The organism is Geodermatophilus poikilotrophus (assembly GCF_900111455.1).
Classification (GTDB): domain Bacteria; phylum Actinomycetota; class Actinomycetes; order Mycobacteriales; family Geodermatophilaceae; genus Geodermatophilus; species Geodermatophilus poikilotrophus.
In genome coordinates this window covers 115,343-230,685 of the sequence record NZ_FOIE01000002.1, presented here as the reverse complement: position 1 = coordinate 230,685, position 115,343 = coordinate 115,343, and the positions used below count along the sequence as shown (strand labels likewise).

Below are 115,343 nucleotides of genomic sequence, written 5' to 3'. Positions count from 1 at the left end.
GCGGGTGCGCAACGCCGGAGCGGTGTTCGTCGGCTCCTGGTCACCGGTCTCGCTCGGCGACTACATCGCCGGCTCCAACCACGTGCTGCCCACCGGTGGCTGCGCGCGGCACTCCAGCGGCCTGTCGGTGCAGTCCTTCCTGCGCGGCATCCACCTGGTCGAGTACGACGAGCAGGCGCTGGCCGACGTCGCCGGGCACGTCGACGCCCTCGCCGGCGCCGAGGACCTGCCCGCGCACGCCGCCGCCGTCCGGGTCCGGCAGCGCTCGTGACCGGTCCCGACCAGCTCCCGCTGCGCCCGGAACTGCGTGGCCGCACGCCCTACGGCGCCCCCCAGCTGCAGGTCAAGCACCGGCTCAACACCAACGAGAACCCGCACCCGCTGCCGCCGGAGCTGCTCGCCGACCTCGGCGCGGCGCTGGGGCACGCAGCGCTGGAGCTCAACCGCTACCCCGACCGGGACGCGCTCGCCCTGCGCCGAGACCTGGCCGCGTACCTGACCCGCACCAGCGGGGAGCCGGTCGAGCCGGCCCAGGTGTGGGCGGCCAACGGCTCCAACGAGGTCCTGCAGCAGGTGCTGCAGGCGTTTGGCGGGGCCGGGCGGACGGCACTGGGCTTCACGCCGTCCTACTCCATGCACCCGATCATCTCGGCCGGCACCGGCACCGCCTGGGTCGACGGGCACCGCCGCGAGGACTTCACCATCGACGCCGCGCAGGCCGCCGCCCAGGTGCGCGAGGTGCGCCCGGACGTCGTCTTCGTGACCAGCCCCAACAACCCGACCGGCACCGCGGTCGCGCTGGAGACGATCACCACGATCTACGACGCCACGTCGTACGGCCCCGGGCACGCCGGCGTGGTGGTCGTGGACGAGGCCTACACCGAGTTCGCCCGCACCGGCACCCGCTCGGCGCTCACCCTGCTGCCCGGCCGTCCGCGGCTGCTGGTCAGCCGCACGATGAGCAAGGCGTTCGGGATGGCCGGCCTGCGGCTGGGCTACCTGGCCGCCGACCCGGCGGTCGTCGACGCGCTGCAGCTGGTGCGGCTGCCCTACCACCTGTCGTCGCTGACCCAGGCGGCCGCCCGGACGGCGCTGGCGCACACCGACGCGCTGCTGGCGACCGTCGACGCGGTCAAGGCCGAGCGGGACCGGATCGTCGCCGCGCTGCCGGGGATGGGGCTGACCAGCGTCCCCAGCGACGCCAACTTCGTCCTCTTCGGCCACTTCACCGACGCTCCGGGCGTGTGGAAGGCGCTGCTCGACCACGACGTCCTCGTGCGCGACGTCGGCCTGCCCGGCTGGTTGCGCGTCACGGCCGGGACCACCGAGGAGACCGACGCCTTCCTCACCGCGCTGGGTGAGGTGGTCGCCGAACAGCACCTGGGAGACTCGAGGGCATGAGCCGCACCGCACGCGTCGAGCGCGAGACCAGCGAGACCAAGCTCGTCGTCGAGCTGGACCTCGACGGCACCGGTACCAGCTCGATCAGCACCGGGGTCGGGTTCTACGACCACATGCTGACCTCGCTGTCCAAGCACAGCGGCATCGACCTCACCGTGCGGGCCGACGGGGACCTGCACATCGACGCCCACCACACGGTGGAGGACGTCGCCATCGCGCTCGGGCAGGCGTTCGCGCAGGCGCTGGGGGACAAGCGCGGCATCACCCGCTACGGCGACGCGACGATCCCGATGGACGAGGTGCTCGCGCAGGCCGCCGTCGACCTCTCCGGCCGGCCGTACTTCGTGCACTCCGAGCCCGCCGACATGACGCCGATGATCGGGCCGGACTACCCGACGTCGCTCACCAAGCACGTGCTGGAGTCGTTCGCGTTCAACGCGCGGATCAGCCTGCACGTGCGTGTCCTCTACGCCGGCCGCGACGCCCACCACATCGTCGAGGGCCAGTTCAAGGCACTGGCGCGGGCGCTGCGGGCCGCGGTCGCGATCGACCCGCGGGTGACCGACGTGCCGTCGACCAAGGGCGCTCTGTAGCCGCCGATGACCTTCGCCGTCATGTTGCTGGTCGTCGGCGGCTTCTTCCTCGGCGGGGCCTACAGCATCTGGAAGGCCGACTCCCACACGAAGGGTCGGACCGGCCCGCAGGTCGCCTTCGCCGTCCTGCTGCTGGTCGCGGCGGTGCTGGCCACGGTGTCGGGCGTCCTCCGGCTGGTGTGAGCGCCAGGAGGCGCTTCCTTCAACGTCGTTCTCGCCGGCTCGGCGGTGGACGCGGTGCCGTAGCGCGCCTGGCAGCTGTGCACGGGCCCGACTTCACCGTGCGGCCCTGGGCGGACGGCGACCGGCCCCGGTGATGCTCACCCTTCGGTCCCCCCGGTGCCGACGTGCGGGCAGCGGCAGCCAACCGGTGCCTGAGGATGGGCGTCGGTCGGCTGCCGGCTCGGGCGGGTGCCGGCTCAGGCGGCGGCGGGAAGGGGTGGGCCGGTGCGGCCCGGTCCGGTGCGCAGGGGTCCGGTGCGGATCTCGCTGCCATCCGGGCGCCGGGTGCGCCATCGCCCGTCGGGTTGCCGCTCGACCCGGAAGCCGTGGTGGACCTTGGTGTGATGCCGTTCGCACAGCAGCGCGCTGTTGGCCAGGCTGGTCTGCCCGCCGTCGATCCAGGCGAGCAGGTGGTGCACGTCGCACCAGTGGGTGGGGGCGCCGCAGCCGGTGAACACGCAGCCGCCGTCACGCACCTCCGCCGCGCGGCGCACGTGCGGAGGCACCAGGCGCACGGTGCGGCCGTGCTCCAGCGGCATCCCGCCCGGGCCCAGCACGATCCGGCTGACGGCCCCGTCACAGGCCAGCCACCGGGCCCGGGCCGCGGAGACGGTCGCGCCGAACCCCAGCTCGGCGGCTCCCCGGCCGGTGGCGGGGTCGACCAGGTCCTCGATACCGACCTTGACGATGACCTGGGGCTTGTGGCCGCGCAGCACCGGCAGCTGACCGGAGGCCAGCTGGTTGTCGCACAGCTGCACCAGCGCATCGGCCAGCTGCTGGCCCCTCGTGCGCTCCTCCCCGGCGCCCCGGCCAGCCTGCACGAGTGACTCCAGCGCGGCCTGCAGCTTCTCCCCACCCATCGCGTCCAGGTCGAACCGGCCGGAGATCGACCCGTCGGCGTGCCGGGCGATGACCAGCCGCCGCCCCCCGGTCGGATCGGGCTCGGGGCCGTCGGCGTCGAGGCGGTCCAGGTAGTGGTGCACCGCCCTGGCGACATCGGCGTGCGGACGGGTGATGGCCACCTGCGTCAGCACGGTGTCCACGCCGCCCAGGTCGACGTCCTGCTCCGCGGCGCGGGTGAGGTGCTCCGGCTCGGCCACCCGGCCGATCACCGCCGCCTGCTCGGCGGTCACCGTCCCGGCAGCCAAGGCCGCGGCCATGCCCGGTAGCTGCGCCAGGGCGCGGCCCGTGCGCACCACCCGCGCGGCCTCGGCCGCCGACAGGTGGGCGTGTCCGCGCAGCCAGGAGGCCATCGTCTTCAGCCCGTCGACCTCCGCGGCGCCGGACACCTCGGCCTCCCGCACGGTGCGGGCCACCTCGGCCGCCAGCCGGTTCTGCGCCACCAGCAGCGGACCCAGCCGGTCCAGCAGCGCCGGACCGAACAACGGCGCCAGGTCCTCCGCGGCCAGGGTCTCCACAGCGGCCAGCAGCTGCTCCACGACACCCCCCACCGGGTCGATCACGTGTTCGAAACCTAGCCGACGACGCCGCCTCGAACAACAGGAAGTCCCAGGTCACGGGCTTGTCCACAGTTCTGGAGGAGGCCTTGACGAGGGACGGTGGAGGGCGGGGAGCGCACAGGCTGGGGAGCCCGCCGCCGACCCGCGTGGTGCGACGTCCACCACCCCACCTGCGGGAATCCCGACGGACGCCCGACCGCTCCCACGTACTGTGGCACCCGTGAAGAAGGTCGTCGTCCTGGACTACGGCTCGGGCAACCTCCGCTCGGCCGAACGCGCGCTGACCCGGGTCGGTGCCGACGTCACGGTGACCGCCGACCCGCACGCCGCCCTGGAGGCCGACGGCCTCGTCGTCCCTGGGGTGGGCGCCTTCGCCGCGTGCATGCAGGGCCTCCGGGCCGTCGACGGGCCGCGGGTCATCGGCCGCCGGCTGGCTGGCGGACGGCCGGTGCTGGGTGTCTGCGTCGGCATGCAGGTCCTCTTCGAGCGCGGCGTGGAGCACGGCCAGGACGCCGAGGGCTGCGGCGAGTGGCCCGGCGTGGTCGAGCAGCTCCGGGCCCCGGTGCTGCCGCACATGGGCTGGAACACCGTGCAGGCGCCCGGGAGGACGGTGCTGTTCGACGGGCTCGAGGACCAGCGCTTCTACTTCGTGCACTCCTACGGCGTGCGCAACTTCCCGCTGGGCTCCGAGGGGGTGCCGTCCCCGCTGGCCCCCCCGCTGGTGACCTGGGCCGAGCACGGCGACCGGTTCGTCGCCGGGGTCGAGAACGGCCCGCTGTCGGCCACCCAGTTCCACCCGGAGAAGTCCGGGGACGCCGGCGCCCAGCTGCTCACCAACTGGCTGCAGACCCTGAGCTGACCGCTCACTGCAGCGGGAACGGCGGCTGCAGCCACCACGGCGCGTCGACGACCTCGACCCGCTCGACCCACTTCACCCACCAGAAGCCCCGGCGTCCCGGAGCGACCAGCCGCACCGGTGCGCCGTGCCCGGGGGTGAGCGGCCGGCCCGCCGCGTGAGTGGCGAGCAGCAGCCCGCTCGTCTCGGACAGCGGCAGCCGGCGCCGGAAGCCGGTGACCGAGACGACGTCGACACTGCCGTCGCCCGGCAGCTCCCGGCCCAGGTGCTCGGCGACCAGCCGGTCGAGCCGGACCCCGCGCCAGTCCTGGACGGCGTACCAGCCGCCGGTGCAGTCGAGGACGGCGCGGACGACGTCCCCCCGGTCGAGGTCGCCGACCGGCACCCGCACCCGCCGGTCGGCCCCGACCAGCTCCAGCGCGGTGGCGGGGGAGTCCGGCACCACGTCGGAGATCCACTGGGTGACCGGCATGGCCGCCGGGTCGTCGGTGCCGCGGTCGAACGAGCCCGTGGCCCGGCGCTCGGCGCCCGGTGCGCCGGTCAGCCGCAGCAGCCCCTCTCCGGCGCCCCACAGCACCGCCGCGCCGGCGCCCAGCGCGCCCGCCCGGAGCAGGCCGCGGCGGCCGAGGTCGGTGGCCCGCGGCCGCTGCCGGCGTCCCCACGCGTGGACGGCGACCAGCGCGCCGGTGGCCACGCCGAGGGCGACGTGGGCGTGCAGCACCGGGACCCCGGCCGACCAGGACCACGGCCCGGTGACCCCTCCCGCGTGCAGGACGCCGGTGAGCAGCGTCAGGAGGGTCGCGACCCCGAGCGAGACGCCGCCGGTGCCGCGGGTCCCGGCGGGACGCCGCCAGGACCGCCGGACGACGACGGACTTCCACGGGACGAGCAGCAGCAGCCCGAGCCCGGCTGCCCCGTGCGCCGCGACCACCAGCCGCGCCGGACCCGGCGACCCGACGGCGAAGGCCAGGACGCCGGTGCCGCCGGCGAGCAGGAGCAGCCCGAGCAGGCCCACGTTGGTGCGCCGGCCGGCACGGCGGGGCAGCGTCAGGGCCACACGCCGAGTGTGCGTCAGCTGCGCAGGTAGGAGGCGCCGTTGACGTCGATGATCGTCCCGGTGCTGAACCGCGCGCCGGGGGAGGCCAGCCACAGCACCGCCGAGGCGACCTCCTCCGGGTGGGCCACCCGGCCGAAGGGCGACTGCGCGCGGACGGCGTCCCCGCCTGGCCCGTCGAGGACCTCGCGGGCCATCTCGGTCTGCACGAAGCCCGGCGCCACGGTGCCCACCGAGATGCCGTGGGGCGCCAGCGCGATCGCCATCGACTGGCCGAAGGCGTTGAGCCCGGCCTTGGACGCGCCGTAGGCCGGGGTGTCCGGCTCGCCGCGGAACGCACCGCGGCTGGAGACGTTCACGACCGCACCTCCACCGGCGGCGACCAGGTGGGGCACCGCGCGGAAGGTGGCGTTGGCCGCGCCGAGCAGGTTGACCGCCAGCGTCCGGGACCACGCCGCCTGCCACTGCTCGTAGGAGACCGACAGCGGCGGGTGGGCGGTGAAGACCCCGGCGTTGTTGACCAGCACGTGCAGCCCGTCCAGCGCGGCCGCGGCCTCGTCGACCATGCGGCCCACCTCGTCCGCGTCGGCCAGGTCGGCCTGCACCAACACGTGCCCGTCCCCGGGCAGCTCGGCGAGCACCGCCTCGGCGCGCTCGCGCGAGGCGCCCCAGTGCACCGCGACGCGGTCGCCCGCGGCGGCGAAGGCGTGCGCGACGGCGCGGCCGATGCCGCGCGAACCACCGGTGACCAGGACGGCGCGGGAGTCGCTCACGCCGCGCAGTCAACCAGGGCGTTCACCAGCGCCCGCGGTGGACGACGTCGTCGACGCCGCGCCGGCCGCGCCGCAGGGACGGCGACCGGCGGTCCTCCGCGCCGGGGTAGCCGACCGACACCACGCCGACCGGCCGGTGGGTGTCCGGGACGCCGAACGCCGTCCGCAGCTGGTCCACCCGCTCGGGCGGGACGCCGAAGAAGCACGCGCCCAGCCCCTCGTCGACGGCGGTCAGCAGCATCAGCAGCGCGGCCATGCCGGCGTCGACGTCCCAGTAGGGGACCGGCCAGCGGGCCTCGTCCCGGTCGGTCCAGCCCTTGTCCGGCTCGGCGTACCGCTCGAGGTAGGCGGCCTTCGACGACAGGGGGACCACCAGCAGCGGCGCCCGCCGCATCCGGGTCAGCCACCCGTCCGGGGCGCCGGCCGACGTCGTCACCGACCAGAACAGCTCCCGGTCCGCGGCGTCCTCCAGCACCAGGAACGCCCAGCCCTGGGTGAACCCGGCCGACGGCGCCCGCAGCGCGTGCTCCAGCAGCCGCTCGCGCACCCCGGGCGGCACCGGCCGGTCGGGGTCGTAGTCGCGCACCATGCGCCGCCGGCGGACGACGTCAGCGAACTCCACCGCGCCACCCTGTCACCCCGCAGGGACCCGGGTGCCGCGGCCGCGGGACGGCGCCAGGGGCTGGCTGCTGAGCCGTCCGTGCCGGTGACGCGGGCCGCCGGGAGGGGGTCCCTAGGCTGGGGAGCGTGCCGAAGCTGCAGCTGCTCCCCGCCGTCGACGTCGCCGACGGCCAGGCCGTCCGCCTCGTGCAGGGGGAGGCCGGCAGCGAGACCTCCTACGGCGACCCCCTGGAGGCCGCGCTGCAGTGGCAGCGGGACGGCGCCGAGTGGGTGCACCTGGTCGACCTCGACGCCGCCTTCGGCCGGGGCGGCAACCGCGACCTGCTGGCCCGCGTGGTCGGCGAGCTCGACGTCGACGTGGAGCTCTCCGGCGGCATCCGGGACGACGAGTCGCTGGCCGCGGCCCTGGCCACCGGCTGCCGGCGGGTCAACCTCGGCACCGCCGCGCTGGAGTCGCCCGAGTGGTGCGCCCGCGCCATCGCCGAGCACGGCGACCGGATCGCCGTCGGCCTCGACGTCCGCGGCACCCGGCTGGCCGCCCGCGGCTGGACCCGCGAGGGCGGCGAGCTCTACGAGACCCTCGCCCGCCTCGACGCGGAGGGGTGCGCGCGCTACGTCGTCACCGACATCACCAAGGACGGCACGCTGCGCGGCCCGAACCTGGACCTGCTGCGCGAGGTGTGCGCCGCCACACCGCGCCCGGTGGTCGCCTCCGGCGGGGTGAGCTCGCTCGAGGACATCCGCGCGCTGGCCGGCCTCACCCCGGTCGGCGTCGAGGGCGCGATCGTCGGCAAGGCCCTCTACGCCGGCGCGTTCACGCTGCCCGAGGCGCTGCGGGTGACGGGGGAGGTGGCGTCGTGAGCGTCGTCCGGTTCGGCTCGGACAGCCCCTGGGAGGCGGTCGTCGGCTACAGCCGCGTCGTCGTCCACGGCGACACGGCCTGGGTCAGCGGCACCACGGCCACCGTCGACGGCGCCGTCGTCCACCCGGGGGACGCCGGAGCGCAGACCCGCCAGGCGCTGGCGCTCGTCGGCGAGGCGCTGGAACGAGCCGGGTTCGCCCTCGCCGACGTCGTCCGCACCCGGCTGTTCGTCACCGACATCTCCCGCTGGGAGGAGGTCGGCCGGGCCCACGGCGAGGTGTTCGGCGACATCCGCCCGGCCACCTCGATGGTGCAGGTGGCCGCGCTGATCGACCCGGCCATGCTGGTCGAGGTCGAGGCCGACGCGGTCCGGGAGGTGCCGGCATGAGTCTCGCCGTCCGCGTCATCCCGTGCCTGGACGTCGACGCCGGCCGGGTGGTCAAGGGCGTCAACTTCGTCGACCTGCGCGACGCCGGCGACCCGGTGGAGATGGCCCGCGTCTACGACGCCGAGGGCGCCGACGAGCTGACCTTCCTCGACATCACCGCCAGCGCCGGCGACCGCGAGACCACCTACGACGTCGTCCGCCGGACCGCGGAGTCCGTGTTCATCCCGCTCACCGTCGGCGGCGGGGTGCGCACGGTGACCGACGTCGACCGGCTGCTGCGGGCCGGTGCGGACAAGGTCGCGGTCAACACCGCCGCCGTCGCCCGGCCGGAGCTGATCAGCGAGATCAGCGACCGCTTCGGCAACCAGGTGCTCGTGCTCTCGCTCGACGCCCGGCGCACCCGGGACGGCGCGGTCACCGACTCGGGCTTCGAGATCACCACGCACGGCGGGCGGCGCGGCACCGGCCGGGACGCCGTGGAGTGGGTCGTGCAGGCCGCCGAGCTGGGTGTCGGCGAGGTGCTGCTCAACTCGATGGACGCCGACGGCACCGAGGCCGGCTTCGACCTGGAGCTGATCCGTGCGGTGCGCCGCGAGGTCACGGTGCCGGTCATCGCCAGCGGCGGGGCGGGGGAGACCGCGCACTTCCCGCCCGCGGTCGGGGCCGGCGCCGACGCGGTGCTCGCCGCGACCGTCTTCCACTTCGGCAAGCTGCGCATCGGCGACGTCAAGGCCGCCCTCGGCGACGCCGGCGTCCCCGTCCGCCGGGAGGCCGACCACCCACTGCGCTGACCGGCCGGCCCGATCCGGGGCACCCCCCCGAGCTCGCGAGGGTGGGGAGGCCGGGGTCCTCCGTCAGCCCGTGGTGACGCGGGCGACGTCCCGGCGCCCGCTGGCCCACAGCAGCAGCTCCAGCGGCTCACCTGCCACCACCGTCTCCGGGGTCCCGCTCCGGTAGCGCCGCTCCACCCCGGGGACGTCGGTGCGGCGCAGCACCAGCGCCCCCGGCACCCCGCCGGCGGCGAGCCGACCGAAGAGGACGGCGTTGCCCCAGAGCCGGTCCTGGTCTCCCCGCGGGAGCGCACGGGGTGTCCAGCCCGGCCGGGCCCGGCGGACGTCCTCGTGGTGGATGGCGTACTCCGCGGTGTCGACCACCGCGGACACCGGCGGCCACGCGGCCGGCAGCCACCGCGGCGGCCCGGAGCGGACGCGGGCCACCAGGTCGGCGTACCGGGAGCCGGCCCGGAGGCGGTCCTCCACGTGGTGGGACCAGGCGGCGAACGGCCGGCCGACCGGCGTCGCCTCCAGGGCGAAGCCGGGCGTGGTGTCCGGACGGCGGTCCCGGGTGACGAGGTGCGCGGCCAGGTGCGCCGTCGTCCAGCCCTCGCAGCGGGTGGGCGCGTCCGGCCCCAGCTCCTCGAGGAGGTCGGCGAGCGCCACACGCTCGCGCGCGGCCAGGGGCCGGGAAGAGGAGGTCACCGAGCGGGGTTACCGACGGGGCGGGCCCGGGAAACCGGAGGCGGCTCCTTAGCTCCTCTAAGTACAGTCGGAGTGCCGCCCCGCACGACCACCGAGGAGACCTGTGCCCCGCCGCCGAGACGCCGTGGTGCGGCGAGGGATGCGCCACATCGGGCGCGCGATCGCCGAGCAGCCGGGCATGTTCACCTGGGCGTTCGCCGCCAGCGTCCTCTACGGCGGCATGACCGTGGCCAGCGCCTACGTCATCGGCGCGGTCACCGACCGGGTCGTGCTGCCGGCGTTCGCCACGGGCGAGCCGTCCGCGGCGGGGCTCGCGCTCGCCGTCGCCGCCGTCCTCGGGGTGGCCCTCCTGCGGATCCTCGGCATCCTGGGCCGGCGGCTGTTCGCCGGCATCATGGGCTACCGCCTGCAGGCCGACTACCGCCGCCGGGTGACCGGCCAGTACCTGCGCCTGCCGCTGTCCTGGCACCAGCGCCACCCGACGGGGCAGCTGCTGTCCAACGCCAACTCCGACGTCGAGGCCGCCTGGTTCTTCGTCGCACCACTGCCGTTCGCCTGCGGCGCGGTCGTCATGATCGGCATCACCGTCGCCGTGCTCGTGGTCACCGACCCCTGGCTGGCGTTGATCGGCCTCGTGGTCTTCCCCCTGGTCTTCGCTGTCAACGCCGTCTACTCGCAGGTGATGGCCCCGCGCATGCAGCGGGCCCAGCAACTGCGTGCCGAGGTCAGCGAGATCGCCCACGAGAGCTTCGACGCCGCCCTGGTGGTCAAGACCCTCGGCCGGGAGGACGTCGAGGGCCGCCGGTTCACCGCCCGCGCCGAGGAGCTGCGCGATGCGCTGGTCGCCGTCGGCCGGGTGCGCGGGCTGTTCGACCCGCTGATGGAGGCGCTGCCCACGCTCGGGACGCTGGCCGTCCTGCTCGTCGGCGTCGGCCGGGTCGCCGACGGAGCCACCGGCCCCGGCGAACTGGTGTCGATCGCCTACCTGTTCACCCTGCTCGCGCTCCCCATCCGCGCGATCGGGTGGGTGCTGGCCGACCTGCCCCGCGCCCTCGCCGGGTTCGACCGGGTCACCCCGGTGCTCGACGCCACCGGCGAGACGCCGCACGGCAGCACGGCGGCAGCCGGCCGCACCGGTGGGGCCGAGCTGGCGCTGCGCGGCGTGGAGTACGGCTTCGACGGCGCCGCCCGCCCCACGCTGTCGGGCGTCACCTTCGACGTCGCGGCCGGCAGCACGGTGGCCGTCGTGGGACCTACCGGCTCGGGCAAGTCGACGCTGGCCGGGCTCCTCGTGCGGCTGGTCGACCCACGCAGCGGGCAGGTGCTCCTCGACGAGGTGGACCTGCGCGCGCTGCGCGAGGGGGAGGTCTCCACCCAGGCGGCGTTCGTCCCGCAGGGCACCTTCCTCTTCGACGACACGGTGCGCGGCAACGTGACCCTCGGTGAGGAGTACTCCGACGAGGAGGTCGAGGCCGCGTTGCGGGTCGCCGCCGCCGACGAGTTCGTGCGCCGGCTGCCCGAGGGGCTCGACACGCGGGTGGGAGAGCGGGGCGCCACCCTCTCCGGCGGGCAGCGGCAGCGGCTGGCGCTGGCCCGCGCGGTGGTCCGCCGGCCCCGCCTGCTCGTCCTCGACGACGCGACCAGCGCCGTCGACCCGGCGGTCGAGGCACGCATCCTCGACGCCCTGCGCGACGCCGAGCGGCCCTCGACCGTGGTCGTCGTCGCCTACCGGCAGGCCACCATCGCCCTGGCCGACGAGGTCGTCTGGCTGGAGGGCGGCCGGGTGCTCGCCCGTGGCAGCCACGAGCAGCTGCTCGCGGAGGTCCCGGGCTACGCCGCGCTGGTGCGCGCCTACGCGCAGACCGAGGTCGCCGCATGACCGCCACCGTCGCCGAGCACCGCAGCGAGGGCGCGCTGGCGACCCTGCGCCGCGGGCTGCGCCTGATGCCCGAGTTCCGCCGCGGTCTGCCGCTCACCTTCGCCCTCGCCCTGCTGGCGACCGCCGGGCGGGTGGTCGTGCCCGTCGCCGTCCAGCAGGTGGTCGACCGCGGCCTGTCCGGGCCCGGCGGCCCGGACGGCGACCTGGTCCGCGACGTCGTGGTCGTCTGCGCCGTCGTCGTCGTCCTCACCGCCGGGGCGGTGTACGCGATGAACGTCCGGCTGTTCCGGACCACGGAGACCGCACTGGCCGGGTTGCGGTCGCGGGCCTTCCGGCACGTGCACGACCTGTCGGTGCTGCACCAGCAGGGGCAACGCCGCGGCTCGCTGGTCTCGCGCGTCACCAGTGACGTCGACCAGCTGTCGACCTTCATGCAGTGGGGCGGCGTGCTGGGCGTGGTGAGCATCGGCCAGCTGCTGGTCGCCACCGTCGTCATGGCCTTCTACTCCTGGCAGCTCACGCTGCTGGTGCTGGTCTGCTTCGTGCCGCTGGGCGTCGCGATCCGGTTCCTCGCCCGCCGGCTGGCCGCCGCCTACGGCCTGGTCCGCGAACGGGTCGGCGACGTCCTGGCCGCGGTCTCCGAGACGGTCGTCGGCGCCCCCACCGTCCGTGCGTACGGCATCCGGGAGCGCACCGCGGCCCGCCTCGACCGCGCCATCGGCCGGCACTACCGCGCGCAGGTCCGGGCCCAGAAGGTGACCGCGGCGGTCTTCGTCAGCGGCGAGGTCGTCGCAGCGCTGGCCAACGCGGCGATCATCGTGGTCGGCGTCCTGCTCGGCGTCGGTGGCGACCTCACCGCCGGCACCCTCGTGGCCTTCTTCTTCCTCGTCACGCTGTTCGTCGCGCCGGTGCAGATGGCCAGCGAGGTCCTCAACGAGGCGCAGAACGCACTCGCCGGGTTCCGCCGCGTCCTCGACGTCCTGCAGACCGAGCCCGACGTGCGCGACCCCGCCGCCGCCGACCCGGCCACGGCACGGGAGCTGCCGCACACGCCGCTGGGCGTGCGGTTCGAGCACGTCACCTTCCGCTACGCACCGGGGGCGCCTCCTGCGCTCCAGGACGTCGACCTGGAGATCGCGCCGCGCCGCCGCGTCGCCATCGTGGGGGAGACCGGCTCGGGCAAGACGACGTTCGCCAAGCTGGTCACCCGGCTGATGGACCCCACCGAGGGCCGCGTGCTGCTGGCCGGGATCCCCCTGGAGCAGGTCGCGTTCGCCTCGCTGCGGCAGCGGGTGGTCATGGTGCCGCAGGACGGCTTCCTCTTCGACGCCACGGTGGCCGACAACGTGCGCTACGGGCGGCCGGGGCTCACCGACGCCGACGTGCACGCCGCCTTCGAGGAGCTCGGGCTGGGCGACTGGGTGGCCGGGCTGGCCGGGGGCGTGACCACACCGGTCGGTCAGCGCGGGGAGTCGCTGTCGGCGGGGGAGCGCCAGCTGGTCGCCGTCGCGCGCGCCTACGTCGCCGACCCCGACCTGCTCGTCCTCGACGAGGCCACCAGCGCCGTCGACCCGGCCACCGAGCGCCGCCTCACCCACGCCCTCGACCGGCTCACCGACGGCCGGACGACGCTCACCATCGCCCACCGGCTCTCCACCGCCGAGCGGGCCGACGAGGTGCTCGTCGTCGACGCCGGTCGGGTGGTGCAGCGCGGGTCGCACGCCGAGCTGGTGGACGCCGACGGCCCCTACGCGCGGCTGCACGCCTCCTGGCGCCGGTCCTCGGCCGGGGAGCCCCAGCCGACGGCCTGACGTGCGGTGCGTCGTCACCGGCGACGACGAGGTGCCCGCGGGACGGCGGTCGCCGTCGTCCACAGATCTGCCGCCGCGGGCCCGCGTGAGCCACTCCTCCCCGAGCATCGGGCGGCATGCACCCGTTCTCGCCGCACCCGTCACCCTCGGGCGCACCGCGGCCCTCGACCTCCTCCCGCAGCGGGTCACCGGCGACGGCACGGCTCGGCGGCGCCCTCGGGATCCTCGGCGCCCTGGTCCTGGCCACCGTGGCCCTCGTCGGACACGCCCTGGACGGCGACGACGGGGACTTCGGCGACCCGTTCGTCACGGCGATCGCTCTCGCCGCGGCGCTGCACCTGGCCGGCGCCGGGTGGCTGCTGTGCCGCCGCGGGTGGTGGCCGCTCGTGCTGTCCGCGGTGCCCTCGGTGCTGGTCCTCGGAGGGCTCGTCGCCATCGCCGTGCTCGCCTTCCTCGCCGGGCACGGCACCGACGGGCTGGACGTCCTGCGGTCCCTGGGGCCCTGGCTGGCGATCTCGCCGGTGGCAGCCGGTCTGGCGCTGACGCCCAGTTCCCGCCGGTGGGTGGCGGCGGGCCGTGCCGTGCGGGCCGGCGGGCCGCCCCACCAGGTCCCGGCCGCCTAGCCTGCGGGCGTGGCCACTCCCCGCGACCGAGGTCGTCCGGCAGCCGACCTGCCTCCGCCGGACTCGCGCATCCCGCCGCTCGGCATCGTCGCCGCCGTCCTCGGTCTCGTCGGCGCCCTGCCGCCGGCCTTCCTCGCCGTCATCGCCGTGGCGCTCGGCGGGCTCAGCGCCGACGCCGGGCCGGACCCGTGGACCTACCTGCTCCTGCTCGCGCCGCTCCTGCAGGTGTGGGGCGCGGTCTGGCTCCTGGCCCGCCGCAGCTGGCTGTTCCTGGTGCTCGCCGTCGTCCCGGTCGCGGCGCTGGCCGGTGCGGTCGTCTGGGCGGCCACCGGCACCGAGGACGCCGGCAACGCGGCCCTGCCGCTGCTGCTCCTGGTGGCCCCGCTGCTCGCCGCGGTGCTGGCCGCCACCCCGCGGGTGCGCCGCTGGGTGGCCGCACGGCCGCGCCGCACCCGCTAGCCGCGCCCAGCTGAGCGGCCCCCTTGCAGGGTCCCGCCACGAGCTTGCGAGTGGCGGGGGGCAAGGGGGTCCTTCTCCTACGCTGCCGGCCATGGCGTCGTCCTCCTCCCGCAGCCGGGCGGCGGCGCGTCGCTCGCCCCGGGCGGCGCCCCGGCAGCAGCCGCCGACCCTCCCGGCCGGACGGCCGGTCCTCGCCCCCTTCGCCGCCGTGTTCGGCGTCCTGGTCGCCGCCGAGTACCTGTGGCTGGCCTGGCTGCTGCGGGACCCGGAGGTGGCGGCGTCCTGGTCCGTCGTCGTCCCCGCGGTGCTGGCGGTGCTCGCCCTGGCCGGCGCGGTGCTCGTCGTCCTCGGGTGCGCGCGGGCGTGGATCCTGCTGGCCGTCGTCAGCGTCGTCCTAGTGCTCTGCCTGCTGGGCGCCGCTGCGCTGTTCGGCGCCCTCGGTCTCGGTGCGGTGGCCGGGCAGGCACTGCTGCTGCTCGTCGGGCCGGTCGGGTGCCTGGTGCTCGCCGTCCGCCGCCCGGTGCGGGACTGGACGCGCCCCGCCCGGGCGACGCGGGCCCCCGAGCAGGGCCGTCGGACGCAGCGCACCGGCTAGCGTGCGCAACGTGACCGAGCTCGCGAGGTCACGCAGGGAGACGGCATCGCCGATCACGTCGGCGACGAGCGCCAGCGAGGAGACACGTGACCGAGCTCGCGAGGTCACGCAGGGACACGGCATCGCCGATCACGTCGGCGACGAGTGCCAGCGAGGAGACACGTGATCGACACCGAGGTCGTCGTGGTGGGGGCGGGGCTGGCCGGACTGGTCGCCGCCGCGGAGCTGGCCGACGCGGGCAAGCGGGTGGTCCTGCTCGACCAGGAGCCCGAGCAGTCCCTCGGCGGGCAGGCCTGGTGGTCGTTCGGCGGGCTGTTCCTCGTCGACTCGCCCGAGCAGCGCCGGCTGCGGGTGCGCGACTCGCTCGAGCTGGCCCGGCAGGACTGGCTCGGCACCGCCGGCTTCGACCGCGAGGAGGACCACTGGCCGCGCCGGTGGGCCGAGGCCTACCTGCAGTTCGCCGCGGGGGAGAAGCGGGCGTGGCTGCGCGAGCAGGGCGTCGGCTTCTTCCCGGTCGTCGGCTGGGCCGAGCGCGGCGGCTACACCGCCACCGGCCACGGCAACTCCGTGCCCCGGTTCCACATCGTCTGGGGCACCGGCCCGGGCCTCGTCGAGCCCTTCGCCCGCCGGGTGCGGGCCGCGGCCGACCGGGGCGTGCTGCAGCTGCTGTCCCGCCACCGCGTCGACGAGCTGGTGGTCAGCGGCGGCGCGGTCACCGGCGTCCGCGGCAGCGTGCTGGAGCCCAGCGACATCGCGCGCGGGGAGGCCAGCTCCCGCCAGGCGGTCGGGGACTTCGAGGTCCGCGCGCAGGCCGTCGTCGTCACCTCCGGTGGCATCGGCGGCAACCACGACCTGGTCCGGCAGAACTGGCCCGCCCGCCTGGGCCCGGCGCCGCAGCGGCTGCTCTCCGGCGTCCCGGCGCACGTCGACGGCCGGATGCTGCAGGCCACCGAGGCCGCCGGGGGGAACCTGGTCAACCGCGATCGGATGTGGCACTACACCGAGGGCATCGCCAACCACTCGCCGGTCTGGCAGCGGCACGGCATCCGGATCCTGCCCGGGCCGTCGTCGCTGTGGCTCGACGCGACCGGCAAGCGGCTCCCGGTGCCGCTGTTCCCCGGCTTCGACACCCTCGGCACGCTCGCCCACATCGGGCAGACCGGGTACGAGCACACCTGGTTCGTCGCCACGCACAAGATCGTGGAGAAGGAGTTCGCGCTGTCGGGCTCCGAGCAGAACCCCGACCTCACCGGCAGGGACGTCAAGCTGCTGCTCGGCCGGGTCCGGGCCGGCGTCGCCGCGCCCGTGCAGGCCTTCCTCGACGCGGGGGAGGACTTCGTCGTCGCGCGCACCCTGCCCGAGCTGGTCGCCGGCATGAACCGGGTCACCGGCGGGACCCCCGAGCTGAGCCTGGTCGACGTCGAGCGCGAGGTGGTCGCCCGCGACCGCGAGATCGCCCACCCCTTCACCAAGGACCTGCAGGTCACCGCGATCCGCGGCGCCCGCAACTACCTCGGCGACAAGCTGATCCGCGTGGCCCCGCCGCACCGGCTGCTCGACCCCGAGGCCGGGCCGCTGATCGCCGTCCGGCTCAACCTGATCACCCGCAAGACCCTCGGCGGGCTGGAGACCGACCTCTCCGGCCGCGTCCTGCGGGCCGGCGGTGAGGTGTTCCCGGGCCTCTACGCCGCGGGCGAGGTCGCTGGCTTCGGCGGCGGCGGCATGCACGGCTACCGCTCGCTGGAGGGCACCTTCCTCGGCGGCTGCCTGTTCAGCGGCCGGGTCGCCGGCCGCGCGCTGGCGGCCGCGCTGTGAGCACGACGCGCGAGAGAGCACCGCAGGGCGCGCCGGCGGCCGGGGAGCCGACCGGGTGCGGGGTCGGACCGTGCACCCGGTGAGCACGCACCCGAGCCCCTGGTCTGACCCGGCGACGCAGACGCAGCCCGGCGCCCCCTACGCGGGGCCGCCGCCGACGACGCCGTACCGGCCGGCTCCCGGCTGGCCGCCGGCCCCGTACGGGACGGCGTGGCCGCACGCCGCCTGGCCGCAACCGTGGCCGCCGTCCCCCGCGCGGCCGCAGCGGCCGGGACAGGTGATCGCCGCCGCGGTGCTCGCCTTCGTGCAGGCCGCGGGGGTGGCCCTGGCGACCGCCTACCTGCAGCTGCTCGGGTCGGTGTTCTCGATGGCCGCCGGCCAGCCCGGGTTCCCGGCAGACGGCGCGGCCCTCGCCGCCGAGGCGGGCGTGCTCTCCCTCGTGCAGCTGGTCTCGGTGCTCCTGCTGGTGGTCGCCGGGGTCCTGGCGCTCACCAGCCGCCGCGCATCCGCCCGCTGGACCCTCGCAGCCGCGTTCGCCCTGCAGCTGGCGCTGGCCGCCTACTGGGCGGCGCGCCTGCTGGGCGCCTTCGGCCCGGCGTCGGGGCTGCTGCCGCTCCTGGTCGTGTGCTTCGCCGCCGGGCCGGCGGTCGCCCTGGGCCTCAGCGTGGGCCGGCCCGCCCGGGCGTGGTTCACGAGCAGCCCGGACGGGGGGACGACGCCGCACCGGTGATCCGGCCGGTCGGCGGCGGGTGGGACGATCGGACCGTGTCCGCCGTCCCCGCCGCCGAGTCCGCCCTGGCCCCCGCGGTCGCCGCACTCCTGCGCCGCGACCCCGCCGGTCTGGTCGCCGCCGTCGTCCAGCAGCACGACACCGGTGAGGTGCTCATGGTCGCGTGGATGGACGACGAGGCGCTGCGCCGCACCCTCAGCACCGGCCGGGCCACCTACTGGTCGCGCAGCCGGCGGGAGTACTGGGTGAAGGGGGAGACCTCCGGGCACCGCCAGTGGGTCCGCGACGTGCGCCTGGACTGCGACGGCGACGCGCTGCTGGTGCTCGTCGACCAGGAGGGGCCGGCCTGCCACACCGGCGAGCGCTCCTGCTTCCACCGCGAGCTGGAGGTCACCCGTGCGGCTCGGTGAGACCTCCCCCTCGCGGGCGGAGTTCGCGGCGCTGGACCAGCCGATGGTCCCGGTCACCCGGCGGCTGCTCGCCGACGGCGAGACCGCGGTCGGCATCTACCGCAAGCTCGCCGGCAACCGGCCGGGCACGGTGCTGCTGGAGTCGGCCGAGCAGGGCAAGCAGTGGAGCCGGTACAGCTTCGTCGGCGTCCGCAGCGCCGGGGTGCTCAGCGAGCGGGACGGCGCCGCGCTGTGGCTGGGGGAACAGCTGCCCGGCCTCACCGACGACCTGCCCGCCGACCCGCTGGCCGCCGTCCGCACGCTGGCCCGCCGGCTGCGCTCGCCGCGGAACGCCGACCTCCCCCGGCTGACCGGCGGCCTGGTCGGCTACCTCGGCTACGACGTCGTCCGGCGGCTGGAGCGGCTGCCGGTCACCGCCGTCGACGACCTCGGCATGCCCGAGCTCGCGCTCATGCTGGTCACCGACCTCGCGGTGCTCGACCACCACGACGGCACGGTGCTGCTCATCGCCAACGCGCTGCGCGGGTCCGAGGGCTACGACGACGCGGTGACCCGGCTCGACGCGATGGCCGCCGACCTGGCCAAGGCCGCGCTCCCCGGGGTGGCCACCTTCGCGACGGCCGCGCCGCCGCCGGTGCGGAGCAACATGGCACCGGGCGTCTTCGAGGACGGCGTGGAGCGGGTGCGCGAGCACATCCGGGCCGGCGACGCCTTCCAGGTGGTGCTCTCGCAGCGCTTCGAGGTGCCCACCGAGGTCGAGGCGCTGGACCTCTACCGGGTGCTGCGGGCGACCAACCCCTCGCCGTACATGTACCTGCTGCGCTTCGCCGGGCGGGAGTCGCCGTTCGACGTCGTCGGCTCCTCGCCGGAGGCGCTGGTCACGGTGACCGGCAGCTCGGCGGTCGTGCACCCGCCGGCCGGGACCCGGCCGCGCGGCGCGACCCCGGAGGAGGACGTTCGGCTGGCCGAGGGCCTGCTCGCCGACCCCAAGGAGCGCGCCGAGCACGTGATGCTCGTCGACCTGGCCCGCAACGACCTGGGGCGGGTCTGCGTGCCGGGCTCGGTGGAGGTGCCCGACTTCATGCGCGTCGAGCACTACAGCCACGTCATGCACCTGGTGTCGACCGTGGCCGGCGAGGTCGCCCCGCAGTGGGACGCCCTCGACGTCTTCGACGCGACCTTCCCCGCCGGGACCGTCTCCGGGGCGCCCAAGCCGCGCGCGATGGAGATCATCGAGTCGCTGGAGCCCACCCGGCGGGCGCTGTACGCCGGCACCGTCGGCTACGTCGACGCCGGCGGCGACCTCGACATGGCGATCGCGATCCGGACGGCGGTGCTGCACCAGGGGCGGGCCTACGTGCAGGCCGGTGCGGGTGTCGTGGCCGACAGCAACCCCGGCACTGAGGAGGCCGAGACCCGGCACAAGGCACGCGCGGTGCTCTCGGCGATCGCCACGGCGGAGGGGATGCGGGAGCTCCCGTGACGGGGACGGCCCGCCGGGAGATGGCGGCGGCCGTCGTCGGGGCGGCGGCGGCCGGCGGGCTGGCGCTGTCCGCCGGCGGCCAGACCTGGGTGACGGCCACCGTCGAACGGCCCGAGCCGCTGCCGCCGGTCACCGAGCAGCTGACCGGCTCACAGCTCGCACCGCTGGTCCCGGCGGGTGGGCTGGTGCTGCTGGCGGCCGCGGTGGCGCTGGTCGCCGTCCGCGGCGCCGGTCGCGTCCTGATCGGCCTGCTGGCCGCCGTCGCCGGGGGAGTGCTCGGCTGGTCGGGCCTGCGCACGCTGCTCACCGACGCGGAGGTCACGGCGGCCGGGGTGGTCGGCAGCGGGACGCCGGGGAGCACGCTCACGGCCGGGGTGTCCGCCGCCTGGCCGGTGCTGGTGCTCGTCGCCGGGCTGCTGGCGGTGGCGGCCGGCCTGCTCACCGTGCTGCGCGGGTCGAGCTGGCCGGGCATGGGACGCCGCTACGAGCGCCCCGCCGCCGCGGCGCCCGTCCGCCGGCGGACCGACGAGGACCGCGCCCTGGACGCCTGGCGGGCGCTCGACCGTGGCGAGGACCCCACCGAGGACCCCGGCGAACAGCGCTGACTACCCGGGACCGCCGGCTCCACACCCCTGTGCGGGGTGTCCGGCCGCCCCCGCGGGGAGTCGGCGGGTCCGCCGCCTCTAGAGTGGGTCCACGGATCGGGTCCCGGCCGGGGCCGCGCCCGGTGGCCGGTTCCGATGGCCCGGTGGGCGGATGACGAGCAGCAGCGGGGAGGGACTCGTGTCCGTGCTCGACGAGATCGTCGCCGGCGTCCGTGAGGACCTGGCGGCCCGTGAGGCGGCCACCCCGCTGGCGGAGGTCAAGGCCGCCGCCCGGGACGCCCGCCCGCCCCTCGACGCCCTCGCCGCGCTGCGTGCGCCCGGCGTCGGCGTCATCGCCGAGGTGAAGCGGCAGAGCCCCTCCAAGGGCGCGCTCGCCGACATCCCCGACCCCGCGGTGCTGGCCCGGCAGTACGCCGACGGTGGCGCCCGGGTCATCAGCGTGCTCACCGAGAGGCGCCGCTTCGGCGGCGGCCAGGCCGACCTCGCCGCGGTCCGCGCCGCCGTCGACGTCCCGGTGCTGTGCAAGGACTTCGTCGTCACCAGCTACCAGGTGCACGAGGCGCGGGCCCACGGGGCGGACGTCGTCCTGCTCATCGTGGCCGCGCTCGAGCAGAACGCCCTGCTCGGGCTGGTGGAACGGGTCGAGTCGCTGGGCATGACCGCGCTCGTCGAGGTGCACACCGAGGCCGAGGCCGACCGGGCGCTGTCCGCCGGCGCCGCGGTGATCGGCGTCAACGCCCGCGACCTCACCACGCTGCAGGTCGACCGCTCCACCTTCGAGCGGATCGCCCCCGGGCTGCCGTCGGAGGTGGTGAAGGTCGCCGAGTCCGGCGTCCGCGGCCCGCACGACCTCATCTCCTACGCGGCGGCCGGCGCCGACGCCGTCCTCGTCGGCGAGGGCCTGGTCACCGCCGGCGACGCCCGCCAGGCGGTCGCCGACCTGGTCACGGCCGGCGCGCACCCGGCCACCCCGCGCACCCCCCGCTGAGCGCCTGCTGCTCGTGCGGCAGCCCGTGCGCCCCTGCGGTGCTGCACGACCGCAGGAGCGCGGGCACGACCGCAGGAGCAGGCGTCGCCCCAGTCCTGAGGTCCGGCGCGCTGACCCCCTCCACCACCTGCACGCCGAGGCGCGGGACACTGGGCCCATGACCACCAGCGCCGTCCACCCGCCCGGGGAGCGACTCGAGCCGGCGCACCCCAGCTGGCCCGACGCCACCGGCCACTTCGGGGTCTTCGGTGGCCGCTTCGTGCCGGAGGCGCTGATCGCCGCCCTCGACGAGCTGACCGAGGCCTACCGCGCGATGCGCGTCGACCCGGCCTTCATCGAGGAGTTCGCCGCGCTGCAGCGCGACTACACCGGCCGGCCGAGCCCGATCACCGAGGTGCCGGGGTTCGCCGAGCACGCCGGCGGGGCGCGCATCTGGCTCAAGCGCGAGGACCTCAACCACACCGGCTCGCACAAGATCAACAACGTGCTGGGCCAGGCCCTGCTCACCCGGCGGATCGGCAAGCGGCGGGTCATCGCCGAGACCGGCGCGGGGCAGCACGGCGTCGCGACCGCCACCGCGGCCGCGCTCATGGGGCTGTCCTGCACGATCTACATGGGCGAGGAGGACACCCGGCGCCAGGCGCTCAACGTCGCCCGGATGCGGCTGCTCGGCGCCGAGGTCGTCCCGGTCACCACCGGCTCGCGCACCCTCAAGGACGCCATCAACGAGGCCTTCCGCGACTGGGTCACCAACGTGGAGACCACGAACTACGTGTTCGGCACCGTCGCCGGCCCGCACCCGTTCCCGGAGATGGTCCGCGACTTCCAGCGGGTCATCGGCGACGAGGCGCGCGCCCAGGTGCTCGAGCGGGTCGGCCGGCTGCCCGACGCCGTGCTGGCCTGCGTGGGCGGCGGCTCCAACGCCATCGGCATCTTCACCGCCTTCGTCCCCGACGACGGCGTCCGCCTGGTCGGCCTGGAGGCCGGCGGGGACGGCGTGGGGTCCGGCCGGCACGCGGCGACCATCACCGGCGGGACGCCGGGGGTGCTGCACGGCGCCCGCTCCTACCTGCTCCAGGACGAGAACGGCCAGACGGTCGAGTCGCACTCGATCAGCGCCGGCCTGGACTACCCGGGTGTCGGCCCCGAGCACAGCCACCTGCACGACATCGGCCGCGCGGAGTACCGCCCGGTCACCGACGCCGAGGCGATGGAGGCCTTCGCGCTGCTGTGCCGCACCGAGGGCATCATCCCGGCCATCGAGTCGGCGCACGCCCTGGCCGGGGCGATCACGCTCGGCAAGGAGCTGGGCCCGGACGCGCTCCTGCTGGTCAACCTCTCCGGCCGCGGCGACAAGGACGTCGAGACGGCGTCGCGCTGGTTCGGCCTGGGCGACCGCGAGCACGTCGAGCCCGGCGCCGGCATGGACACCGACCAGCAGCCCATCGAGGGCGCGGTCACCTCCGGCGACGCGGTCGCCGGGCAGGACGCGGGGGAGTCGGCGTGAGTCGCCTGCAGGACACCATCGCCGGCGCCAGGGCGGAGGGACGCTCGGCGCTGGTCGCCTACCTCCCGGTCGGCTACCCGGACGTCGACCGCTCGATCGCGGCCATGGTGGCCGCGGTCGAGGGCGGGGCCGACGTCGTCGAGGTCGGCGTCCCCTACAGCGACCCGGGCATGGACGGCCCGGTGATCCAGCAGGCCGTCGACCCGGCGGTGCGCGCGGGCGTCGGCATGCGCGACGTGCTGCGCGCCGTCCAGGCGGTCGCCGCCGCGGGTGCGGTCCCGGTGGTGATGAGCTACTGGAACCCGGTCGAGCGCTACGGCGTCGACCGGTTCGCCGCCGACCTGGCCGCCGCCGGGGGAGCGGGGGCCATCACCCCCGACCTCATCCCCGACGAGGCCGGGCCGTGGCTGGCCGCGTCGGAGGCCGCTCACCTCGACCGGGTGTTCCTGGTCGCGCCGTCCTCGACCGACGCGCGGCTGGCCGCGACCGCCGCGGCCTGCCGGGGCTTCGTCTACGCCGCCTCCACCATGGGCGTCACCGGCACCCGGGCCACCGTCGGTGACGCGGCGGAGAAGCTGGTCGCCCGCACCCGCGCGGTCACCGACCTGCCGGTGTGCGTGGGGCTGGGCGTCTCGAACGGCGACCAGGCCGCCGAGGTCGCGTCCTTCGCCGACGGCGTCATCGTCGGGTCGGCCTACGTGCGCGAGCTGCTCGAGGGCCGGGGCGCCGACGGCGTGCGCCGGCTGTCGGAGGACCTCGCCGCCGGCGTGCGCCGTCCGGTGACCGTCCCGTGACGGCGCTCGCCGCGATCCCCAGCCCGACGCAGGGCGTCTGGGAGCTGGGCCCGCTGCCCATCCGCGCCTACGCGCTGTGCATCATCGCCGGGATCGTCGCGGCGGTGCTGATCACCGAGCGCCGCTGGGTGGCCCGGGGCGGGGCGCCGGGTGAGGTCCTCGACATCGCCGTGTGGGCCGTGCCGTTCGGGATCATCGGTGGCCGGCTCTACCACGTGATCAGCAGTCCCCGTCCGTACTTCGGCGAGGGCGGCGACCCGGTGCGGGCCCTCGCCATCTGGGAGGGCGGCCTCGGCATCTGGGGCGCGATCACCCTGGGCGGGGTCGGCGCGTGGATCGCCTGCCGCCGCCGGGGCATCCCGCTGCCCGCCTTCGCCGACGCGGTGGCCCCTGGGCTGCTCGTCGCGCAGGCCATCGGCCGGCTGGGCAACTGGTTCAACAACGAGCTCTACGGGCGCGCCACCGACCTGCCCTGGGCACTGACGATCCACGACTGGACCGGCACCGAGGCGGTGACCGGCCCCGACGGCCAGCCGCTCGTGCTCGGCACCTTCCACCCGACGTTCCTCTACGAGCTGCTGTGGAACCTGGCCGCCGCACTCGTCGTGATCTGGGCCGACCGGCGGTTCCGGCTCAGCCACGGGCGCGCCTTCGCGCTCTACGTCGCCCTCTACTGCGTCGGCCGGCTGTGGATCGAGCTGCTGCGCAGCGACCCCGCGGAGACCATCGCCGGCATCCGGATCAACGTCTACACCTCGGTGGTCGTCGGCCTGCTCGCGGTGGCCTACCTGGTCTGGCAGCGCGGCCGGCCCCGCGAGGTGATCGGGCGGGGACGTGACGCTGCCGACACCGGGCAGACCCGCGGCGACCGGGCCGACGCCGCTCCCGCCGTCGCCCCGGGCGCCGTGGAGCCCCGGGACGGCGAAGACGCTGGTGACGGCGGGCGCCCGCGACACCCCGGGTCCTGAGGACGACGCGCCGTCCCGGTGCCGTCAGGCGTACGAGATCGGTGTTGCGTCTGTGTACCCTTCTGCCAAGGCCCCGCAGTGATCCTGTCGGGGTCGCACGCGTCGGAACCGGGCCAGTGCCGCCCCGCGGACGACAGCGCCGGGGCACCACCCCCGGCGCTCGCCCCAGCCGGGCCCACGGTCCCCGACCGTCCGCCGGCCGGCTCCCCGCAGTGCCCGCTCCTCTGCCCTCTGACCACCGGCCGGGCCCAGCGCCCCCGCCCCGCTCCCGTCACCGCCGACGGCGCCCGGGCGGCGTGCCGACGACGGGAGTGACATGCCCGAGTCCACCGCCCCCGCCGCGACTCCCCCCGGCCCCGGCGGCACCGCTGTGCCCTTCTCCGCGGTCCCGGCCGCGAGCGGCCTGTACGACCCGGCCAACGACAAGGACGCCTGCGGCGTCGCCTTCGTCGCCGACGTGCAGGGTCGTGCCAGCCGGAAGACCGTGGCCGCCGGGCTCACCGCCCTGCACAACCTGGACCACCGCGGCGCCGCCGGTTCCGAGCCGAACTCCGGGGACGGCGCGGGGATCCTCACGCAGGTCCCCGACGCGCTGCTGCGCGCCGAGGTGGACTTCGACCTGCCGCCGGTCGGCGAGTACGCGGTCGGTGTCGCCTTCCTGCCCGTGGACGAGGCCGAGCGCGCCGCGCGGGTCGAGGACGTCGCCCGCCTCGCCGCCGAGGAGGGCCTGACCGTCCTCGGCTGGCGCGAGCTGCCGGTCGACCCGGACGGCGCCGACGTCGGCCCCACCGCCCGCGCGGTCATGCCGCACTTCGCCCAGCTGTTCGTCGCCGAGACCATCGGTGCCCGCGCCGACGGCACCGCGTTCGGCGGCGGGGTCGCCGTCAACGGCGTCACCCGGCTGGAGCGGCGCGCCTTCGTGCTGCGCAAGCGGGCCGAGCGGGTCGCCTCCGAGGCCGGCAGCTCCCTCTACATCGCCTCGCTGTCGAGCCGCACCATCACCTACAAGGGCATGCTGACCACCGACCAGCTGCCCGCCTTCTTCCCCGACCTGCGCGACGAGCGCTACGCGTCGGCGATCGCGCTGGTGCACAGCCGGTTCTCCACCAACACCTTCCCCAGCTGGCCGCTGGCCCACCCGTTCCGGCTGATCGCGCACAACGGCGAGATCAACACCATCAAGGGCAACCGGAACCGGATGCGCGCCCGCGAGGCGAAGCTGGAGACGGCGCTGTTCGACGGCCCGGCCGGCCCCGCGTCCGAGCTCGGCCTCGAGCGGATCTTCCCGGTCACCGCGAGCGACTTCAGCGACTCGGCCACCTTCGACGAGGTGCTCGAGCTGCTGCACCTGTCCGGCCGGTCGCTGCCGCACGCGGTGCTCATGATGATCCCCGAGGCGTGGGAGAACCACGACGAGATGGACCCGGCCCGCCGGGCCTTCTACCGGTTCCACGCCTCGATCATGGAGCCCTGGGACGGGCCGGCCGCGGTCGCGTTCACCGACGGCACGCTGATCGGCGCCGTCCTCGACCGCAACGGGCTGCGCCCGGGCCGCTGGTGGCACACCAAGGACGACCTGGTCGTGCTGGCCAGCGAGGTCGGCGTCCTGGAGATCCCCGACTCCGACGTCGTCGCCAAGGGCCGGCTGCAGCCGGGCCGCATGTTCCTGGTCGACACCGCCGCCGGGAAGATCGTCTCCGACGAGGAGGTCAAGGGCGCCCTGGCGGGAGAGCACCCCTACGAGGACTGGCTGCACGCCGGCCTGGTGCACCTGCCGCAGCTGCCCGAGCGCCGCCGCGCCCGGCCCAGCCACGAGTCCGTCGTCCGCCGGCAGCAGCTGTTCGGGTACACCGAGGAGGACCTGCGCGTCCTGCTCACCCCGATGGCGTCCTCCGGCGCCGAGCCGATCGGCTCCATGGGCACCGACACCCCGGTCGCCGCGCTGTCGGACCGCTCCCGGCTGCTGTACGACTACTTCGGGCAGCTGTTCGCCCAGGTGACCAACCCGCCGCTGGACGCCATCCGCGAGGAGCTGGTGACCAGCCTGGGCCGCACCTTCGGCCCCGAGCAGAACCTGCTGCGCGCCACCCCGGCGTCGTGCCGCCAGCTGTTCCTGCCGTACCCGGTCATCGACAACGACGAGCTGGCCAAGATCCTGCACATCGACGACGACGGCGACCTGCCCGGGTACGCCGCCGTCCGGATCACCGGCCACTACGACGTCAACGGCGGCGGGACGGCGCTGGCGCAGGCGGTCGAGCAGCTGCGCACCAAGGTCAGCAAGGCCATCGCCGCGGGCGCCCGGATCATCGTGCTCTCCGATCGGGACTGCGACGAGAACCGCGCGCCGATCCCGTCGCTGCTGATGACCGCCGCCGTCCACCACCACCTCGTGCGGCAGAAGACCCGCATGGAGGTCGGGCTGGTCGTCGAGTCCGGCGACTGCCGCGAGGTGCACCACGTCGCCCTGCTGCTCGGCTACGGCGCCGCCGCGGTCAACCCCTACCTGGCCTTCGAGTCGATCGAGGACCTCATCCGCGACGGCGTGCTGACCGGCATCCAGTCGGCCCAGGCGGTCCGCAACGTGGTCAAGGCGCTGGGCAAGGGCGTCCTGAAGGTCATGAGCAAGATGGGCATCAGCACCGTCGGCTCGTACACGATGGCGCAGATCTTCGAGGCGGTCGGCCTCTCCCAGGAGATCGTCGACGAGTACTTCACCGGCACCTCCTGCCCCCTCGGCGGCGTCGGCATCGACGTCCTCGCCGAGGAGGTGGCCATGCGCCACCGCCGCGCCTACCCCGAGAACCCGACCGAGCGCGCGCACCGGCGGCTGGAGACCGGCGGTGAGTACCAGTGGCGCCGCGAGGGCGAGGTGCACCTGTTCAACCCCGAGACGGTGTTCCTGCTGCAGCACGCCACCCGCGCGCGGCAGTTCGAGGTCTTCGAGCGGTACACGAAGACCGTCGACCAGCTGTCGGAGGAGGCCGCGACCCTGCGCGGCCTGTTCACATTGCGCACCGGCCTCCGCCCGCCCGTGCCGCTCGAGGAGGTCGAGCCGGTCACCGAGATCGTCAAGCGCTTTCAGACCGGCGCGATGAGCTACGGCTCCATCTCGCAGGAGGCGCACGAGACCCTGGCGATCGCCATGAACCGGCTGGGCGGCAAGTCCAACACCGGTGAGGGCGGCGAGGACCCCGACCGCTTCCAGCCCGACCCGAACGGCGACCTGCGCCGCTCGGCGATCAAGCAGGTGGCCAGCGGCCGGTTCGGCGTCACCAGCGAGTACCTGGTCAACGCCGACGACATCCAGATCAAGATGGCGCAGGGCGCCAAGCCCGGCGAGGGCGGCCAGCTGCCCGGCGCCAAGGTGTACCCGTGGGTCGCCCGCACCCGGCACTCCACGCCGGGCGTCGGCCTGATCAGCCCGCCGCCGCACCACGACATCTACTCGATCGAGGACCTCAAGCAGCTGATCCACGACCTGAAGAACGCCAACAACGAGGCGCGGGTCCACGTCAAGCTCGTCAGCGAGGTCGGCGTCGGGACGGTCGCGGCCGGCGTGAGCAAGGCGCACGCCGACGTCGTCCTCATCTCCGGGCACGACGGCGGGACGGGCGCGGCGCCGCTGACGTCGCTCAAGCACGCCGGCTCGCCGTGGGAGCTGGGCCTGGCCGAGACGCAGCAGACGCTGCTGGCCAACGGCCTGCGCGACCGCATCGTCGTCCAGGCCGACGGGCAGATGAAGACCGGCCGCGACGTGGTCATCGCCGCCCTGCTGGGCGCCGAGGAGTACGGCTTCGCCACCGCTCCGCTGGTCGTCTCCGGCTGCGTGATGATGCGCGTCTGCCACCTCGACACCTGCCCGGTCGGCGTCGCGACGCAGAACCCCGAGCTGCGCAAGCGGTTCACCGGGCGCCCGGAGTTCGTCGTCACGTTCTTCGAGTTCCTCGCCGAGCAGGTGCGCCAGTACCTCGCCGAGCTGGGCTTCCGCTCGCTGGACGAGGCGATCGGCCACGCCGAGCTGCTCGACACCCGCAAGGCCGTCGACCACTGGAAGGCCGCCGGGCTGGACCTGTCGCGCATGCTGGCCGTGCCGGCCCTGCCCGAGGGTGCGGCCCGGCACAAGGTGCGCGAGCAGGACCACGGCCTGGACGTCGCCCTGGACCAGACGCTGATCCAGCTGTGCGAGGGCGCGCTGCTCGACGCGCGGCCGGTGAGCCTCGAGCTGCCGGTGCGCAACGTGAACCGCACCGTCGGCACGATGCTGGGCTCGATGGTCACCCGGCGCTTCGGCGGCGAGGGCCTCCCCGACGGCACGATCGACCTGACCTTCACCGGGTCGGCGGGCCAGTCCTTCGGCGCCTTCGTGCCGCGGGGCATCACCATGCGGCTGTTCGGCGACGCCAACGACTACGTCGGCAAGGGGCTGTCCGGCGGGCGGATCGTCGTCCGGCCGGCCCGCGAGGCCGGCTTCGCCGCCGAGGACAACGTCATCGCCGGCAACGTCATCGGCTACGGCGCCACCGCCGGTGAGGTCTTCCTGCGCGGCCGGGTCGGCGAGCGGTTCTGCGTGCGCAACTCCGGCGCGCTGGCCGTCGTGGAGGGCGTGGGCGACCACGCGCTGGAGTACATGACCGGCGGCGCCGCGGTGGTCCTCGGCCCGACCGGCCGGAACATCGCGGCCGGCATGTCCGGCGGCATCGGCTACGTCCTCGACCTGGCCCGGCACCGGGTCAACGCCGAGATGGTGGACGTCGAGCCGCTGGACGGGGAGTCCGCGCAGTGGCTGCGCGACGTGCTGGTCCGCTACGCCGCGGACACCGAGTCGCCGGTGGCCGCCGCGCTGCTGGCCGACTGGGGCCGCTGGTCGGAGCGGTTCAGCGTGATCATGCCGCGCGACTACCGCCGCGCGCTGGAGGCCCGGCGTGCCGCCGAGGCCGCAGGAACGGACGTGGATCGAGCTGTGATGGAGGCCGCACGTGGCTGACTCGACCGGTTTCCTCAAGCACGAGCGGGCGCTGCCGCCGCGGCGTCCCGTCGACGTGCGGATCCTGGACTGGAAGGACGTCTACCTCTCCCGGCAGAACGGGGAGGACGCCGTCTTCCCGGTCACCGCGGTGCGCCAGCAGGCCGCCCGGTGCATGGACTGCGGCATCCCGTTCTGCCACCACGGCTGCCCGCTGGGCAACCTGATCCCCGAGTGGAACGACCTCGCCCGCCGCGACGACTGGACCGAGGCGATCGAGCGGCTGCACGCCACCAACAACTTCCCGGAGTTCACCGGGAAGCTGTGCCCGGCGCCGTGCGAGGGCTCCTGCGTGCTGAACCTGCAGGAGTCGCCGGTCACCATCAAGCAGATCGAGTGGGAGATCATCGACCAGGCGTTCCAGCGCGACCTGGTCAAGCCGGTGCCCCCGCAGCAGCACACCGGCAAGAAGGTCGCCGTCATCGGCTCCGGCCCCGCCGGGCTGGCCGCCGCCCAGCAGCTGACCCGGGCCGGGCACGACGTCACCGTCTTCGAGCGGGCCGACCGGGTCGGTGGGCTGCTGCGCTACGGCATCCCCGAGTTCAAGATGGAGAAGGCCGTCCTCGACCGGCGGCTGGACCAGATGCGGGCCGAGGGCACCCGGTTCGTCACCGGCGTCGAGGTCGGCAGCGGCCGGGACGGCGACCTGACCACCGAGCAGCTGCGCGGCGAGTACGACGCCGTCGTGCTGGCCGGGGGCGCCACCCTGGGCCGCGACCTGCCGGCGCCGGGCCGGGAACTCGACGGCATCCACCTGGCGATGGAGTACCTGCCCTTCGGCAACCGGCAGGCGCTGGGCGAGCTCGACGAGCCGCCGATCAACGCGCACGGCAAGCACGTCGTGATCATCGGTGGCGGTGACACCGGCGCGGACTGCCTCGGCACCGCCCACCGGCAGGGGGCGCTCTCGGTGACCCAGCTGGAGATCATGCCGGCGCCGCCGGACCGTCGGGCCGAGACCAACCCGTGGCCGACCTACCCGATGGTCATGCGGGTCTCCAGCGCCCACGAGGAAGGCGGGGAGCGGCTCTACAGCGTCAACACCGAGCGCTTCGTCGGGGACGACGACGGCAACGTGCGCGCGCTGCTCATCCACGACGTGGAGCGGGTCGACGGCCGGTTCCAGAAGGTCGAGGGCACCGAGCGCGAGCTGCCGGCCGACCTGGTGTTCCTCGCCATGGGCTTCACCGGCGCCCAGCGCACCGGCCTGGTCGAGGGCCTCGGCGTGGAGCTCGACCAGCGCGGCAGCATCGCCCGCGACGGCGAGTTCATGTCCACCGTCCCCGGTGTCTTCGTCGCCGGAGACATGGGCCGCGGCCAGTCGCTCATCGTGTGGGCGATCGCCGAGGGCCGCGCCGCGGCCGGCGCCGTCGACACCTGGCTGACCGGGTCGTCGATGCTGCCGCGCCCGGTGACGCCCACCGCGGTGGCCCTCCGGTGAGCTGAACAGCACCCCTCGACGACCGGGGCCGGGTCCCGCTCCGCGCGGGCCCCGGGCCCCCGTCGCGTGTGGACGAGGCTCACAGGGCGGCCTGCGCACGCGGGGTCGGCCGCCCGACTAGCGTTTGGCCCATGTCGCGACGCGCCAAGATCGTCTGCACGCTCGGTCCGGCGACCGGCTCCCTGGAGCAGGTCACCGCCCTCGTCGAGTCGGGGATGGACGTGGCCCGGCTGAACTTCAGCCACGGAGCGCACGCCGACCACGAGAAGGCCTACCGCCTGGTCCGCGAGGCCTCCGACCGCACCGGTCGCGCGGTCGCCGTCCTCGCCGACCTGCAGGGACCCAAGATCCGCCTCGGCACCTTCGCCGACGGCCCGGTCACCTGGGAGACCGGCACCCGGGTCTGCGTCACCATCGACGACGTCCCGGGCACTGCCGAGCGGGTGTCCACCACCTACAAGGGCCTGGCCGCCGACGCCAAGGTCGGGGACCGGCTGCTGGTCGACGACGGCAAGCTGGCGCTGTCGGTCGTCGAGGTCGACGGGCCGGACGTGTGGTGCCTGGTCGTCGAGGGCGGCGAGGTGTCGAACAACAAGGGCCTGTCGCTGCCCGGCGTCGCGGTCAGCGTGCCGGCGATGTCGGACAAGGACGAGGAGGACCTCCGCTTCGCCCTGCACATGGGCGTCGACTTCGTGGCGCTCTCCTTCGTGCGCTCGCCGCGCGACATGGAGCTGGTGCGCGACGTCATGCGTCAGGAGGACGTCACCGTCCCGGTGATCGCCAAGCTGGAGAAGCCGGAGGCGGTGGAGAACCTCGAGGCGATCGTCGAGGCTTTCGACGGGATCATGGTCGCCCGCGGCGACCTGGGCGTGGAGCTGGCGCTGGAGCAGGTGCCGCTGGTGCAGAAGCGGGCCGTCCAGGCCGCCCGCGAGCGCAACAAGCCGGTCATCGTGGCCACGCAGATGCTCGAGTCCATGATCACCAACTCCCGGCCCACCCGTGCGGAGGCCTCCGACGTCGCCAACGCCGTCCTGGACGGCGCGGACGCGGTGATGCTGTCCGGGGAGACCTCCGTGGGCGCGCACCCGATCGGGGCCGTGCGCACGATGGAGCGGATCATCGACGCCGTCGAGAGCGACACCGTGCGCGTCCCCGAGGTGATCCGGAAGTCCCGGTCCCGCTCCGGCGCCATCGTGCGGGCCGCGCGGGACATCGCCGAGTCCCTCGACGTCAAGGCCCTGGCCACCTTCACCCAGACCGGTGGGAGCGCCCGCCGGCTGGCCGCGCTGCACCCCCGGATGCCGCTGCTGGCCTTCACCGTCGACGGGCGGGTGCGCAGCCAGCTGGCGCTGTCGTGGGGGGTGGAGACCTTCCTGGTGCCAGCGGTGTCACACACCGACGACATGGTCCGGCAGGTGGACTTCTCGCTGCTGTCCATCGGCCGGCTGAAGGAGGGCGACCGGGTGGTCGTCGTGGCCGGCAGCCCGCCGAACACCCCCGGGTCGACCAACCTCATCCGCGTGCACGAGGTGGGCACCGACTCGTGACCCGCATGCGGGACGAGAGCCAGGCCGCCGCGCTGATGGCCGTCCTGGGCCTCGAGGAGCGCGACACCGACCTCTACGTCGGCCAGACGCCGCGGACCCCGCTGCAGCGCATCTTCGGCGGCCAGGTCGCCGGGCAGGCGCTGATGGCGGCCTCCCGGACACTGCCGGGGGAGCGCGGCGTGCACTCGCTGCACTCGTACTTCCTGCGACCCGGTGACCCGCACGAGGAGATCCGCTACGCCGTCGAGCGGATCCGGGACGGGCGCACGTTCAGCACGCGGCGGGTCATCGCCTGGCAGCGGCGCCGGGGCGAGGACGTCGCCATCTTCGCCCTCACCGCCGACGCCGCGGTGCCGGAGGCCCCCGTCGTCGAGCACGCCCTGCCGATGCCCGAGGTGCCGGCGCCGGAGACCCTGCCCAGCCTGCCGGAGGTGGTCGCGCCCTACGGGGACCGCGCCGCCGCCGCGCTCGCCATCAGCCAGGCGGTGGAGCAGCGGCTGCTGGAGGACCCGTTCGACCGGACGCCGAAGTCCCCGCCGGACACCCGCACCTGCGTGTGGATGCGGGTCGCCGGCCGGCTGCCCGAGGACGGCAGCGTGCACCGCTCGGCGCTGACCTTCGTCAGCGACCTGACCCTGCTCTCCGCCGGGCTGGCCCGGACCGGCGGCGGCTGGGGCGGGGAGCACGTCGGCGCCAGCCTGGACCACGCCGTGTGGTTCCACGCGCCGGTGCGGGCCGACGAGTGGTTCCTCTACGAGACCGACAGCCCCGCGGCCTCCGGCGGTCGGGCGCTGTGCTTCGGCCAGATCTGGGCCGCCGACGGCACGCACGTGGCCACCGTCACCCAGCAGGGCCTCATCCGGTCGCTGCGGGCGTGACTCAGGAGCCGGTGCCCCGGGCCCCGGCGTCGGTCCCGCTGTGGGCTGGCACGACGCCGTCGGCCTCCGGGTGGTCGGCGTCGGCTTGCGGGGCGGGCTCCGGCGGCGTCAGGTCCTCCTGCGCGCGGGCCTGGGCCGCCGTCTCGTCTTGGGCGGCCGGCGCCTCGACCGGCTGCAGCGCCACGGCGCGGGCGGCGTCCTCCCGCGCCGTTTCCTCCCGCGCGGCGTCCTCCCGGACGCGCTCGGCGGCGGCGCGGCGCTCGGCCTGCTCCCGGGCGCGCTCGGCGGCGGACTCGGCGAAGTCGGCGGCCAGCCAGTCGTGGCCCTCGCACAGCAGCGCCCAGGCCCGCTCGACGTGCGCCCGCGTCGTCGTCGGCGCGCCGATCGCCACCCGCAGCACCACCTGACCGCGGACCGTGGTGTGGGTCAGGAACACCTCGCCGCCGTCGTTGAGCCGCTCCAGCAGCGTCATGGTGGCGACGTCGGCGTCCACGCCCTCGGGCCAGCGCGGGCCCAGGCACACCAGCGACAGCGGGTGCGGGGTCACGACGTCGAAGCGGTCGTCGGCGTCGGCCCAGCCGGCCAGCTCCTGCGCCAGGGCCACGCCGGACCGGATGTGCGCCCGCAGGCCCTCGGCGCCGTACCAGCGCAGGACGAACCACAGCTTGAGGGCGCGGAAGCGACGGCCGAGCTCGATCTGCCAGTCGCGGTAGTCGACGACGGCGCCGGCGTCGGTGGCCGCGTTGCGCAGGTACTCGGGCAGGATCGCCAGCGCGCCGGTGAGCGCGGCCCGGTCGGCCACCCAGAAGAGCGTCGCGTCAAAGCCGGTGAGCAGCCACTTGTGCGCGTCGGTGGTGTAGCTGTCGGCCCACTCGACGCCGGCCTGCAGGCCACGCAGCTCGGGGACGACGGCGCTCACCCCCGCGTAGGCGGCGTCCACGTGCAGCCAGACGCCGGCGTCGCGGCAGATCGGCCCGAGCTCGGCGAGCGGGTCCACGGCCGTCGTCGACGTCGTCCCGACGGTGGCGCAGACCAGCACCGGCCGGTACCCGCGGGCGACGTCCCGCTCGAGCCGGGCCCGCAGCGACTGCGGGCGCATCGCCAGGTCGCCGTCGACCTCGACGATCCGGACGGCGTCGCTGCCCAGGCCGGCGATCCGCACGGCCTTCTCCATGGAGGAGTGCGTCTCCGCGGAGACGTAGACGGTGTACTCGTCGGGCCGGACGCCGGAGCGGACGGTCTCCCCACCGCCGGCGCGGTGCAGGGCCGCCAGGAGCGCGACGAGGTTGGCCCCGGAGCTGGAGTCCTGCACCACCCCGCCGCCGGGACCGGTCGACAGGAAGGTCTCCGGCAGGCCGAGCAGGCCGGCGAACCAGTCGAGGACGTGCTGCTCGAGCTCGGTGGCCGCCGGGCTGGTCACCCAGGACATGCCCTGCACGCCGAGGCCGGCGGAGACCAGGTCGCCGAGCACCGAGGGCCCGGAGGTGTTCGCCGGGAAGTAGCCCAGGAAGCCGGGGTGCTGCCAGTGGGTCAGCCCGGGGACGACGACGCGGTCGAGGTCGGCGAGGACGGCCTCGAACGGCTCGCCGTCCTCCGGCGGGGCGGACGGCAGCGCCGCGCGCACGTCGCCGGGAGCGACGGGGGAGCGGACGGGGAGGGAGCCGATCCGTGCCCAGTAGTCGGCGATCCAGTCGACGACCTCGTGGCCGTGCCGGCGGAACTGCTCCGGGGTCATGTGCGGGGCGGACGGCGTCGGCTCGGGCTCGCTCACCGTGTCACCGTATGGCCCGGCACCGGGGTCCTCCTGACGTGCCCCCGGTGCGACTCGAACGCACACTGCGCGGGTTGTGGATCGCTCAACCACTCGCGACGCGACGTGCCCCCGGTGCGACTCGAACGCACACTGCGCGGGTTTTGAATCCGCTCCCTCTGCCGATTGGGGTACGGGGGCGTACCGGCCGGCCCAGGGCGGCCGGTGAGGCGAGGAACAGCCTAACGGGCCGTCGCGGACGGTCAGGCATCGATAGGCTCCCGCGCGTGAGCAGCGAGCCGATCCGGGTCCTCATCGCCGAAGACGAGGCGCTCATCCGCCTCGACCTCAAGGAGATGCTCGAGGAGGAGGGGTACACCGTCGTGGCCGAGGCCGGCGACGGGCAGCAGGCCGTCGACCGGGCCACCGAGCTGCGGCCGGACCTGGTGATCCTGGACATCCAGATGCCGGTGCTCGACGGGCTCTCGGCCGCCGAGCAGATCGCCTCGGCGCGCATCGCCCCGGTCATCGTGCTGACCGCCTTCAGCCAGCGCGAGCTGGTCGAGCGGGCCCGCGACGCCGGCGCCATGGCCTACCTGGTCAAGCCGTTCTCCAAGAACGACCTGGTGCCGGCCATCGAGGTGGCCCGTGGCCGGTTCGCCGAGATGACCGCCCTCGACGGCGAGGTGCGCACGCTCGAGGAGCGCCTGGAGACCCGCAAGGTGGTCGAGCAGGCCAAGGGCAAGCTGATGGCCGACCAGGGGATGACCGAGGCCGAGGCATTCCGGTTCATCCAGCGGACGGCGATGAACGAGCGCACGTCGATGAAGGCGCTCGCCCAGCGCATCCTGCAGCCGCAGGCCGCCGCGGACCCGGCGACGGGCAGCTGACGCCTGTGGTGTGACCCCGGTCGCGCGTCCGACACGCTGTGTGACGAGCCGGGAGCCGGCAGGTCACGACCTGATCACGGTCGTGCCGACCCCTGCTCCACCTCCGGATCCGGCAGCTACCTTCCCCCCACTGACCGGTCGCCCGCCTGGGCGGGCCGGGTGCACGACCGACACCACAGTGGGAGTTGTTTGATGCGCACAGGCATCCTCGCGCGCAATGCCGCCGTTGCGGCCGCGGCCCTCCTCGTCCTGACCGCATGTGGCGGCGGTGGCGAGGAAGGCGGCGGCGGTGGCGACGCGGCCGGTGAGACCGGCGGCGGCGGCGAGCGACAGGTCAACGTCTACGGGACCGACGGCAACATGGGCAACGCGCTGGGTGAGTCCTTCACCGCGCAGGGCTCGCTGGCCGGCATGAAGGGCACGACACCGCTCACCGAGCTCGGCGGGGACTTCACCGACCGGCTGCGCGAGATCGACCCGAACCTGCAGGACTACAACTACGCCGGTGAGACCTACGACGCGGTGATCGTCACGGCGCTCGCCGCACAGGCGGCCGGCACCAACGACGCGAACGTCTTCAAGGAGTTCATCAACGGGATGACCGTGGGCGGTGAGGCCTGCACCGACTTCGCGGCCTGCCTGGAGATCATCAACAACGGCGGGAACGTCGACTACGACGGCATCTCCGGCCCGCTGAGCTTCACCGACGCCGGTGAGCCCGCGGAGGCGAGCTTCGGCATCCTGCAGTTCGGCGAGGACAACCAGCTCGACGAGGGCGCCACCGACTACGTCCTCGCCGGCGACAGCGCCAACGCCACCAGCGACGAGGGCCCGGCGTACGCCGCCGCCGGCACCACCGGCGAGCCGCTGGTGATCGGGACCCTGCTGCCGCTGACCGGGAACCTCGCGTTCCTCGGCCCGCCCGAGGTCGCCGGCGCCCGCCTGGCGGTCAACGACATCAACGCCGCCGGCGGCGTGCTGGGCCAGCCGGTCCAGCTGATCGAGGGTGACTCCGGTGATGCCTCGACCGACACCGCCACCCAGACGGTCGACCGCCTGCTGCAGGGTGGCGTCAACGCCATCATCGGTGCAGCGTCCTCGGGTGTCAGCCTGACCGTCATCGACCGGATCACCGGTTCCGGCGTCGTCCAGTTCTCGCCGGCGAACACCTCCGACCAGTTCACCGACTACAACGACAACGGGCTGTACTTCCGGACCGCCCCGCCGGACGTCCTGCAGGCCCGGGCGCTGTCCGACCTGATCATCAACGACGGCAACAACACCGTCGGGATCATGGCTCTCAACGACCCGTACGGCACCGGTCTGATGGAGAACACCCGCGAGAACCTGATCGCGGCGGGGCTGGCCGAGGACAGCATCCAGACGCTGACCTACGACCCGCAGGCGGCGAACTACGACGCCGAGATCCAGCAGATGGTGGACTTCGCCCCCGACGCCGTCGTGGTGATCGGCTTCGAGGAGTCCGCGCGCATCATCGAGAGCCTCAACTCGCAGGGCATCGGCCCGCAGCGCTGAGGTAGCTCCGTCCGCACGGGCAGCGGCCCGGCACCCCTCGCGGGTGCCGGGCCGTCGTCGTCCCCGGGGTCGGCGCTGCCGGTGCCGGCGTCCGGACGGCGGGCCGGTCCCGGTGGGCGGAGGGCCCCACGGACCAGCGCCACCGGCCGCGGTCGGGGCGTGCTCCCGGCTGGTCAGGACGCCGGCCCCGCGCGGGCAGCACCGGTGGTCCGGTCCCGGTCCGGGTGGGACCTCGGGTGGGCGACCCGGTGGCCGTCGCGCCCGAGCAGGGGTGACGGGGGAGTGGCCGCCGGCCGCAGACGTGCGACGAGCGGAGCCGGACGGCGGCTCCCCGGTCCGGATCCGGCCCGTCGCCACCGAGCACGACGGCGCCGGCCCCAGCAGGGGACCGGCGCCGTCGCGGTGAGGTGCTCAGTGCGCCTTGGCCAGCGTCCCCAGGTAGAGCTCGATGACCTTGGGGTCGTGCATCAGCGACTCGCCGGTGTCGGTGTAGGCGTTGCGGCCCTGGTCGAGGACGTAGCCGCGGTCGCAGATCTGCAGGCACCGGCGGGCGTTCTGCTCGACCATGATGATCGAGACGCCGGTGGCGTTGATCCGCCGGCAGCGGATGAACACCTCGTCCTGGTAGGCGGGGGAGAGGCCGGCCGACGGCTCGTCGAGCAGCAGGACGGACGGCTCCATCATCAGCGCCCGGCCCATGGCCACCATCTGCCGCTCACCACCGGACAGCGACCCGGCCTTGATCTTGCGACGCTCCCCGAGCATGGGGAACAGGTCGGCCACGTAGTCGAAGCGCTCGCGGAAGACCTTGGGCCGCAGGTAGGCGCCCATCTGCATGTTCTCCTCGATGGTGAGGGAGGGGAACACGTTGTTGTTCTGCGGCACGTAGCCGACACCGAGGGAGACCAGCCGGTGGGCCGGCGCGGACGTGATGTCCTCGCCGCGGAGGCTGACCGTGCCGGAGCGCACCGGGATGAGCCCGAACAGGGTCTTGAGCAGCGTGGACTTGCCGGCGCCGTTGGGGCCGATGATGCCGACCAGCTCGCCGTCCTGCAGGTAGAAGTCGCACCCGTTGAGGATGTTGACGCCGGGCACGTACCCGGCGACCAGCTCGTCGGCCCGCACCAGCGCGCCCTCGGCGAGCCGCGCGTGCTCCTCGGGGGTGGCGGCTCGCTCGGCCCGGGACAGCTCCCCGGCGATCGCCCGCTGGTCGGGGGTGCCGCCGTCGGAGTGCCCGACCTGGAACATCGGGTCCTGCATGGCCGGGTCGTCCATCGTGCTCATCGGTCCTCCTCGCGTCGGGTCTCGGAGCCGATGACGTCGCCCTCGGCGTTCTCCTCACGGGCGATGGCCGCCTCGGCCTCGGCGAGGACGCGGTCCTCCTCCTCGACGGTGAGCGGGGCGTCGTGGTGGGCGCCGAGGTAGGCGTCGACGACCGCCTGGTTCTGGCTGATCGACTCCGGCGGGCCCTCCGCGATGACCTTGCCGGCGGCCATGACCACGACCCAGTCGCTGATGTCCCGGACGACGTCCATGTCGTGCTCGACGAAGACGACCGTCATGCCCTGCTCGCGCAGGTCCTTGACGTGCCCGAGCAGGCTCTGGGTGAGGGCCGGGTTCACGCCGGCCATCGGCTCGTCGAGCATGACGACCTTCGGGTCGCTCATGAGCGCGCGGGCCATCTCCAGCAGCTTGCGCTGGCCGCCGGAGAGCGTGCCGGCGAAGTCGTCCTTCTTCCGGTCCAGCTTGAACCGGGTGAGCAGCTCCATCGCCTTCTCGGTGTTGGCCGGCTCCTGTGACCGCCAGGTGCCGGGCACCAGGGCACGCAGGAAGCTCTCGCCCTTCTGCCCCTGGGCGCCGAGCAGCATGTTCTGCAGCACGGTGAGCCGGGACAGCGCCTTGGTCAGCTGGAAGGTGCGGACCACACCCAGCCGGGCCACCTGGTGCGGTGCCAGCTTGCCCAGCGGGCGGCCGTCGAACGACCACGTGCCGGTGTTGGGCTGGTCGAAGCCCGTGAGCAGGTTGAACAGCGTGGTCTTGCCGGCGCCGTTGGGCCCGATCAGGCCGGTGATGCCGCCGCGCTGCACCTCGAGGTGGTCCACCGACACCGCGGTGAGGCCGCCGAAGGTGCGGGTGACCCCGTCGACGACGATGGTCGGGTCGGGCTTGGCCACCCCGACCTCCCACGGGAGTTCCTTGAGCGCCGCCTGGGCCACCCGGCGGGGCGCGTCACCCGTCCGCCAGGCGTGCTCCGGGGCGGAGGCGCCCGGGGTCGCGCCGGAGGAGGCGGTCGCGCCGTGCGAGGCCGGCTGGCCGGGGGTGTGGTCAGCGGGCATCGAGCATCACCTCTCGTCGGTCACCGAAGATGCCCTGTGGTCGGAAGACCAGCAGCAGCATGAGTCCGAGCCCGATCAGCACGAACCGGAGCTGAGCCACGTCGGTCGCCGAGAGCAGGTCCTCGGGGATCACACCGTTGCCGATCAGCGTACGCAGGCCGGTGTCGGCGAACTGGATGATGAAGAACATCAGCATCGAGCCGACGACCGGACCGAGGACGCGGGCCGCGCCGCCGAGGATCAGCGCCGCGTAGGCCAGGAAGGTGTTGGCGTTCTGGTACTGGTCGGGGTTGGCCGACGCGGTGCCGAGGGCGTACACCATGCCGCCCAGGGCGCCGAGGACACCGCCGAGGACCAGTGCCTGCATCTTATACACGTAGACGTTCTTGCCGAGCGAACGCACGGCGTCCTCGTCCTCGCGGATGGACTTCACCACCCGGCCCCAGGGGCTGCGCACCAGCAGCCAGATGAGCAGGCAGGACAGGGCGACGAGGACCCACCCGATGACGGTCACCCACAGCTCGGCGCCGCTCCACTGGGTGCCGAGGATGCCGTAGCGGCGGGCGGTGTCCCACGGCGCCAGGGTCACGAAGTCGGCGTTGAAGCCGGACAGCCCGCGGGTGCCGTTGGTGACGGGCGTGGCCGACACCGAGCGGAACAGCAGCCGCAGCCCCTCGGCCGCCGCGATCGTCGCGATGGCCAGGTAGTCCGCGCGCAGCCGCAGGGTCGGCAGACCCAGCAGCAGCGCGAGGACGACGGCGGCGAGGATCCCGACGGCCACGCCCACCCAGAAGTTGAGGCCCCACTGGCTCACCGAGATGGCGATCCCGTAGCCACCGAGCATCGCGAAGGCGATCTGCCCGAAGTTCAGCAGCCCGGCGTAGCCGAACTGCACGTTGATGCCGATGGCCAGCAGCGCGAGGAAGACCGCCTGGAAGCCCAGGCCGGCCTTGAGCGCGACGGCCAGGGCGTCGACCAGCTCACCCATCGTTCAGCCCACTCTCACCCGGCTGCCGAGGATGCCCTGCGGCCGCACGATCAGGATGACGATCAGCAGGAGCAGCCCGCCGACGTACTTGACGTCGTTCGGGATGACCAGCGTCGACATCTGGACGAAGACACCCACCACGATGCTGCCCACGAGGGCGCCGTAGGCGGTGCCGAGACCACCGAGGGTGACCCCGGCGAACATCAGCAGCAGCAGCCGGAAGCCCATGTCCCACTGCACCTCGTCGGAGAGACCGAGCAGGACGCCGCCGAGGGCCGCGAGCGCGCCGCCCATCATCCACACCACCAGGATCACCCGGTTGACGTTGATGCCCGAGGATGCTGCGAGGTCGCGGTTGTCGGCGACCGCCCGCATGGCCTTGCCGATCTTGGTGCGCTGCAGCATGACCGCCACCAGCAGCAGGACGACCAGCGCGATGACGATCGACGACAGGTCGGCGTTCGTCATGGTGAACGCGCCGTAGTCGACCGCCCGCTGGCCCCGGTAGTCGGCGTAGGCCTCCGAGCCGCCGCCGAAGATGATCTGGTACAGGTAGCGCAGCAGCAGCGACAGGCCGATCGAGATGACCAGCGCGGCGACCAGACCGGTGCCGCGCCGGCGCAGCGGCCGCCAGATCGCCAGCTCGTTGAGCGCCCCGACGCCCGCGCCGATCACCATGGCGATCAGTGCGGCCGGGACCAGCGGTACGCCGCCCTGGACGTTGATGAACCACGCGGCGATCGCGCCGATGGTCACCAGCTCGCCGTGCGCGAAGTTGGTCAGCCCGGTCGTGCCGAAGATCAGCGAGAGGCCGACCGCCGCCATGGCGATGAGCAGGCCGAAGCGCAGGCCCTCGACGAGCAGCTGGACCCAGCGGACCGTGCCGCCGCCGGCTTCTCGGCTGCCGTCGCTGAGCGCGATGATCACGCCCTGGTTGCGGCCCGCGTCGACGGTGACCGTGCGCGTGTTCTCCCCGGTGAGCACCACGCCCTCGGGGAGGTCCTCGGCGTCGATGGTGACCGTGTACTGACCCGGACCGGGCAGCGGCACCGCCCACTGGCCGTTCTCGTCGGTCTCCGCGGTCTCCACCTCGGCGCCGTCGGCGGTGGTGACGACCACCTCCACGCCCTCGATCGGCCCGCTGGCGTTGGTCCGCAGGGTGCCCGACACCTGCTCGGTGCCCGCGGGCTCCTCGGTCTGCGCCGACGCGGCGCCGGGTGCCAGCGTCAGGGCGAGGCCGCCGAGGACGGTCAGCAGGAGCAGACGGAGCAGCATCCGGCCACCGGTTGCACGGGATCCCCGTCCCGACCGGTGCCGGGCAGGGGCGGGTCCCCTGGGTGCACCGCGTCCCGGTACACGGCCTGGCGCGTGCGTCACTCGACCTCCCTGGCTGTGTGCATGACGGGGGACGGTAACCCAGCGGTGTTGCGGTTCGACGTCCTCGCGCCCAGCTGTTACCTGTCCGCGACACGCCGCACGCGTCACGCCCGTCCCACGAGCGGCGCGCCGTCGTGATCACGAGGGTCGTCGGGTACACCCTCTGGCCACCGTCCAGGGAGGCCCCGTGTCAGTTCCCGGTTTCCGGTCCCGCGTCACGACGCGCGCTGCGCGTCCCGCCGACCTGCCCGCCGTCCTCACCCTGGTCCGCCAGCACCGCGCCGAGGCGCACGCCGAGGGGGTGCTGACCGGCCAGACCCCCGGCGCCGCGGCCGCCGCCGGTTTCCGCCGGCTGCTCGCCGACCCGGCGCACCGCGTGGTGCTCGCCGTGCTGCCCGGTCCGAACGCCCCGGACGGCGGTGCGGGCAGCGGGGAGGTGGCGGTGGGCCTGGCCGTGCTCGGCGTCGACCCGCTGTCGGTGGTCCTCGGCGTGCCGCAGGTGACTGTCGACAACCTCGTCGTCCACCGTGACCACCGCCGGTGCGGCGCCGGCGCGGCGCTGCTCGCGGCCGCCGTGGAGCACGCGTCCCAGGTGGGCGCCGCGCACGTCGTCGGGGCCGTCGGCGGGCACGAGGCCGAGCGGCAGCGGTTCTTCGCGCGGATGGGGTTCGCGCCGCTGACCACCCGGCGGATCGTGCCGAGGGAGACCCTCGCGCGGACGCTCGCCACCTGGCAGCGCGGCGGGGTGACCATCCCGGTGCCGCGCCGTCCGCCGGTGCGCCGCCGTCCGCCGGCCCGCCTGCTGCCGCTGTTCGACGCCGCGGAGGGGTGACGCGGCCCCGTCCAGAGGCTCGCCGCGAGCCTGCGAGCGATGAGGAGGACGGGGTCCTCTCTCAGGCCGCCAGCAGCATGCAGGTGAGGCGGGCGGTCGCGGTGACGCGGCCCTGCTCGTCGGTCACCTCGATGGTGAAGGTGGCCAGCGTCCGGCCGCGGCGGACCGGCGTGGCGACGGCGGTGACGACGCCCTCGGTGGCCGCCCGCAGGTAGCTGACGTTCAGCTCCACCCCGACGGCCTGCCGGCCCGGGCCGGCGCCCAGCGCCGCGGCCCAGGACCCGACGGTCTCGACCAGCGAGCAGGTGGCCCCTCCGTGCAGCAGCCCGAACGGCTGCTGGTTGCCCTCGACCGGCATCGTGGCGACCACGTGGTCGGGGTCGAAGTCGGTGATCCGGATGCCCAGCTTGTCGTCCAGCGGGCTCATCTGCCCGGCGTCGAGCCAGGCGGGGCGGTCCACGGTCACCCCGGCACCGTAGCCAGCGCCCGCGCGACGGCCCCGGTGCAGGGGCCCGTCGCGAGCTTGCGAGCGGTGGGGGGCACCGGGGTCCTCTTAGGATCGGCGGCGATGTCCGCTCCGGTTGCCACCTCAGCGCCCACCGCCCCCACCGACCCGGGGGCCCGCCCGCGGCTGCTGCTGCTCGACGGGCACTCGCTGGCCTACCGCGCCTTCTTCGCCCTGCCGGTCGAGAACTTCTCGACGACGACCGGGCAACCGACCAACGCGGTCTACGGCTTCACCTCGATGCTGATCAACGTGCTGCGCGACGAGCAGCCGACGCACGTGGCGGTCGCCTTCGACGTGGGGCGCAAGACCTTCCGCAGCGAGATCTACGCGGAGTACAAGGCCAACCGCAGCGAGAGCCCGACCGACTTCCGCGGCCAGGTCAGCCTCATCCAGGAGGTGCTGGCCGCGCTGCACATCCCGGTGATCACCGCCGAGGGCTACGAGGCCGACGACGTCATCGCCACCCTCACCGTGCAGGCCGTCGAGCAGGGCATGGACGTGCTCATCTGCACCGGCGACCGCGACGCGCTGCAGCTGGTCAACGAGCACGTCACCGTCCTCTACCCGCGCAAGGGCGTCTCCGACCTGACCCGGTTCACGCCCGAGGAGGTCGAGGCCAAGTACGGGTTGTCGCCCGCCCAGTACCCCGACTTCGCGGCGCTGCGCGGCGATCCCAGCGACAACCTGCCGAGCATCCCGAGCGTGGGGGAGAAGACCGCGGCCAAGTGGGTCCGCGAGTACGGCTCGCTCGACGCGCTCGTCGACCGGGTCGACACGGTGAAGGGCAAGGTCGGGGAGAAGCTGCGCGAGCACCTGTCCTCGGTGCTGCAGAACCGCCGGCTGACCGAGCTCGACCGCGCCGTGCCCCTCGAGCTCGGCCCGGACGACCTCGCCGTCCGCGCCTGGGACCGCAACGAGGTGCACACCCTCTTCGACAACCTCCAGTTCCGGGTGCTCCGCGACCGGCTGTTCGCCACGCTCACCAGCGCCGAGCCGGAGGCCGAGGGCGGCTTCGACGTCACCGAGGACGAGGTGCCGGCCGGCGGACTGGGAGCCTGGCTGGAGCAGCACGCGCGCACCAGCCGCACCGGCATCGTCTTCCGGGGGACCTGGGGGCGGGGCACCGGCGAGCTGACCGGCCTCGCGCTCGCCGCCGCCGACGACCACGCCACCTTCGTCGACCTGGGCCCCGGCCTCGACGTCGCCGACGAGCAGGCGCTGGCCGACTGGCTGGCCGACCCCGCCGCGCAGAAGGTCGTGCACGAGGTCAAGGGCCCGCTGCTGGCGATCTGGGCACGCGGCTGGGACCTCGCCGGCGTCGTCAGCGACACGGCGCTGGCCGCCTACCTGGCGCTGCCCGGCCAGCGGTCCTTCGACCTGGGCGACCTCGCCGTCCGGTACCTGCGCCGCGAGCTGAAGGACTCCGCCGCCGAGGACACCCAGCTGACCCTCGACGGGATGGGGCCGTCGGAGGAGGACCTCGCCCGCGAGGCCGCGCACGTCGACGTCCTCAAGGCCGTCGCGGTCAACGACCTCTCCGACGCGCTGGAGTCCGTGCTCGGGCAGCGCGGCGGCGACTCACTGCTCGGCCGGATCGAGCTGCCGCTCACCTTCGTGCTCGCCCGCATGGAGCAGCGGGGTATCGCCGCGGACCTGGACTTCCTGCGCGAGCTGCAGCGGGAGTTCGCCGACGGCGTGGCCGCCGCGGCCGCCGAGGCCTACGCGGTGATCGGCCGCGAGGTGAACCTCGGCTCGCCCAAGCAGCTGCAGGCGGTGCTGTTCGACGAGCTGGGCCTGCCCAAGACCAAGAAGATCAAGTCCGGCTACACGACCGACGCCGAGGCGCTGACCAACCTGCTGGCGCAGACCGGCCACCCGTTCCTCGAGCACCTGCTGCGGCACCGCGACGTCACCCGGCTGCGCACCGTCATCGACGGCCTCATCCCGATGGTCGACGACGCAGGGCGCGTCCACACCACGTACCAGCAGACGATCGCCGCCACCGGCCGGCTGTCCTCGATCGACCCGAACCTGCAGAACATCCCGATCCGCACCGCCGAGGGCCGGCGGATCCGGCAGGCGTTCGTCGTCGGGCAGGGCCACGAGTCGCTGATGACGGCGGACTACAGCCAGATCGAGATGCGGATCATGGCGCACCTCTCCGGCGACGAGGGGCTCATCGAGGCCTTCACGTCGGGGGAGGACCTGCACTCCTTCGTCGCCTCCCGGGCGTACGACATCCCGATCGAGGACGTCGACCCGGAGATGCGCCGCCGGATCAAGGCGATGAGCTACGGCCTGGCCTACGGGCTGTCGGCCTACGGGCTGGCCGGGCAGCTGCGCATCTCCGTCGAGGAGGCGCGCGAGCAGATGCACGCCTACTTCGAGCGCTTCGGCGGGATCCGGGAGTACCTCGACGGCGTGGTCGACGACGCCCGGCAGACCGGCTACACCGAGACGACGCTGGGCCGCCGCCGCTACCTGCCCGACCTCACCAGCGACAACGGGCAGCGGCGCCAGATGGCCGAGCGGATGGCGCTCAACGCCCCCATCCAGGGGTCGGCGGCCGACGTCATCAAGGTGGCCATGCTGCGGGTGGAGCAGGCCATCGCCGACGAGGGGCTGCGCTCGCGGATGCTGCTGCAGGTGCACGACGAGCTCGTGCTCGAGGTGGCGCCCGGGGAGCGGGAGGCGCTGGAGACCCTGGTGCGCCGCGAGATGGGCGGTGCCGCGCAGCTCTCGGTGCCGCTGGAGGTCTCGGTCGGCTTCGGCCGGACCTGGGACGAGGCCGCCCACTAGCAGGAGGACACCGTCGCGCGGAGACCCAGACCCTCTGGTCGAGGTCGAGGGTGGGGTTCAGGCGGGCTTGCCGCAGACGACGATCAGCGTGCCGGGGACGAGCGCCCCACGGGCGGGGGACCACTGCCCCCACTGCTGCGTGCGGCCCGGCGTCCACTCCGGCTCCAGCAGGTCGTCGAGGACCAGGCCCGCCCCGACGACGGCGCGCACCCAGTCGCCGACCGTGCGGTGGTGCTCGACGTAGACGGCCCGGCCGTCCTCGTCGGTCTCCACGTACGGCGTCCGGTCGAAGTAGGACGACACGACCCGCAGGTCCTCCGGGTCGGGGGAGTCGGGCAGCGGCCAGCGCATCGGGTGGTTGACCGAGGCGACGAACCGCCCGCCCGGACGCAGCACGCGGGCCACCTCCGCCAGCGCCGCCTCGACGTCGGCGACGAAGGGCAGCCCGCCGAACGCCGAGCAGGCCACGTCCACGCTCCCCGAGGCCAGCGGCAACGCCCCGACGTCGGCCTGCAGCAGCGGGACGTCGATGCCGGTCGCGCGGTTGAGCTCGGCGGCGCGGGCCAGCATCCCGCCGGAGAGGTCGAACGCCACGACGTCGGCCCCCTCGCGGCGCAGCCACCGGGAGCACGGCGCGGACCCGCAGCCGACCTCGAGCACCCGGCGGCCGGCGACCTCCCCGAGCAGGTGCGCCTCGGCCTCGCGCAGGCCCTCGGGGCACCACAGGAAGTCGACGTCCCCCAGGTCGCTGCCGTGCTCGGCGAGGTAGGCCGGCGCCGCGGCGTCCCACCAGCGCCGGTTGGCCCGGACCGACTCCGTCGAGCCCGCCGGCCGGCGGGCGACGCCGGCCGGCGCCGGGTAGCCGTCGTCGGCGAGGAACAGGTCGGGCGGGGGAGCGGCCGGGGTGTCCATGACACGCCGATCGTGACACGCCGGGGTGCCCGGAGCGGCGCTCCACCCAGGTGGACCGGCTGGTCCCCGGCTCCGTACCATGGAGGAGCGCCAGAGGTCTGTCAGTGCTGAACCCACCAGGGGATCGGCGCGCGCCGGCTCTCCCCGCTCCCCGCGGTCACCCGGCCGCGGGTCGTCCTGTCCCTACGCACCCCCCGTCCGGAGCACTCGACCACATGACCTCCACCCAGGTCCGTCCTAACAGCACCCCCCAGGTCGCCGTCAACGACATCGGCACCGCCGAGGACTTCCTCGCCGCCATCGACCAGACGATCAAGTACTTCAACGACGGCGACATCGTCGAAGGCGTCATCGTCAAGGTCGACCGGGACGAGGTGCTGCTGGACATCGGCTACAAGACCGAGGGCGTCATCCCCTCGCGCGAGCTGTCCATCAAGCACGACGTCGACCCCAACGAGGTCGTCAGCGTCGGCGACGAGGTGGAAGCCCTCGTCCTCCAGAAGGAGGACAAGGAAGGCCGCCTGATCCTGTCCAAGAAGCGCGCCCAGTACGAGCGCGCCTGGGGCACGATCGAGGCGAAGAAGGAAGCCGACGAGGTCGTCACCGGCACCGTCATCGAGGTCGTCAAGGGCGGCCTCATCCTCGACATCGGCCTGCGCGGGTTCCTCCCCGCCTCGCTGGTCGAGATGCGCCGCGTGCGCGACCTGCAGCCCTACGTGGGCCGCGAGCTCGAGGCCAAGATCATCGAGCTCGACAAGAACCGCAACAACGTCGTCCTCTCCCGCCGGCAGTGGCTGGAGCAGACCCAGTCCGAGGTCCGCAGCGAGTTCCTCAACAAGCTCGCCAAGGGCCAGGTCCGCACCGGCGTGGTGTCCTCGATCGTCAACTTCGGTGCGTTCGTGGACCTGGGTGGGGTCGACGGACTGGTGCACGTCTCCGAGCTGTCCTGGAAGCACATCGACCACCCGTCCGAGGTCGTCGAGGTCGGCCAGGAGGTCACCGTCGAGGTCCTCGACGTCGACCTGGACCGGGAGCGGGTCTCGCTGTCGCTGAAGGCGACGCAGGAGGACCCGTGGCGTCAGTTCGCCCGGACCCACCAGATCGGCCAGGTCGTGCCCGGCAAGGTCACCAAGCTGGTGCCCTTCGGTGCGTTCGTCCGGGTCGACGAGGGCATCGAGGGTCTGGTGCACATCTCCGAGCTGGCCGAGCGCCACGTGGAGATCCCCGAGCAGGTCGTGCAGGTCGGCGACGAGATCCTGGTCAAGGTCATCGACATCGACCTCGACCGCCGTCGGATCTCGCTGTCGCTCAAGCAGGCCAACGAGGGCGTCGTCGGTGACGAGGAGACCTTCGACCCGGCCGCCTACGGCATGGCCGCGTCCTACGACGAGCAGGGCAACTACATCTACCCCGAGGGCTTCGACGCCGAGACCGGCGAGTGGCTCGAGGGCTACGACGAGGCCCGCGAGACGTGGGAGCGGCAGTACGCCGAGGCCCAGGCCCGTTACGAGGCGCACCGCAAGCAGATCGCGGCGGCCAAGGAGGCCGACGCCGAGGCCGCGGCCGGTGGCAACTACTCCAGCGGCGAGGCCGAGGCCAGCGACACCTCCGGCGGGACGCTCGCCAGCGACGAGGCGCTGGCCGCCCTGCGGGCGAAGCTGGCCGGCGGCGAGTGATCCCCGCTCAGCACAGCTGAACAGCGCCACCTGAGGCCGAGGCCCGGGACCCCGCGGGGTCCCGGGCCTCGGCCGTCCCTCCCATCCCCGTGGAGGGACGAGTCGGAGGACCCCCTGCCCCGCCTTCGCAGGCTCGCGGCGGGACCCTGCAGGGGGCCGGACCGGAGGGCAGGGGGTGCTCGCTCAGAGGCTGAGGATGATCGCGAACGCGGTGCGCGGACGGCCGCCGCTGGTGGCCAGGAACTGCCAGGTGTGCCGGCCGGCCGGGGCGGTCGCCGACAGCCAGCGCATGAACGCGTTGCGGGGGCGGGCGGCGCCGGTGCGCTCCAGCCGCTCGCGGACCATCGGCAGGTCCGTGCACCGCACGCCGGCCGGGCGGTCGAGCCGGTGCCGACCGGGGCCGCGCCGGGCGGCGGCGGGGGTCGACGAGGGGGCGGCGTGCGCGGGACGGGACATGGTCGGTTCTGCCTCTCTGGGCGGGGAAGATCGCCGGGGAGAGAGTTGCCGATGGGACGCGTGTGACTGGAGCGACGCGCCGGGCAGGGCGAGCGGGTGTTACCCGTCCGTGACCGTTCCCCGGCCGCTGGCTACTGTCCGTGTGTGCTGCGGATCGGGCTGACCGGCGGGATCGGATCGGGCAAGAGCACCGTGGCCGGGCTGCTCGCCGCCCGCGGCGCGCGGATCGTGGACGCCGACCGCATCGCCCGCGAGGTCGTGGAGCCGGGGACGCCGGGTCTCCAGGCCGTCGTCGCGGCGTTCGGCCAGGAGGTGCTCACCGCCGAGGGCGCCCTGGACCGTCCGGCCCTGGCCGCGGTCGTGTTCGCGGACCCCGATGCCCGCCGCCGGCTGGACGGCATCGTGCACCCGCTCGTCCGGGCGCGGGCCACCGAGCTGGTCGCTGCTGCGCCGCCGGACGCGGTGGTGGTGCAGGACGTGCCGCTGCTCGTCGAGACCGGTCAGGCCGCTTCGTACGACCTGGTGCTCGTCGTGGAGGCCGACCTGGACACCCGCGTGCGGCGGCTCGTCGGCCGGGGGCTGTCCGAGGAGGACGCCCGCGCGCGGATCGCCGCGCAGGCCAGCGACGAGCAGCGCCGGGCCGTGGCCGACGTGGTGCTGGACAACAGCGGCAGCATCGAGGACCTCGAGGCGCAGGTGGACCGCTTCTGGGCCGAGCGCGTCGCGCCGGTCCTCGGCTGACCGGCGTACTCGCCCCGTGTCCGGTGGTCCGGCTGGTCCCGGTGGCCTGCCGGCGCCCCGAGCCGCATGGGACGGGTCGTGGCGGGGATCGGAGCGGGGGCGGGCCCCGGGGTGCAGTGAGGCCCGGGTCCGCGGGACCCGGGCCTCACCTGTGTGTGGGCGATACTGGGTTCGAACCAGTGACCTCTACCGTGTCAAGGTAGCGCTCTACCACTGAGCCAATCGCCCGATCCAGCCTGCCGGCCGGTCCGCTCCACCGCACTCGGCGGAGGCCGAGGTGGAGACGGGATTTGAACCCGTGTAGACGGCTTTGCAGGCCGTTGCCTCGCCTCTCGGCCACTCCACCGCACACGGGCGCCGGTCTCGCGACCAGCGCCCGAGGTTCCGAGCGGACGACGGGATTCGAACCCGCGACCCTCACCTTGGCAAGGTGATGCTCTACCAACTGAGCCACGTCCGCATTGCTGTCGTGCAGGGAGAACGATACCCGACCCCCGGAGGGGGGTTCACGGGGGGTCCCCCCGGCAGTTCACCGACCCGTCGGGTCGGCGCCGCCGTTGGACAGCAGGGCGGCCAGTTCGCCGTCCACCTCGAGGACCGAGGACTCCTCGCCGTAGGGGACGACGCTGGCGGTCAGCTGCAGGAACCCGGCGACCGTGCCGCGGGAGACCTCGAACAGCGCCTCACCCGAGGGTGCGCGCAGGTGCAGGAAGAGGACGTCGCCCGACGTCCGTGACGGCCACAGCCGCACGTCACCCTCGCCCGCCGGCTGGTCGAGGCCGGCGTGGAGCAGGTCGCGGCCCACGAGCCAGGAGATGCCGTCCTCCTCGGCGTTGTCGCCGAAGGTGATCCGCACGGCGAAGGGGTCGCTGATCTCGTAGCTGAGCAGCGCGGGGACCTCGGTCCACGACTGCGGGCCGACCAGGTGCAGCGTCGTCGGACACGTGTACCCGGGCGTGGCGCGGTTGATCATCTCTCCAACAACGACCTTCCCTGACCGAGGTGACGCCTGGCGGCTCTCCGGGCGCGTCACCCTCCTGAGTGCCCCTTCCGGACGCACCTGAACCGCGCCGCCCGCCTGTCGCGAAGACCACGTGTGACGATGGGGCTCGTGAGCAGTCCGGGACGGCGTGTCGGGGACGGCCCGGCGGGCGCCGACCTGGTCCTGCGCATGCGCGCGGGCGACCGGAGTGCCGTCGACGAGCTCTACGACCGGTACAGCCGCCCCGCCTTCGCGCTCGCGCGGCGGATCCTCGCCGACGACGTCCTGGCCGAGGACGTGGTGCAGGACGTGTTCCTCGGCGTCTGGCGCGATCCGGGGGCCTTCGACGCCGCCCGCGGTTCCTTCTCCTCCTGGCTCCTGGCGATGGTGCACCACAAGGCCGTCGACGCCGTCCGCCGGGAGGAGTCGCACCGCCGCCGGCAGGCGCGAGCGGGAGAGGACCTCGTCCTCTCCACCCCGACGTCGTCCCGGGACGTGGAGGACGAGGCGTGGAGCAGGGTGGTGTCCGAGCAGGTGCGCGGCGCGCTGAGCGCACTGCCCGCTCCGCAGCGGGAGGCGCTCACCCTGGCCTACTACGGCGGCTACACACAGCGGGAGGTCGCGGCGTTGACCAGCACGCCGCTGGGCACGGTGAAGACACGCATGCTCGCCGGGATGCGCCGGCTCCGGGAGGAGCTCGGCGGCGCCGCGGGTGTCGCCCGGGGCGGCGCGGTCGGCGAGTCCGCGGCGGCGGACGGGACGAGCCGGTGAACGCGCCCCGGGACCCGCGTCGCGGGCAGCACGAGTCCTTCGACGAGCTCGCCGTCGGATGGGCGCTGCACGCGCTCGAGCCGGAGGACGAGGAGCTCTTCGCCGCGCACCTGCCCACCTGCCCCCGGTGCCGGCAGACGGTGGCCGAGACCACCGACGTCATGGGCGCCCTGGCCGGCGACCTGCCACCCGCGGACCCCCCGGAACGGCTGCGCGACCGGCTGCGGGCCGCCGTGGAGGAGACCGAGCAGCTGCCCCGTACGCCCGCGGACGGCGAGCGGACGGCGCGGCCGCCGCGGCCCGTCGCCGCGGACGCGCCAGCGCCCGGACGCCGGCCCGAGGGGCGGCCGTCGGGGTCACACCGGGCCCCGCTCCCGGTGGGCCCGGCGGAGCCGCAGCCCAACTGGCGCCGGGTGCTGCCCAACGCCCTCGCGGCGGCCGCGGTCGCGGCGATCCTGGCCCTGGGCACCTGGAACGTGGTGCTCAGCTCGGCGCGGGAGGAGGCGCAGGCGACCGCGGCCGAGCAGGCCCGGCTGGTGGAGGCGCTGCTGACCCCCGGCGAGGCGACGATCGCGCCGATGTCGGCCGACGGGACGACGGTCGCCACCGTCGTCGCCCGCGACGACCAGGTGCAGGTGGTCACCCAGGGCCTGGCGCCCAACGACGTGCAGGATGAGACCTACGTGGTGTGGGGGACCGACGCGGGCTCGGCCACACCGCTGGGCACCTTCGACGTCACGTCCCCGCAACCGGCCCTCTGGACCGTAGGCTCCGGGGCGTCCGGGCTGGACGGGTACACCGGCTACGCGGTGAGCCTCGAGCCCGGCCGGCAGGCTCCACCGGAGCCGAGCGAGATCGTGGCGTCCGGGGAGGTGCCCAGCTGAACGGTCCGGAGACGGTGGTCCCGTCCGCCGCGGATCAGGCCGGCGCCCCGGCGTCCGGTGCGCGGCGGGCGCACGCCGCGCACAGCCACCGCAGACTGCGGGAGCGCGTCGCGGCCACGCACTGGCGGCAGCGCCTGGCGGCCCGCCGTCCCCTGGACCACGGCTACCGCCTGGTCGTGGGCGCGGTCGGCGGCCTCGTCGTCGCATTCGGGCTGGTCACCATCCCGCTGCCCGGGCCGGGCTGGCTCACCGTCATCGCCGGGCTCTTCCTGCTGGCCACCGAGTTCACCTGGGCGGAGCGGCTGCTGGACTTCACGCGGCGGCACGTCCGGGCGTGGACCGAGTGGCTGGGCCGGCAGCGGGTCTGGGTACGGGCCGCGGTCGCCCTGGCCACCGCCGCCTTCGTCTACGGCGTCCTGGTGGTCGTGCTGCACGCCATGGGCGTCCCCGACTGGGTGCCGGGGTGGGTGCCACTCTGGCGCTGAGCGTCTGGCAGAATGACTGCCGCAGGGGCGATTGGCTCAGTGGTAGAGCGCTTCGTTCACACCGAAGAGGTCACTGGTTCGAACCCAGTATCGCCCACCAGCACGAGAGGCCTGGGCCGGTCGGCCCGGGCCTCTCGTCGTCGTGGGTCAGGCCGGGGCCGGGCCGTAGGTGAGGTGGACCACCCCGTTGCTCAGGCTCTCCGCCCCGAGCAGCGACAGCGGCGTCCGCGGAGCGCCGTCCGGGAACAGCCGGATGCCGGTGCCGACGGCGACCGGGTACACGTACAGGTGCAGCTCGTCGACCAGGCCGTCGGCGAGCAGCGCCCGCACGAGCGTGGCGCTGCCGCTCACGTAGAGGTCGCCCTGCGCCTTGAGCTCGCGCACCCGGTCGGCGTCGTAGCCGCCGACCGCGGTGGAGTTGCGCCACACCGACCCGGCGTCGGTCAGCGTGGCGGAGACGACGTACTTGGTCGTGTCGTTGAAGAACGGCGCGCCGGGGTCGTCCTCGGCGGTGCGGCCCGACCAGGCCGGCGCGAACATCTCGAAGGTGGTCCGGCCGAGCAGGATGCCCTGCGCCGGGGCCGTGAGCGCGCCGATCGACGCGGCCAGGTCGTCGGGGAAGCCGTAGTCCATCGTCCACATCGGGGCGTCGACGACCCCGTCGACGGTGGTGAACTCGTGCACCCTGATCGCGCCCATGTGTGCTCCTCTGCGTGTGGTCCGGCCCGGCTGCCGCGGGTCCGGTGGCGGTGGTCGTCGAGGGAGACCTTCGTCGTACCGGTTCCTCATCGGTCGGCAGCGCGCCGACCCGACGCGATGTCAGTGGTGCCCGGCCCGACGGGAGCGGCCCGCTCGCGGCCCGGCCAGCCGGACGCCGGCCGCGCGCCTGACGCGGTTCCGGCACGGAGCGTCCCCGAGGAGGACGATGGAGGAGATGTCCCGCCGCCGGTCCCCAGCCCCGCTCGCGCCCGTCCGCCCGCGCCGGCCGGGGCGCGCCGAACGCCTCACCCAGGCCCTGGCGCGCGACGGCGACACCTGCATCTGGTGCGGCCGCGTCCTCGGCGGGCTGGTCCCGCCCACCACCGAGCACGTCGTCCCCCGGCTCAAGGGCGGCCCGTCCTGGTCGGCCAACGAGGTCGCCGCCTGTCGCCGTTGCAACGCCGAGCGCGGACACCGCGCGCCGGTCGACTGGCTCGAGGAGTGCGAGCGGCGCGGCTGGCAGCCCGACGCCGGGCGGCTGGGCCGGGCGCTGGACGCGCTGCAGGAGGCCATCGACCGCGAGGGCGGCCAGCGCCGGGCTCGGCCCTACCTGGACGCCCAGCGCCGCCGCCTGCGCCGCCGGCCACCCGCGGGGCCGCACCCACGTACGGTCGCCTCGTGACCGCAGCGGGCAGCGTCGTGCAGGTGAGCGTCTACCCGGTGAAGAGCCTCGGTGGGCGCACCGTGCGGGAGGCCGAGGTCGGGCCGGCAGGTCTGGTCGGTGACCGCGCCTGGAGCGTCGTTGACGCCACGACGGGGGAGCGGGTGACGGTCAAGACCTGCCCGCAGATGGCCGGGGTCGTCGCGACGGGGGACGACGAGGCCGACACGATCACGCTGACCGAGGTGCTGGGCCGTCCGGTGCGCCTGCAGCGGTCGGGTCAGCCGCAGGTGGACGCCGCCGCGGTGCACCTGGTCAGCCGCGGGGCGATCGCGCGCGCCGACGCGGGCGACGTCCCCGAGGGCTGCTCGGCCGACGACCCGCGCGCCAACCTGTTGCTGGACCTGCCCGAGGGCGAGGACGAGCGGGGCTGGGTCGGGCACACGGTGCGCCTCGGCGAGGTCGAGGTGGCGGTCACCCGCACGCCCAAGCACTGCCTGGGGGTCTACGCCGAGGTGCGGCGGCCCGGGACGGTGCGGGTCGGGGACCGCGTCGAGGTCCTGCGGTCCTGATCCGGTCGGGCGGCGTCCCGGGGTGACCCGCGCCGCGCACTAGGCTCGGGGAGGCCCGATCGTCGACCCCGCAGGAGCTCTCGTGTCAGCCGCGCCTCCCCTCGCCGCCACCGCCTCGATCCGGGTGCCGGCCGGGACGACGGCCCAGGACGCGCTCAAGGCGGCCGGCACCCCGCTCAAGGGCCCGGACGGCGCGGTCGTGGTCCGGGACCTGGCGACCGGTGACCTCAAGGACCTCGCCTGGGCCCCCGAGGCCGACGCCGAGGTCGAACCGGTGCCCGCCGCCAGCCCCGAGGGCCGCGCGGTGATCCGGCACTCGACCGCGCACGTGCTGGCCCAGGCCGTGCAGGACCTCTTCCCCGGCACCCGGCTGGGCATCGGGCCGCCGGTGGAGAACGGCTTCTACTACGACTTCGACCCGGAGCGGCCCTTCACGCCCGAGGACCTCACGGCGCTCGAGAAGCGGATGCAGGAGATCGTCAAGGCCGGGCAGTACTTCTCCCGCCGCGAGGTCAGCGACGCCGACGCGCAGGCCGAGCTGGCGCACGAGCCGTTCAAGCTCGAACTGATCGGCCTCAAGGGCGGTGCCGGGGAGGCCGCCGAGGGCGCGGACGTCGAGGTCGGCGGCGCGCAGCTGACCATGTACGACAACCTCGACGCGCGCTCCGGCGACCGGGTCTGGACCGACCTGTGCCGCGGCCCCCACCTGCCGCGCACCTCGAACATCCCGGCCTTCTCCCTCACCCGGTCGGCGGCCGCCTACTGGCGGGGCAGCGAGAAGAACCCGCAGCTGCAGCGCATCTACGGCACCGCCTGGGAGAGCCGGGACGCGCACAAGGCCCACCTGGAGCAGGTGGCCGAGGCCGAGCGCCGCGACCACCGGCGCCTCGGCGCCGAGCTGGACCTGTTCAGCTTCCCCGACGAGATCGGCTCGGGCCTGGCGGTGTTCCACCCCAAGGGCGGGGTCGTCCGCCGGGAGATGGAGGACTACAGCCGCCGCCGCCACGAGGAGGCCGGCTACTCCTTCGTCAACACCCCGCACATCACCAAGGGCCAGCTGTTCCAGACCTCGGGGCACCTGCAGTGGTACGCCGAGGGGATGTACCCGGCGATGCACCTGGACGAGGAGCGCGACGCCGAGGGCAACCTGCGCCGGCAGGGGCAGGACTACTACCTCAAGCCGATGAACTGCCCCATGCACAACCTCGTCTTCCGTTCTCGCGGCCGCTCGTACAAGGAGCTGCCGCTGCGGCTGTTCGAGTTCGGCACGGTGTACCGGTACGAGAAGTCCGGCGTGGTCCACGGGCTGACCCGTGCCCGCGGGTTCACCCAGGACGACGCCCACATCTACTGCACGCAGGAGCAGATGCAGGGCGAGATCCGCTCGCTGCTCCAGTTCGTCCTCGACCTGCTGGCCGACTACGGCCTCGAGGACTTCTACCTGGAGCTGTCGACCCGCAACCCGGAGAAGTCCATCGGCAGCGACGAGGACTGGGAGCGGGCCACCGACGCCCTGCGGGAGGCGGCCGAGGCCAGCGGTCTGGACCTGGTCCTGGACCCCGGGGGAGCGGCCTTCTACGCGCCCAAGATCTCGGTGCAGGCGCGCGACGCGATCGGCCGCACCTGGCAGATGTCGACCATCCAGGTCGACCTCATGCTCCCCGAGCGCTTCGGCCTGGAGTACACGGCGGCGGACGGCACCCGGCAGCGGCCGGTGATGATCCACCGCGCGCTGTTCGGCTCGATGGAGCGGTTCTTCGGCGTCCTCACCGAGCACTACGCCGGCGCCTTCCCGGCCTGGCTGGCGCCGGTGCAGGTCGTGGGCATCCCCGTCACCGACGAGCAGGTCGGCTACCTGCGCGACGTGGCGCTGCAGCTGCGGGCCCGGGGCATCCGCGTGGAGGTCGACGACTCCGACGACCGCATGCAGAAGAAGATCCGCACCGCGAGCAAGCAGAAGGTCCCCTTCGTGCTCATCGCCGGGGCGACCGACGCCGAGGCCGGCGCGGTCTCCTTCCGCTTCCGCGACGGCAGCCAGCACAACGGCGTCCCCGTCGAGAAGGCCGTCGCCGCCATCGCCGAGTGGGTCACCGGCCGGGCCAACACCGACCCCACCGCCGAGTCCGTGGTGGCCGGATGAGCACCGACTCGGAGGAGGCCTCCCGGATCGCGGTCCCCCGTGACGACGGCGGCCCGGCCACGGTCTTCGAGCACCTGTGGACGCCGTACCGGATGGCCTACATCCGGGGCGAGGGCAAGCCCACGGGAGCCCACGACTGCCCGTTCTGCCTGATCCCGCAGATGGACGACGAGGAGGGGCTCGTCGTCGCGCGCGGCGAGCACGTCTTCGCCGTCCTCAACCTGTACCCGTACAACGCCGGGCACCTGATGCTCGTGCCCTACCGGCACGTGCCCGACTACACCGACCTGACGGCGGCCGAGGTCGCCGAGCTCGGGGAGTTCACGCAGACGGCCATGCGGGTCGTGCGCGCGGTGTCCGGGGCGCACGGGTTCAACATCGGCATGAACCAGGGCTCGGTCGCCGGCGCCGGCATCGCCGACCACCTGCACCAGCACGCGGTGCCGCGGTGGGGCGGGGACACCAACTTCATGCCGGTCATCGGGCTGACCCGTGTGCTGCCGCAGGTGCTGCGCGAGACCCGGGCGCTGCTGGCCCAGCACTGGCCGGACGGCCGGCCCGTCCCGGAGGCCTGAGGTGCTCGGCGTCAACGCGCGCGCCGCGGTGGGCCGGTTCTGGGCGCCGGTCGTGGCCCGGCTCGCCCGCGCCGGGGTCACCCCCGACGCGGTCACCCTGGTCGGCACGCTCGGCGCGATCGCCGGCGCCGCCGGCCTGATCGCGACCGGGCAGCTGTTCTGGGGCGCCTTCACCGTCACCGTGTTCGTGCTGCTCGACATGCTCGACGGCGCGCTGGCCCGGGCCCGCGGCGGTGGTTCGGTGTTCGGCGCGGTGCTGGACTCCACCGGCGACCGCGCGGCCGACGCGGCGATCTTCGGCGCGCTGGTCTGGTGGTTCTCCGGGGCCGGGGACAACCGCCTCATCGTGCTGCTGGCGCTGCTGTGCCTGGTGCTCGGCGTGCTCACCTCCTACGTCAAGGCCCGCGCCGAGGGCATGGGGCTGACCTGCGACGTCGGCGTCGTGGAGCGCACCGAGCGGCTGATCCTCGTACTGGTCGGCACCGGTTTCCTGGGCCTGGGCATCCCCTACGCGCTGCACGTCGCGCTGTGGGTCCTCACGGTGGGCAGCGCGGTCACCGTCGCCCAGCGGTTCGCCGCCGTCCACCGGCAGGCCCGCGGCCGGGCGATGCCGACCCCACCGCCGTCCACCCCGCCGTCCCCGGGCCGGCTGCTGTGACCGACGCGCCCGGGGTCGACGCCGCGACGGCGTCCCCGAGCGCGCCCGGGTTGCGGCTGGTACCGGGCGATCCGGGGCTGCGCGGCCGCGCCGCGGCACGGCTCACCGACCTCGGCTACGCCGCCGGCTGGAGCGCGGTGCAGGCGCTGCCCGAGCCGGTGGCCCGCGGCGCCTTCGACGCCGCCGGCCGCTGGGCCGCCGCGCGCGAGGGCCGCGGGGTGCGGCAGCTGCGCGCCAACCTCCGCGTCGCCACCGGGGGCCGGCTCGACGAGGCAGCCCTCGAGGAGCTGACCGTGCGGGGCCTGCGCTCCTACGCCCGCTACTGGCAGGAGGCGTTCCGGCTGCCGCGACTCGGCGTGCGGCGGATCCTCGACGGCACCGAGCTGGTCGGCAGGGAGCACCTCGAGGCGGCCCGGGACCAGGGGCGGGGGCTGGTCGTCGCGCTGCCGCACAGCGGCAACTGGGATGCCGCCGGCGTCTGGCTCGTCGACTGGCTGGGCGGCCCGTTCATGACCGTCGCGGAGCGGCTTCGCCCCGAGTCGCTCTACCGCCGGTTCCTGGAGTACCGCGAGACCCTCGGCATGCGGGTGGTCCCGCTCACCGGCGGGCCGCGCCCGGGCTCGGCGGTGCTGCGCGAGTGGCTGGAGACCGGCGGCTCGATCTGCCTGCTGGTCGACCGGGACCTCGGCAGCGGCGGCGTGCCGGTGGACTTCTTCGGCCGCCGGGCCACCATGCCCGGTGGCCCCGCCCTGCTGGCCGCGCAGACCGGCGCCGCCCTGCACCCGGCCGTGTCGCACTTCACGCAGGACGGGTGGCGGCACGTCGTCCACCCCGAGGTCCCCGTGGACGGGCCCGGCCGGCTGCGCGAGCGCGTCCCCACCGCCATGCAGGGCGTGGCCGACACCTTCACCGCGGGCATCGCCGAGCACCCGGAGGACTGGCACGTGCTCGGCCGGATCTGGGACGACGTCCCGCCCGACCCGCCGCGGCAGGAGCGCGGCTGATGCGCATCGGGCTGGTCTGCCCCTACCCGTGGGACACCCCCGGCGGCGTGCAGTACCACGTGCGCGACCTCGCCGAGACGCTGCGCGGCCTGGGCCACCACGTCGAGGTGCTGACCCCCGCGGAGCGGGAGGAGTCCCTCCCGGCCGAGCACGCGACCTGGGCCGGGCGCGCCGTGCCGGTGCCGTACAACGGCTCGATGGCCAGCCTGCAGCTCGGGCCGGTCAGCGCCACCCGCGTGCGCCGCTGGCTGCGGGAGGGCCACTTCGACGTCGTCCACGTGCACGAGCCGGCGACGCCCTCGGTCTCCCTGGTCGTCTGCATGGTCGCCACCGGCCCGCTCGTGGCCACCCACCACGCCGCCACGACCCGCTCCAAGTGGCTGGCTGCCGTCGGCCCGCTCATCCGCCCGTGGCTGGAGAAGATCTCCGGGCGCATCGCGGTGTCGGACTTCGCCCGCCGGGTGCAGGTCGAGCACCTCGGCGGCGACGCGGTGATCATCCCCAACGGCGTGCACGTCGCGGCCTTCGCGGAGGGGCTCTCGCTGCCCGGCCACACCCGCGGCGTCGACGGGCCGACGATCGGCTTCCTCGGCCGCTACGACGAGCCGCGCAAGGGCCTGCCGGTGCTGCTGGAGGCCATGCGCACCGTCGTCCGCCGGCACCCCGGCGCACAGCTGCTCATCGCCGGCCGCGGCGACCCCGACGCCGTCCGGGAGCTGGTCGGGGACGACCTCGCCCCGCACGTGTCGCTGCTGGGCGAGCTCAGCGAGGCGGAGAAGGGGGCGTTCCTGCGGTCGGTGGACGTGTACTGCGCGCCCAACCTGCTGGGGGAGTCCTTCGGGATCGTCCTCATCGAGGCCATGGCCGCCGGGGCCCCGATCGTGGCCAGCGACCTCGACGCCTTCGCCGCCGTGCTGGAGGACGGCGCGGCCGGGGTGCTGGTGCGCCGCGGCGACGCCCGCGGCCTCGCGCGCGCCCTGGCCGACCTGCTCGCCGACCCCGAGCGCCGGGCGCGGCTGTCGGACACCGGCCGGCGGGTCGCCGCGGGGTACGACTGGTCGGTGGTCGCCCGCCGCGTGCTGGCCGTCTACGAGACCGTCGTCCTGCCCGGCAGCGGCGCGGTCACCGCATCGGACGACGAGCCGGCCGAGCTGGCGACCGTCCCGGGTGGCGTGCCGACCTGGTCGGCCCTGCGGCGGTGGGTGCAGCGCTAGCCTGACCCGTCGTGACCCCCGACGTCTGGCTGCTGCTCACCGCCGCCGTCGTCCTGCTGCTGGTGGCCTGGGTGACGTGGACGCTCACCCGGCTGGGCCGGCTGGAGGCGCGCGTCGAGCGCGCCTGGACCGCGCTGGAGACCCAGCTGACGCGGCGCGCCGAGCTGGCCGAGGAGCTGGCCCGCGACCACGCCACCGCCGTCGGGGAGGAGCGGGCCGCCCGGTTGCGGGCGTGCGTCCGCGAGGTCCGCGCCCCGCGGACCGGTGACCGCGAGCTGGCGGAGAACGCCCTGGGCCGCGAGCTGCGGGACCTCCCCGCCGACCTGCCGGGCGTGCCGTCCGGGGTGCGCGCCGACCTGGCGGGGACGGCCATCCGCATCGGCCTGGCCCGGCGCTTCTACAACGACGCCGTCCGGGACACCTCCGCGCTGCGCACCCGGCGGCTGCCGGTCCTGCTGCGGCTGCACGCCTCCCGTCCGGTGCCGCGGTTCTTCGACATCGAGGACGACCTGCGCGAGGTCACCGGCAGCGCCGCCGGGGGCGGCCGCGCGCGCCCGTAGCATCGAGGCCCCTCCCCGACGTCCGAGACCGAGGCAGTCCCCGTGGCAGAGCACCGCACGACCGTCCCCAGCACCACCGGCACCGAGGCCGTCAAGCGCGGCATGGCCGAGCAGCTCAAGGGCGGCGTCATCATGGACGTCGTCACGCCCGAGCAGGCCCGCATCGCCGAGGACGCCGGCGCGGTCGCGGTCATGGCCCTCGAGCGGGTGCCCGCCGACATCCGCGCCCAGGGCGGCATCGCGCGGATGAGCGACCCGGACATGGTCCAGGGCATCGTCGACGCGGTCTCCATCCCGGTCATGGCCAAGGCCCGGATCGGGCACTTCGTCGAGGCGCAGGTGCTGCAGGCCCTCGGCGTGGACTACATCGACGAGTCCGAGGTGCTCACCCCGGCCGACGAGGCGCACCACATCGCCAAGAGCGAGTTCACCGTCCCGTTCGTCTGCGGCGCCACCGACCTGGGCGAGGCGCTGCGCCGGATCGCCGAGGGCGCGGCGATGATCCGTTCCAAGGGCGAGGCCGGCACGGGCAACGTCGTCGAGGCGGTGCGGCACGTGCGGGCCATCCGCGCCGGCATCCGCCGGCTGACCACTCTCGACCCGACCGAGCTGTTCGTCGCGGCCAAGGAGCTGCGGGCGCCGTACGACCTGGTGGCCGAGGTCGCGCGCCTCGGCAAGCTGCCGGTCGTGCTGTTCACCGCCGGCGGCATCGCCACCCCCGCGGACGCCGCGATGATGGTGCAGCTCGGCGCCGAGGGCGTCTTCGTCGGCTCGGGCATCTTCAAGTCCGGCGACCCCGTGCAGCGGGCCGCGGCCATCGTGCAGGCCACCACCTTCTTCGACGACCCCGACGTGATCGCCAAGGTCTCCCGCGGGCTCGGTGAGCCGATGGTCGGCATCGACGTCGCCGTCCTCCCGGAGAGTGAGCGGTACGCCACCCGTGGGTGGTGATCTCCTCGATCAGTCCGGCCGGGGCACTTACGCTCGGTCCGTGACCGCTCACCTGGCAGATCCTCCTGCGTCCGGCACCCAGCCGACGCTCGCTGCCGGACGGCGGGTGGGCGGCCTCGACGTCGCGCGCGGCCTCGCCGTGCTGGGCATGTTCGCCGCCCACCTGGGCGACACCGGCGAGCTCGGCTGGAGCCCCTCCACCTGGACGGCGCTGGTCGACGGCCGCCCGTCGATCCTGTTCGCCACGCTGGCCGGCGTCTCCATCGCCCTGCTCTCCGGTGGCCGCACCCCGGCGTCCGGCCGGGAGCTGGCCCGGGCCCGCACCCGCATCCTGGTCCGCGCCGCCTGGGTGTTCGCCATCGGCGGCGTCCTGGAGCTGCTGGACACCGACATCGCGGTCATCCTCGGCGTCTACGCGGCGCTGTTCGTGCTCGCGCTGCCCTTCCTGACCTGGTCGCCGGCACGGCTGCTGCTGGCCGCCGGCGTCGTCGCGCTGGCGGGACCACCGCTGGTGGTCGCGGCCGCCCAGGTCATCACCCGTCACGGCGACGGGGGCGTGGCCCTGGCCTCCCTGCTGGTCACCGGCAGCTACCCGGCCGGGGTGTGGCTGGCCTTCGTGCTGGTCGGCCTGGCGGTGGGCCGGCTCGACCTGCGGGCGGCCCGGGTGCGCGCGGCGCTGACCGCGAGCGGTGCGGCGGCCGCGGTGGTCGGCTACGGCGGAGGCTGGCTCAGCGCACGGCTGCTCGCGCCGGGACAGGAGCTGGAGGGGATCGAAGCCGGCTTCGACCTCTCCGGCACGTGGGACGCGGCCTGGTTCGCCGGCGCGGAGCCGCACAGCGGGACGACGTTCGAGGCGGTCGGCTCCACCGGCGTCGCACTGGTCGTCATCGCCGCCTGCCTCGTCGTGGCGGATCGGCTGCCGCGGCTGACCTACCCGCTGGCCTCCGTGGGGGCGCTCGCCCTCACCGTCTACTCCGCGCAGATCGTCGCCATCCGGGTGCTGGCGGTCGGCGACGAGGACTGGGGCACCTGGGCCGCGTTCACCCTCACCGCCCTGGTGCTGGCCACGGTCTGGCGGCTGCAGTTGGGCCGCGGCCCGCTGGAGCGGCTGCTGACCTGGAGCTCGCGGCGGGCCGCCGGACCCTGAGCTGCGGGCCGTAGCCTGGTCCCTCGTGTCGAGGAAGCCCGTCGTCGGTGTGCTGGCCCTGCAGGGCGACGTCCGGGAGCACCTCGCGACGCTGCCCGGGCTCGGTGCCGAGGCGGTGACCGTGCGCCGTCCCGAGGAGCTGGCCGGGGTCGACGCGCTCGTCGTCCCCGGTGGGGAGTCGACCACCATGGCCAAGCTGGCCGCGCGGTCCGGGCTGCTCGGACCGCTGCGCGACGCGGTGGCCGGTGGGCTGCCGGTGTACGGCTCCTGCGCCGGGATGGTCATGCTGGCCGACCGGCTGCTGGACGCCCCGGCCGACCAGGTCACCGTCGGGGGGCTGGACGTGACGGTGCGCCGCAACGCCTTCGGCCGGCAGGTGGACTCCTTCGAGTCGCAGGTCGAGGTCGACGGCGTGGCCGGCGGTCCGGTGCACGCCGTCTTCATCCGGGCGCCGTGGGTGGAGCAGGCGGGGGAGGGCGTGCAGGTGCTCGGCCGGGTCGTCGGCGGATCCGCCGACGGTAGGATCGTCGCCGTCCGCCAGGGGAACCTGGTGGCCACCAGCTTCCACCCCGAACTGACCGGGGACCGCCGGGTGCACGCGCTGTTCGTCGACATCGTCCGCCGTCACCTGGCCGAGCAGGCCGGCGTGGACGCCGGGAACGAGAGGGGCACTTCGTGAGCGAGCGTGCGAGCTCAGCGGCGACCACAGCAGCGGGGCCGCGAACGCGGCCCACCAGCGCCAGCGAGGAGGACTCGTGAGCGGCCACTCCAAGTGGGCGACGACCAAGCACAAGAAGGCCGGGATCGATGCCAAGCGCGGCAAGCTCTTCGCCAAGCTGATCAAGAACATCGAGGTCGCGGCCCGCACCGGCGGCGGTGACCCGGCGGGCAACCCGACGCTGTTCGACGCCATCCAGAAGGCGAAGAAGAGCTCGGTGCCCAACGACAACATCGACCGCGCGGTCAAGCGGGGCGCCGGTCTCGAGGCCGGTGGCGTCGACTACCAGACGATCACCTACGAGGGCTACGCGGCCGGCGGCGTCGCCGTCCTCATCGAGTGCCTGACCGACAACAAGAACCGGTCGGCCATGGAGGTGCGCACCGCGATGACCCGCAACGGCGGGTCGATGGCCGATCCCGGCTCGGTGTCCTACCTGTTCTCCCGCAAGGGCGTCATCGTGGTGCCGAAGTCGAAAACGGTCGACGAGGACACTGTGCTCATGGCGGTGCTGGACGCCGGCGCCGAGGAGGTCCGCGACCAGGGCGACACCTTCGAGGTCGTGTGCGAGCCGACCGACCTGGTCACGGTGCGCACCGCGCTGCAGGACGCCGGCATCGACTACGACTCGGCAGACGCGGGCTTCGTGCCCAGCGTCTCCGTCGAGCTCGACGAGGAGGCCGCGGGCAAGGTGTTCCGGCTCATCGACGCGCTCGAGGACTGCGACGACGTGCAGAACGTCTACGCCAACTACGACGTCTCCGACGAGGTGCTCGACAAGGTCGGGTAAAGGACCACCCTCCCCCCCACGCCTCGCGAGCTCGGCGCGGGTCCCTGGACGGTGGCCGTTCCAGCACCTCACCCGGCTCGCGGCGGGGCCCTGCAGGGAGGCCGTTCCCCCACGTCACCGGGCGCGGGCGTGTCGTGCCGTCCCGTCGTCCCGGGCGGCTACCGTGGGTCGAACACCAGTTCGGCTGACGGCAGGAGGCGCCTCCATGCGGGTGCTCGGCATCGACCCGGGCCTCACCCGGTGCGGGTGGGGGGTGGTCGACGGCCGTCCCGGCGCCCGGCCGACCGCGGTCGGCGTGGGGGTCGTGCGCACCGCCGCGGAGCTCGACCTCGAGCTGCGGCTGCTGGAGCTGCACACCGCCGTCACCGCCCTGCTGCGCGAGCACCGCCCCGACGTCGTGGCGATCGAGCGGGTCTTCACCCAGAACAACAAGGGCACCGCCACGGGGACGGCGCAGGCCGCGGGCGTGGCCGCGCTGGCCGCCGCGCAGGCCGACCGGCCGGTCGCCTGGCACACCCCGAGCGAGGTCAAGGCCGCCATCTCCGGCAGCGGCCGCGCGGACAAGGAGCAGGTCACCCTGATGGTCACCCGGGTGCTGGGGCTGGCGAGCCCGCCCAAGCCGGCCGACGCCGCCGACGCGCTGGCGCTGGCGGTCTGCCACGCCTGGCGCGGGCCGGCGCAGCAGCGCCTCAAGGTCGCCGCGCTGGCCGGCGGGATCGGCGCGCCGGTGGTGCAGCGGACGCTGCCGCGGTGGCAGGGGGTGTCCCGGTGATCACAGTGCTGACCGCCGTGCGTCGTCGCGGCAGCGCGCCCGTCCCGACGAAGGTGCGGCGGTGATCGCGAGCGTGAGCGGCCGGGTGGCCGCCGTGTCGCCGGACGGCGCGGTCGTCGAGGTCGGCGGCGTCGGCCTGGCGGTGCAGTGCACGCCCGGCACCATCGCCCGGCTGCAGGTGGGGGAGAGCGCCCGGCTGGCGACCAGCCTGGTGGTCCGCGAGGACTCCCTGACCCTGTACGGCTTCGCCGACGACGACGAGCGCCAGCTGTTCGAGCTGCTGCAGACGGCCAACGGCGTGGGCCCGCGCCTGGCGCAGGCCGTGCTCGCCATCCACCCGCCGCGCGAGGTGCGCCGGGCGGTGTCGATGGCCGACGTCAAGGCGCTCATGCAGGTCCCCGGCATCGGCAAGAAGGGCGCCGAGCGGCTGATCCTCGAACTGCGCGACCGGCTCGGCGTCACCTCGACCGACACCCAGCTCGACGGTGCCGCCCCCGCGGGCCTGCCCGCGGTCACCCCCGTCGCCCCGTGGCGCGACCAGCTGGCCTCCGCCCTGGTCGGCCTGGGCTGGACCGGCAAGGAGGCCGACGCGGCGATCGGCCAGCTCGCCCCGCTGGCCGACGAGCAGGTCACCTCGACCGGCTCCGTCGAGGTCGCCGTCCTGCTGCGCCAGGCGCTGCGCCTGCTGGGCCGGTCGTGAGCGGCTCCGGGGCCGTGCCGGCGCGGCCGGCCGGGAGCGAGCAGGTGACGCGATGAGCAGCCCCTTCGACCGTGGGTTGTCCGCCGAGCCGGCGGAGGGCCTCGCCCGCGACTTCTCGGTGTCGGCGGCGGCCGGGGACGAGGAGCGGGTCGTCGAGTCGGCGCTCCGGCCGCACTCGCTCACCGACTTCATCGGCCAGCCCAAGGTGGCCCGCCAGCTGGAGCTGGTCCTCGAGGGCGCCAAGCGGCGCGGCCGCCCGCCGGACCACGTGCTCCTCTCCGGCCCGCCCGGCCTGGGCAAGACGAGCCTGGCGCTGATCATCGGCTCCGAGCTGGGGACGTCGGTGAAGATCACCAGCGGCCCGGCGATCGAGCGCTCCGGCGACCTCGCCGCGATGCTGTCCAACCTGGCCCCGGGCGACGTGCTCTTCATCGACGAGATCCACCGGATCGCCCGTCCGGCCGAGGAGCTCCTCTACATGGCGATGGAGGACTTCCGGGTCGACGTCGTCGTCGGCAAGGGGCCGGGGGCGACCGCGATCCCGCTGGAGATCAACCCGTTCACCCTGGTCGGGGCCACCACCCGCGCGGGGCTGCTCACCGGGCCGCTGCGCGACCGGTTCGGCTTCGTCGGGCAGATGGAGTTCTACGAGCCGGCCGAGCTGCAGCAGGTGCTGGCCCGCAGCGCTGCGCTGCTCGGCGTCGAGCTCACCGCGGACGGCTCGGCGGAGATCGCCGGCCGGTCCCGGGGCACCCCGCGCATCGCCAACCGGCTGCTGCGCCGGGTGCGCGACTACGCGGAGGTGCGCGCCGACGGGCGGGTGACCCGCGCGGTCGCCGAGGCGGCGCTGGCCCTCTACGACGTCGACCACCTGGGGCTGGACCGGCTCGACCGCGCCGTCCTCGAGGCGCTGGTCATGCGCTTCAGCGGCGGCCCGGTCGGCGTCGCCACCCTGGCGGTGGCCGTGGGTGAGGAGCCGCACACCGTGGAGGAGGTGTGCGAGCCGTTCCTCGTCCGCGCGGGCCTGCTCGCCCGCACCCCCCGCGGGCGGGTGGCCACCGAGGCGGCCTGGCACCACCTCGGCCAGCCGGTGCCGCGCGGCGGCGTCCCCCTCGGTCGCGTCACAGCCGACCCACCGGCCCCGGGGTCGTCGTCAGAGACGTTGTTCGACGCCTAGACTGCGGAGCGCTGGCGCGCAACTCGTCCGGCGTCGCCGCGCGCGTCCCGCTCGGCTGCCCGGATGTCCCCGCGCCGCAGCCGACGCACCCGACGCGGTCCCGTCCCGGGCCGCACCCACCGTGGCCCGTACGGCGCGGTAGAGAGGCACATCTGTCGTGGAGTTGTTCCCGCTCGTCATCCTGGTCCTGGCCTTCGTGCTGCTCATCGTGCTCCCGGCGCGGCAGCGCAAGAAGATCCAGGAGCAGCAGCGGACGCTGCAGGAGTCGCTGACCCCCGGCACCCCGGTCATGACGACGGCGGGCCTGCACGGCACCGTCGCCGCGCTGGGTGAGGGCACCGTGGACCTGGAGATCGCCCCCGGCGTGGTGGTCACCTTCGCCCGGCAGGCGGTCCTCGAGATCCGCAAGCCCGCGGTGGCCGACCCGGCCGCCGACGGTCCGGTGCTGCCCGGGGACGACGCGGACGGCGGCCCGGCCGACCGCACCCGCTGACGCGGAGCCGCCCCGTGGCCCAGCGCACGCTGCCCGCCCGCCGGTACTTCGGTGCCTTCCTGCTCGTCGTCGCCGTCCTGTACGGCCTCGTCTTCCTCACCGGTGACACCCGCACGCCGCAGCTCGGCCTCGACCTGCGCGGGGGGACGACGGTGACCCTCAACGCCGCCACGCCCGACGGCCAGGCCCCCGATCCCACCGAGCTGGAGCTGGCCCGCCAGATCATCGAGCAGCGGGTCAACGGCCTCGGCGTCGCGGAGGCCGAGGTGGTCACGGAGGGCGACTCGAGCATCGTCATCTCCGTCCCCGGGGACGACGGCGAGCAGGCGCGGGAACTGGGCCAGACCGCACAGCTGCGCTTCCGCCCGGTCGTCCAGGGCCCCGAACCGGCCACCCCGGCCGCCGAGGAGACCCCGGCGGGCGAGTCGGCCGCGCCCGGCGGCGCCGCCGGCGAGTCGGCCGCGCCCGCCGACCCCGCCGCTCCGTCGGACCCCGCGGCGCCCAGCGACCCGGCCGCGCCGTCCGACGGCGCCGTCGCCGACCCCTCGCTGCCCGAGCCCGGCGCCCCGCCGGTCACCCAGGAGCAGGCCGCGGCGGAGTACGCGACGCTGACCTGCGACCCCCAGGACACCACCCCCGAGGTCGACCTGCCGGAGAGCCACGTCGCCGCGTGCACCGAGGACGGGTCGGCCAAGTACCTGCTCGGCCCGGCGATCATCGAGGGCACCCAGGTCGCCGACGCCAGCGCCGGGACCCAGCAGGGCACCGGTGAGTGGGTCGTCCTGCTGGACTTCGACAGCGACGCCGAGGCCACCTGGGCGGCCTACACCGCGGCCAACGTCGGCAACAACGTCGCCTTCACCCTCGACGGCCGGGTCATCTCCGCACCCACCATCCAGGTGCCGATCACCAGCAACCCGACCACCATCAGCGGCTCCTTCGACCAGGAGAGCGCCGAGGAGCTGGCCAACCAGCTGCGCTACGGCGCGCTGCCGCTGACCTTCACCCAGGCGACCGCGCAGTCCATCTCCACCGAGCTCGGCGCCGAGCAGCTGCAGGCCGGCCTGATCGCCGGCGCCATCGGGATCGCGCTGGTGTTCGTCTACGCGCTGCTCTACTACCGGCTGCTCGGCCTGGTGATGATCGCCAGCCTGGTGCTGTCGGCCGTGGTCGTCTACGGCGTCCTGGTCGTGCTGGGCCGGCAGATCGGCTTCACGCTCAGCCTCGCCGGGATCGCCGGTTTCATCGTGTCGCTGGGCATCACCGCGGACTCGTTCGTCGTGTACTTCGAGCGGCTCAAGGACGAGATCCGCGAGGGTCGTACCCTGCGCTCGGCCGTTCCGCGCGCGTGGGTCCGCGCCCGCCGCACGATCCTGTCGGCCGACGCGGTCAGCTTCCTCGCCGCGGCGATCCTCTACGTGCTGGCGATCGGCGACGTCAAGGGCTTCGCCTTCACGTTGGGCATGTCGACGGTCCTGGACCTGGTCGTCGTCTTCCTCTTCACCCACCCGCTGATGGCGGTGCTGGCCCGCTACCGCGCCTTCGGCAGCAGCCGCTTCTCCGGCCTGGGCGGCAGCCTCGAGCGCCCGCGCGCGGTCGCGAGCCGCCGTCCTCCCCGGGACCGGGAGCTGGTCGCCACCGGCGCCGGCCGCACCGCGCAGGACAGGAGCGACGCATGACCGGCCGCGACCCCCGAGCGGGCACCGACGAGCTGCCCGTGGGCACCGACGCCGACGAGGCGGCCGCCGCCGGCAGCGCCGCCGACGACGCCGCGGCGGCGGCGGACGAGACCGCGCTCGCCGACGCCGGGCTGCCCCGGGAGGGCGAGACCGGCACCCGGCGTCCGCAGCGCCGCGGCTCCCTGGCGCACCGGCTCTACAACGGTGAGGCCGGGCTGGACGTCGTCGGCCGCAGCCGGCTGATCTACCGCGTCACCGCGGTCGTGGTGCTGCTGTGCATCGCCGCGGTCGTGTTCCGGGGCTTCAACTTCGGCATCGACTTCGCCGGCGGCAACAGCTTCCGGCTGCCGGGCTCCACCGAGCAGCTCGCCGCGGTGCAGGACGCTGCCGAGGACGCCGGCGCCGAGGTCGCCTCCGCCCAGGTGGTCGGCGGCAACACGCTGCTGCTGCGCACCGGGGCGCTGGACAACGACACCGAGCGCGCGGTCGTGGACGCCGTCGCCGGGGCGGCCGGCGTGCAGCCCCAGCAGGTCAGCCCGGAGGCGGTGAGCGCCGAGTGGGGCCAGGACATCACCAACCAGGCGCTCGTCGCCCTGGCCGTGTTCCTCGTCGCCGTCATCGCCTTCCTGGCGCTGCGCTTCCAGCCGAAGATGGCGGTCGGCGCCATCGCGGCGCTGGTGCACGACATCGTCGTCACCGCCGGTGTCTACGCGCTGATCGGCTTCGAGGTCACCCCGTCGACGGTCATCGGGTTCCTCACCATCCTGGGCTTCTCGCTCTACGACACGGTCGTCGTCTTCGACAAGGTCGACGAGAACGTCAAGGACCTGGACAGGTCGGCGCGGATGACCTGGGGCGAGGCGGCCAACCTGGCGGTCAACCAGACGCTGATGCGCTCGATCAACACCACGGTGATCGCGCTGCTCCCGGTCGCCGGCCTGCTGTTCGTGGGTGCCGGGCTGCTCGGCGTCGGGACGCTCAAGGACCTCGCGCTGGTGCTGTTCGTGGGCCTGGCCGCGGGTGCCTACTCCTCGATCTTCCTGGCCACGCCGATCGTCGCGGACCTCAAGGAGCGCGAGCCGGAGGTCCAGGCACTGCGTCGCCGGGTGCTCGCCCGCCGGTCCTCCCAGGCGCGGCAGGGCGGGGACCGGGCAACGGGCACCGGCCCGGTCGCCAGCGCCCGACGCGCTCGCGGTACCGCCCGCCGGACGGCCGGGGTCGCGCTCGCCGAGCGCGAGCAGGACCTCGGTCCGGCGCAGGCCGACGTCGTGGTCGAGTCACCGGAGTCGGTGCGCCCCGACCCCCGGCCGTCGCCCCGCAGCGGTGCGACCGCCGCGCCGCGGCCCGGCGCCCGCCCGCAGCCGGGGGCCCGCCGCTCCGGCGGCCGGAAGCGCCGGTGAGCGCCTCCGCCGCGGCGGGCAGCTCTCCGCTGGACGAGCTCATCGCCTCGCTCGCGGTCCACATCCCCGACTTCCCGCAGCCGGGGGTCGTCTTCCGCGACCTCACACCGGTGTTCGCCGACGGGGCCGCCTTCCGCCGGATGGTCGAGGGGCTGGCCGCGCCGACCCTCGTGGACCCCCGCGCCGCCGCGCTCGCCACCCCGGGCACCGGCGACCCCGGCTTCGACGTCGTCGTCGGCGTGGAGGCCCGCGGCTTCCTGCTCGCCGCCGCGGTGGCGCTGCAGGCCGGTGTGGGCGTGGTGCCGGTCCGCAAGGCCGGCAAGCTGCCGCGCGAGCGGCTCTCGGCCGACTACGCCCTCGAGTACGGCACCGCGACCCTCGAGGTGCACACCGACTCCCTCACCCCGGGGCAGCGGGTGCTGCTGGTCGACGACGTGCTGGCCACCGGCGGCACCCTGGCCGCCAGCGTGTCGCTGATCGAGGCGCTCGGCGGTGTCGTGGTGGCGGTGTCGGTGGTCATCGAGCTGACCGACCTCGGCGGGCGCCAGCGGCTGGCGCCGCGCACCGTGCACGCGCTCTGGACCACCTGAGAGGGAGACGACTCCACGGACGGGGTCGCGAGCAGGGGCGTCCCGTCTAGCATGGGGAGGGTCACCCGTCCAACGGCTGAGCAGGAGTCGCCATGGGCCCCGACGCCGCCACCAACGTGGCTGCCGCGCGGCCCGACGCGCCGGCTCTGCCGGTCAGGGAGGGAGCGCCGGCTCTGCCGGTCGCGGAGGGCGCACCGGCCCTCCCCCCGGGGGCCGACCCCGCCGACGGGACCGAGCGCCCGCCGCTGCCGAGCCGCCCGGTGGTCCGCCGTCCGGACGACGTGGGCTCCGAGCCCCCCGGCGAGCAGGACGCGCCGGGCGGCGTGCCCCGGCGCCGGGTGCGCGACCGGCTCGCCCGGCGCATCGTCGCCGGCCAGCGCAGCACGGTGGTCCGCCCGGTGCTCGAGCCGCTGGCGGTGCTCCACCGGCAGAGCCACCCCAAGGCCGACCTCGCCCTCCTCCAGCGGGCCTACGACGTCGCCGAGTCGGCGCACGCGACGCAGAAGCGCAAGAGCGGCGACCCCTACATCACCCACCCGCTGGCCGTGGCCACCATCCTGGCCGGGCTGGGCATGGACACCACCACGCTGGTCGCGGCGCTGCTGCACGACACGGTCGAGGACACCGGCCAGACGCTGGAGTCGATCAGGGAGGCGTTCGGCCCCGAGGTCGCCCACCTGGTCGACGGCGTCACCAAGATCGACCGGGTCAAGCTGGGGGACGCCGCCCAGGCCGAGACGATCCGCAAGATGATCGTGGCGATGGCCCGCGACCCCCGGGTGCTGGTCATCAAGCTCGCCGACCGGCTGCACAACATGCGCACGCTGCGCTTCCTCCCGCCGGAGAAGCAGGAGAAGAAGGCGCGCGAGACGCTGGAGATCCTCGCCCCGCTGGCCCACCGGCTGGGCATGAACACCATCAAGTGGGAGCTCGAGGACCTCGCGTTCGCCACCCTCTACCCCAAGCGCTACGACGAGATCGTGCGGCTGGTCGCCGAGCGGGCGCCGTCGCGGGACACCTACCTCGCCGAGGTCACCGCGGCGGTCACCGACCAGCTCAAGGCCGCGGGCATCCCGGCCGTCGTCACCGGCCGGCCCAAGCACTACTACTCGATCTACCAGAAGATGATCGTCCGCGGCCGGGACTTCACCGACATCTGGGACCTCGTCGGCATCCGGATCCTGGTCGACTCGGTCCGCGACTGCTACGCGGCGCTGGGCATCATGCACGCGCACTGGCAGCCGGTGCCCGGCCGGTTCAAGGACTTCGTCGCGATGCCGAAGTTCAACATGTACCAGTCGCTGCACACGACGGTGATCGGCCCGCAGGGCAAGCCGGTCGAGCTGCAGATCCGCACGCACGACATGCACCGCACCGCCGAGTACGGCATCGCCGCGCACTGGAAGTACAAGGAGAAGGCGCGGCCTGGCGGCAAGACCGGTGACGGCGGGTCCCGAGGCGCCAAGACCGGCTCGCCCGACGACATGCTGTGGCTGCGCCAGCTGCTGGACTGGCAGCGGGAGGCCCAGGAGCCCGGCGAGTTCCTGGAGACGCTGCGCTACGACCTCGGTCCGCAGGAGGTCTTCGTCTTCACGCCCAAGGGCGACGTGGTGAGCCTGCCGGGGAACGCCACCCCGGTCGACTTCGCCTACGCGGTGCACACCGAGGTCGGTCACCGGTGCATCGGGGCCCGCGTCAACGGCACGCTCGTCTCGCTGGACAGCAAGCTCGGCAACGGCGACGTCGTCGAGATCTTCACCTCCAAGTCACCGACCGCCGGACCGTCGCAGGACTGGCTGGCGTTCGTCGGCTCGTCCCGCGCGCGGACCAAGATCCGCCAGTGGTTCACCAAGGAGCGCCGCGAGGACGCGGTCGAGGCGGGCAAGGAGGCGCTGACCCGGGCGATGCGCAAGGCGGGCCTGCCGCTGCAGCGGCTGCTCCGCGACGACGCGCTGGCCACCCTGGCCAAGGACCTGCGCTACGCAGACGTCACCGCGCTGTACGCCGCGGTGGGGGAGAACCAGATCTCCGCGTCGTCGATCGTCGAGAAGCTCATCGCCGCGCTGGGTGGTACCGAGGGCGCGGTCGAGGACATCGCCGAGACGACCATCCCGATGCGGCGCCCGGTGCACCGCCGCTCCTCCGGCGGAGACCCGGGCATCGTCGTCCACGGCATGACCGACGTGTGGGCCAAGCTCGCCAAGTGCTGCACCCCGGTACCCGGCGACTCCGTCCTCGGCTTCGTGACCCGCGGCGGCGGGGTGAGCGTGCACCGCACCGACTGCACCAACGCCGCCGACCTCGAGCGCAAGCCCGAGCGCCTCGTCGAGGTGGAGTGGGCCTCGCAGCCGGGCTCGATGTTCCTGGTGGCCATCCAGGTGGAGGCGCTGGACCGGCACCGGCTGCTGTCCGACGTCACCAAGGCGCTGGCCGACGAGCGGGTGAACATCCTGTCGGCGTCGGTGCAGACCAGCCGCGACCGCGTGGCGGTCAGCCGGTTCACCTTCGAGCTGGCCGACCCGGCGCACCTGGGCGCGGTGCTGCAGACGGTGCGCAACGTCGACGGCGTCTTCGACGTCGAGCGGGTCACCGCCTAGCGACGAGATCGGCGTCCTCGCACGCCCGGTGGGCCCGGACCGGGCGGACCGACTCCGGTCAGCCCGCCGCCAGCCGGGTGGCGGTCACCGCGTACAGCGGGTCGCCGACCCCCCACGGCGTCCGCAGCTCGACCCGCGGCTCGTCGAACAGGCCCGTACGGCGGACCAGCTCGGCGACGACCCGGCCGTGCTGGTCGTCGTCGGTGGCCAGCCAGCCGCGGACGGCCTTCGTCGGGAAGCACCGGTTGGAGAAGGTGATCGCGAGCGGGCCGCCGGGTCGCAGCACGCGCCCGGCGTCGGCCAGCACCTCGATCGGCCGGGTCAGGTAGTCGATCGACACGCAGCAGACGACCGCGTCGACGTCGGCGTCGGGGAGCGGGACCCGCGGGTCGGCGTTGAGGTCGTGAACCACCCGCTCCGTGGCCGCCGGGTTGGCCGCGAGCTCCTCGGCGTTCATGCCCAGCACGACGAGCTCCGACGGCGGCGTCCGGAAGTGCGAGACCCACGACGACATCAGGTCGAGCACCCGCCGGGGTCCGGGCGCGGACCCGTCGATGGCCAGCTCGGCGTAGAGGTCGCCCACCGCGGCGATCGCGGCGTCGTCGATGTGCGTCACGAGCCGGCTTGGGGTGTAGAAGACCCCGTCGGGGCGGTCGTCGGCGCGGTCGAAGAAGCCCGCCGGGAAGCCGGCGTAGGGGTCGGGACCGCCCGGGCGCATCAGGCGACGCTGACCGACTCGATGGTCACCGGGACGTTCGGGGCGCCGCCGCCGGGGCTGGGGTCCAGCGAGCCGTCGTTGCCGTTGGCGGCCACCTCGTCGAGCACCGCGAGGCCGGCCTCGTCGACGGTGCCGACGACGGTGTAGTCCGGCGGTAGCTCGCTGTCGCCCCACACCAGGAAGAACTGGCTGCCGTCGAAGCCCTGGCCGCTGTTGGCCATCGCGACCGTGCCGCGCGGATAGGTCTCCTCGCCGGTCACCTCGGTCGGCGAGGTGTAGGTCGGCCCACCCGCGCCGGTGCCGGTCGGGTCGCCGCACTGCAGCACCTGCAGCCCCTCGCTGTCGACCTCGCGGTGGCAGGGGCTGTCGTCGAAGAAGCCCTGCTCGGTGAGGTGCACCAGGCTGGCGGCCGCGCACGGGGTGGCCGCCCGGTCGAGGGAGAGGGTCAGCTCGCCCAGGTTGGTCGTCACCAGCAGGTCGGTGGTGCCGGCCGCGGGGACGACGTCCTCCGGCGGAGCCACCTCCGTGAGGTAGGGGTTGGCCGAGGAGCCCTCGCCCCAGTCGCAGGCCACCGTGCCGGCTGCCGCCGCCCCGCCGGCAGCCGAGCCTTCGGCGCCGCCCTGCCCGCCCTCGGCGGAGGTGTCGCCACCGCAGCCGGTCAGCGCGAGCAGCGCCCCGGTGAGGCCGGCCGCCGCGTGCAGCCGCCGGCTCACGCGGCCACCGTCAGCGACTGGATGCGGACCTCCTGGGTGGGCGCACCGTCGCCCGGGCCGTTGCTGCTGTCGTTGCCGTTGGCGGCGATGGTGTCGAGCGTGGCCAGGCCGGCCTCGTCGATGGTCCCGAGGACGGTGTAGGACGGCGGCAGCTGGCTGTCGCCGTGGACGAGGAAGAACTGGCTGCCGTCGAAGCCCTGGCCGCTGTTGGCCATGGCCACCGTGCCGCGCGGGTAGGTCTCCTCGCCGGTCACCTGGGTCGGGAACTCGTAGGCCGGGCCGCCGGCGCCGGTGCCGCTCGGGTCACCGCACTGCAGGACCGCGAGGCCCTCGGAATCGGTCTCCCGGTGGCAGATCGTGTCGTCGAAGTAGCCCTGGCGGGCCAGGTACACCGTGCTCGCCACCGCGCACGGGGCGTTGGCGTTGTCCAGCGTGAGGCCGATCGGGCCGACGTTCGTGGTGATGTCCACCTCGGTGGTGCCGGTGGGCGTCACCTCGACCGGCGGGATGCCGGTGTCGGCCTGCAGGTTCGGGTTGGCGGTGGGGCTGGTGGTGTCGGCCGGCGTCCAGTCGCAGGTGCCGTCGCTGCCGTCGACGACGCCCGGCGTGGCCGGGGCGGCCGGCGTGGGTGTGGGCTCCGCGGCGGCGGGGTCGGTGTCGTCGCCGCCGATCCCGGTGATCAGCAGGACGGTGGCGACGACGAGCACGACCGCGGCGGCGCTGATCCCGATCAGCAGGTTGCGACGGCGCTTGCGGGCCAGCTCGGCGCGGCGTTCCAGTTGGCGCTGCAGGCGCCGCTGGGCGGCCTCCCGCCGCTGCTTGTTGCTCGGCACGGGTGGTACTCCTCGAGACGCACGGCTGCGGGGGGACGTCCGGGTGCGCCCGCACCCCGCTGGTCGGACCCCGAGTCTAGGTGCCGGGCCCGACCGTTCCCCGGCACCGGAGAGGCCCGGAGCGGCGCGGAGGCCCCGCGTAACCTGCACGGGTGCTCATCCGCTCGTTCCCGGCCGGCGCGTTCGGCACCAACTGCTACGCCGTCGCCTCCGGGCCCCGGCAGGAGTGCGTGGTGGTCGACCCCGGCATGGACGCCGTCGAGCCGCTGGCCCGCCTGCTGGCCGACGACGGCCTCAAGCCGGTCGCCGTCGTCCTCACCCACGGCCACCTCGACCACACCTTCTCCGTGCTGCCGGTGTGCGACGGCTACGGCATCCCCGCCTACCTGCACCCGGCCGACTCCGGGATGCTCAGCGACCCCGCGCGCTGGCACGGCCCGCAGCTGGCGCCGCTGATCACCGGCGTCCGGCTGCCCGACCCCACCGACGTGGAGCCGCTCGACGACGGCGCGGTGCTGTCGCTGGCCGGCGTCGAACTGACGGTGCGGCACGCGCCCGGGCACACCCGGGGCTCGGTCGTCTTCTCCCTCGACCTGGGGGAGGCTCCGGGGCTGCTGGCCGGCGACGTGCTCTTCGCCGGCTCCGTGGGCCGGGTCGACCTGCCCGGCGGGTCGTGGGAGGACATGCTGCGCTCACTGCAGGACGTCGTCCTGCCGCTGGACGACGGGACGGTGGTGCTGCCCGGGCACGGTCCCGCGACGACGATCGGCCGGGAGCGGGCGACGAACCCCTTCCTCGCCCAGGCGGCGAGCGCTCCGAAGGGCCGCGGGCTGTGAGCGGCCTGACCGCCCCGAAGGGCACCTTCGACGTCCTGCCGCCGGCGTCCGAGCGGTTCCTCGCCGTCCGGGAGACGCTGACCGCACCGCTGCGGCGGGCCGGGTACGGCTACGTCGAGACGCCGGTGTTCGAGCACACCGAGGTGTTCTCCCGGGGTGTGGGCGAGTCCACCGACGTCGTGACGAAGGAGATGTACACCTTCGACGACCGCGGCGGCCGCTCGCTGACCCTGCGCCCGGAGCTCACCGCCGGGCTGATGCGGGCCTTCATCGAGCACCGGCTGCACACCGGCGCGCTGCCGGTCAAGCTGTGGACGGTGGGCTCGGCGTTCCGCTACGAGCGCCCGCAGGCCGGTCGCTACCGGCACTTCACCCAGGTCGACATGGAGGCGCTCGGCGTCGACGACCCGGCGCTGGACGCCGAGGTGGTGGCGCTGGGCGTGCAGGGCTTCCGCGACCTGGGGCTCACCGACTTCGAGCTGCTGCTGACCTCGCTGGGCGACGCGACCTGCCGCCCGCAGTACCGCGAGCAGCTGGTCGGCTACCTGGACAAGCTGGACCTCGACGAGGAGACCCGGCGCCGGGCGGAGATCAACCCGCTGCGGGTGCTCGACGACAAGCGGCCCGAGGTGCAGGCGCAGCTGGACGACGCGCCGCTGATGGTCGACCACCTCTCGGACTCCACCAGGGCGCACTACGACGCCGTCCGCCAGCACCTGACCGACCTCGGCGTGACCTGGACCGAGGCGCCGCGGCTGGTGCGGGGGCTGGACTACTACACGAAGACGACGTTCGAGTTCGTGCACAACGGGCTCGGCGCGCAGTCGGCGATCGGCGGCGGCGGGCGCTACGACGGCCTGTCGGCCGCGCTCGGCGGCCCGGACGTCTCGGGCATCGGTTACGCCGTCGGCGTCGACCGCACCCTGCTGGCGGTCCAGGCCGAGGGCCTCGACGTGGGGACGGCAACGGGCGTGCAGGCGTTCGTCGTCCCGCTGGGCGAGGAGGCCAGGCGGCTGTCGGTGCGCCTCGTCGGGCAGCTGCGCCAGGCCGGCGTCTCCGCGGACACCGTCTACGGCGGGCGCGGCCTCAAGGGCGCGATGAAGGCCGCCGACCGGTCGGGCGCCTCGCACGTCGTCGTCATCGGCGAACGAGACCTGGCCGAGGGCGTCGGCCAGCTCAAGGACATGCGCACCGGCGAGCAGCGCCCCGTCCCCGTGGGCGAGCTGTTCGAGACGGTGCGTGCGAGCGTGGGGGAGTGACTTCCATGGAGCAGCGGCCACTGGGCCGGACGGGTGCCGACGTCAGCGTCGTCGGCCTGGGGACCTGGCAGCTGGGCGGGGACTGGGGGGACGTCGACGACGACAGCGCCGCCGAGGTCCTCGACGCGGCGCTCGACGCCGGGGTCACCCTGCTCGACACCGCCGACGTCTACGGCGACGGCCGGTCCGAGGAGCGCATCCGCAGGGCGCTGGTCGCCCGGTCCGACCGGCCGTTCGTGGCGACCAAGGCCGGCCGCCGCGCCGACCCGTTCGAGGCCGCGCAGTACACACCGGAGAACCTGCGGGCCTGGATCGACCGCTCGCGCCGCAACCTGGGCGTCGAGACCCTGGACCTGGTGCAGCTGCACTGCCCGCCGCCGGCGGTCTACAGCGACCACCGGGTGTACGACGCGCTCGACGCGATGGTGGCCGACGGTGCGATCGCGGCCTACGGCGTGTCCGTGGAGACCGTCGCCGAGGGGCTGACCGCGCTGGAGCACCCCGGCGTGCAGACCATCCAGGTGATCCTCAACGTCTTCCGGCGCAAGCCGCTGGAGGAGCTGCTGCCCGCGGCCGCCAAGGCCGGGGTCGGCGTCCTCGCGCGGGTGCCGCTGGCCAGCGGCCTGCTGACCGGCAAGTACGACGAGTCGACGACGTTCGCGCCCGACGACCACCGGAACTTCAACCGCAACGGCGAGGCCTTCGACGTCGGCGAGACCTTCTCCGGGGTGCCCTTCGAGGTCGGTGTGGCGGCCGCCCGGGAGGTCGCCGCGATCGCCGGGGACGCGCCCACGGCGGCGTTCGCGCTGCGCTGGGTGATCGACCAGCCGGGCGTCACCACGGTGATCCCCGGCGCGCGGACCGTCGAGCAGGTCCACGGGAACGTCGCCGCCGCCGAGCTGCCCCCGCTCACCGACGCCCAGCTCTCCGACCTCGAGCGCGTCTACGACGAGCGCATCCGCGCCCACGTCCACGACCGCTGGTGACTTCCACCCGAAAGGCCCTCTAGTGCTCCGCACCCACGACGCCGGCACGCTGCGCGCGTCCGACGCCGGTTCCCCCGTCACCCTCGCCGGCTGGGTGGCCCGCCGCCGGGACCACGGCGGCGTCGTCTTCGTCGACCTGCGCGACGCCTCGGGCTACGTCCAGGTCGTCGTCCGCGAGGAGGAGGCGCACGCCCTCCGCAACGAGTTCTGCGTGCTGGTCACCGGCGAGGTGCGCCGCCGTCCCGAGGGCAACGAGAACCCGGAGCTGCCGACCGGCGAGATCGAGGTGGCCGCGGCCGAGCTCCGGGTGCTGTCGTCCTCGGCGCCGCTGCCGTTCCCGATCGAGACCGACCAGGCCGCCTCGGACGACGTCCGCTACCGGTACCGCTACCTCGACCTGCGTCGGCAGGGCCCGGCCCGGGTGCTGCGGCTGCGCTCGGAGGTCAACCGGGTCGCCCGCGGGGTCATGGCCAGCCACGGCTTCGTCGAGGTCGAGACGCCGGACCTGACCCGCTCGACGCCGGAGGGTGCCCGCGACTTCGTCGTCCCGGTGCGGCTGCAGCCGGGCAAGTGGTACGCGCTGCCGCAGTCCCCGCAGCTGTTCAAGCAGCTGCTGATGATCGGCGGGCTGGAGCGCTACTACCAGATCGCCCGCTGCTTCCGGGACGAGGACTTCCGGGCCGACCGGCAGCCGGAGTTCACCCAGCTGGACTTCGAGATGAGCTTCGTGGAACGCGACGACGTCCTCGCGGTGGTGGAGGACGTCGTCCGGGCGCTGTGGCGCGAGCTGGCCGCCCACGAGGTCCCCGAGATCCCGCGGATGAGCTACCGCGAGGCGATGGACCGCTTCGGCTCGGACAAGCCCGACCTGCGCTTCGGCATCGAGCTGACCGAGCTGACGGAGTACTTCGCCCGGACCCCGTTCCGGGTGTTCCAGGCGCCCTACGTCGGCGCGATCGTGATGCCCGGCGGCGGGTCGCAGCCGCGGCGGGCGTTCGACGCGTGGCAGGACTGGGCGAAGTCCCGCGGACACCGGGGCCTGGCCTACGTGACGGTCGGCGAGGACGGCGCGCTGGGCGGACCGGTCGCCAAGAACATCTCCGAGGAGGAGCGTTCCGGGCTGGTCGAGGCGGTCGGGGCGCAGCCCGGCGACTGCGTGTTCTTCGCCGCGGGCGCGCGCCGGCAGGCGCAGGAGCTGCTGGGTGCGGCGCGCAACGAGATCGCCCGCCGGCTGGAGCTGATCGAGCCCGGCTCCTGGTCGTTCCTCTTCGTCGTCGACTTCCCGATGTTCGAGGAGACCGAGGACGGCGAGTGGACCTTCATGCACCACCCGTTCACCTCGCCCACGCCGGAGTGGCGGGACCGCTTCGCCGAGGACAGGGGCGCCGCGCTGTCCGACGCCTACGACCTGGTGTGCAACGGCAACGAGCTGGCCAGCGGCTCGGTCCGCATCGCCGACCCGGACCTGCAGGAGCGGGTCTTCGAGACCCTCGGGATGTCCCGCGAGGAGGCCCGCGAGCGGTTCGGCTTCTTCCTCGAGGCGTTCGCCTACGGCCCACCCCCGCACGCGGGCGCCGCGATCGGCTGGGATCGCACCTGTGCGCTGCTGGCCGGGGTGGAGTCGATCCGCGAGGTCATCGCCTTCCCGAAGACCGGCGCCGGCTTCGACCCGCTGACCGGTGCGCCGACGCCGATCACCGAGGCGCAGCGCAAGGAGGCCGGCATCGACGCGAAGCCCGAGGAGCCGGCGCTGCCCGGCGAGCCCGGCGCCCCGGGGCCGACCGACCCGACCCGCTGACGTCGCCCCCGCCACCCGAGCGAGCAGTTGATCATCGCCAGGTGCATGACCCGCCCGGCGTGTCGGGTCACCATCTGCCGATGATCAACGCGCGCCGGGCCTCCAGCCTCGACTCGTGAGGGCTCGTCGCGTGCGGTCGACGACCACCGTCGGTGACTCCGCGTGCCGTGCAGCGAAGCGGAGCACCAGCCAGCCGTCCGCCGCCATCAACGAGTAGCGGTCGATGTCCTTGCCGAACTGCTCGGGTTCCGCGTGCTGCCGACCCTCGTACTCGAGCAGCACTCCCCACTCCTCGTACCCGAGGTCGCCGTGGGCCACGACCCGGCCCCAGCGATCACGGACGTCGACCTGCGGTTGCGGGTCCGGCAGGTCACTGGTCACCAGCCAGTACCGCACCAGGCTCTCCGGACGTGACATCGACAGCGGCGTGAGGAGGGGTGCGCACTGCCGGGCGCGAGCCACACCGCGGACCCGCGTCGCACGATCCAGACGACGGGCGAGCGCCTCAGCCGGCAGGTGACCGCCGCGCATTAGCGCGTCACCCACTGCGACGAGTTCATGCGGCGGCAGGCGCTCGGCGAGATCGAGCCAGGTCTGCGCTCCGGACGTCGTTCGGAGGCCGCGGTGCACGACGACGTCCTCACCGGTGAGCCGGCGCGTGTGGACGACGAACTCGGCGCGTTGGGGGAGCACCCGGCGCGGCGTCATGGTGACGTGGGCGCGGATCGGCAGGTCGACGTGCGTCCCGAGGAGCGCTGCTGCAGTGCGGTGACTGTAAGCGGCGTCCGCAGGGAGCAGGCCGGCGAGCAGTGCGAGGCGTTCCCGTCGGTCGATGGCGTCGTCCAGACACACGACGAAGTCATGAGCCAGGCGGACGAACCGTGGGCTGCGCAGCTGGGCCCGGGTCAGTCCGGCAGCGCGGGCGGAGGCAGCGGTGAAGGCCAGAGGCAGGGACACGCGGCCGACGCTGCAGTGGCAGCACCGCTCAGGGACGACCCGCCGGACGACTGTGGAGCAGCCTCGGTCCTGTGGACAGTGGTTCCTCTGCCGTGATCATCGGCGGCTGGCTGTCCGACTCTCCGACAGGGACAGCCACTCGCCGATGATCACGGCGGATCGGGCGGCAGGGGGCGTCAGGCGGACAGGCGGGCCAGCTGCTCGGCGGTCAGCTGCAGGTCCGTGGCGGCCGCGGAGTCCTGGATGGACGACGGCCGCGAGGCGCCCGGGATCGGGACGACGACGTCGGACTGGGCCAGGTGCCAGGCCAGCGTCACCCGGTACACCGAGACGCCCAGCTTCCCGGCGACCTCGGCGAACGCCGGCGCGGTCGACGACAGCGAGCCGGCCGCCGTCACCCCGCCGAACGGGCTCCAGGGGATGAACGCCAGCCCGTGCGCCGCGCAGTGGGCCAGCTCGTCGGCGGAGAACCGCCAGCCGGGGGAGAACTGGTTCTGCACGCTCGCCAGCGCGGGGCCGACGATCGAGCGGGCGACGTCGATCTGCGCGATGTCGGCGTTGGAGATGCCCACCATGCGCACCAGCCCGTCGTCGGCCAGCTGCCGCAGCGCGCCCATCGAGTCCTCCCAGGGCGTCCCCGGGTCCGGCCGGTGGTACTGGTAGAGCCCGATCGCGTCGACGCCCAGCCGGCGCAGCGAGTCCTCGCAGGCCCGGCGCAGGTACGACGGCGACCCGTCGAGCTCCCAGTCCGACCCGCGCCGGGTGTGCCCGCCCTTGGTGGCGACGAGCACCGACGACGTGTCGCCGCCGTAGGAGGCCAGCGCCGCGGCCACCAGGGACTCGTTGTGGCCGAACTCCGCCTCGTCGCGCGCGTAGGCGTCGGCGGTGTCGACCAGGGTGACGCCGGCGTCGAGCGCGGCGTGCACCACCGCCTGGGCGTCCTCCGGTGCGGGCCGGTCGTCCTTGGTCGACAGGGGCATCGCCCCGAGCCCGATGGCGCTGACGGTCTGGTCTCCGATGCGTCGCTGCTGCACGGGGGCTGTCGTGCCCCGCGGGTAGCGTTCCCACCCGTGAGTTCGCTGTTCGACGACCCGGCGCAGGAGGCCTCCGGCGTCGACCCGGGTGCGCCGCTCGCCGTCCGCATGCGGCCGCGGTCGCTGGACGAGGTCGTCGGCCAGTCCCACCTGCTGGGCCCCCGGGCGCCGCTGCGCCGCCTGGTCGAGGCGGACGAGCCGATGTCGCTGGTGCTCTACGGCCCGCCGGGCACCGGCAAGACCACGCTGGCGCACGTCATCTCGCTGGCCACCAAGCGGCAGTTCGTGCAGCTGTCGGCCCTCGACGCCGGGGTCAAGGAGGTCCGCGCGGTCATCGCGAGCGCCAAGCGCGAGCTGACCTACGCCGGCCGGCGCACCGTGCTGTTCATCGACGAGGTGCACCGCTTCTCCAAGACCCAGCAGGACAGCCTGCTCTCGGCGGTCGAGGACCGGATCGTCAGCCTGATCGCCGCGACCACCGAGAACCCCTTCTTCTCCGTGGTGAGCCCGTTGCTGTCCCGCAGCCTGGTGTTGGCCCTGCAGCCGCTGTCGGACGACGACGTCCGCAGCCTGCTGCGCCGCGCCCTCACCAGCGATCGCGGCCTCGACGGCGCGGTGACGCTGAGCCCGGAGGCCGAGGAGCACCTGGTCCGCATCGCCGGTGGGGACGGGCGCAAGGCGCTCACCGCGCTGGAGTCCGGCGCCGGTGCCGCGCTGGCCGCGGGGCTGACCGAGATCGACCTCGCCACCCTGGAGACGGCGGTGGCGCAGGCCGCGGTGCGCTACGACCGGCAGGGCGACCAGCACTACGACGTCGCCAGCGCGCTCATCAAGTCGATCCGCGGCAGCGACGTCGACGCCGCGCTGCACTACCTGGCCCGCATGGTGGAGGCGGGGGAGGACCCGCGGTTCATCGCCCGCCGGCTGGTCATCTCCGCCAGCGAGGACATCGGCATGGCCGACCCGACGGCGCTGCTCACCGCGGTCGCCGCCGCGGAGGCGGTGGCCTTCATCGGCATGCCGGAGGGCCACTTCCCGCTGGCCCAGGCGGTCGTCCACCTGGCCACGGCGCCGAAGTCCAACGCCGTCACCGTGGGCATGGGCGAGTCCGTCGCCGACGTGCGCGCGGGGCTCGCCGGTCCGGTGCCCCCGGGGCTGCGCGACGCGCACTACGCCGGCGCGAAGAAGCTCGGCCACGGCGGGACCTACGTCTACCCGCACGCTCACCCCGACGGCGTGGTGCCGCAGCAGTACCCGCCGGACGCGCTGGTGGGCAAGGACTACTACCGGCCCACGAACCGGGGGGCCGAGGCCACGATCGGGGCGCGCCTGGCCAAGCTGCGGGCGATCGTCCGGCGCGGCCGCTGAGCTCCCGGCGGGGCACAGACGGGCGCCCGGGCCCCCGACTAGTGTGGCCACGCCGGGCCGACGCCCGCCGGCGGCGCCGGCGGGGCGGACCTGGACGCCGGAGGAACCACATCGCCGAGAAGCACGGCCGAAGAACCAGGAGGACCGGGTGTCCGCAGGAGAGTGGGCCGGACTGATCGCAGCGCTGGCGCTGGTGCTGCTGGTGGTGCTGCTCGCCGTCCCGATCCTCAAGCTGGGTCGCACGCTGGACGAGGCGACGCTGACCATCCGGCAGACCCGGGAGCAGAGCGGGCCGATCCTGAGCCAGGCGTCGACGACGGTCGCCCACGTCAACAGCAACCTCGAGCGGGTCGACGACATCACCGGCAACGCCGCCAACGTGTCGAGCAACGTCGCCGCCCTCACCAGCGTCGTCGCCGCCACCCTCGGCAGCCCGCTGATCAAGGTGGCCGCGTTCAGCTACGGCGTGCGCAGCGCCGCCCGCAAGAAGCGCGAGGGTCAGGCGATCGCCGACGCCGCCGCCCGTGACAAGGCCGAGCGCCGCTCGCGCCGTGCCGCCCGGCGGGCCGCCTGATGCGCCGGCTGTTCTGGCTGGCGATGGGCGTCACCATCGGCGTGCTCGTCGTCCGCAAGGTGTCCGCCGCGGCGGAGAGGATGACCCCCGCCGGCATCGGCGGCTCGATCGCCGAGGGCCTGCGCGACCTGGCCGACGCCATCGGCGACTTCGGAGCCGACGTGCGCGCGGCGATGGCCGAGCGGGAGGTGGAGCTCCGCGCCGGCACCGGCCTGGACGCCCCGCTGCCCGAGCCCGGCCAGGCCCAGCTGCCCGGCCGGCACGCCACCGACCGCTGAGTCCCCTCCCCGCGGGCGGCCGCACGCCGGCCGGCCGCGCCTCCCAGACCGAGTAGGACATGCAGACCGCCGAGATCCGCCGCCGTTTCCTCGAGCACTTCGCCAGCCGCGGGCACACCGTCGTCCCCAGTGCCTCGCTGGTCTCCCCGGACCCGTCCCTGCTGTTCACCGTGGCCGGCATGGTGCCGTTCATCCCGTACCTCACCGGCCGGGAGCCGGCGCCCTACCCGCGGGCGACCAGCGTGCAGAAGTGCGTGCGCACCCTCGACATCGAGGAGGTGGGCAAGACCACCCGCCACGGCACGTTCTTCCAGATGAACGGCAACTTCTCCTTCGGTGACTACTTCAAGGAGGGGGCGATCCAGCACGCCTGGGAGCTCGTCACCGGCTCGGTGGACGACGGCGGGCTCGGCTTCGACCCGGAGAAGATCTGGGTGACCGTCTACCTGGACGACGACGAGGCCGCCGAGGCGTGGCACCGGATCGCGGGCCTGCCGGTCGAGCGGATCCAGCGGCTGGGCAAGAAGGACAACTACTGGCACACCGGCCAGCCCGGCCCGGGCGGCCCGTGCAGCGAGATCTACTACGACCGGGGCCCGCAGTTCGGCCCGGACGGCGGCCCGCTGGTCGACACGGCCGGAGACCGGTTCCTGGAGATCTGGAACCTCGTCTTCATGCAGTACGAGCTCACCGACGTCCGGAGCAAGGAGGACTTCCGGATCGTCGGCGAGCTGCCGAAGAAGAACATCGACACCGGCATGGGCCTGGAGCGGGTGGCCTACCTGCTGCAGGGCGTCGACAACCTCTACGAGATCGACGAGGTCGCCCCGGTGCTGCACCGGGCCGCCGAGATCGCCGGGGTGCGCTACGGCGCGGGTGGGCCGGGAGGCCACGAAACCGACGTCCGGCTGCGGGTCGTGGCCGACCACGTGCGCAGCGGGCTGATGCTCATCGGCGACGGCGTGACCCCCGGCAACGAGGGCCGCGGCTACATCCTGCGCCGGCTGCTGCGCCGCGCCGTCCGCTCGATGAAGCTGCTCGGCGTCGACGAGGCCACGCTGCCCGCGCTGCTGCCGGTGTCCAGGGACGCGATGAAGGCCAGCTACCCGGAGCTGGAGACCGACTTCGCCCGCATCTCGAGCGTCGCCTACGCCGAGGAGGAGGCGTTCCGCCGCACGCTGACCTCCGGGACGGCGCTGTTCGACACCGCGGTGCGCGAGGCGCGGGCCGCGGGGACGCCGTCCCTCTCCGGTGAGCAGGCGTTCTCGCTGCACGACACCTACGGTTTCCCGATCGACGTCACCCTCGAGATGGCCGCCGAGCAGGGCGTGACCGTCGACGAGGACGGCTTCCGCGCGCTCATGCAGCAGCAGCGGGACCGGGCCCGCGCCGACGCCCGCGCCAAGAAGACCGGCTCGGTCGACGCGCTGGCCTACCGGCGGCTGCTGGCCGACCACGGGCCCACCGACTGGCGGGCCTACGACACGCTGCGCACCGACTCCCGCGTGCTCGGCCTGGTCTCCGAGCTGGCCGCCGAGGAGGACGCCCCGGGCACTCCCGCCGGGCCGGGCGAGGTCACCCGCGTGGTGCTGGACCGCACGCCGTTCTACGCCGAGTCCGGCGGCCAGGTGGCCGATGCGGGCGTCCTGACCTGGGACGGCGGGCGCGCCGAGGTGCTCGACGTGCAGCGCCCGGTCAAGGGCCTGGTCGCCCACCAGGTGCGAGTGCTCGAGGGCGAGCTGCGCGAGGGTGCCGAGCTGACCGCCGAGGTCGACCGCGAGTGGCGGCTGTCGGCCTGCCAGGCGCACTCGGGCACCCACGTGGTGCACGCGGCGCTGCGCCAGGTGCTCGGCCCGCAGGCGCTGCAGTCGGGCTCCTACAACCGGCCCGGCTACCTGCGGCTGGACTTCGCCTGGCAGGGCGCGCTGTCAGCCCAGCAGCGGCACGACATCGAGGACGTCGCCAACGCCGCCGTCCGCGCCGACCACCGGGTCAGGGCCACCTACATGACGCTGCCCGAGGCCCAGGCCGTCGGCGCGCTGGCCCTGTTCGGCGAGACCTACGGCGAGCAGGTCCGCGTCGTGGAGATCGGCGGCCCGTGGTCGCGCGAGCTCTGCGGTGGCACCCACGTGCAGGGCAGCGCCCAGATCGGCACGCTCGCGCTGACCGGCGAGTCGTCGGTCGGCTCGGGCTCCCGCCGGGTGGAGGCCGTCGTCGGCCTCGAGGGCTTCCGGTACCTGGCCCGCGAGCGCGACCTGGTGCGTCAGCTCGGTGAGCTGCTCAAGACGCCCACCGACGACCTGGTCGAGCGGGTCAGCGGCATGCTGGCCCGGCTCCGCGACGTCGACAAGGAGCTCGCCGAGCTGCGCGCGCAGCAGACCCTGGCCGCGGCCGGGGAGCTCGCCGCCGGCGCCCGCGACGTCGGCGGGGTGGCGGTGGTCACCGGCGCGCCGAGCGGACTGGCCGGTGGAGACCTGCGCACACTGGCCCTCGACGTCCGGGGGCGGCTGTCCGCCGACCGGCCGGCGGTGGTCTTGCTCGCGTCCGAGTCCGGGGGCAAGGTGGCTCTCGTGGCGGCCCTCAACCCGGCCGCACAGGAGCGCGGGCTCACCGCCAGCGACGTGCTGCGAGCCGCGGCGGCCCCGGTCGGCGGACGCGGTGGCGGCAAGCCAGACGTGGCCCAGGGGGGCGGTACCGACCCCGCGGGCATCCCAGCGGCCCTGCAGGCCGGCGAACAGGCGGTCGTGACCGCCGCAGGGAGGTGAGCGGAGTGCCCGACCAGCACCCCGACCAGACCGGTCCGGCCGGCGAGCGCCCGATGCGGGGACGGCCCGCCGTCCCCCCGTCGCGGCCGCGCGCGACACCGCCTCCCCAGCCCCCGCAGCCGGTCCACCACGCGACCGAGCAGATCGACCTGCGCGCCGGGTTCCCGCCGGTGCGCCACGAGACCGCCCAGATCGACCTGTCCGGGGGGCTGCCGGGCGGCCTGCCGATCCCGCCCCGCCCGAGGCGGCAGGGGCGCCGGCTCGGCATCGACGTCGGCACCGTGCGCGTCGGCGTGGCGATCTCCGACCCCACCGGCACCCTCGCCAGCCCGCTGGAGACGGTGCAGCGGGCCCGGGACGAGTCCGACCTCGACCGCATCGCCGCCCTCGTCGCGGAACACGAGGTGACAGAGGTGATCGTGGGGGAGCCGAGGCACCTCTCGGGTGCGTCGGGCGCGTCGGCGAAGGAGGCGCGTGCCTACTCTCGGGCACTCGCCGGGCGCATCGGCTCGGTGCCCGTGCACCTCGTCGACGAAAGGCTCTCCACCGTGACCGCAGCCAGTTCCCTCCGGGCGAACGGTCTGGACAGCCGCCGCCAGCGTTCGGTGATCGACCAGGCCGCCGCCGTGGTCATCCTCCAGGCCTATCTGGACGCGCAGCAGGAGCGCTCGTGAACGAGCTCGCGAGTCCACGCAGGGGCACGGCACCGCCGGTCGCGCGACCGGCGAGCGCCAGCGAGGAGGCAGCGTGACCGGCCCGACCCCGCCGGGGCGGCGGGGTCGGCACGCCTCTCCCGACTCCCCGAGCGGCGTGCCCGCGTCCGCCTGGCTGGCGTCGATGCCGAGCCGGCCGCCGGGCGGGGACGGGGGCCGGCCCCCCGGTCCGGCGCCGCGGCGCCGCCGGGCCGACGACGACCGCAGCACCGGGCCGTTGCCCGGCCCGACCGCGCGCGCCGGCGATCGCCCGCCGCACCCGTCCGAGCCGTTGCCCGACCTGCCGCCGATGCCCGCGGGCGCCTGGTCCCGGCTCCCGCACCGTCCCGACGGCGCCGCCGACGACGCCACGGTCGGGCTGGGAGCCGTCCCCGCCGTCCCGGGCGCGCACCACGACGACACGGCGGTGCACCTCGCCGACCCGCACGAGTGGGACGACGCGGACTCCGCCGGCGGGCTGGAGGTGCTCGGTGCCTCCGGCTCCTCCGACGTGCGCCGCCGGCGCCGCGACCGCCGCGCCGAGCGCGAGCACCACGCCGACGACCACCACGCCGACGACCACCACGCCGACGACCACGGTGGCGACGAGCCGCCCGGCGGCGGGCGCCGCCCGCGCCCGCGCCGCCGGCGCAGCCCGCTGGCCGCCATCGTCTCGCTGCTGGTCCTCGCCGGTCTGGTGGCCGGCATCTTCTACGGCGGCAAGGCGCTCATCGGCCTGGTCAACCCGGGCGGCGAGGACTTCGCCGGGCAGGGCACCGGCACCGTCGACGTGCGGGTCTCCTCCGGCGACACGCTCAGCGACATCGCCCGCACGCTCGTCGCCGCGGGCGTCATCGCCTCGCCCGGCCCGTTCGTCGACGCCGCGGAGACCGAGCCGGCCGCCACCGGCATCCAGCCCGGCGTCTACGCCCTGCGCTCCCAGATGAGCGGCGCTGCCGCCCTGGACCTGCTGCTCGACCCCGAGGCCCGCCAGGTCACCCGGGTCACCGTCCGGGAGGGGCTCACCGTGGCCGCCACCCTGGCGCTGGTCTCCGAGGAGACCGGGACGCCGCTGCCCGAGCTGCAGGCCGTCGCCGCCGACCCCGTCGCGCTCGGGCTGCCGCCCTACGCCAACGGGCTGCTCGAGGGTTTCCTGTTCCCGGCCACCTACGACATCGAGCCCGACGACACCCCCGCCGACGTGCTCGGCGGCATGGTCCGGCGGACCGATCAGGCGCTCGACGCGCTGCAGGTGCCCGAGGCCGACCGGCTGACCGTGCTCACCAAGGCCAGCATCGTGCAGGCCGAGGCCGCCTCGCCCGACGACATGGCCATGGTGGCCCGCGTGCTGGAGAACCGGCTGGCCGACGGCATGCCGCTGCAGCTGGACACCACGGTCAACTACGCCAACGGCAAGTCCGGGATCACCACGACGCCGCAGGACCGGGCCAACCCCTCGCCGTACAACACCTACGTGCACGCCGGGCTGCCGCCGGGTGCGATCAGCAACCCCGGCGAGCAGGCCATCGAGGCGGTGCTCGCACCGGCCGCGGGTGACTGGCGCTTCTTCGTCGTCATCGACCCGGACACCGGCGAGACCCGCTTCGCGCGCACCGCCGAGGAGCACCAGCAGAACGTGCTGCTGTTCCAGCAGTGGCTGCGCGAGCAGCCGGGCGGGTGAGGGCGGCCGTCCTCGGCCGCCCGGTGGGCCACTCCCTGTCCCCGCTGCTGCACCGGGCCGCCTACGCGGCGCTGGGCCTCGACGACTGGACCTACGACGCCCTCGACGTCGGCGCCGACGACCTGCCGGTGCTGCTGGCCGGGCTCGGCGAGGAGTGGCGCGGCTTCTCGGTGACGATGCCGTGCAAGCAGGCCGCGGTGGACGTCGCCGACGTGGTGGAGCCGCTGCCGCGCCTGCTGCACGCGGCCAACACGCTGGTGCGCACCGAGGCCGGCTGGCGGGCGGAGAACACCGACGTCCTCGGGGCCGGCACCGCCCTCCAGCAGGCCGGGGTCACCGAGGTGGTCCGCGGCGCGATCGTCGGCGCCGGGGGCACGGCGGCAGCCGCCGCGGTCGCGCTCGCCTCGCTGGGTGCCGAGCACGTCGACGTCGTCGTCCGCGAGCCGGCCCGCGCCGTCGACCTGCTGCGGGTGCTCGACACCCTCGGCGTCCCGACCACGGTGGTGTCGCTGACGTCGGCCGTCGTGGACGCCGACGTCGTGGTGAGCACCGTGCCGGTCGGCGGCCAGGAGGCGGTGGCCGCGCTGCCCTGGACGGCGGGCCAGACCGTGCTCGACGTCCTGTACGACCCGTGGCCGACGCCGCTGGCCGGCGCCGTCGTCGCGGCCGGGGGCTCCGTGGTCGGCGGCCTGGAGATGCTGTTCTGGCAGGCCACCGCGCAGGTGGAGCTCATGACCGGGCAGCCCGCGCCCCTGGTGGCCATGCGCGGCGCGCTCGACGCCGCCGTCGGCCTCCGCTGACCGGCGTGCCCACGGCCGACCTGCCGGCCGGTGTCGTCGCCGCCCTGGCCCTCCTCGGGGGCCTGGCGCTGGGACCGTGGCTGGCGCGGGTGTCGGTCCGGCTGGCCCGGCGGGACGGCGCGGCGTCGGCGAGCCCGCTGCGCACCGCCCTCACCGGCGTCCTCGTCGCGCTGGTCCTGGCCGGCGCGCTGCTGGCCGGGGGGCTGCGGCCGGGCACCGTGGCGCTGGCCTGGGTCGGGGTCGCCGGGGTCGTCCTCGCGGCCGTCGACCTCGCGGTGCACCGGCTGCCCGACCGGGTGACCGTCCCGGCGTACGCGGCGGTGACCTCGGCGCTGCTGGTCGACGCCGTCGCCCTCGGCACCTGGCCGGCGCTGCTGCGCGCCGTCCTGGCCGGGGCGGCCGCGTTCGGACTGGCCGCGGGCGCCGCCGTCCTCTCCCCGCGCGGGCTCGGGTTCGGCGACGTGAAGCTGCTGGGTCTGCTCGGTCTCGTGCTCGGCTGGGTGGGCTGGGGAGCGCTGCTGGCCGGGGTCTTCCTCGGCCTGGTGACCGGGGCCGCGGCATCGCTGACGTTGGTCGCCGCCGGGCGGGCCGGCTGGCGCACCGCGCTGCCGTTCGGGCCGCCGCTGCTGGTGGGCGCGGTGCTGGCCCTCGCCCTGCCGGGGCAGGCCCTGCCCACCTGAGCGGGTGGCCCCCTCCGCGGCGGCCCCGTCCCCGAGCTCGCGGAGGATGGGGGAAGGGGTCCTCCTACAATCACGGTCATGTTGCGCTGGCTGACCGCCGGTGAGTCGCACGGCCAGCAGCTCACCGCCATCCTCGAGGGCCTGCCCGCCGGTGTGCAGGTCTCGACCCCCGACCTCGACGTCGACCTCGCCCGCCGCCGCCTCGGCCACGGCCGCGGCGCCCGGATGTCCTTCGAGCAGGACACCGTCTCGCTGACCGGCGGGATCCGGCACGGGCTCACCCAGGGCGGGCCGATCGCCGTCCAGGTGGGCAACACCGAGTGGCCGAAGTGGCAGACGGTCATGTCCGCCGACCCGGTCGACCCCGAGGTGCTCGCCGGCCAGGCCCGCAACGCCCCGCTCACCCGACCGCGGCCGGGCCACGCCGACCTCCCGGGCATGCAGAAGTACGGCTTCGACGACGCCCGGCCGGTGCTGGAGCGGGCCAGCGCCCGGGAGACCGCGGCCCGGGTCGCCCTCGGCGCGATCGCGAGGGCCTTCCTGCGCCAGGCCCTCGGCGTCGAGGTGGTCAGCCACGTGGTCGGCATCGGCCCGGTCGTCGTCCCCGACGGCGTGCTCCCCGGCCCGGGTGACAACCCGCGCATCGACGAGGACTCGGTGCGCTGCGCCGACCCGGCCACCAGCGCGGTCATGGTGGCCGAGGTCGACGACGCCCGGAAGAACGGCGACACCCTCGGCGGCGTCGTGGAGGTGGTCGTGCACGGCCTGCCGCCGGGCCTGGGCAGCCACGTGCACTGGGACCGCCGGCTGGACTCCCGGCTGGCCGCCGCGCTGATGGGCGTGCAGTCGGTGAAGGCCGTCGAGGTCGGCGACGGGCTGGAGACTGCCCGCCGCCGCGGCTCGGTCGCCCACGACGAGATCGTTCTGGCCCCCGGTGCGGACGGCGAGGCCCGTATCCAGCGGCTGTCGGACCGCGCCGGCGGCATCGAGGGCGGTATGACCAACGGCGAGGTGCTGCGGGTCCGCGCCGCGATGAAGCCGATCTCGACGGTGCCGCGGGCACTGGCCACCGTCGACGTGGCCACCGGCGAGCCGGCCGTCGCCATCAACCAGCGCAGCGACGCCTGCGCGGTGCCCCGCGGGGCCGTCGTCATGGAGGCGATGGTGGCGCTGGTGCTGGCCGACGCCGCCCTGGAGAAGTTCGGCGGCGACTCGGTGGCCGAGACCCGCCGCAACGCCCGCGCCTACCTCGACGCGCTGACGATCCGATGACCTCCGCCGGACCCCGCACCCCCGCCTCCCCGACGACCGCCGCGCGCCGCCCGCTGCTGGTCCTGGTCGGGCCGCCGTCGTCGGGCAAGACCACCGTCGGCACCGCGCTGTCCGGCCGGCTCGGCGTGCCGTTCCGGGACACCGACGCCGACGTCGAGGCCGGTACCGGCCAGCGGGTGGCCGACCTGTTCGTCGACCTCGGCGAGCCGCACTTCCGGGCGCTGGAGGAGCAGGCCGTGGCGGTCGCGATCGAGGAGCACGACGGGATCCTGGCCCTCGGCGGCGGCGCGGTGCTCAGCGCCGTCACCCGCGAGCGGCTGGCCGGCTACACCCGGGCCGGCGGCACCGTCGTGTGGCTGGACGTCGACCTGGCCTCCGCCGCCGAGCGGGTGGGGCTGGGCCGCAGCCGCCCGGTGCTCGGCCTCAACCCCCGGGCCACGCTGCGCACCCTGCTCGCCGCCCGGGCCCCGCTGTACGCCGAGGTCGCCACCGTCACGGTGCGGACCGGCGGCCGCGAGCCCGGCGAGGTCGTCGACGAGGTCGCCGCCGCGGTACCCGCGGAGGCCACGCCGTGAGGCGGGTGACCGTCCCCGGCGACCGCCCCTACGACGTCGTCATCGGGTCCGGGGCGCAGCACGAGCTGGGCCTGGTCCTGGACGGCACCGCGCGCGCCGCCGTCGTCCACGCCCCGCCGCTGGCCGGGCTGGCCGGCGCGGTCGTGGAGACGCTGCAGACGTCCGGGGTGGCCGCCGAGGCGGTCGTCGTCCCCGACGGCGAGGCGGCCAAGACCGCGGCGGTCGCCGCCGGCGTGTGGGAGGAGCTCGGCCGGCTGGGGCTGACCCGGTCCGACGCCGTCGTCGGGGTGGGCGGCGGCGCGGTCACCGACCTCGCCGGCTTCGTCGCCGCGACCTGGACCCGCGGCGTCCGGGTCGTCCAGGTGCCCACGACCGTGCTGGGCATGGTGGACGCCGCACTGGGCGGCAAGACCGGCATCAACACCGGCGCGGGCAAGAACCTCGTCGGCGCCTTCCACCCACCGGCCGCCGTGCTGGCCGACACCGACGTGCTGGACGGGCTGCCCGAGGCGGAGTTCCGCGCCGGGATGGCCGAGGTGGTCAAGTGCGGCTTCATCGCCGACCCCGCCATCCTGGACCTGCTCGAGGCCGACCCGACCGGCCGCCGCGACACCGAGGAGCTCATCGAGCGCGCGGTGCAGGTCAAGGCCGACGCGGTGGGGGAGGACCTCTACGACACCGGCGTGCGGGAGTTCCTCAACTACGGCCACACCCTGGGCCACGCCATCGAGCGGGTGGAGGACTTCGGCTGGCGGCACGGTGAGGCGGTCGCCGTCGGCCTGGTCTTCGCCGCCGAGCTGGCCGGCCAGGCCGGGCTGCTGACCCGCGACGACGTCGACCGGCACGCCCGGTTGGTCGCCGCGATGGGGCTGCCCACCCGCTACACCGGGAACTGGGAGCGCATCCAGTCGGTCATGCGGGTGGACAAGAAGGCCCGCGGCGCCTCGCTGCGGTTCGTCGTCCTGGACGGGATCGGCAACCCGCGCATCCTCGCCGATCCCGACCAGGGCTGGCTCGACGCCGCGTGGGCGGCCGTCGGTGGAGGAGTGCCCGCGTGACCGAGCACGCGAGGTCACGCAGGGACGGAGCACGTTCCGGCACGGCGGCGACGAGCGCCAGCGAGGAGACGACGTGACGATCCAGGTGCTCAACGGCGCCAACATCGGCCGGCTCGGCACGCGCGAGCCGGAGAAGTACGGGACGACGACGTACGCCGAGCTGGTCGAGCTGGTCACGGCCGCGGCCGACGAGCTGGGCCTGGAGGTGCAGGTCCGGCAGACCGACGACGAGGGCGAGCTGCTGCACTGGGTGCACGCCGCGGCCGACGCCGGCGACCCGGTGGTGCTCAACCCCGCCGGCTGGTCGCACACCTCGGTGGTGCTGCGCGACGCGCTGGCGATGCTGACCGCTCCGCTGGTGGAGGTGCACATCAGCAACATCCACCGGCGCGAGGAGTTCCGGCACCACTCCTACGTCTCGGCCGTCGCCGACGGTGTGATCGCCGGGCTGGGCGTGCAGGGGTACGTGCTGGCGCTCCGCTGGCTGGCCGCGCAGGGGGTGCGCTGAGGTGCGGTACGCGGCGCGGCGGGAGCGGCTGCGGGCGACGGCGGCCGAGCGCGGACTGGACGCCGTCCTGGTGACCGACTTGCTCAACGTGCGCTACCTGACCGGGTTCACCGGCTCCAACGGGGCGCTGCTGCTGCGCGCCGACGGCGGCGACGTCTTCGGCACCGACGGCCGCTACACGACCCAGGCCGGCACCCAGGTGCCCGACCTGGAGCTGCTCGTCGACCGCGGCACCGTCTCCGCCCTGGCACGCGAGGCGGTGCTGCCTCGCTCAGGTCGCCCACCCGCCCGGACGATCGGGTACGAGAGCCACCACCTCACCGTCGACGGGCTGCGCGCCCTGGAGTCGGTGCTCGCCGAAGCCGCCGCCGGTGGCACCGCGCCGGAGCTGACCAGCGTGCGCCGGGCGGTCGAGGCGCTGCGCGCGGTCAAGGACGACGACGAGATCGACGCCCTGCGCCGGGCCTGCGCGGTCGCCGACGCGGCGCTGGCCGAGCTGGCCGCCGAGGGGGCGCTGCGGCCCGGGCGCACCGAGCTGCAGGTCGGTCGCGAGCTGGACGCCCGGATGCTGACGCTGGGTGCCGAGGCGCCGTCCTTCGAGACGATCGTGGCCACCGGCGCGAACTCCGCCATCCCGCACCACCGGCCGGACAGCACCGAGCTGCGGGCCGGCGACCTCCTCAAGCTGGACTTCGGCGCGACCGTCGACGGCTACCACTCCGACATGACCCGCACCGTCGTCCTGGGCGGGGCAGCCGACTGGCAGCGCGAGGTGTACGAGCTGGTCGCCGCCGCCCAGGCCGCGGGCCGGGCCGCGCTGGCCGTCGGCGCCGACGTGGTCGCCGTCGACGCCGCCGCCCGGGACGTCATCGCGCAGGCCGGCCACGCGGAGCACTTCACCCACGGCCTGGGCCACGGGGTGGGGCTGGAGATCCACGAGGCGCCGGGCATCGGCCAGCTGGGCGCGGGTAGGCTGGCCGCCGGCATGGCCGTCACCGTGGAGCCGGGGGTCTACCTCCCCGGCCACGGCGGTGTCCGGATCGAGGACACGCTGATCGTCACGGACGACGAGCCCGAGTTGATGACCCTCACGAGCAAGGAACTGCTGGTCCTCTAGATGGCTACCACCAACGACCTCAAGAACGGCATGGTCCTCAACCTCGACGGCCAGCTCTGGGCCGTCACCGAGTTCCAGCACGTCAAGCCGGGCAAGGGCGGCGCGTTCGTCCGCACCACGCTGAAGAACGTGCTCTCGGGCAAGGTCGTCGACCGGACCTTCAACGCCGGCACCAAGGTGGACACCGCCACCGTCGACAAGCGGAACATGACGTACCTGTACAAGGACGGCACCGACTTCGTCTTCATGGACGGCGAGACCTACGACCAGATCCACGTCCCGACCGAGACCGTCGGCGGCGGCGCGGACTACCTGCTCGAGAACACCGAGGTCGTCGTCGCCGTCCACGAGGGCACCCCGCTCTACGTCGAGCTCCCGGTGACCCTGGAGCTGGTGGTGCAGCACACCGACCCGGGCCTGCAGGGCGACCGCTCCACCGGCGGCACCAAGCCCGCCACCTTGGAGACCGGCGCGCAGATCCAGGTGCCGCTGTTCGTCAACACCGGCGACAAGCTCAAGGTCGACACCCGCGACGGCCGGTACCTCGGCCGCGCCAACTGACGGCGGGGGCGGGAAGGTCGGCATGGCTGCCCGCAGCAAGGCGCGCAAGCGCGCCGTCGACGTCCTCTACGAGGCCGACGTCCGCGGCAGCGACCCGCTGGAGCTGCTCCGGGAGCGGGTGGCCCTCGCCGACCCGCCGATCCCCGACCACGCCGTCCGGCTGGTCGAGGGGGTGGCCGAGCACGCCGCCCGCATCGACGAGCTGATCGACCGGCACGCCCGCGGCTGGTCGCTCGACCGGCTGCCCGACGTCGACCGCGCGATCCTGCGGATGGCGGTCTTCGAGCTGCTGTGGGTCGACGACGTGCCCGACGCCGTCGTGATCGACGAGGCCGTCGAGCTGGCGCGGTCGCTGTCGACCGACGACTCGCCGGCCTACGTCAACGGTGTGCTGGGCGGCGTGCTCGACGCCGAGGTCCCCACCAGCTGAACGGGCCGGCCGGGCTGCGGCGTTCCGGTCGCGGCGGACGTCGACCCCGGCGGGCGGGTGTCGGTGCGGGACGTGGCCGGCGGCGGTCGGCTCCGTCACCGGTGCGGACGCCGTCGGGGTCGCCGACCGGCCCACCCGGTGCGCCTCGGACTGCCAGGCGCAGAACCGGGTCCGCGGCCGGCTGGCCGTCCTCGGCCACCCGTTCGCGGTGCCGGCCGGCAGCCGGCCGACGCCACCGGTGTCGGCGCTGCTGCTGCCGCCGCTCACCGCTCCCTGACGCACGCACCGAGGGCCCGCTCCGACGTCCGGAGTGGGCCCTCGGTGTCCGGGGCCCGTCGCCTCCTCACGAGCGGTGCGGAGGCGACGGGGTCCGCTCTCAGCGCGGGGCGCGGCGGCGCTCCCAGTTCGGGTTGACCTCGTCCTCGTCCTCGTCGCCGCCGAAGCCCACGACGCTCTCCATGCCGGGGGAGAGGACGCCCCACTCGATGAGCCGGCTGGTCAGCTCGTCGGGGCTCATGTCGTAGATGATCGCCAGCGACTTGAGGTCCTCGGCCCGGATGGACAGGACCTTGCCGTTGTAGTCGTGGCGCTGCGCCTGGATGGTCGAGGCGTACCGGGCCAGCGGGCCGGCCTCGTCCGCGGGCAGCGAGCCCAGCGACTCGAGGTTGAGCACGATCTTCGTCGTCGACGTGACCGCCGAGCTGGGCCGCGGGTCGGGCAGCAGCTCGGAGACGGGTACGCCGTAGAAGACCGCGAGCTCGGAGAGCCGCTGCACGGTCACCGCGCGGTCGCCGCGCTCGTAGGAGCCGACGACCACCGCCTTCCAGCGGCCGTGGGACTTGTCCTCGACTCCTTGGAGCGAGAGCCCCTGCTGGTTGCGGATGGCGCGGAGCCGGGCACCGAGGGCCCGTGAGTAGTCGGTGCTCATCGCTTCCTGCTCACTGTCCGTCGTCGGGGGCGGGTTGTCGTCACGGAGCGTACTGGTCGAGCGGGTTCGAGGACACCGGGACGCTCCTCCGGGTGGGAAGGGCCCCGATCGAGCCCCGTCCCGGCGCGGCGCGGGTCACACCCGGGCGTGCAGTACCGTCGATCCCGGTCCCGACCACTCCTTTAACGACCCGTCCCGTGAGGCGGGGAAGGAGGCCTGATGGCCCGCCAGCCCGAGCCTGCCCGGAGCGACCCCCCGTCCGCCGTGCTCTCCGCCGCCGACGTGACCCGCGTGGTCGACCGGATGGCCCACCAACTCATCGAGAAGTGCGCCGGGGGTGGCGGGGCGGGCGACGAGGCAGCCGGCGGGCTCGCCGACCTGGTCCTCGTCGGCATCCCGACCCGCGGCGCCCCGCTGGCCCGCCGGCTGGCCGCCCGCGTCGCGGCCTTCTCCGGCAGCCCGGTCGACGTCGGCACCGTCGACATCACCCTGTACCGCGACGACCTGCGCCTGCGCGGCGTCCGCGCGCTGGAGGAGACCGTGCTGCCCGAGGACGGCATCGACGGCCGCCTCGTCGTCCTCGTCGACGACGTCCTGTACTCGGGCAGGTCGGTGCGCGCGGCGCTCGACGCGCTGCGCGACCTCGGCCGCCCGCGCGCGGTGCAGCTGGCGGTGCTGGTCGACCGCGGCCACCGCGAGCTGCCCATCCGCGCCGACTACGTGGGCAAGAACCTGCCGACCGCCCGGAGCCAGTCCGTGCGGGTCCGGCTGGCCGAGACCGACGGCGTCGACGAGGTGCTCGTGACGGAGGGGGAGGACCGGTGAAGCGCCACCTGCTGGAGGCGGCCGACCTGGACCGCGCCGACGCGACGCTGGTGCTCGACACCGCCGCCCAGATCGACCAGGCGCTGGCCGGCCGCGAGGTCAAGAAGCTGCCGACGCTGCGCGGCCGGACGGTGGTCAACCTCTTCTACGAGGACTCCACCCGCACCCGGATCTCCTTCGAGCTGGCGGCCAAGCGCTTGAGCGCCGACGTCCTCAACTTCTCCGCCAAGGGCAGCAGCGTCTCCAAGGGCGAGAGCCTCAAGGACACCGCGCTGACGCTGGAGGCGATGGGCTCCGACGCGATCGTCGTCCGGCACTCGGCCTCGGGCGCACCGCACCGGCTGGCCAACTGGGTGCGCGGCAGCGTGGTCAACGCCGGTGACGGCACCCACGAGCACCCGACCCAGGCCCTGCTGGACGCCTACACGATCCGGCACCGCCTGGGCCGGCTGGAGGGCGTGCGCGTGGCGGTGGTCGGCGACGTGCTGCACAGCCGGGTGGCCCGCTCCAACGTGCGGCTGCTGCACACCCTCGGCGCCGAGGTCACCCTGGTCGCGCCGCCCACCCTGCTGCCGGTCGGCGTGGGCAGCTGGCCCGCGGAGGTCTCCTACGACCTGGACGCCGTCCTGCCCAAGGCCGACGTGGTGATGATGCTGCGGGTCCAGGCCGAGCGGATGAACGCCTCGTACTTCCCCAGCGCCCGCGAGTACAGCCGCCGCTACGGGCTGGACGCGCGCCGGGTGGGGGCCCTGGGCGACGACGCGATCGTCATGCACCCGGGCCCGATGATCCGCGGCATGGAGATCGCCGCCGAGGTGGCCGACTCCGTCCGCTCCACGATCGTCGAGCAGGTCGGCAACGGGGTCTCCGTGCGCATGGCCGTGCTCTACCTGCTGCTGGGAGGGGCTCCGCAGTGAGCGTCCTGATCACGGGGGCCCGCCCCTACGGCGAGACCGCCGCCGACATCCTGGTCGAGGACGGCCGGATCGCCGCGATCGGCGAGTCGCTGCCGGTGCCCGGCGCCGACGTCGTCGACGCCGCCGGGCTGGTCGCCCTGCCCGGCCTGGTCGACCTGCACACCCACCTGCGCGAGCCCGGCCGCGAGGACGCCGAGACGGTCGAGACCGGCAGCCGCGCCGCGGCGCTCGGCGGCTACACCGCGGTGCACGCCATGGCCAACACCGACCCGGTCGCCGACACCGCCGGCGTCGTCGAGCAGGTGTGGCGCCTCGGGCAGCAGGCCGGCCTGGTGGACGTCGTCCCCGTCGGTGCGGTGACCGTCGGGCTCGCCGGCGAGCGGCTGGCCGAGCTCGGCGCCATGGCCGACTCCGCCGCCCGGGTGCGGGTCTTCTCCGACGACGGGCACTGCGTCGCCGACCCCGCCCTGATGCGCCGCGCGCTGGAGTACGTCAAGGCGCTGGACGGCGTCGTCGCCCAGCACGCCGAGGAGCCGCGGCTGACCGTGGGCGCCCAGATGCACGAGGGCGACCGCTCGGCCCGCCTCGGCCTCACCGGCTGGCCGGCCGCGGCCGAGGAGGCGATCATCGCCCGCGACGTGCTGCTCGCCGACCACGTCGGCGCGCGGCTGCACGTCTGCCACGTCTCGACCGCGGGCTCGGTGGAGATCCTCCGCTGGGCGAAGTCCCGCGGGGTGCAGGTGACCGCCGAGGTGACCCCGCACCACCTGCTGCTCACCGACGAGTGCGCCGAGGGCTACGACCCGGTCTTCAAGGTGAACCCGCCGCTCCGGACGGACCCCGATGTGCAGGCCGTCCGGGTCGGGTTGGCCGAGGGCGTGATCGACGCCGTCGCCACCGACCACGCGCCGCACGCGGTCGAGGACAAGGAGACCGAGTGGGCCAGCGCCCGCCCGGGGATGCTCGGCCTGGAACAGGCGCTGTCGGTGGTCGTCGCGACCATGGTGGAGACGGGCCTGCTCGACTGGCGCGGCGTGGCCGACCGGATGTCGGCCCGCCCGGCCGCCATCGGCCGGCTCGACGGCCACGGCCGCCCGCTGGCACCGGGTGAGCCCGCCAACCTGCTGCTGCTGGACCCGGGTGCGCGCGCGGTCGTCGACCCCGCCGCGCTGGCCAGCCGCAGCCGCAACAGCCCCTATGCCGGCCGGGAGCTGCCCGGCCGGGTGGTCGCGACGTACCTGCGGGGCGTCCCGACCGTGCTCGACGGAAAGGCGCAGCGTTGAGGCAACAGCTCCCCGGCGGCGAGATCTGCACACTCGCCGTCTCCAGGGCCCCGAAGGCGACCGGTGTGCAGATCTCGCCCCGGACGGCGGTGGTCCGGTGACCGGCGCGATCCTCGTGCTCGAGGACGGCAGGACGTTCCGCGGCGAGGCCTACGGCGCGGTCGGGACGACGCTGGGCGAGGCGGTGTTCGCCACCGGGATGACCGGCTACCAGGAGACGCTGACCGACCCGAGCTACGCCCGCCAGATCGTGGTGATGACCGCACCGCACATCGGCAACACCGGGGTCAACCAGGAGGACGACGAGAGCCGCCGCATGTGGGTGGCCGGCTTCGTCGTCCGCGACCCCGCCCGCCGCCCGGCGAACTGGCGCGCCACCGGCAGCCTGGACGACGGGCTGGTCGAGCAGGGCGTCGTCGGCATCAGCGGCATCGACACCCGCGCGCTGACCCGCCACCTGCGCGAGCGGGGTGCCATGCGCGCCGGCATCAGCAGCGAGGGGCTCTCCGTCGAGGAGCTGCTGACCCGGGTGCGCGGCTCGGAGAGCATGAGCGGTGCGGACCTCGCGCCCGCGGTCACCGCGAACGACCCCTACGTCGTCCCGGCGGTGGGGGAGAGGCGGTTCACCATCGCCGCGCTCGACCTGGGCATCAAGACCGCCACGCCGCGGCACCTGGCCGAGCTCGGGGTGGAGACCCACGTGCTGCCGGCCACCGCGACCGCGGAGGACCTGCTGGAGCACGGCCCCGACGGGGTCTTCCTGTCCAACGGTCCCGGCGACCCCGCGGCCGCCGACTACGCGGTCGAGGCGGTGCGCGGGGTGCTCGACGCGCGCCGGCCGCTGTTCGGCATCTGCTTCGGCAACCAGATCCTCGGCCGGGCGCTGGGCCTGGGCACCTACAAGCTGCGCTTCGGCCACCGCGGCCTGAACCAGCCGGTGCTCGACCGGGTCAGCGGAACGGTGCGGGTGACCAGCCACAACCACGGCTTCGCCGTCGACGCGCCGCTGGACCGGCCGACCGACACGCCCTACGGGCAGGTCGAGGTCAGCCACGTCGGCCTCAACGACGACGTCGTCGAGGGGCTGCGCTGCCTCGACGTCCCGGCGTTCAGCGTGCAGTTCCACCCGGAGTCCGCCGCCGGGCCGCACGACGCCGCGCCGCTGTTCCAGCGGTTCGTGGACCTCATGGAGACCACCCGCGACGGCGGGGACGCCGTCAGCCCGCCTCCCGTCGTGGAGCACAGCACGGGGGAGAACGCCTGACATGCCCAAGCGCAGCGACATCCACCACGTGATGGTGATCGGCTCCGGGCCGATCCTCATCGGCCAGGCCGCCGAGTTCGACTACTCCGGCACGCAGGCCTGCCGGGTGCTCAAGGCCGAGGGGCTGCGGGTCAGCCTGGTCAACAGCAACCCGGCGACGATCATGACCGACCCGGAGATCGCCGACGCCACCTACGTCGAGCCGCTGACGCCGGAGTTCGTCGAGAAGGTCATCGCCAAGGAGCGGCCCGACGCGCTGCTGGCCACCCTCGGCGGGCAGACCGCGCTCAACATCGCCATCGGCCTGTACGAGAACGGCGTGCTGGACGAGTACGGCGTCCGGCTGATCGGCGCCGACGTCGACGCGATCAACCGCGGCGAGGACCGGCAGATGTTCAAGGACATCGTGCGGTCCATCGGCGCCGACGCCCCCCGGTCCCGGGTCTGCGCCAGCGTCGAGGAGGCGCTGGAGACCGCCGCCGAGGTCGGCTACCCGGTGGTCATCCGGCCGAGCTTCACCATGGGCGGCCTGGGCTCGGGCTTCGCCACCGACGAGGCGTCGCTGCGCCGCATGGCCTCCCACGGCCTGGCCGACTCGCCGGTGCACACCGTCCTCATCGAGGAGTCGGTGCTCGGCTGGAAGGAGTACGAGCTCGAGCTGATGCGCGACCGCAGCGACAACGTGGTCGTCATCTGCTCGATCGAGAACGTCGACGCGATGGGCGTGCACACCGGCGACTCGGTCACCGTCGCCCCGGCGATGACCCTCACCGACCGCGAGTACCAGCGGATGCGCGACGTCGGCATCGCGGTCCTGCGCGAGGTCGGCGTGGACACCGGCGGCTGCAACATCCAGTTCGCCGTCAACCCGGCCGACGGCCGGCTGGTCGTCATCGAGATGAACCCGCGGGTGTCCCGCTCGAGCGCGCTGGCGTCCAAGGCCACCGGCTTCCCGATCGCCAAGATCGCCGCCAAGCTGGCCATCGGCTACACCCTCGACGAGATCACCAACGACATCACCGGCGTCACCCCGGCCGCCTTCGAGCCGACGCTGGACTACGTCGTCGTCAAGATCCCGCGGTTCGCGTTCGAGAAGTTCCCCGGCGCCGACCCGCGGCTGACCACGACGATGAAGAGCGTCGGCGAGGTCATGTCAATGGGCCGCAACTTCCCCGAGGCGCTGGGCAAGGCGATGCGGTCCACCGAGACCAAGGTCGCGGGCTTCTGGACCGGTCCGGACGACGAGCGCTCCGCGGAGGAGCTGCTCGAGGCGCTGCGCACCCCCGTCGACGGGCGGCTCTACGTGGCCGAGGCCGCGCTGCGGGCCGGGGCCACCGTCGAGCAGGTCGCCGAGGCCAGCGGCTTCGACCCGTGGTTCGTCGACCAGATCGCGCTGGTCGGCGAGGTCGGCGCCGAGGTCCGCGACGCGCCGTCCCTCACCGGGGAGCTGCTGCGCCGGGCCAAGCGGCACGGCCTCTCCGACCGGCAGATCGCCGCGCTGCGCCCCGAGCTGGCCGGGGAGGACGGCGTCCGGACGCTGCGCCTTCGGCTGGGTGTGCGGCCGGTCTACAAGACCGTCGACACCTGCGCCGCGGAGTTCGCCGCCCGCACGCCGTACCACTACTCCTCCTACGACGAGGAGACCGAGGTCGAGCCGCGGGAGAAGCCGGCCGTGCTGATCCTGGGCTCGGGACCCAACCGGATCGGGCAGGGCATCGAGTTCGACTACTCCTGCGTGCACGCCGTCATGGCGCTGCAGGACGCCGGCTACGAGGCCGTGATGGTCAACTGCAACCCCGAGACCGTCTCCACCGACTACGACACCGCCGACCGGCTGTACTTCGAGCCGCTGACCTTCGAGGACGTCCTCGAGGTGGTCGAGGCCGAGCGGGCCGCCGGCCCGGTGGCCGGGGTCATCTGCACCCTCGGCGGGCAGACGCCGCTGGGCCTCGCGCAGCGGCTCAAGGACGCCGGGGTACCCGTGCTCGGCACCGCTCCGGAGGCGATCGACGCCGCCGAGCACCGCGGCTCGTTCTCCCGGGTGCTGGCCGACACCGGGCTGCCCGCGCCCGCCCACGGCACGGCGACCACCTTCGCCGAGGCACGGGAGATCGCCGCGCGCATCGGCTACCCGGTGCTCGTCCGGCCCTCCTACGTGCTCGGCGGCCGCGGCATGGAGATCGTCTACGACGACGCCACGCTCGAGGCCTACATCGCCAAGGCCACCGACGTCAGCCCCGAGCACCCGGTGCTGGTGGACCGGTTCCTGGAGGACGCCGTCGAGATCGACGTCGACGCCCTCTTCGACGGCTCCGAGCTCTACCTCGGCGGGGTCATGGAGCACATCGAGGAGGCCGGCATCCACTCCGGCGACTCGGCCTGCGCGCTGCCGCCGATCACGCTGGGGAGCGCCGACCTGGTGCGCATCCGCGCGGCCACGGAGAAGCTGGCGGCGCGCATCGGCGTCCGCGGCCTGGTCAACGTCCAGTACGCGATCAAGGACGACATCCTCCACGTCATCGAGGCCAACCCGCGGGCCAGCCGCACGGTGCCGTTCGTCTCCAAGGCGACCGCGGTGCAGCTGGCCAAGGCCGCGGCGCGGATCGCGGTGGGCGAGTCGATCGCCGAGCTGCGCGCCGCCGGGGTGCTGCCGGCGTCCGGTGACGGCGCCGACCTGCCCGAGGACGCGCCGATCGCGGTCAAGGAGGCGGTGCTCCCGTTCCACCGGTTCCGCACCGTCGACGGGCAGAACGTCGACACCGTGCTCGGCCCAGAGATGAAGTCCACCGGCGAGGTCATGGGCCTGGACACCGGCTTCGGGACGGCGTTCGCGAAGTCGCAGGCCGCGACCTACGGCGCGCTGCCCACCGAGGGCACGGTGTTCGTCTCGCTCGCCAACCGGGACAAGCGCTCGGCGATCTTCCCGGTCAAGCGGCTGGCCGACCTGGGCTTCCGGGTGCTGGCCACCACCGGCACCGCCCAGGTGCTGCGGCGCAACGGGGTGACCTGCGAGGTCGTCGGCAAGTACAGCGACGGGCCCGGCAACGTCGTCGAGCGGATCACGGCCGGGGACGTCGACATCGTCGTCAACACGCCGTTCGGCGCGCCCGGCAACAGCGGGCCGCGACTGGACGGCTACGAGATCCGGACGGCTGCGGTGAGCCAGGGCGTCCCGTGCATCACCACGGTGCAGGGGCTGGCCGCCGTGGTGCAGGCCGTCGAGGCGCTGCGCCGCGGGGACGTCGGGGTGCGCAGCCTGCAGGAGGTCCACGCGGCGCTCGCCGACGCGCAGGCCCGCCCGTGAGCACGGTGGCCGCCGTGCGGGAGGAGCTGGTCGCCCGCGGGCTGGTCGACGGGCTGCCCGAGGCGTTCCTCGCCGGGGTCACCCGCTTCGCGCGGCCGCCGCACCCGGAACTCGACGCGCTCGCCGCGGCGGCCCGCGCGCTGGCCGGGCGCCTCGCCGCCGGCCGGACCGGCGAGGGCGACCTGCCGCTGCTCACCCGCGTCCTGTTCCTCGCCGGGCACGCCGGGGTGCTGGCCGACGCCGGGGTGCCGACGCCGGCCTACGACGTCCTCGGCTCCTACCGCGACAACCTCGCCACGCCGCTGGGGCCGCGGCTGGCCGAGCGGCCGCGGGCCGGGGACCGCCGCTGGCGGGTGCTCGGCCGGGACGTCGGCTTCCCGATCGGCGTTCCCGCCTGCGTGCTCAACGGCGGCGAGGAGTGGGTCCGCCACTTCGCGCGCAACGGCTACAGCGTGCTGACCTACAAGACCGTCCGCAGCCGCGCGCACGAGCCCAACGCCCAGCCGAACTGGGTGTTCGCGGCGCGGCAGGCGCAGAGCCTGCCGCCGGGCGCGGCCGCCGAGGTCACCGCCGACCCGTGGGACTGGGTGGCGCCCGGCTCGCCGGACGTCAGCACGGTCAACTCCTTCGGCGTCCCCTCCCTGGCGCCCGAGGAGTGGATGGCCGACCTGCAGCGGTCCCTCGCCGCGGTCGACGACGACCAGCTGCTGCTGGTCAGCGTGATGGGGGAGGGCGACGGGACCGGCCTGGTCGACGACTTCGCCGCCACCGCGCGGCTGGCGCAGGAGGCCGGGGCGACCGTCGTCGAGCTCAACCTGTCCTGCCCCAACACGCTGAGCGCGTCGACCGCCGCCCGCGTGAAGCCGCCGCTGTGCCTGGACGCCGACGCGACCGTCGCCGTGGTCGAGGGCGTGCGCCGCGCGCTGGACGACCGGACCGGGCTGGTGGCCAAGCTGTCCTGGCTCGACGGGCCGCGGCTGGAGGCGCTGGTGCCGAGGCTGGCGCCGCTCGTCGACGGCGTCGCGGGCATCAACACCCTGCAGAGCCGGGTCCGCCGGAGCGACGGCCGGCCCACCTTCCCCGGCCGCGAGCTCGCCGGGCTCTCCGGGGCCGCGGTGCGCGACTCCGCGCTGGACTTCACCCGCCGGCTGGTCGCCCTGCGCGACGCCGGCGGCCGGCACTTCGACGTCCTGGCGATGGGCGGGGTCACCGACCCGGCGTCCTTCGCCGCGCTGTTCGCCCTCGGCGCGGACGCCGTGCAGTCGGCGTCCGGGGCCTTCGCCGACCCGTTCCTGGCCCGGGACTGCGTCGCCGCGCTGGGGGAGACGCTGCCGCGCGCGCTGCAGCCGGCCCGGTGAGCGCTCCCTTCGGCCACCGGCTCGCCGACGCCGTCGCCGCCCGCGGGCCGCTGTGCGTGGGCATCGACCCGCACGCCCCGCTGCTGCAGCGCTGGGGGCTGCCCGACGACCCCGAGGGCCTGGCCCGGTTCACCGACACCGTGGTCGAGGCGCTCGCCGGCACCGTCGCCGTCCTCAAGCCGCAGCTGGCGTTCTACGAACGGCACGGCTCGCGGGGCCTGGCCGTGCTGGAAGACGGTGTCGCCCGCGCCCGCGCCGCCGGTGCCCTGGTGCTGCTCGATGCCAAGCGCGGCGACATCGGCTCGACCATGGATGCCTACGCCGACGTGCTGCGCCCCGACCACCCCCTCGCCGCCGACGCCCTGACCGTCAGCCCCTACCTCGGTCCGGGCTCGCTGCAGCCGGCCGTCGACACCGCCCGGCAACACGGCGGCGGCCTGTTCGTGCTGGCGCGCACGTCCAACCCGGACGCCGGCGTGCTGCAGCACGCGGTGGTGGACGGGCGGTCGGTCGCCCAGGTCGTCGTCGACACCGTGCGCGGCTGGAACACGCCGGACTGGGTCGTCGGCGACCCGCTGCCCGACCTCGGCGCCGTGCAGGACGTGGCCAGCCGGTTCGGGCCGGCGACCGGGTCCTTCGGCGTCGTCGTCGGGGCCACGCTGCGCGAGCTGGACGTGGACCTCACCGGCCTCGGCGGCCCGGTGCTCGCCCCCGGGCTCGGCGCGCAGGGCGGCTCGGCGGCCGACCTGCGCCGGCTGTTCGGCGGCGACACCGCCGTCGTCCCCACCGTGTCCCGCGACGTGCTCGCCGCCGGCCCCGACCTGGCCGGGCTGCGCGCGGCCGCGGAGCGCTGGGCCGCGGAGCTCGCCGAGTGAGGCGCGCGGCGCCCTGGCTGCTGGCCGCCGTGGGGGGCTGGTTGCTCGGCCGGCGGGGGAGGGCGGCCTCCGCCTGACCGGCCGGGGCCGCCGCTCACCAGCGCGTTTCCCGAGGTCTCCGGCGTGTCGCTCCGGCGTGTCGGGGCAGGCCCGGCCGGCGGGATCTCCGTACCGGATCGCGCTGGACCCGTTCCTGAACTGCGGGGATGACCGTGGGTGAACGCGGGTGGCAGCACAGCGTGACGGCCAGCTCACGGAAAGCGCGAAACCCGGGGTTCGGACCCCCGTGACCTGCGCATATAGCGAGAGCTAGGTTGGCGAGCAGGCTCAGCAGCGAGTCCTGCCCCCGACACAGCCAGAGCCCCGCCGGCCGACTCGATGGCCGGCGACGACAGATTGGGTCGCACCATGCCCCTCCCTGACCTGTCCCCCGAACAGCGTGCCGCGGCTCTCGAGAAGGCGGCGGCCGCCCGCAAGGCCCGGGCCGAGCTGCGCGAGCGGCTCAAGAGCAAGGGCGCCACGGTCGGCGACGTCCTGCGCCAGGGCGAGACCGACGAGGTGATCGGCAAGATGCGCGTCTCCGCGGTCCTCGAGTCCCTGCCCGGCGTCGGCAAGGCGCGGGCTGCGAAGATCATGGAGCGGCTCGAGATCTCCCCGACCCGCCGGGTGCGCGGTCTGGGTGCCAACCAGCGCCGGGCCCTCGAGACGGAGTTCGGCGGCGAGAAGGTCGCCGCCGAGCAGGTCTCCGTCGAGAGCTGACCCGCAGGACCAGGCACCCGGAGGTCGAGGACGACGACGCGTGGCACCTGCTGCCGTGGAACACCCCCCGGCGCGGCTGACCGTGCTCTCCGGCCCCTCGGGGGTCGGCAAGGGCACGGTCGTGGCGGAGGTCCGGCGCCGGCACCCCGAGGTCTGGGTGTCGGTGTCGGCCACCACCCGCCGGCGCCGGCCCGGTGAGGTCGACGGGGTGCACTACCACTTCGTCAGCGACGCCGAGTTCGACCGGCTGGTCGCCGAGGACGGCCTGCTCGAGTGGGCCGAGTACGCCGGCCACCGCTACGGCACGCCGGCCGCCCCGGTGCGCGAGCGTCTCGCCGCCGGCGCGCCGGCGCTGCTGGAGATCGAGCTGCAGGGCGCCCGGCAGGTCCGGGCCCGCGAGGCCGACGCCCAGCTGGTGTTCCTGGCCCCGCCGTCCTGGGCCGAGCTGGAGAGCCGGCTGGCCGGCCGGGGGTCCGAGCCGCCGGCGGTCCAGGAGCAGCGGCTGAGGATCGCGCAGGCCGAGCTGGACGCCGCCGGGGAGTTCGACGTGGTGGTCGTCAACGACGACGTCGCCCGGGCCGCCGACGAGTTGGTAGGATGGCTGACTGCGCCGTCGCCCAGGTCCCTCCGGAGCAGCGGCGCACCCGAGTGACGGGGTCCGGCACCGCCGCCCGTCACTCCCGCCGATGAGCTGAGGAGCACGCCCGCCCGTGTCCGGAGTCGCACCCGCCCCCGAGGGCATCACCAACCCGCCGATCGACGAGCTGCTCGAGCGCACCAGCAGCAAGTACGGCCTGGTGATCTTCGCCGCCAAGCGCGCGCGCCAGATCAACGCCTACTACAGCCAGCTCTCCGAGGGCCTGCTGGAGTACGTCGGCCCGCTGGTCGACACCGCCCCGCAGGAGAAGCCGCTCTCGATCGCCCTGCGCGAGATCAACGAGGGTCTGCTGACCCACACCGCCGGCGAGAACTGACGAAGGACCTCGTCCTCCCACCCCTCGCAGGCTCGGGGTGGGACCCTGGACGAGGCCACCCAGAACGGTGAGAACGCACCCGGCAGTCGCTGCCGGGTGCGTTCTCGTGTCGGGAGGATGACCGCATGAGCCGGATCGTGCTGGGCGTCGCCGGGGGCGTCGCCGCGTACAAGGCCGCCCTGCTGGTGCGCGCGTTCACCGAGTCCGGGCACGACGTCCGCGTCGTCCCCACGCCGGCCGCACTGCACTTCGTCGGGGCGGCCACGTGGGAGGCGCTGTCGGGCAACCCCGTGACGACCGACGTCTGGTCCGACGTCGACGAGGTGGCGCACGTCCGCATCGGGCAGACCGCCGACCTCGTCGTCGTCGCCCCGGCCACCGCCGACCTGCTCGCGCGGGCCGCCGCCGGCCGTGCCGACGACCTGCTCACCGCGAGCCTGCTCACCGCGCACTGCCCGGTGGTGTTCGCCCCGGCCATGCACACCGAGATGTGGCTGCACCCGGCCACCCGGGACAACGTCGCCACGCTGCGCCGCCGCGGCGCGATCGTGCTGCCCCCCGCCGTCGGCCGGCTCACCGGCCCCGACTCCGGCCCGGGCCGGCTGCCCGAGCCGGCCGACATCGCCGCGCTGGCCTCGGTCGTGCTCACCGCGGGCCCGGCGGCGCTCGCCCCCGACCTGGCCGGTCGGCGCGTCGTCGTCAGCGCCGGGGGCACCCGCGAGCCGCTGGACCCGGTCCGCTACCTGGGCAACCGCTCGTCCGGGAAGCAGGGCTGGGCGCTGGCCCGCGTCGCCGCGGCCCGCGGCGCCGAGGTCGTGCTCGTCGCGGCCAACGTCGAGCTGGCGGCGCCCTTCGGCGTCCGCGTCGTCGGGGTCGGCACGGCCGAGGAGCTGCGGACCGCGGTGCTGGCCGAGTCGGCGGAGGCCGACGTCGTGGTCATGGCCGCCGCGGTCGCCGACTTCCGGCCGGCGTCCGTCGCCGCGGCCAAGCTGAAGAAGGGCAGCGCCGCCGAGCCCGACGCGGTGCCGCTGGTGCGCAACCCCGACGTCCTCGCCGAGCTGGTCACCAAGCGCCCCGCCGGGCAGCTGGTCGTCGGCTTCGCCGCCGAGACGGGGGACGACGACGCCGACGTCCTCACCCACGCGCGCGCCAAGCTGGCCCGCAAGGGCTGCGACCTGCTCGTGGTCAACGACGTCTCCGGGGGCCGGGTCTTCGGCCGGGCCGAGAACGCCGCCGTCGTCCTGGCCGCCGACGGAGCCGTCACCGAGCTGCCCGAGGGCAGCAAGGACGCCGTGGCCGCCGGGATCTGGGACGTCGTCGGCGCCCGGCTGGCCCGAGCCGGCACCGGCCCCGGCGCACGCCGGTAACGTGCACCCGACGAGATGCCCGCGCCCGGGCACCACCCCACCGTCACCGACCCCCAGGGAGTACCGCGTGTCACGCCGCCTCTTCACGTCCGAGTCGGTGACCGAGGGCCACCCGGACAAGATCGCCGACCAGATCAGCGACTCGATCCTCGACGCGATGCTCGCGCAGGACCCGCGCAGCCGGGTCGCGGTCGAGACCCTGATCACCACCGGGCAGGTCCACATCGCCGGTGAGGTCACCACCGCCGGTTACGTCGACATCGCCGACATCGTCCGGAAGACCGTGCTCGGCATCGGCTACGACTCCTCCCGCAAGGGCTTCGACGGCGCCTCCTGCGGGGTCAGCGTCTCCATCGGTGCCCAGTCGCCGGACATCGCCCAGGGCGTCGACACCGGCTACGAGGCACGCACCGCCGGGACGACCGACGACGAGATCGAGCGCCAGGGTGCCGGTGACCAGGGCCTGATGTTCGGCTACGCCACCGACGAGACCCCCGAGCTCATGCCGCTGCCGATCGCGCTGGCGCACCGGCTCTCCCGCCGGCTCTCCGCGGTCCGCAAGGACGGTTCGGTGCCCTACCTGCGGCCCGACGGCAAGACCCAGGTCACCGTCGTCTACGAGGACGACCGCCCGGTCGGCGTCGACACCGTCGTCGTCTCCTCGCAGCACGCCGAGGACATCTCCATCGAGCAGCTGCTCGCCCCGGACGTGCAGGAGCTGGTGGTGGAGCCCGAGCTCGCCGCGCTCGGCCTGCCCACCGACGGCTACCGGCTGCTGGTCAACCCGACCGGCAAGTTCGTCATCGGCGGCCCGATGGGCGACGCCGGGCTGACCGGCCGGAAGATCATCGTCGACACCTACGGCGGCATGGCCCGCCACGGCGGCGGCGCCTTCTCCGGCAAGGACCCGTCGAAGGTCGACCGTTCGGGCGCCTACGCCATGCGCTGGGTGGCCAAGAACGTCGTGGCCGCCGGCCTGGCCCGCCGCTGCGAGGTCCAGGTGGCCTACGCGATCGGCGCAGCCCACCCGGTCGGCCTGTTCGTCGAGACCTTCGGCACCGGCGCGGTCGCCGACGAGGTGCTGGAGAAGGCCATCAGCGCGGCCTTCGACCTGCGCCCCGGCGCGATCGTGCGCGACCTGGACCTGCTGCGCCCCATCTACGCCCCGACCGCCGCCTACGGCCACTTCGGCCGCACCGACGTCGACCTGCCGTGGGAGCGGGTCGACCGCGTCGAGGCGCTGCGCTCGGCCGCGGGGGTCTGAAGCAGGGCCCCGCTGCCCCCCGCCGCTCGCGTGCTCGCGGCGGGTCCCTGCAGCGGGGCCGGTGACGCGGCCGGCGGGTCGCTGCAGCGGGCCGGACCCCGCACCGAGGGGTGTGTGCAGGTGCGGCGCGTCCTCCCCGAGGATCGCACCGCACGTGCACGCCACCGTCCGGTCCTGTCGGACCCGGCGACGACGATGCCGGGAGACCAGCTCCCGCCGAACGGAGATCCCGCTGTCGAAGGACCCCGCCCCCCTCACCCCTCGCGAGCTCGGGGCGAGCCTCCGGGTGGGGCCGGAGCGCGTGGCCCGGGTCTTCGTCGACGTGCCCCTGGCGCACCTGGACCGGCCCTTCGACTACGCCGTCCCCGACGAGATGGCCGACGAGGTGCGGGCCGGGTGCCGGGTGCGGGTGCGCTTCGCCGGGCAGCTGGTCGACGGTTTCGTGATCGAGCTGGCCGACAGCAGCGAGCACGGCGGGAAGCTGGCGCCGCTGGCCAAGGTGGTCTCCCCGGAGCCGGTGCTCACCCCCCAGGTCGTCGCGCTGGCCCGCGCGGTGGCCGAGCGCTGGGGTGGCACGGTCACCGACGTGCTCCGGCTGGCCGTTCCGCCCCGCCGGGCCGCGGCCGAGAAGCGCCCGCCCGCCGAGCCACCGCCACCGCCCCCGCCCCCGGACCCGGCCGGCTTCGCCCGCTACCCGACCGGTCCGGCGCTGCTCACCGCCGTCGCCGAGGGCCGGCCCGCCCGCGCGGTGTGGACCGCGCTGCCCGGGGAGGACTGGCCGGCCCGGCTGGTCGAGCTGTGCCAGGCCGCGCTCTCCGGGGGGCGGGGTGCCCTGGTGGTGACGCCCGACGGCCGCGACCTCGACCGGCTGGCCGCGGCCGCCGAGGCCCGGCTGCCGCAGGGGTCGGTCGTCGTGCTGCGCGCCGACGCGGCCCCGGACGCCCGGTACCGCCGCTTCCTGGACGCCGTCCGCGGCACCGCGCGGGTGGTGCTGGGCACCCGCGCCGCCGTCTTCGCGCCGGTCGCCGACCTCGGGCTGGTCGCGGTCTGGGACGACGGCGACGACCTGCACGCCGAGCCGCGCGCGCCCTACGCCCACGCCCGCGACGTCCTGGTGCACCGGGCCCACCTCGCCTCGTGCGCGGCCGTCGTCGCGGCGACCGCGCGCACCGCGGAGGCACAGCTGCTGGTGGAGAGCGGCTGGGCGCACGAGCTGGTCGCCGACCGCGCCACCCTGCGCTCCGCCGCCCCGCGGGTGCATGCCCTGGGCGCCGACGCCGAGCTGGCCCGCGACCCCGCCGCGCGCACCGCCCGGCTGCCCAGCCTGGCCCACCGGGCCGCCCGCCAGGCCCTCGCCGACGGCGCCCCGGTGCTGGTGCAGGTGCCGCGCGCCGGGTACGCGCCCGGGCTGGCGTGCGACCGCTGCCGCGCGCCGGCCCGCTGTGCGGTCTGCTCCGGGCCGCTGGGCGTCGCCGCCGCGCCCGGCCCGGGCGGGTCGCGGGTGCCGGCCTGCCGCTGGTGCGCCCGCCCCGCGGCGACGTTCGACTGCCCGTACTGCCACCGCACGAAGCTGCGCGCCTCCGTCGTGGGCGCCGCCCGCACCGCCGAGGAGCTGGGGCGGGCCTTCGCCGGCGCCGCGGTACGGGTGTCCGGGCGCGGGTCGGGCGTGCTGCCCTCGGTGCCGGCCGGGCCGGCGCTGGTGGTCGCCACCCCGGGCGCCGAGCCGGTCGCCGAGGGTGGGTACGGCGCCGCGCTGCTGCTGGACTCCTGGGCGCTGCTCGGGCGGGCCGACCTGCGGGCAGGGGAGGAGACGCTGCGCCGCTGGATGAACGCGGCGGCTCTCGTCCGGCCCGCGTCGGCCGGTGGTCAGGTCGTCGTCGCCGCCGACGCCGCCCACCCCGTCGTCCAGGCGCTGGTGCGCTGGGACCCCGGCTGGCTGGCCGCCCGGGAGCTGGCCGACCGCCGCGAACTCGGCTTCCCGCCCGCCACCCGGATGGCCGCGCTCTCCGGGACCGCGCCGGCGCTGGCGGAGTTCCTCGCGGCCGCGCGGCTGCCGGCCGACGCCGACCTGCTCGGTCCGGTGCCGGAGCCGTCGCGCCCGGGTCAGGAGGGCGAGCGGGAGCGCTACCTGGTGCGGGTGCCGCGGGCGGAGGGGTCGGCCCTGGCGCACGCCCTGGCGGAGGTGCAGGGCGTCCGCAGCGCGAAGAAGGCCACCGAGCACGTCCGCGTGCAGCTCGATCCGCTCGACCTGGTCTGAGGCGCCGCGCGGACGCTGCGCGCCGTCGGTCGGCCGGACCGTGTGACGACCGCCGTGCCGGGGTAGCGCACCCACGTCCCCCGAGCGGCTCAGCACCGGCGCTCAGCACCCGTCCGGTGGCCGAGGAGGGCCTGTGACGTCGAGCGACCCGCCCCCCGACCCCCGCGCCAGCGCCGAGGACCCCCACC

General features: G+C 74.7%; 110 protein-coding genes and 5 tRNA genes (2 of these 115 running past the window's edge). 90 read left to right on the top strand and 25 right to left on the bottom strand.

Features of this window, described 5'->3' with window-relative positions:
- The 4 genes in view from hisD to BMW27_RS23240 are tightly spaced (at most 6 nt apart) and all read left to right on the top strand, a layout consistent with a single transcriptional unit that may run on beyond the window.
- Positions 1-271 carry the 3' portion of a histidinol dehydrogenase gene (gene hisD, locus BMW27_RS05590; protein ID WP_091440430.1) on the top strand. Its footprint begins 1,034 nt before the window's first position, so 271 of the gene's 1,305 nt are visible here — the last part of the coding sequence; the start codon falls outside the window, past its left edge; it ends in the stop codon at positions 269-271.
- Positions 268-1,401 (top strand): histidinol-phosphate transaminase, encoded by a 1,134-nt coding sequence (locus tag BMW27_RS05585; RefSeq protein WP_091440428.1) that lies wholly within the window; start codon positions 268-270, stop codon positions 1,399-1,401. The genes hisD and BMW27_RS05585 overlap by 4 nt, the downstream gene beginning before the upstream one ends.
- The gene (gene hisB / locus BMW27_RS05580) at positions 1,398-1,994 is read left to right on the top strand and encodes an imidazoleglycerol-phosphate dehydratase HisB (protein WP_091440425.1); all 597 of its coding nucleotides are present in this window, start codon (positions 1,398-1,400) and stop codon (positions 1,992-1,994) included. The genes BMW27_RS05585 and hisB overlap by 4 nt, the downstream gene beginning before the upstream one ends.
- 6 nt (positions 1,995-2,000) lie before the next feature.
- Positions 2,001-2,177 carry a hypothetical protein gene (locus BMW27_RS23240; protein WP_175486379.1) on the top strand — a complete coding sequence of 59 codons (177 nt, stop codon included), beginning with the start codon at positions 2,001-2,003 and terminating at the stop codon, positions 2,175-2,177.
- A 236-nt stretch (positions 2,178-2,413) separates the two neighbouring features.
- On the opposite strand, the gene BMW27_RS05575 is transcribed toward BMW27_RS23240, so the two are convergent.
- Positions 2,414-3,655, bottom strand: coding sequence for an HNH endonuclease signature motif containing protein (locus tag BMW27_RS05575; RefSeq protein ID WP_091441444.1), 1,242 nt, complete (start codon positions 3,653-3,655; stop codon positions 2,414-2,416).
- Positions 3,656-3,896: 241 nt separating this feature from the next.
- Between BMW27_RS05575 and hisH the strand changes: the two genes are divergently transcribed.
- Positions 3,897-4,535, top strand: a complete 639-nt coding sequence (gene hisH / locus BMW27_RS05570) for an imidazole glycerol phosphate synthase subunit HisH (RefSeq protein ID WP_091440423.1) — start codon at positions 3,897-3,899, stop codon at positions 4,533-4,535.
- A gap of 4 nt (positions 4,536-4,539) precedes the next feature.
- On the opposite strand, the gene BMW27_RS05565 is transcribed toward hisH, so the two are convergent.
- Genes BMW27_RS05565 through BMW27_RS05555 form a run of 3 tightly spaced genes read right to left on the bottom strand, consistent with a single transcriptional unit; the run spans position 4,540 to position 6,981 of the window.
- A complete protein-coding gene (locus BMW27_RS05565; RefSeq protein WP_091440420.1) occupies positions 4,540-5,589 on the bottom strand; it encodes a molybdopterin-dependent oxidoreductase in 1,050 nt (349 codons plus the stop codon).
- A 14-nt stretch (positions 5,590-5,603) separates the two neighbouring features.
- On the bottom strand, positions 5,604-6,359 hold the full coding sequence (locus tag BMW27_RS05560; RefSeq protein ID WP_245743321.1) for an SDR family NAD(P)-dependent oxidoreductase: 756 nt from the start codon (positions 6,357-6,359) through the stop codon (positions 5,604-5,606).
- Between the two features lie 22 nt (positions 6,360-6,381).
- The gene (locus BMW27_RS05555) at positions 6,382-6,981 is read right to left on the bottom strand and encodes a nitroreductase family protein (protein WP_091440417.1); all 600 of its coding nucleotides are present in this window, start codon (positions 6,979-6,981) and stop codon (positions 6,382-6,384) included.
- A 125-nt stretch (positions 6,982-7,106) separates the two neighbouring features.
- Between BMW27_RS05555 and priA the strand changes: the two genes are divergently transcribed.
- From priA to hisF, 3 genes are read left to right on the top strand one after another with little or no spacing between them, the layout of a single operon-like run.
- Entirely contained in the window at positions 7,107-7,841 is a 735-nt protein-coding gene (gene priA, locus BMW27_RS05550; protein ID WP_091440415.1) for a bifunctional 1-(5-phosphoribosyl)-5-((5-phosphoribosylamino)methylideneamino)imidazole-4-carboxamide isomerase/phosphoribosylanthranilate isomerase PriA, read from the top strand.
- Complete coding sequence (locus tag BMW27_RS05545; protein ID WP_091440413.1) at positions 7,838-8,230, top strand: RidA family protein; 393 nt, start codon at positions 7,838-7,840, stop codon at positions 8,228-8,230. Before priA ends, BMW27_RS05545 begins: the two co-directional genes overlap by 4 nt.
- Positions 8,227-9,021 carry an imidazole glycerol phosphate synthase subunit HisF gene (gene hisF, locus BMW27_RS05540; protein WP_091440411.1) on the top strand — a complete coding sequence of 265 codons (795 nt, stop codon included), beginning with the start codon at positions 8,227-8,229 and terminating at the stop codon, positions 9,019-9,021. Before BMW27_RS05545 ends, hisF begins: the two co-directional genes overlap by 4 nt.
- Before the next feature lie 63 nt (positions 9,022-9,084).
- Here the strand turns inward: hisF and BMW27_RS05535 are convergent, their stop codons facing one another.
- A complete protein-coding gene (locus tag BMW27_RS05535; protein ID WP_091440408.1) occupies positions 9,085-9,708 on the bottom strand; it encodes a TIGR03085 family metal-binding protein in 624 nt (207 codons plus the stop codon).
- Positions 9,709-9,847: 139 nt separating this feature from the next.
- On the opposite strand from BMW27_RS05535, the gene BMW27_RS05530 reads away from it, so the two are divergent.
- The 19 genes from BMW27_RS05530 (at position 9,848) to BMW27_RS05445 (ending at position 33,267) form a co-directional block, all read left to right on the top strand.
- Positions 9,848-11,587 (top strand): ABC transporter ATP-binding protein, encoded by a 1,740-nt coding sequence (locus BMW27_RS05530; protein WP_175486378.1) that lies wholly within the window; start codon positions 9,848-9,850, stop codon positions 11,585-11,587.
- Complete coding sequence (locus BMW27_RS05525; RefSeq protein ID WP_091440405.1) at positions 11,584-13,398, top strand: ABC transporter ATP-binding protein; 1,815 nt, start codon at positions 11,584-11,586, stop codon at positions 13,396-13,398. The genes BMW27_RS05530 and BMW27_RS05525 overlap by 4 nt, the downstream gene beginning before the upstream one ends.
- A gap of 116 nt (positions 13,399-13,514) precedes the next feature.
- Complete coding sequence (locus tag BMW27_RS05520) at positions 13,515-14,021, top strand: hypothetical protein (protein ID WP_091440403.1); 507 nt, start codon at positions 13,515-13,517, stop codon at positions 14,019-14,021.
- A 9-nt stretch (positions 14,022-14,030) separates the two neighbouring features.
- Positions 14,031-14,480 carry a hypothetical protein gene (locus BMW27_RS05515; protein ID WP_091440400.1) on the top strand — a complete coding sequence of 150 codons (450 nt, stop codon included), beginning with the start codon at positions 14,031-14,033 and terminating at the stop codon, positions 14,478-14,480.
- A gap of 91 nt (positions 14,481-14,571) precedes the next feature.
- Entirely contained in the window at positions 14,572-15,075 is a 504-nt protein-coding gene (locus BMW27_RS05510; protein WP_091440398.1) for a hypothetical protein, read from the top strand.
- Positions 15,076-15,085: 10 nt separating this feature from the next.
- Positions 15,086-15,241, top strand: a complete 156-nt coding sequence (locus BMW27_RS23235) for a hypothetical protein (protein ID WP_175486377.1) — start codon at positions 15,086-15,088, stop codon at positions 15,239-15,241.
- On the top strand, positions 15,238-16,890 hold the full coding sequence (locus tag BMW27_RS05505; RefSeq protein WP_091440395.1) for an FAD-binding dehydrogenase: 1,653 nt from the start codon (positions 15,238-15,240) through the stop codon (positions 16,888-16,890). The genes BMW27_RS23235 and BMW27_RS05505 overlap by 4 nt, the downstream gene beginning before the upstream one ends.
- A gap of 79 nt (positions 16,891-16,969) precedes the next feature.
- Complete coding sequence (locus BMW27_RS05500; protein ID WP_139206830.1) at positions 16,970-17,620, top strand: hypothetical protein; 651 nt, start codon at positions 16,970-16,972, stop codon at positions 17,618-17,620.
- 35 nt (positions 17,621-17,655) lie between these two features.
- On the top strand, positions 17,656-18,030 hold the full coding sequence (gene hisI, locus BMW27_RS05495; protein WP_217638048.1) for a phosphoribosyl-AMP cyclohydrolase: 375 nt from the start codon (positions 17,656-17,658) through the stop codon (positions 18,028-18,030).
- Complete coding sequence (locus BMW27_RS05490; RefSeq protein WP_091440390.1) at positions 18,017-19,513, top strand: anthranilate synthase component I; 1,497 nt, start codon at positions 18,017-18,019, stop codon at positions 19,511-19,513. The genes hisI and BMW27_RS05490 overlap by 14 nt, the downstream gene beginning before the upstream one ends.
- A complete protein-coding gene (locus tag BMW27_RS05485; protein ID WP_245743320.1) occupies positions 19,510-20,118 on the top strand; it encodes a Trp biosynthesis-associated membrane protein in 609 nt (202 codons plus the stop codon). The genes BMW27_RS05490 and BMW27_RS05485 overlap by 4 nt, the downstream gene beginning before the upstream one ends.
- Positions 20,119-20,296: 178 nt before the next feature.
- Positions 20,297-21,106: an indole-3-glycerol phosphate synthase TrpC gene (gene trpC, locus BMW27_RS05480; protein ID WP_217638047.1), complete on the top strand. Its 810-nt coding sequence runs from the start codon at positions 20,297-20,299 to the stop codon at positions 21,104-21,106.
- A 157-nt stretch (positions 21,107-21,263) separates the two neighbouring features.
- Positions 21,264-22,613 carry a tryptophan synthase subunit beta gene (gene trpB / locus BMW27_RS05475; RefSeq protein ID WP_091440386.1) on the top strand — a complete coding sequence of 450 codons (1,350 nt, stop codon included), beginning with the start codon at positions 21,264-21,266 and terminating at the stop codon, positions 22,611-22,613.
- Entirely contained in the window at positions 22,610-23,407 is a 798-nt protein-coding gene (gene trpA / locus BMW27_RS05470; protein WP_091440382.1) for a tryptophan synthase subunit alpha, read from the top strand. Before trpB ends, trpA begins: the two co-directional genes overlap by 4 nt.
- Entirely contained in the window at positions 23,404-24,375 is a 972-nt protein-coding gene (gene lgt, locus BMW27_RS05465; protein ID WP_091440379.1) for a prolipoprotein diacylglyceryl transferase, read from the top strand. Before trpA ends, lgt begins: the two co-directional genes overlap by 4 nt.
- 316 nt (positions 24,376-24,691) lie before the next feature.
- Positions 24,692-29,362 (top strand): glutamate synthase large subunit, encoded by a 4,671-nt coding sequence (gene gltB, locus BMW27_RS05460; RefSeq protein WP_245743319.1) that lies wholly within the window; start codon positions 24,692-24,694, stop codon positions 29,360-29,362.
- The gene (locus BMW27_RS05455) at positions 29,355-30,842 is read left to right on the top strand and encodes a glutamate synthase subunit beta (RefSeq protein ID WP_091440376.1); all 1,488 of its coding nucleotides are present in this window, start codon (positions 29,355-29,357) and stop codon (positions 30,840-30,842) included. Before gltB ends, BMW27_RS05455 begins: the two co-directional genes overlap by 8 nt.
- Before the next feature lie 131 nt (positions 30,843-30,973).
- Positions 30,974-32,389 (top strand): pyruvate kinase, encoded by a 1,416-nt coding sequence (gene pyk / locus BMW27_RS05450; protein ID WP_091440373.1) that lies wholly within the window; start codon positions 30,974-30,976, stop codon positions 32,387-32,389.
- A 5-nt stretch (positions 32,390-32,394) separates the two neighbouring features.
- Positions 32,395-33,267 (top strand): acyl-CoA thioesterase, encoded by an 873-nt coding sequence (locus BMW27_RS05445; RefSeq protein WP_245743355.1) that lies wholly within the window; start codon positions 32,395-32,397, stop codon positions 33,265-33,267.
- A 1-nt stretch (position 33,268) separates the two neighbouring features.
- Here the strand turns inward: BMW27_RS05445 and BMW27_RS05440 are convergent, their stop codons facing one another.
- Both BMW27_RS05440 and BMW27_RS05435 read right to left on the bottom strand, forming a co-directional pair.
- Complete coding sequence (locus BMW27_RS05440; RefSeq protein WP_245743318.1) at positions 33,269-35,038, bottom strand: pyridoxal-dependent decarboxylase; 1,770 nt, start codon at positions 35,036-35,038, stop codon at positions 33,269-33,271.
- A gap of 106 nt (positions 35,039-35,144) precedes the next feature.
- A tRNA-Leu gene (locus BMW27_RS05435) sits at positions 35,145-35,218 on the bottom strand.
- Between the two features lie 86 nt (positions 35,219-35,304).
- Here BMW27_RS05435 and BMW27_RS05430 point away from each other — a divergent pair.
- Together BMW27_RS05430 and BMW27_RS05425 are read left to right on the top strand one after the other, a co-directional pair.
- Positions 35,305-35,907 carry an ANTAR domain-containing response regulator gene (locus BMW27_RS05430; protein ID WP_091440367.1) on the top strand — a complete coding sequence of 201 codons (603 nt, stop codon included), beginning with the start codon at positions 35,305-35,307 and terminating at the stop codon, positions 35,905-35,907.
- Positions 35,908-36,099: 192 nt separating this feature from the next.
- Positions 36,100-37,443 carry an ABC transporter substrate-binding protein gene (locus tag BMW27_RS05425; RefSeq protein WP_091440364.1) on the top strand — a complete coding sequence of 448 codons (1,344 nt, stop codon included), beginning with the start codon at positions 36,100-36,102 and terminating at the stop codon, positions 37,441-37,443.
- A gap of 411 nt (positions 37,444-37,854) precedes the next feature.
- On the opposite strand, the gene BMW27_RS05420 is transcribed toward BMW27_RS05425, so the two are convergent.
- From BMW27_RS05420 to BMW27_RS05405, 4 genes are read right to left on the bottom strand one after another with little or no spacing between them, the layout of a single operon-like run.
- A complete protein-coding gene (locus BMW27_RS05420; protein WP_217638046.1) occupies positions 37,855-38,727 on the bottom strand; it encodes an ABC transporter ATP-binding protein in 873 nt (290 codons plus the stop codon).
- Positions 38,724-39,779 (bottom strand): ABC transporter ATP-binding protein, encoded by a 1,056-nt coding sequence (locus BMW27_RS05415; RefSeq protein ID WP_091440361.1) that lies wholly within the window; start codon positions 39,777-39,779, stop codon positions 38,724-38,726. The genes BMW27_RS05420 and BMW27_RS05415 overlap by 4 nt, the downstream gene beginning before the upstream one ends.
- Entirely contained in the window at positions 39,769-40,767 is a 999-nt protein-coding gene (locus BMW27_RS05410) for a branched-chain amino acid ABC transporter permease (RefSeq protein WP_091440357.1), read from the bottom strand. Before BMW27_RS05410 ends, BMW27_RS05415 begins: the two co-directional genes overlap by 11 nt.
- 3 nt (positions 40,768-40,770) lie before the next feature.
- Positions 40,771-42,042 (bottom strand): branched-chain amino acid ABC transporter permease, encoded by a 1,272-nt coding sequence (locus tag BMW27_RS05405; protein WP_091440354.1) that lies wholly within the window; start codon positions 42,040-42,042, stop codon positions 40,771-40,773.
- A 289-nt stretch (positions 42,043-42,331) separates the two neighbouring features.
- Between BMW27_RS05405 and BMW27_RS05400 the strand changes: the two genes are divergently transcribed.
- Positions 42,332-42,976, top strand: coding sequence for a GNAT family N-acetyltransferase (locus BMW27_RS05400; RefSeq protein WP_175486376.1), 645 nt, complete (start codon positions 42,332-42,334; stop codon positions 42,974-42,976).
- Between the two features lie 61 nt (positions 42,977-43,037).
- Here the strand turns inward: BMW27_RS05400 and BMW27_RS05395 are convergent, their stop codons facing one another.
- Positions 43,038-43,442: a PaaI family thioesterase gene (locus BMW27_RS05395; RefSeq protein WP_091440348.1), complete on the bottom strand. Its 405-nt coding sequence runs from the start codon at positions 43,440-43,442 to the stop codon at positions 43,038-43,040.
- Between the two features lie 102 nt (positions 43,443-43,544).
- Between BMW27_RS05395 and polA the strand changes: the two genes are divergently transcribed.
- A complete protein-coding gene (polA, locus tag BMW27_RS05390) occupies positions 43,545-46,283 on the top strand; it encodes a DNA polymerase I (protein ID WP_091440345.1) in 2,739 nt (912 codons plus the stop codon).
- Positions 46,284-46,340: 57 nt separating this feature from the next.
- Here the strand turns inward: polA and BMW27_RS05385 are convergent, their stop codons facing one another.
- A complete protein-coding gene (locus BMW27_RS05385; protein ID WP_091440342.1) occupies positions 46,341-47,195 on the bottom strand; it encodes a class I SAM-dependent methyltransferase in 855 nt (284 codons plus the stop codon).
- Positions 47,196-47,410: 215 nt separating this feature from the next.
- Here BMW27_RS05385 and rpsA point away from each other — a divergent pair, with 215 nt between their 5' ends.
- Positions 47,411-48,871 carry a 30S ribosomal protein S1 gene (rpsA, locus tag BMW27_RS05380; RefSeq protein WP_091440339.1) on the top strand — a complete coding sequence of 487 codons (1,461 nt, stop codon included), beginning with the start codon at positions 47,411-47,413 and terminating at the stop codon, positions 48,869-48,871.
- Between the two features lie 183 nt (positions 48,872-49,054).
- Here rpsA and BMW27_RS05375 read toward each other — a convergent pair whose 3' ends face one another.
- Positions 49,055-49,327 carry a hypothetical protein gene (locus BMW27_RS05375; RefSeq protein WP_091440337.1) on the bottom strand — a complete coding sequence of 91 codons (273 nt, stop codon included), beginning with the start codon at positions 49,325-49,327 and terminating at the stop codon, positions 49,055-49,057.
- Positions 49,328-49,471: 144 nt separating this feature from the next.
- Here BMW27_RS05375 and coaE point away from each other — a divergent pair, with 144 nt between their 5' ends.
- Positions 49,472-50,068 (top strand): dephospho-CoA kinase, encoded by a 597-nt coding sequence (gene coaE, locus BMW27_RS05370; RefSeq protein WP_091440334.1) that lies wholly within the window; start codon positions 49,472-49,474, stop codon positions 50,066-50,068.
- A gap of 156 nt (positions 50,069-50,224) precedes the next feature.
- On the opposite strand, the gene BMW27_RS05365 is transcribed toward coaE, so the two are convergent.
- From BMW27_RS05365 to BMW27_RS05350, 4 genes are all read right to left on the bottom strand, one after another.
- A tRNA-Val gene (locus BMW27_RS05365) sits at positions 50,225-50,296 on the bottom strand.
- Between the two features lie 47 nt (positions 50,297-50,343).
- Positions 50,344-50,414: transfer RNA gene (locus tag BMW27_RS05360), tRNA-Cys, on the bottom strand.
- 41 nt (positions 50,415-50,455) lie between these two features.
- Positions 50,456-50,528 (bottom strand) — tRNA-Gly (locus BMW27_RS05355).
- Positions 50,529-50,597: 69 nt separating this feature from the next.
- On the bottom strand, positions 50,598-51,041 hold the full coding sequence (locus BMW27_RS05350; protein ID WP_091440331.1) for an SsgA family sporulation/cell division regulator: 444 nt from the start codon (positions 51,039-51,041) through the stop codon (positions 50,598-50,600).
- Between the two features lie 129 nt (positions 51,042-51,170).
- On the opposite strand from BMW27_RS05350, the gene BMW27_RS05345 reads away from it, so the two are divergent.
- From BMW27_RS05345 to BMW27_RS05330, 4 genes are all read left to right on the top strand, one after another.
- Complete coding sequence (locus BMW27_RS05345) at positions 51,171-51,821, top strand: sigma-70 family RNA polymerase sigma factor (RefSeq protein WP_091440328.1); 651 nt, start codon at positions 51,171-51,173, stop codon at positions 51,819-51,821.
- Positions 51,818-52,705, top strand: a complete 888-nt coding sequence (locus BMW27_RS05340; RefSeq protein WP_091440325.1) for an anti-sigma factor — start codon at positions 51,818-51,820, stop codon at positions 52,703-52,705. Before BMW27_RS05345 ends, BMW27_RS05340 begins: the two co-directional genes overlap by 4 nt.
- Positions 52,706-52,719: 14 nt before the next feature.
- Complete coding sequence (locus tag BMW27_RS05335) at positions 52,720-53,190, top strand: TIGR02611 family protein (protein WP_091440323.1); 471 nt, start codon at positions 52,720-52,722, stop codon at positions 53,188-53,190.
- Positions 53,191-53,215: 25 nt separating this feature from the next.
- Positions 53,216-53,290 (top strand) — tRNA-Val (locus tag BMW27_RS05330).
- A gap of 47 nt (positions 53,291-53,337) precedes the next feature.
- Here the strand turns inward: BMW27_RS05330 and BMW27_RS05325 are convergent.
- Positions 53,338-53,889, bottom strand: coding sequence for a dihydrofolate reductase family protein (locus BMW27_RS05325; RefSeq protein ID WP_091440318.1), 552 nt, complete (start codon positions 53,887-53,889; stop codon positions 53,338-53,340).
- 226 nt (positions 53,890-54,115) lie between these two features.
- On the opposite strand from BMW27_RS05325, the gene BMW27_RS05320 reads away from it, so the two are divergent.
- From BMW27_RS05320 to BMW27_RS05225, 20 genes are all read left to right on the top strand, one after another.
- Positions 54,116-54,571 (top strand): HNH endonuclease, encoded by a 456-nt coding sequence (locus BMW27_RS05320; RefSeq protein ID WP_091440315.1) that lies wholly within the window; start codon positions 54,116-54,118, stop codon positions 54,569-54,571.
- Positions 54,568-55,122, top strand: a complete 555-nt coding sequence (locus BMW27_RS05315) for an MOSC N-terminal beta barrel domain-containing protein (protein WP_091440311.1) — start codon at positions 54,568-54,570, stop codon at positions 55,120-55,122. The genes BMW27_RS05320 and BMW27_RS05315 overlap by 4 nt, the downstream gene beginning before the upstream one ends.
- A gap of 82 nt (positions 55,123-55,204) precedes the next feature.
- Positions 55,205-57,262 carry a threonine--tRNA ligase gene (gene thrS, locus BMW27_RS05310; RefSeq protein ID WP_091440309.1) on the top strand — a complete coding sequence of 686 codons (2,058 nt, stop codon included), beginning with the start codon at positions 55,205-55,207 and terminating at the stop codon, positions 57,260-57,262.
- Positions 57,259-57,837, top strand: a complete 579-nt coding sequence (locus BMW27_RS05305) for an HIT family protein (protein ID WP_175486374.1) — start codon at positions 57,259-57,261, stop codon at positions 57,835-57,837. The genes thrS and BMW27_RS05305 overlap by 4 nt, the downstream gene beginning before the upstream one ends.
- 1 nt (position 57,838) lies before the next feature.
- Positions 57,839-58,495 (top strand): phosphatidylinositol phosphate synthase, encoded by a 657-nt coding sequence (pgsA, locus tag BMW27_RS05300; protein WP_091440306.1) that lies wholly within the window; start codon positions 57,839-57,841, stop codon positions 58,493-58,495.
- Positions 58,492-59,499 (top strand): phosphatidylinositol mannoside acyltransferase, encoded by a 1,008-nt coding sequence (locus BMW27_RS05295; protein WP_091440303.1) that lies wholly within the window; start codon positions 58,492-58,494, stop codon positions 59,497-59,499. The genes pgsA and BMW27_RS05295 overlap by 4 nt, the downstream gene beginning before the upstream one ends.
- On the top strand, positions 59,499-60,713 hold the full coding sequence (locus BMW27_RS05290; protein ID WP_091440300.1) for a glycosyltransferase family 4 protein: 1,215 nt from the start codon (positions 59,499-59,501) through the stop codon (positions 60,711-60,713). The genes BMW27_RS05295 and BMW27_RS05290 overlap by 1 nt, the downstream gene beginning before the upstream one ends.
- A gap of 11 nt (positions 60,714-60,724) precedes the next feature.
- Entirely contained in the window at positions 60,725-61,273 is a 549-nt protein-coding gene (locus BMW27_RS05285) for a LemA family protein (RefSeq protein WP_091440297.1), read from the top strand.
- Between the two features lie 42 nt (positions 61,274-61,315).
- Positions 61,316-62,224, top strand: coding sequence for a pyridoxal 5'-phosphate synthase lyase subunit PdxS (gene pdxS, locus BMW27_RS05280; protein WP_091440294.1), 909 nt, complete (start codon positions 61,316-61,318; stop codon positions 62,222-62,224).
- Between the two features lie 40 nt (positions 62,225-62,264).
- The gene (locus BMW27_RS05275; protein ID WP_217638045.1) at positions 62,265-63,371 is read left to right on the top strand and encodes a heparan-alpha-glucosaminide N-acetyltransferase domain-containing protein; all 1,107 of its coding nucleotides are present in this window, start codon (positions 62,265-62,267) and stop codon (positions 63,369-63,371) included.
- Positions 63,372-63,396: 25 nt separating this feature from the next.
- Complete coding sequence (gene pdxT / locus BMW27_RS05270; RefSeq protein WP_091440292.1) at positions 63,397-64,050, top strand: pyridoxal 5'-phosphate synthase glutaminase subunit PdxT; 654 nt, start codon at positions 63,397-63,399, stop codon at positions 64,048-64,050.
- A gap of 76 nt (positions 64,051-64,126) precedes the next feature.
- The gene (locus BMW27_RS05265; protein WP_091440289.1) at positions 64,127-64,879 is read left to right on the top strand and encodes a YebC/PmpR family DNA-binding transcriptional regulator; all 753 of its coding nucleotides are present in this window, start codon (positions 64,127-64,129) and stop codon (positions 64,877-64,879) included.
- A 205-nt stretch (positions 64,880-65,084) separates the two neighbouring features.
- A complete protein-coding gene (gene ruvC / locus BMW27_RS05260; RefSeq protein WP_091218019.1) occupies positions 65,085-65,651 on the top strand; it encodes a crossover junction endodeoxyribonuclease RuvC in 567 nt (188 codons plus the stop codon).
- Positions 65,652-65,712: 61 nt separating this feature from the next.
- Entirely contained in the window at positions 65,713-66,351 is a 639-nt protein-coding gene (ruvA, locus tag BMW27_RS05255; protein ID WP_091440286.1) for a Holliday junction branch migration protein RuvA, read from the top strand.
- Between the two features lie 52 nt (positions 66,352-66,403).
- A complete protein-coding gene (gene ruvB, locus BMW27_RS05250; RefSeq protein WP_091440284.1) occupies positions 66,404-67,528 on the top strand; it encodes a Holliday junction branch migration DNA helicase RuvB in 1,125 nt (374 codons plus the stop codon).
- Positions 67,529-67,685: 157 nt separating this feature from the next.
- Positions 67,686-68,021, top strand: coding sequence for a preprotein translocase subunit YajC (gene yajC, locus BMW27_RS05245; RefSeq protein ID WP_091440280.1), 336 nt, complete (start codon positions 67,686-67,688; stop codon positions 68,019-68,021).
- 14 nt (positions 68,022-68,035) lie between these two features.
- Positions 68,036-69,700, top strand: coding sequence for a protein translocase subunit SecD (gene secD, locus BMW27_RS05240; RefSeq protein ID WP_091440276.1), 1,665 nt, complete (start codon positions 68,036-68,038; stop codon positions 69,698-69,700).
- Positions 69,697-71,100 (top strand): protein translocase subunit SecF, encoded by a 1,404-nt coding sequence (gene secF / locus BMW27_RS05235; RefSeq protein ID WP_245743317.1) that lies wholly within the window; start codon positions 69,697-69,699, stop codon positions 71,098-71,100. Before secD ends, secF begins: the two co-directional genes overlap by 4 nt.
- The gene (locus BMW27_RS05230; RefSeq protein WP_091440274.1) at positions 71,097-71,690 is read left to right on the top strand and encodes an adenine phosphoribosyltransferase; all 594 of its coding nucleotides are present in this window, start codon (positions 71,097-71,099) and stop codon (positions 71,688-71,690) included. Before secF ends, BMW27_RS05230 begins: the two co-directional genes overlap by 4 nt.
- Positions 71,691-71,782: 92 nt before the next feature.
- Positions 71,783-74,287 carry a RelA/SpoT family protein gene (locus BMW27_RS05225; protein WP_091440270.1) on the top strand — a complete coding sequence of 835 codons (2,505 nt, stop codon included), beginning with the start codon at positions 71,783-71,785 and terminating at the stop codon, positions 74,285-74,287.
- Positions 74,288-74,345: 58 nt separating this feature from the next.
- Here BMW27_RS05225 and BMW27_RS05220 read toward each other — a convergent pair whose 3' ends face one another.
- From BMW27_RS05220 to BMW27_RS05210, 3 genes are read right to left on the bottom strand one after another with little or no spacing between them, the layout of a single operon-like run.
- A complete protein-coding gene (locus BMW27_RS05220; RefSeq protein ID WP_091440267.1) occupies positions 74,346-75,005 on the bottom strand; it encodes a class I SAM-dependent methyltransferase in 660 nt (219 codons plus the stop codon).
- Positions 75,005-75,718 (bottom strand): peptidylprolyl isomerase, encoded by a 714-nt coding sequence (locus BMW27_RS05215; protein ID WP_091440264.1) that lies wholly within the window; start codon positions 75,716-75,718, stop codon positions 75,005-75,007. Before BMW27_RS05215 ends, BMW27_RS05220 begins: the two co-directional genes overlap by 1 nt.
- Positions 75,715-76,551, bottom strand: coding sequence for a peptidylprolyl isomerase (locus BMW27_RS05210; protein ID WP_091440261.1), 837 nt, complete (start codon positions 76,549-76,551; stop codon positions 75,715-75,717). The genes BMW27_RS05215 and BMW27_RS05210 overlap by 4 nt, the downstream gene beginning before the upstream one ends.
- Positions 76,552-76,703: 152 nt before the next feature.
- On the opposite strand from BMW27_RS05210, the gene BMW27_RS05205 reads away from it, so the two are divergent.
- The 4 genes from BMW27_RS05205 to aspS are packed head-to-tail and all read left to right on the top strand — an operon-like array spanning position 76,704 to position 81,430.
- Positions 76,704-77,387 carry an MBL fold metallo-hydrolase gene (locus tag BMW27_RS05205; protein ID WP_091440259.1) on the top strand — a complete coding sequence of 228 codons (684 nt, stop codon included), beginning with the start codon at positions 76,704-76,706 and terminating at the stop codon, positions 77,385-77,387.
- Positions 77,384-78,646, top strand: coding sequence for a histidine--tRNA ligase (gene hisS, locus BMW27_RS05200; RefSeq protein ID WP_091440256.1), 1,263 nt, complete (start codon positions 77,384-77,386; stop codon positions 78,644-78,646). Before BMW27_RS05205 ends, hisS begins: the two co-directional genes overlap by 4 nt.
- A 5-nt stretch (positions 78,647-78,651) precedes the next feature.
- On the top strand, positions 78,652-79,632 hold the full coding sequence (locus BMW27_RS05195; protein ID WP_091440253.1) for an aldo/keto reductase: 981 nt from the start codon (positions 78,652-78,654) through the stop codon (positions 79,630-79,632).
- A 22-nt stretch (positions 79,633-79,654) separates the two neighbouring features.
- On the top strand, positions 79,655-81,430 hold the full coding sequence (aspS, locus tag BMW27_RS05190) for an aspartate--tRNA ligase (RefSeq protein WP_091440250.1): 1,776 nt from the start codon (positions 79,655-79,657) through the stop codon (positions 81,428-81,430).
- 84 nt (positions 81,431-81,514) lie between these two features.
- Here aspS and BMW27_RS05185 read toward each other — a convergent pair whose 3' ends face one another.
- Both BMW27_RS05185 and BMW27_RS05180 read right to left on the bottom strand, forming a co-directional pair.
- Entirely contained in the window at positions 81,515-82,387 is an 873-nt protein-coding gene (locus BMW27_RS05185; RefSeq protein ID WP_245743316.1) for a hypothetical protein, read from the bottom strand.
- Between the two features lie 176 nt (positions 82,388-82,563).
- Complete coding sequence (locus BMW27_RS05180) at positions 82,564-83,421, bottom strand: aldo/keto reductase (RefSeq protein WP_091440247.1); 858 nt, start codon at positions 83,419-83,421, stop codon at positions 82,564-82,566.
- Positions 83,422-83,457: 36 nt separating this feature from the next.
- On the opposite strand from BMW27_RS05180, the gene BMW27_RS05175 reads away from it, so the two are divergent.
- The 15 genes from BMW27_RS05175 to nusB all read left to right on the top strand — a co-directional run bounded on the left by BMW27_RS05175 (position 83,458) and on the right by nusB (position 97,780).
- The gene (locus BMW27_RS05175) at positions 83,458-84,789 is read left to right on the top strand and encodes a replication-associated recombination protein A (RefSeq protein ID WP_091440244.1); all 1,332 of its coding nucleotides are present in this window, start codon (positions 83,458-83,460) and stop codon (positions 84,787-84,789) included.
- Positions 84,790-84,937: 148 nt separating this feature from the next.
- Positions 84,938-85,363: a DUF948 domain-containing protein gene (locus BMW27_RS05170; RefSeq protein ID WP_091155797.1), complete on the top strand. Its 426-nt coding sequence runs from the start codon at positions 84,938-84,940 to the stop codon at positions 85,361-85,363.
- On the top strand, positions 85,363-85,641 hold the full coding sequence (locus BMW27_RS05165; RefSeq protein ID WP_091440240.1) for a hypothetical protein: 279 nt from the start codon (positions 85,363-85,365) through the stop codon (positions 85,639-85,641). Before BMW27_RS05170 ends, BMW27_RS05165 begins: the two co-directional genes overlap by 1 nt.
- A gap of 59 nt (positions 85,642-85,700) precedes the next feature.
- Positions 85,701-88,406, top strand: coding sequence for an alanine--tRNA ligase (gene alaS / locus BMW27_RS05160; protein ID WP_091440237.1), 2,706 nt, complete (start codon positions 85,701-85,703; stop codon positions 88,404-88,406).
- Between the two features lie 5 nt (positions 88,407-88,411).
- A complete protein-coding gene (gene ruvX / locus BMW27_RS05155) occupies positions 88,412-89,080 on the top strand; it encodes a Holliday junction resolvase RuvX (protein ID WP_217638044.1) in 669 nt (222 codons plus the stop codon).
- 73 nt (positions 89,081-89,153) lie between these two features.
- Complete coding sequence (mltG, locus tag BMW27_RS05150) at positions 89,154-90,779, top strand: endolytic transglycosylase MltG (protein ID WP_091440234.1); 1,626 nt, start codon at positions 89,154-89,156, stop codon at positions 90,777-90,779.
- Positions 90,776-91,579, top strand: a complete 804-nt coding sequence (locus BMW27_RS05145) for a shikimate dehydrogenase (protein ID WP_091441413.1) — start codon at positions 90,776-90,778, stop codon at positions 91,577-91,579. Before mltG ends, BMW27_RS05145 begins: the two co-directional genes overlap by 4 nt.
- A 5-nt stretch (positions 91,580-91,584) precedes the next feature.
- Complete coding sequence (locus BMW27_RS05140) at positions 91,585-92,259, top strand: prepilin peptidase (RefSeq protein WP_091440230.1); 675 nt, start codon at positions 91,585-91,587, stop codon at positions 92,257-92,259.
- A 78-nt stretch (positions 92,260-92,337) separates the two neighbouring features.
- Positions 92,338-93,531, top strand: coding sequence for a chorismate synthase (aroC, locus tag BMW27_RS05135; protein WP_091440228.1), 1,194 nt, complete (start codon positions 92,338-92,340; stop codon positions 93,529-93,531).
- Positions 93,528-94,106 carry a shikimate kinase gene (locus BMW27_RS05130; protein ID WP_091440226.1) on the top strand — a complete coding sequence of 193 codons (579 nt, stop codon included), beginning with the start codon at positions 93,528-93,530 and terminating at the stop codon, positions 94,104-94,106. Before aroC ends, BMW27_RS05130 begins: the two co-directional genes overlap by 4 nt.
- Positions 94,103-95,164: a 3-dehydroquinate synthase gene (aroB, locus tag BMW27_RS05125; protein ID WP_091440223.1), complete on the top strand. Its 1,062-nt coding sequence runs from the start codon at positions 94,103-94,105 to the stop codon at positions 95,162-95,164. The genes BMW27_RS05130 and aroB overlap by 4 nt, the downstream gene beginning before the upstream one ends.
- A gap of 73 nt (positions 95,165-95,237) precedes the next feature.
- Positions 95,238-95,672, top strand: coding sequence for a type II 3-dehydroquinate dehydratase (gene aroQ, locus BMW27_RS05120; protein ID WP_091440222.1), 435 nt, complete (start codon positions 95,238-95,240; stop codon positions 95,670-95,672).
- Position 95,673: 1 nt separating this feature from the next.
- Positions 95,674-96,789 (top strand): M24 family metallopeptidase, encoded by a 1,116-nt coding sequence (locus BMW27_RS05115; RefSeq protein WP_091440218.1) that lies wholly within the window; start codon positions 95,674-95,676, stop codon positions 96,787-96,789.
- Positions 96,790-97,350, top strand: a complete 561-nt coding sequence (gene efp / locus BMW27_RS05110) for an elongation factor P (RefSeq protein ID WP_091440214.1) — start codon at positions 96,790-96,792, stop codon at positions 97,348-97,350.
- A gap of 22 nt (positions 97,351-97,372) precedes the next feature.
- Positions 97,373-97,780 carry a transcription antitermination factor NusB gene (nusB, locus tag BMW27_RS05105; RefSeq protein WP_091440210.1) on the top strand — a complete coding sequence of 136 codons (408 nt, stop codon included), beginning with the start codon at positions 97,373-97,375 and terminating at the stop codon, positions 97,778-97,780.
- 376 nt (positions 97,781-98,156) lie between these two features.
- On the opposite strand, the gene bldD is transcribed toward nusB, so the two are convergent.
- Positions 98,157-98,708 carry a transcriptional regulator BldD gene (gene bldD, locus BMW27_RS05095; RefSeq protein WP_012949174.1) on the bottom strand — a complete coding sequence of 184 codons (552 nt, stop codon included), beginning with the start codon at positions 98,706-98,708 and terminating at the stop codon, positions 98,157-98,159.
- 219 nt (positions 98,709-98,927) lie between these two features.
- On the opposite strand from bldD, the gene pyrR reads away from it, so the two are divergent.
- The 14 genes from pyrR to BMW27_RS05025 form a co-directional block, all read left to right on the top strand.
- A complete protein-coding gene (gene pyrR, locus BMW27_RS05090; RefSeq protein ID WP_091440207.1) occupies positions 98,928-99,533 on the top strand; it encodes a bifunctional pyr operon transcriptional regulator/uracil phosphoribosyltransferase PyrR in 606 nt (201 codons plus the stop codon).
- The gene (locus tag BMW27_RS05085) at positions 99,530-100,450 is read left to right on the top strand and encodes an aspartate carbamoyltransferase catalytic subunit (protein WP_091440204.1); all 921 of its coding nucleotides are present in this window, start codon (positions 99,530-99,532) and stop codon (positions 100,448-100,450) included. Before pyrR ends, BMW27_RS05085 begins: the two co-directional genes overlap by 4 nt.
- Positions 100,447-101,733, top strand: coding sequence for a dihydroorotase (locus BMW27_RS05080; RefSeq protein ID WP_091440201.1), 1,287 nt, complete (start codon positions 100,447-100,449; stop codon positions 101,731-101,733). The genes BMW27_RS05085 and BMW27_RS05080 overlap by 4 nt, the downstream gene beginning before the upstream one ends.
- 97 nt (positions 101,734-101,830) lie before the next feature.
- Entirely contained in the window at positions 101,831-102,997 is a 1,167-nt protein-coding gene (gene carA / locus BMW27_RS05075; RefSeq protein WP_091440200.1) for a glutamine-hydrolyzing carbamoyl-phosphate synthase small subunit, read from the top strand.
- Between the two features lies 1 nt (position 102,998).
- Positions 102,999-106,301, top strand: a complete 3,303-nt coding sequence (gene carB, locus BMW27_RS05070; RefSeq protein ID WP_091440197.1) for a carbamoyl-phosphate synthase large subunit — start codon at positions 102,999-103,001, stop codon at positions 106,299-106,301.
- Positions 106,298-107,659: a beta/alpha barrel domain-containing protein gene (locus BMW27_RS05065; protein WP_245743315.1), complete on the top strand. Its 1,362-nt coding sequence runs from the start codon at positions 106,298-106,300 to the stop codon at positions 107,657-107,659. The genes carB and BMW27_RS05065 overlap by 4 nt, the downstream gene beginning before the upstream one ends.
- The gene (gene pyrF, locus BMW27_RS05060) at positions 107,656-108,534 is read left to right on the top strand and encodes an orotidine-5'-phosphate decarboxylase (RefSeq protein ID WP_091440193.1); all 879 of its coding nucleotides are present in this window, start codon (positions 107,656-107,658) and stop codon (positions 108,532-108,534) included. The genes BMW27_RS05065 and pyrF overlap by 4 nt, the downstream gene beginning before the upstream one ends.
- Positions 108,535-108,942: 408 nt before the next feature.
- Complete coding sequence (mihF, locus tag BMW27_RS05055) at positions 108,943-109,293, top strand: integration host factor, actinobacterial type (RefSeq protein ID WP_091440191.1); 351 nt, start codon at positions 108,943-108,945, stop codon at positions 109,291-109,293.
- A 40-nt stretch (positions 109,294-109,333) separates the two neighbouring features.
- A complete protein-coding gene (gene gmk / locus BMW27_RS05050) occupies positions 109,334-109,945 on the top strand; it encodes a guanylate kinase (protein WP_091440188.1) in 612 nt (203 codons plus the stop codon).
- Positions 109,946-110,003: 58 nt separating this feature from the next.
- Positions 110,004-110,267: a DNA-directed RNA polymerase subunit omega gene (gene rpoZ / locus BMW27_RS05045; RefSeq protein WP_012949163.1), complete on the top strand. Its 264-nt coding sequence runs from the start codon at positions 110,004-110,006 to the stop codon at positions 110,265-110,267.
- A gap of 125 nt (positions 110,268-110,392) precedes the next feature.
- The gene (coaBC, locus tag BMW27_RS05040; RefSeq protein WP_091440184.1) at positions 110,393-111,634 is read left to right on the top strand and encodes a bifunctional phosphopantothenoylcysteine decarboxylase/phosphopantothenate--cysteine ligase CoaBC; all 1,242 of its coding nucleotides are present in this window, start codon (positions 110,393-110,395) and stop codon (positions 111,632-111,634) included.
- Positions 111,635-111,701: 67 nt separating this feature from the next.
- Positions 111,702-112,898 carry a methionine adenosyltransferase gene (metK, locus tag BMW27_RS05035; protein ID WP_012949161.1) on the top strand — a complete coding sequence of 399 codons (1,197 nt, stop codon included), beginning with the start codon at positions 111,702-111,704 and terminating at the stop codon, positions 112,896-112,898.
- A 301-nt stretch (positions 112,899-113,199) separates the two neighbouring features.
- Positions 113,200-115,155, top strand: a complete 1,956-nt coding sequence (locus BMW27_RS05030) for a primosomal protein N' (RefSeq protein ID WP_091441408.1) — start codon at positions 113,200-113,202, stop codon at positions 115,153-115,155.
- 133 nt (positions 115,156-115,288) lie between these two features.
- A protein-coding gene (locus BMW27_RS05025) for a hypothetical protein (RefSeq protein ID WP_091440180.1) crosses the window boundary here: on the top strand, positions 115,289-115,343 show its 5' portion. It continues 179 nt past the right edge of the window; only the first 55 of its 234 coding nucleotides appear in the window; it begins with the start codon at positions 115,289-115,291; its stop codon lies beyond the right edge, outside the window.

Coding starts and splice junctions, on each gene's coding strand:
- aroC (WP_091440228.1), top strand. CDS start 92,338: ATGTTGCGCTGGCTGACCGCCGGTGAGTCGCACGGCCAGCAGCTCACC.
- BMW27_RS05425 (WP_091440364.1), top strand. CDS start 36,100: ATGCGCACAGGCATCCTCGCGCGCAATGCCGCCGTTGCGGCCGCGGCC.
- BMW27_RS23240 (WP_175486379.1), top strand. CDS start 2,001: ATGACCTTCGCCGTCATGTTGCTGGTCGTCGGCGGCTTCTTCCTCGGC.
- BMW27_RS05405 (WP_091440354.1), bottom strand. CDS start 42,042: ATGCTGCTCCGTCTGCTCCTGCTGACCGTCCTCGGCGGCCTCGCCCTG.
- BMW27_RS05520 (WP_091440403.1), top strand. CDS start 13,515: ATGCACCCGTTCTCGCCGCACCCGTCACCCTCGGGCGCACCGCGGCCC.
- gltB (WP_245743319.1), top strand. CDS start 24,692: ATGCCCGAGTCCACCGCCCCCGCCGCGACTCCCCCCGGCCCCGGCGGC.
- BMW27_RS05415 (WP_091440361.1), bottom strand. CDS start 39,779: ATGCCCGCTGACCACACCCCCGGCCAGCCGGCCTCGCACGGCGCGACC.
- BMW27_RS05225 (WP_091440270.1), top strand. CDS start 71,783: ATGGGCCCCGACGCCGCCACCAACGTGGCTGCCGCGCGGCCCGACGCG.
- BMW27_RS05350 (WP_091440331.1), bottom strand. CDS start 51,041: ATGATCAACCGCGCCACGCCCGGGTACACGTGTCCGACGACGCTGCAC.
- mihF (WP_091440191.1), top strand. CDS start 108,943: ATGCCCCTCCCTGACCTGTCCCCCGAACAGCGTGCCGCGGCTCTCGAG.
- BMW27_RS05345 (WP_091440328.1), top strand. CDS start 51,171: ATGGGGCTCGTGAGCAGTCCGGGACGGCGTGTCGGGGACGGCCCGGCG.
- ruvB (WP_091440284.1), top strand. CDS start 66,404: ATGAGCAGCCCCTTCGACCGTGGGTTGTCCGCCGAGCCGGCGGAGGGC.
- pyk (WP_091440373.1), top strand. CDS start 30,974: ATGTCGCGACGCGCCAAGATCGTCTGCACGCTCGGTCCGGCGACCGGC.
- BMW27_RS05165 (WP_091440240.1), top strand. CDS start 85,363: ATGCGCCGGCTGTTCTGGCTGGCGATGGGCGTCACCATCGGCGTGCTC.
- hisB (WP_091440425.1), top strand. CDS start 1,398: ATGAGCCGCACCGCACGCGTCGAGCGCGAGACCAGCGAGACCAAGCTC.
- BMW27_RS05445 (WP_245743355.1), top strand. CDS start 32,395: ATGCGGGACGAGAGCCAGGCCGCCGCGCTGATGGCCGTCCTGGGCCTC.
- coaBC (WP_091440184.1), top strand. CDS start 110,393: ATGAGCCGGATCGTGCTGGGCGTCGCCGGGGGCGTCGCCGCGTACAAG.
- ruvC (WP_091218019.1), top strand. CDS start 65,085: ATGCGGGTGCTCGGCATCGACCCGGGCCTCACCCGGTGCGGGTGGGGG.
- BMW27_RS05510 (WP_091440398.1), top strand. CDS start 14,572: ATGGCGTCGTCCTCCTCCCGCAGCCGGGCGGCGGCGCGTCGCTCGCCC.
- pyrR (WP_091440207.1), top strand. CDS start 98,928: ATGGCCCGCCAGCCCGAGCCTGCCCGGAGCGACCCCCCGTCCGCCGTG.
- secF (WP_245743317.1), top strand. CDS start 69,697: ATGACCGGCCGCGACCCCCGAGCGGGCACCGACGAGCTGCCCGTGGGC.
- BMW27_RS05420 (WP_217638046.1), bottom strand. CDS start 38,727: ATGAGCACGATGGACGACCCGGCCATGCAGGACCCGATGTTCCAGGTC.
- BMW27_RS05290 (WP_091440300.1), top strand. CDS start 59,499: ATGCGCATCGGGCTGGTCTGCCCCTACCCGTGGGACACCCCCGGCGGC.
- BMW27_RS05195 (WP_091440253.1), top strand. CDS start 78,652: ATGGAGCAGCGGCCACTGGGCCGGACGGGTGCCGACGTCAGCGTCGTC.
- rpsA (WP_091440339.1), top strand. CDS start 47,411: ATGACCTCCACCCAGGTCCGTCCTAACAGCACCCCCCAGGTCGCCGTC.
- nusB (WP_091440210.1), top strand. CDS start 97,373: ATGGCTGCCCGCAGCAAGGCGCGCAAGCGCGCCGTCGACGTCCTCTAC.
- BMW27_RS05305 (WP_175486374.1), top strand. CDS start 57,259: ATGAGCACCGACTCGGAGGAGGCCTCCCGGATCGCGGTCCCCCGTGAC.
- efp (WP_091440214.1), top strand. CDS start 96,790: ATGGCTACCACCAACGACCTCAAGAACGGCATGGTCCTCAACCTCGAC.
- BMW27_RS05130 (WP_091440226.1), top strand. CDS start 93,528: ATGACCTCCGCCGGACCCCGCACCCCCGCCTCCCCGACGACCGCCGCG.
- BMW27_RS05320 (WP_091440315.1), top strand. CDS start 54,116: ATGGAGGAGATGTCCCGCCGCCGGTCCCCAGCCCCGCTCGCGCCCGTC.
- BMW27_RS05385 (WP_091440342.1), bottom strand. CDS start 47,195: ATGGACACCCCGGCCGCTCCCCCGCCCGACCTGTTCCTCGCCGACGAC.
- polA (WP_091440345.1), top strand. CDS start 43,545: ATGTCCGCTCCGGTTGCCACCTCAGCGCCCACCGCCCCCACCGACCCG.
- BMW27_RS05220 (WP_091440267.1), bottom strand. CDS start 75,005: ATGCGCCCGGGCGGTCCCGACCCCTACGCCGGCTTCCCGGCGGGCTTC.
- BMW27_RS05375 (WP_091440337.1), bottom strand. CDS start 49,327: ATGTCCCGTCCCGCGCACGCCGCCCCCTCGTCGACCCCCGCCGCCGCC.
- BMW27_RS05325 (WP_091440318.1), bottom strand. CDS start 53,889: ATGGGCGCGATCAGGGTGCACGAGTTCACCACCGTCGACGGGGTCGTC.
- BMW27_RS05525 (WP_091440405.1), top strand. CDS start 11,584: ATGACCGCCACCGTCGCCGAGCACCGCAGCGAGGGCGCGCTGGCGACC.
- bldD (WP_012949174.1), bottom strand. CDS start 98,708: ATGAGCACCGACTACTCACGGGCCCTCGGTGCCCGGCTCCGCGCCATC.
- BMW27_RS05410 (WP_091440357.1), bottom strand. CDS start 40,767: ATGGGTGAGCTGGTCGACGCCCTGGCCGTCGCGCTCAAGGCCGGCCTG.
- hisF (WP_091440411.1), top strand. CDS start 8,227: ATGAGTCTCGCCGTCCGCGTCATCCCGTGCCTGGACGTCGACGCCGGC.
- BMW27_RS05530 (WP_175486378.1), top strand. CDS start 9,848: ATGCGCCACATCGGGCGCGCGATCGCCGAGCAGCCGGGCATGTTCACC.
- alaS (WP_091440237.1), top strand. CDS start 85,701: ATGCAGACCGCCGAGATCCGCCGCCGTTTCCTCGAGCACTTCGCCAGC.
- trpB (WP_091440386.1), top strand. CDS start 21,264: ATGACCACCAGCGCCGTCCACCCGCCCGGGGAGCGACTCGAGCCGGCG.
- carB (WP_091440197.1), top strand. CDS start 102,999: ATGCCCAAGCGCAGCGACATCCACCACGTGATGGTGATCGGCTCCGGG.